Origin of the sequence: Bacillus sp. OV322, assembly GCF_900112495.1 — a bacterium.
GTDB lineage: Bacteria > Bacillota > Bacilli > Bacillales > DSM-1321 > Peribacillus.
Map to the genome: position 1 here is coordinate 230,685 of NZ_FOMA01000001.1, position 115,343 is coordinate 346,027.

Below are 115,343 nucleotides of genomic sequence, written 5' to 3' on the forward strand. Positions count from 1 at the left end.
TTGCAGCGCTTATTGCGATTTATGTGCTGGCAACACGAACACACTTAATTAATACACATGTAGGATTGATCCTGATTTATGTGGGCGGACAAATCCCAATGAACACCTGGCTGATGAAGGGGTATCTGGATACCATTCCTAAGGAGCTGGACGAATCAGCAAGGATGGACGGAGCTGGCCATCTGAGAATTTTCTTCCAGATAATCATGCCCCTCGCCAAGCCGATTGTAGCTGTAGTCGCCCTGTTTGCCTTCATTGCACCGTTTGGAGACTTCATACTTGCGAGAATCATGCTCCAGGATGATGAAAAATATACAATGGGTGTAGGTCTGTATGAAATGGTTTCTAAGCAATTTGGAAATGAATTCACTACCTTCGCAGCAGGGTCCGTGCTGATTGCACTTCCTATTGCAGCATTATTCTTAATGTTCCAAAGATATTTCGTTTCAGGTTTGACGGCTGGGGGTACAAAAGGCTAATCTTAAAGGCGTAAAGAAGTATAGGTAGGGGGAGCGGAAATGAAAAAAAGAGTGCTGTCACTCCTTTTGATTCCGTTTCTTCTTTTTTACGCCCTTCCCGCAGAAGCTGCTGAAAAAGAAGAACGAACTTTGGGAGACGAAGTAATTTATTCATTGGTGATCGACAGGTTTAATGATGGTAATGTAAAAAATGATGCTGGCGTAAATGTTTATGATGCACATGCCTATAACGGCGGAGACTTTGCCGGCATTACAGAAAAACTGGATTATTTGAAGGATATGGGATTTACATCCATTCTTCTTTCACCTATTTTTGATAATGAAGGTGAAAGCTTTCACAGCGGTCTGGTAAAAGATTTTTACAAGCCTGATGAGCATTATGGAACGATAAAGGAATTCAAGAAACTTGTTCATGCAGCACACAAGAAACATCTGAAAATTATCCTGGATTTTGATGTGGACACCATCGGCCCGCATCATCCCTGGCTAAAGGATCCAGCAAAGAAAAATTGGATACAATCAAATAAGGAAGACAGCAGCACAGGAAGCGTTAAACTGGATCAGGAAAACCCGGAAACTAAGAAATATTTAGTGAGTATGGGGTCATGGTGGATTAAGGAAACGAATATTGACGGCTATCGCCTTAATAAAATGAATGATATTTCTCAGTCATTTTGGCTTGATTTAGCACATGCTGCAAAATCAGTTAAAAAGGATTTTTATTTAATTGGGGAAATGCAGGATTTAAGCCAGAAGAGCATCCTGGCCTATGAAAAGGCTGGAATCAGGGGGTTCATGGATCATACGCAAACAGACCCTATGCGCTCGGCTTTTAAAAAACCAAATGGGGATTTGAGCCCGCTATTTTCTGAGTTGAACCGAAATCAACAGGCATATACTAATCCGGAGGCTTCTGAAAAATTCATAGACAATCAGAATATGCCCAGGTTTACATATGATATAAATGCAAGGCTGCTGAATCCTGGCACAAGATGGAAAATGGCATTATCTTACATGTATACATCACCGGGAGTACCGGTCATCTATTACGGCTCCGAGATAGCGCTGAACGGCGGAAAAGCTCCGGATAATCAAAGATTAATGGGCTTTAAAACAGAAAAAGAACTAATAGATTACATCACTAAGCTTGGGGAACTTAGAAAGAAATATCCCTCTCTAAGAAAAGGCAGCATAAAGCTGCTTTATGAAAAAGATGGCATGGCAGTTTTTAAACGAACATATAAAGAAGAGACTATGGCAGTGGCTATCAATAATACAGATAAGTCTCAAACCGTGCGGATTTCAGGCGGGGAATTTGAGAAGGGGAAAGAACTGAGAGGCTTGCTTGAAGGAGATCTTGTGCGAAGCAAGGGAGACACGTATACAATCATTCTCGATCGTGAAAAAACAGAAGTGTATGAACTTGCTCCTAAATCAGGAATAAATATGGCTTATATTTTTGCAATGGCAGCAGTTATCATTGCGTTTGCAATATTTATCGCCCTTATATTAAAAAGAGGAAAGAGAAATCTCTCATGAATATGTAAGCGGTGAAAAAACTTCTCTCGATTCTTTGTATGTTTAACATCAGGAAAATCGGCATAGCCAGCTTTTGCAAATAATAAATTGCGAAACGATGATTTTCAGAAAAAATCCGATAAACCTGGAATCGGGAGGGATTCTTATGGAAAAGAAATGGTGGAAAGAAGCGGTAAGTTATCAAATTTACCCGCGCAGCTTTATGGATAGCAATGGAGACGGAATTGGTGACTTAAAAGGAATCATTTCCAAACTGGATTATTTGAAGGAATTTGGGATTGATGTTCTTTGGATCTGCCCATTTTATCAGTCGCCTAATGCGGATAATGGATATGATATAAGCGATTATCAGGATATAATGGCCGAATTTGGCACAATGGATGATTTTGATCTGCTACTAAAAGAAATACACGCGCGGGGCATGAAGGTCATTTTGGATCTGGTGATTAACCATACAAGTGATGAACATCCATGGTTCATTGAATCACGGTCATCCAGGGACAATCCGAAAAGGGACTGGTATATTTGGGAGGAAGGCCGTGAAGGAAAAGAACCGAATAACTGGGAAAGTATATTTTCCGGCAGCTCCTGGAAGCTGGATGAACTCACAAATCAATATTACCTTCACATTTTCGCTGAAAAACAGCCAGACCTGAACTGGAAGAATAAAGAGGTCAGAGAGGCTCTGTACGATACTGTAAATTGGTGGCTTGATAAGGGTATTGACGGATTCAGGGTCGATGCCATCAGCCATATTAAGAAGAGGGACGGTTTCCCTGATATGCCAAACCCGTTCGGGATGGATTATGTGCCAGCTTTTGACATGCATACAAATCAAGAAGGAATACTTGATTATCTGACAGAACTCAAGGACGAAACATTTTCTAAGTACGACATTATGACAGTAGGCGAAGCAAATGGCGTCAGGCTGGAGCAGGCTGATGATTGGGTCGGAAGCGAGAATGGAAAGTTCAACATGATTTTTCAGTTTGAACATTTAGGACTATGGGGAAAAGGTTCAGAAAAATCCATTGATGTGGGTCAATTGAAGAAAACCCTCACGAAATGGCAGAAAGGCTTGCATAACCGCGGCTGGAATGCGTTATTCCTTGAAAATCATGATCAGGCCCGGAGTGTATCTACTTGGGGAGATGATGGGCAATACTGGCTTGAAAGTGCAAAAATGCTGGGTGCATTATTCTTTTTCATGCAGGGGACTCCATTTATTTATCAAGGGCAGGAAATCGGCATGACAAATGTCAAATTCTCATCGATAGAACATTATGATGATGTGGGTATGAAAAACTATTACCGCATTGAAACAGCAAAAGGCAGGCCTCATGAAGAAATCATGAAAATCATCTGGCTTAGCGGAAGGGATAATTCCCGGACTCCAATGCAATGGAATACAGAAGACAATGGCGGCTTTACAACAGGTAAACCATGGATGAAGGCCAACCCAAACTATTTGCGCATCAATGTTTCGGATCAGCTTGCAGATCAGAATTCGATTTATCATTTTTATAAAAGCATGATACGCCTAAGAAAGCAGCATCAAGTTTTTGTTTATGGAGATTATGATCTGATATTGGAAGAACATAAATGTGTATACGCGTATACACGAAATTTGAATGGTCAGCAAGCTTTGGTTCTCTGTAACTTCGGCAGCGCGGAATCAGCTATTAGCTTAACTGAACTTGATTGGAAAAAATCAGAGCTGATCCTGGCTAATTATAGTGATGCAGAAATTGAATTGCCTGAAGATTTCACATTACGGCCTTATGAAACCCGAGTGTATTTGTTTAATGATTGACCTATGAAATAATCAGTGCGGATTTTGGGTTGAGCGAGTATGCGGGACTCCTGCGGGTTATTGCCACAAGAGGATCCTTCCCGGAAAATCAGTGCATAAAATGGAAATTAGCGGAGTCCTTGGAATATGACCAATTTAAAAAGGGTATGGATTCATGGACACAGCCAGGCAAAATCATTCTGGCTGCTGCAGGAGCTTATGGAGAGGAGCATGTGAAGCATGGCAGTTACAATAAAAGATGTTGCAAAGTTGGCAAACGTTGCCCCTTCAACTGTTTCCAGGGTAATTGCAAACAATCCCCGAATAAGTGACAAAACAAAAAATAGAGTGCGTGAGGCTATGAATCAATTAGGCTATCACCCTAATTTCATTGCCCGTTCACTTGCCAATCAATCGACAAGGGTAATTGGGCTGGTTTTGCCGAGTTCTACCGATATTTATTTTCAAAACCCATTTTTCTCAACCGTTCTCAGAGGGCTGAGCGAGGGGGCACATGAAAAACAATATGCCCTGCAGATTAATACCGGCAAAACAGAGGAAGAGATATATGAGGGCGTCGTCCATATGGTCCAAGGCGGCAGGGTAGACGGTATCGTATTGCTCTACTCTAAAATAGAAGACGGGATCATTGCCTATCTGCGGGAAAGGAAATTTCCATTTACCGTAATCGGGAAACCATCTGATCATGTAGAAGAAATTACCCATGTTGACAATGATAACTATCGCGCTTCCAAGGAAGCTACGGATTATCTGATCAAGCTTGGACATGAAAAAATAGGGTTTATCGGCGGCAAGCTGAATCTCGTAGTTACGGTAGAACGGCTCCTGGGTTACAAGGAGTCTCTGCAGGAAGCTCAAATTGGATTGAATGAAGCCTACATCATTCATGAGGAGTTTTTGAGAGAGGGAGGACAGGAGGCGATAAAGGAGCTTATATCACTGATTGATCCGCCTACCGCCCTTGTTGTAGCAGACGATCTTATGGCAATTGGAGTAGTCAATACCCTGACGGAAATGGGGATGATTGTTCCTGACCATGTATCCATAATTTCCTTCAATAATGTCTTATTTGCCGAATTGTCGAGACCGCCGCTGACTTCAGTTGATATTAACATTTTTGATTTAGGCTACCAGGCCGCAAAAAGCCTGATTACAAAGCTCGAAAATCCATGCGAGCCGGAAAAACGGATCATCATTCCCCATCAATTGGTCGAACGGGTTTCGTGCAGTCCTCAAACAAGAGCAAAAATGCAAGTATAACAAAAAGGCTTCCAGAATGCCGGAAGCCTTTTTGTTGTTTATATCCTATTCCTCATCCATTTACGACTGATCCGCCATTTACATGGATGATTTGCCCGCTTACGTATGAAGAATCATCGCTGGCAAGATATACATAGGCAGGAGCCAGTTCCTCAGGCTGCCCCGCTCTGCCCATTGGAGAGTCTGTCCCGAATTTCTGCACATCTTCTTCGGAGAAGGAAGCGGGAATCAGCGGAGTCCAGATTGGTCCCGGAGCTACTCCGTTTACCCTGATTCCGTCTTTTACAATAGAATTTGAAAGTGCTCGAGTAAAGGCAACAATCGCTCCCTTTGTAGAGGAGTAATCAATTAATTTCGGATTGCCCTGGTAAGCTGTGATGGAGGCTGTGTTGATGATGCTGCTTCCTTTTTTCATATGGGGAATGGCAGCTTTGGTGAGGTGGAACATAGAAAAGATGTTGGTTTTGAAAGTTCTTTCAAGCTGCTCTGCTGAAATGTCCAGGAAGTTTTCCTGAACGTGCTGCTCTCCGGCATTGTTCACAAGTATATCAATAGAGCCAAATTGATCAGCTGCTACCCGCGCTACTTCCTGGCAGAAAGACTCTTCGCCAATGTCGCCATTAAGCAATACACATTTTACACCTTCTTTTTCCACCAATTGTTTCGTAGTCTGGGCATCTTCATTTTCATCCAAATACGCAATGACTACATTCGCACCTTCTTTTGCGAAATAAATAGAGACAGATTTTCCAATTCCGCTGTCCCCGCCAGTAATGATCGCTGTTTTGCCTTTTAGCTTGCCGCTTCCATTATATTTCGATTTTACGGATTCTGGATTCGGGGTCATTTTTGTTTCTGTTCCTGGCTGATGCTCCTGATGCTGCGGTGTAAATCCTTGTTTGCTTTCTTCATTGGTATTAGCCAAAGTGTATCCCTCCAAATAAATTTTGTCTGCCCCCTTTTTATTCCATTCTTTAAGGATATTAAAACATGGAAAAAATAGTAAAAACAAAAAAACCTCGCCATCGTAAAGGGGAATCACAAACTCAGAATTGGAGCGTAAGGTGCGGGATTAGCGGTCCATGTGAGATTCCGCGGGCGCGGCTGAGGATGCTTCTTATCGCCCGCCCCACGGAAAGCGAGCATCCTGGAGTGAAAATCAACCCCTTGTTCAATAGCAGCAAAGTTTACGAAAATAGCCAAATAAAAAAGCCCATAATTGGGCTTTTCAAAATAATAAGCTTTAGGCTGTTCCGGGCGTTTTAACGGTAGTTGATAAACTGCACATCGATGGACAAGTCAGCACCGCGGATGGCTGAAATAATGCCCTGCAGGTCATCCCTGTTTTTTCCGGTTACGCGGATTTGGTCATCCTGAATCTGGCTTTTTACTTTCAAGCCGCTGTTTTTTATAATGGTGTTTATTTTTTTTGCCTGTTCTTTATCAATTCCCTGAACAAGCTTTGCCCTTTGGCGGACAGTGCCGCCTGAAGCGCCTTCAATTTTTCCGTAGTCCAGGTTCTTGATTGGCACATCACGCTTTACAAGCTTTGAGATTAATACATCCTTTAGCTGATCAAGCTTGTACTCATCGTCAGAAACAAGAATAAGTTCTTCTTTTTCGAGGGATATATCACTTTTGCTTCCTTTAAAGTCATAGCGCGTCTGTATTTCTTTAAGGGCCATGCTGACTGCATTGGTTACCTCAGAAAACTCCACCTTGGATACAATATCAAACGAATTTTCCTTTGCCATAATTACCTCCGGGATTTTTGATGTCTTTATTATAGATAATCAGGGAGATGATGACAACCAAACAATCTTAAAGAATCATAAAAGAAGCAGGGTTTCCCGCTGCTCCTTTTCCTACATCTGTATTTATTGTCCAGTGCAAACTCCTGGTGAGGCCCTGTACGGAATCTCCCTTATTTGTGGTCCGTCTTTTTTGAATAAGAGTGCTTGCCTGCCTCACTATTCTTTGCCCGGGATATATTTTCCCTGGCATTGGCCGCTTGATTATCTTTCGCCTTTTTATTATTATCAGCTGTGTTTGACAATATGGAAACCCCCTTAAATGATGTTAAGGTTAGTATCCTGCAATCTGAAGAGAACTATGTGCACCATTACAATTTGGGCGATTTGTTCAAGAAAAATAAGGCGATTGTACCAGGGCCTGAATGTGCCCCGATTGCAGCACCGATTGTATTTATGATAAAATGTGCGGTGCCAAACTCTTCTTCGATGGATTGCTTCCATTCAAGCGCCGTTTCCAGATCATCTCCATGGCTGATGGCAACCGTTTGATTCTCGAGTCCCTCGCCGCGTTCATGCATCAATTCTATGACCCGTTTTAAAAGTTTCTTTTTGCCGCGAAGCTTTTCAAGAGGGACGAGTTTTCCATCTTCCACATGCAAAAGAGGCTTGATGTTCAGTAGGCCGCCTACGAGTGCAGAAGCTTTGGATATTCTTCCTCCGCGCGCGAGATATTCTAAATTATCGACAGTGAAGAGATGCTCCATATGTTCAATATGAAAAGTAATATCACTCATGATTTCTTTTTTATCAGCACCATTCAGCGCTAAGCGGGCCGCACTTTCCACGACAAGGCCGCCGCCAAGCGAAGCACATTTTGAATCGATAATTTCAAGATCGAGTCCGGGGTACTCTTCTTTAACAAGGTTCCGGACCATGACTGCAGTCTGGTAAGTTCCGGATAGCTCTGAAGAAAAAGCAATATAGATGGCAGTCCGGCCGCTTTCTGCTATCTCCTTGAATACTGATTCAAAAACCTCTGGAGAAGCCTGGGAAGTTTTTGGGGTTTTTCCTGATCTCATTGCTTCGAAAACATCCTCAGGCTGTATCCCCTTAACATCCTCGTAAACTTCTCCATCAAGGTTTACTTGTAAGGGAATGAATGTAACCTGGTTTTCTTTATAAAAAGACAACGGCAAGTCACTGGCACTGTCTGTTAAAATTTGAATGGTCATTATTGCACCTGCTTTCTAAAACAATATTGTTTTTTAGATTGGCTGTTTTCGTAAACTTTGCTGCTTTCGAACAAGGGGTTGATTTCCGCTCCAGGATGCTCGCTTTCCGCGGGGCGGGCGGTGAACCTCCTCTGCTGCGCCTGCGGGGTCTCACCTTCCCGCTAATCCCGCAGGAGTCTCGCACCTTCCGTTCCAATCAACCTCATTTAATAATGAAATTGCCTCACAGAACTCATTAAAAAACAACAATCTTTAAGAAAAGAGCCTTTAGATTAAATCAAGTTCATCTATTCAAGCCTGCAGAAACAGCTGTTTGAATGGGTTCAGCTCCATATTAAGTGAAGCAAAATAACATTTCGCTGTTGTATGGTATGTATAGGCATAGCGGATAGTATGCCTGTTTTGTTAGGTGCTGACAAAAACATGAAATTGAGTTAATATACCCAGTTTACGCATACTGCAGGAAAATTACAATCCATTCATGTCTAGAATAACTGGCTGAGGGGAATAGGATACTAATGTTTAAGAAGAATGGAGGACTTTTATGTACATAGTAGAAGCAAAAAAAATCATTGTAGTGGTGATTGGCGCCTTTTTGAATGCAATCGCCATGAACTTCTTTTTAATCCCGGCAAATGTTTATGCCAGCGGATTTACCGGGGCAGCCCAGCTTTTGTCTAAGCTGCTGGGCTCTTTTGCGCCTTTTAATATATCGACGGGCATATTGCTGTTTGTATTAAATGTGCCAGTTACGATTATTGCTTGGAGAAAAATAGGAAAGTCTTTTACATTTTACAGTTTTATCAGTGTTCTGTTATCGACCATTTTCCTAGAAGTACTGCCGGTGAAGCATGTATCGCCTGATATTCTTCTAAATGCTGTCTTTGGGGGCGTCATTGCGGCAGTCGGAGTGGGGCTGACTTTGAAATTCGGTGCATCTACAGGAGGTATGGATATCATTGCCATGCTTCTTTCAAAGGTCAAGGATAAGCCTGTCGGCGTGTATTTCTTTATGCTTAACAGCATTATTATTATTACCGCAGGAAGCATTTACGGCTGGCAAAATGCCCTGTATACGCTTGTGACCCTATATGCTTCCACACGGGTAATTGACGCGATCCATACGCGCCATGAAAAGCTTACAGTCATGATTGTCACAAATAAGGGGGAAGAATTAAAAAAAGCCATTCATGCCAAACTTGTCAGGGGTATTACATCTGTTCCTGCCAAAGGGGCCTTTACTAATCAAAATAAAGAAATGATGATGATTGTCATCACCCGCTATGAGCTATACGATCTGGAGCAAATAATCAGGGAAGCAGATCCGACTGCCTTTACGAATATAGTCGAAACGGCAGCTGTATTTGGAGCATTTAGAAAGGATTGAACGACTCTGATATTACAAAATGTAAAGAACATGACGGCTAAATTACAATTGAAAAAACTTTGTTTTTCATGTTTATTGTTCAGTCAAAACGGCTATTTTCAGTAGTGTAACTTACAAAAATCTTATTTAGGAGTGATTCATAATGGCTAACCAAAAAGATGGGAAAATGAGCAGAGAAGAAGCAGGCCGTAAAGGCGGAGAAGCAACTTCGAAAAATCACGACAAAGATTTTTATCAGGAAATCGGACAAAAAGGCGGAGAAACCACCGCTGATAATCACGACAAAGATTTTTATCAGGAAATTGGACAAAAAGGCGGAGAAGCCACAGCTGATAATCATGATAAGGAATTTTATCAGGAAATCGGCAAAAAAGGCGGAGAAGCCACATCAGAGAACCATGATAAGGAATTTTATCAGGAAATCGGCAAAAAGGGCGGAGAAGCCACATCAGAGAACCATGATAAAGACTTCTATCGGGAAATTGGCGAAAAAGGCGGAAATTCCCGCAATAACAACAACGACTAATGATCTAACTATAAAGCATCACAGCATCACAGATTTCGTGAGTTTTTCTTTAGTCCATAAACCGTTTTTAAAAAATTCTAAGGAGTGATTGAATAATGGCTGACAATCAGAATGGCAAGATGAGCAGAGAAGAAGCTGGACGCAAGGGCGGAGAAGCCACTGCAAAGAATCATGATAAAGAATTTTATCAGGAAATCGGCGAAAAGGGCGGAGAAGCCACTTCAAAAAATCACGATAAAGACTTTTACCGGGAAATCGGTGAAAAAGGCGGAAAAGCCCGAAACAGTAATAATGATTAACGTTTAAAAGAAGGCCAAGCTCCTCAATGGGGCTTGGCCTTCCTTTTGTATTGCTTATACATAAGGAGCGAAGCAGGTTACATATCCAGCAAGGCTAATACTTTTATTCTACGGCGGGCATTTAGGCTTTAGAGTTTCCCCTCAAGCTCTTTTTGAAGCTCGCTCAATTGTTCCTTTTCAGCAACAGTAGAATTTGCAAAAGCTGAGGAAAGGGCATTCTTGGCAATTTCCTCGGTGTCTTGCTTTTGATGCACTTGATTTTCCTGATGCTCATCATGATCTGCATGCAGGGCTTCCTTTACGAAGTCGCGAGCCTGCTGAAATAATTTATTTGCCATTAGAAACCACCATAACTTTGTTCTGACATGCTTTGGAGCTTTCTTTCTTCTGCTTCAGCGTACGTAGAATGATAAGGGATTTTTTCAGCATGCTTGGATACAGTATCCATGCCCTGCTTGACAAATCGTTTGGATTTACTGCTTTTACCCATCACTATCGCCTCCGTATTTAAAGCATTGCACCGGAATTGCTTCCTGTACATCAATAGTTTGGCTGTAAAGGAGGGATATTAACAGCGTAAAAATATGGAATTAGAATTGCTCATTTAAGATTGAATTTTTCTTCAAGGAATACAGCAATTCCGTCTTCTTCATTGCTGAGCGTGATTTCATCGGCCATTTCTTTTAATTCAGCGAGACCATTTCCCATCGCGACGCCAGTACCTGCATATTTTATCATTTCAAAATCATTATCTTCATCGCCAAAAGCAATGATTCTTTCTCTTGGAATGTTAAAATATTTTGCGACCCTTTCCAATCCTACCGCTTTGTTTAAGCCGGATTTAACGATTTCAATTACATGGAACGGATCAGCCCATCTGCGGTGATCGATTACTTCTGCATGCACGTCTGATAAATGCTCCCTGATTTGGGCGACATGCTGGGCATCAGTATGTATGAGCATGCTTGTTGGGGGCACATTAAGAAAACTTCTAAGGTCGCCTGTTGTGATAACAGGATTTCCCATGCGCATGATATCAATCAGCTTTTCGTCATGATAATGGAAGTAAACATCATCTATGACTTCTGCAACAATATTGTGATAGTGGAAGCTGTCACATGCATCTACAATTTGTTTGGCGACATCTATATCCAGCGGAGAATGATATGTTCCAAAGCTTTTATCTAATGGATGGTGAACAAATGCACCATTGAAGTTGACGATCGGTGTAGTCAGCCCGAGCTCCTGATAATAAACCTCGCACGAGCGGAAAGGCCTTCCTGTAGAAATCATGACTTCGTGACCTCTGTCTTTTAATTGGGAAAGAACCTTTTTTGAACGCGGAGATATGGACTTATTGTCAGTAAGCAATGTTCCATCTAGATCTAATGCGATTAAGTATTTTTCAGCCATAAGGTCACCCTCTGTTTTCAGTATTGTATTACATGCTATAATATTAAGTTTACTTCCATTTTAAGCGAAAGTTAAATCTTTTTCATTCTTTGGACATTCCTGTATAGTAAAAATATATAACATATATTAAATAGTATTCACGATGGAGGGATTTTCATTGGTGGTCATTGAAAAGGAAAGGATAGGGGATATACCTGTCCTGCATATAGCCCAAAAAGAAAGATATGATGAAAAACTTCCTTTTATCATTTTCATACATGGATTTACGAGCGCTAAGGAGCATAATCTTCATTATGCCTATTTAATGGCTGAAAAAGGATTCAGGGTCCTTCTGCCTGATGCTGTTTATCACGGCGAGCGCTCTCAGGGGTACAGTGAAACTCAACTAATGATGCGATTCTGGGGCACGGTTGTACAAACCATTAAGGAAATCGAAATCTTAAAGAATGATCTGCTGAATAGAAATTTGATTTTACCGGATAAAATAGGCATATCGGGGACTTCGATGGGCGGTATTGTAACGAATGGTGCCATGGCAGTATATAAATGGATCAGTGCGGGTGTCAGCCTTATGGGCAATCCTTCTTATGTTAAATATGCCCGGATGCAAATGGAAAACATCCAAAAACATGCAGCGGATATAAACATCCCCCAGCAGGAAATGAATAAACAGCTTGAGCTGATCCGCGACTATGACCTCAGCCTGCACAGCGATAAGCTTGCAGGCAGGCCGATGCTGTATTGGCACGGCGCCAAAGACCCTGTAGTCCCATATAAACACGCATCCGACTTTTATGAGTCCATGCGCCCGGCTTATGCCCATGCAAAGGGAAAGCTGCAGTTTATCCTGGATAAACAGGCAGGACATAAAGTAAGCAGGGAAGGTGTACTGAAAACAGCTGAATGGTTTGAAACCTTTTTGGGACAAGCAGGGCAAAAAGCTTAACTCACGTGACATACAATGTTATGATAAAAAGCATAAGAAAGATTCAGTGAAGGAGTGAAATACATGGACCAGGATTTAAAAGATAACATTATGGGGGCTTTAGAACAGGTCATCGACCCTGAACTTGGCATAGATATAGTAAATTTAGGTTTAGTTTATGATGCTGATTTGAATGAAGAAGGTCTGGCTACTGTGACCATGACACTGACTGCTATGGGCTGCCCTCTTGCCGGCACCATTGTGGATCAAGTGAAATATGTGCTTGAGGATATTCCGGAAATTAAAGAAACAGAAGTAAATATTGTCTGGAATCCGCCTTGGACAAAGGATAGAATGTCACGATATGCCAAGATTGCCCTAGGGATTAAGTAATACCGAGAGTACGGAAAACAAAGAATATATATAAATTTTAACAATGATGGACATTAAGCCGGAATCTGCAAAACGGGAATGACAAAAGGCAGCAGCCTTTTAGAAGATTTTTGTTTTGTTGAATTCCGGTTTTTTGCATGGTCATTTATTGCTCCTGAAGCTGCATATCATAAACAGATTAGACTTGCGGCAAAAACCTTAAGCTGATTATTGTTCAATACTCACAAAAAATGATACAATCAGTTATTATTTCATTATCCCTGTTTTTAAGCAGGACAAAAAAAACGGTGAATGACTGTTTGAAAATACCGATTAATCTTTGCAGATATAAATAGATAAAACAATTAACATTTGCTGAACTCATACCTCTAAGGGAGTGAAGAAGTTTGTATAACACCAAAGTCAAAGACGCTCTGGACAGACCCTTAAGAGACTTGCGGATTTCTGTTATAGATCGTTGCAACTTCAGATGTCAATATTGCATGCCTGCTGAGATTTTCAATGAAAATTTTCATTTTCTTCCTAAAAGCGAATTGCTGTCTTATGAGGAAATTGAGCGGACGGCCAGAATATTTGCAAGCCTTGGAGTTGAAAAACTGAGGTTGACTGGAGGAGAGCCCCTCCTCAGAAAAGATCTTCCTAAGTTAATTAAGAACTTGTCACAAATTGAAGGAATTAACGATATTGGTTTAACAACAAATGGCGTTTTTCTTAAAAGATACGCGAAAGAATTAAAAGAATCAGGTGTGCACCGTGTAAATATCAGCCTAGACAGCATAGATGATGAGCTTTTCAAGCAAATTAACGGCAGAAATATAGGAACCAAAGCTGTTATGGAAGGCATTCAGGCTGCTAAAGAAGCAGGGCTGGGTGTTAAAGTAAACATGGTTGTTAAAAAAGGGCTGAATGAGAATCAAATCCTGCCAATGGCACGTTTTTGCCTTAAAGAAGGAATACAGCTCCGTTACATCGAGTTCATGGATGTCGGGAGCACAAATGGCTGGCAAATGGAAAATGTTGTGACAAAGAAAGAAATTATTGACCTGCTGCAATCTGAATTCGAAATTGAACCGGCAGAAGCAGATTATTATGGTGAGGTGGCAAAAAGATATCGCTACAAGGGTACAGATACCGAAGTCGGATTTATCACCTCTGTTTCAGAATCGTTCTGCGGCAGCTGCACCAGGGCAAGACTTTCGGCAAACGGAAGCCTTTATACCTGCTTGTTTAATGGAAACGGACACGATATAAAGGGACTTCTGCGGTCTGAAATGACTGACAGCGAATTGACTGATCATATTGTTTCCCTCTGGAATCACCGGAAAGATAGATACTCAGATGAACGGGCAGAAGGCAAAAACATCCATCAGGAAAAAATTGAAATGTCCTATATAGGCGGCTGAGAACAAAAAAGATCTGATTTTGCAATCAGGTCTTTTTTTGTCTCTTTTTTAGGTTCTATATTAAATGTTGGGGTTCCCACACAATGTAAAGCCAAAAAAATGCACGTAATCATCCAGTTTTTTATAATTGAGTTGACGAGAAATGCATTCATGCTGAGATCCTGTCAAACCTCATACCTGTCCATTTTGCCAGTCCCCTACCAAGAAAGTCCATGACTTTCGGATACAGAAAATCAAGCCCTTGAAAATATTTGAAAGACAGACGCTGCTCTTCTATAAAAGGCGGCCGCTGTGCATCCCAGTACGGATTCAGAACCGTAGACTGCACAACTAACTTAAGTTCTTACGAAATTGATGAACTGGCAAGGATGGTTTTACATGTAGGTGATAAGGCGACCAGTGCCTTTATACAACAAATTCGACGAAGACTTTCTATCTTGGAAAGACCGTTAGTAATCGTCAGAGGAGACCAAAAAAGTTATATTTATGCTAACATTAATCCCAAATATGCTCAAATGGTTTTAACTATCTTACGAACCTTTTAGAACTTTTGACTGCCATAAAAAGCTTGGGATAAAGAAGGATTAACACCAGCCCAAAGAATAGGGATAACTGATAAGTTTTTTACAATGAAAGATATAATTTATTTACGATAGAGGAGGAACCATTCTGGATAAGACCAAGGTTATGGCTTATTTTAGTGCAGCGGGTGATGAATTTCCTGTGGATGCAGTTACCACCGCTCTTGGTATTGTGTCTACAAATACTTATAAAAAAGGAGATGTTATCGAAAGACCTGATAATCCCAATCTTGTATCCACCAAAATAAGATATAGAAAAGAAACTAATTGGACTTTAAGCACTGGATACCAGGAATCATATGACATAAATAATCAGTTGAGTGTAATTCAAAAATCGCTTGAAGGGAAAACGGAACAATTAAAACATCTCAAGGAGAAATATGCTTTAGAGTTTCTTTTTATGGTAGTGATTCAAGTTGAGAATAACGAATCGCCAGCAATGTATTTACAGAAAGACATTATTAATTTTGCTAGTTCAATTCAAGCGGAAATTCATTTTGATTTATATATATTTAGTTAAATTAAAAACGCTGTTGATGTAGGAAATCAACAGCGTTTTCTTATGTGAGTATATGTGTGAGTTGCTCTGAGATTTCCTGTAAAAACAAGATGTGTTTTACCTTGCTTACACCTCAACACTGAACCCGTTACTATGCAATCAGATCTTTTTTTTTTCTCTTTTTTTAAGGCTTTTTCTTAATGATCGATGTTTTTTAATGAGTTCTAAGAGGTGATCTCATTATTAAATGGGGTTGATTGGAGTGGAAGGTGCGAGACTCCTGTGGGATTAGCGGGAAGGTGAGACCCCGCAGGCGAAGCAGAGGAGGCTCACCGCCCGCCCCACGGAAAGAGAGCATCCTGGAACGGAAATCAACCCCCTTGTTCCATAGCAATAAAGTTTACGAAAAGCCTATTTAAAATTGTTTTTTTATATGTTCTGTGAAGCGACCCCCGTTTTTAAACCGGGTTGATTGAGTGTAAGGTCCGAGCAGCATTTTGCATGTGAGATTACCAGAAGTTCAAGATATCAGCAAAGTTTATTAAACTGTTTTCTTTGTATTCATTATGGGAAGGGATGAATGAGTAATTAAAAATATCTAAAAATTTATAAAAATACAATTGATTTAATTTTTATTCAATCATATAATAGTAGAAATAAAGAGCCGGCGCGTCCGGGGAGTGGAGATGATATCTTGAAGGCATCCATTGTTGGAGCATCAGGCTACAGCGGTTTGGAGTTGATCCGTATTCTGGATAATCATCCGGGAATAGAGGTTGTTTCCGTGCATGGATCTTCTTCTGGAATCAGGGGTATGACGGATGAATATGCACACTTAATGCATAAAAATATGAATATTCTAGAGTTTGATCCTGGCGGAATAGCATCCGCATCAGAATTGGTTTTTGTTGCTGCTCCTTCGGGGGTTTCAGCAGAGCTTGTGTCGGCATTACATAACTATGATGTGAAGATTATTGATTTATCAGGTGATTTAAGGCTCAAAACGCCTGGAGAATATGAAAGATGGTATAAGCATAAAGCTGCACCCCAGGAACTTGTTAATGAAGCGGTGTATGGCCTTTCAGAGTGGAATGCAGCATCTATAGAAAATGCGGGAATCATAGCAAACCCAGGGTGTTATGCTACTGCTGCACTGCTGGGTCTCGCCCCGCTAATTACTGAAAACTTAGCAGCGGGTGACATAGTGATTGATGCAAAGTCCGGGGTATCGGGCGCAGGAAAGGCACACACAGCGATGAGCCATTTCAGCGAGATGAACGAAAACTTAAAAATTTATAAAGTGAATCAGCATCAGCATATTCCTGAAATCGAGCAGCAGCTTTCATCCTGGTCATACGGAAATGAACCAATCACCTTCAATACTCATTTGATTCCGATGACAAGAGGGATCATGGCAACCATGCATATTGCATTAAAACAAGAAGTTTCGGCATCACAATTAGCTGAATTATATAAAAGCACATATGAAAGTAATCCATTTGTCCGAATACAAAACCTTGGAACATTTCCATGCACAAAGCAGGTGTATGGCAGCAACTTCTGCGATATAGGTGTTTCATATGATGAAAGGACAAAGAAAGCAACCATTGTTTCTGTAATAGATAATCTTGTGAAAGGAGCGGCAGGCCAGGCAATCCAAAATGCAAATATAATGATGGGCCTTAAAGAAGAGACAGGATTGCTGAATATTCCTGTATATCCTTAAAACAAAACCGGAGGGCTAAAATGAAAATCTTGCAGCAGGCTGGAAACATAGAACAAATGACAAATGGAAGTATAGTCTCGCCGATAGGATTTAAAGCGGGAGGCGTGCATGCCGGTTTGCGGTATTCAAAAAAAGACATCGGGATGATTTTTACAAAACTGCCTGCAAGCTGTGCAGCGGTTTACACGCAAAGCGAAGTGAGAGCAGCACCGCTTGAAGTTACACAGAATAGTATTAATGCAGAAGGGAAGCTTCATGGAATCATTGTCAACAGCGCCTGTGCAAATGCATGTACCGGAAAACAGGGACTTTTGGATGCATATGAAACAAGAGAAATGATGGGGGATAAATTCAATCTTCCTTCCCGCTATTTTGCAGTCGCCTCCACAGGTGTAATTGGAGAATACCTGGAAATGGATAAAATTAAAAAAGGAATCAGCATGATAGAGACCACTTCCAATGCCGGGGCCGCCAAGGATTTTGAAGAAGCCATATTAACAACAGACACAGTGACAAAAAGCTGCAGCTACCGGGCTGTCATTGATGGAAAAACAATTACAATGGGCGGCGCCGCAAAAGGATCAGGCATGATACATCCAAACATGGCAACAATGCTTGGCTTCATTACTACCGATGCGAACGTGGAATCTGCAGAACTAAAAGCAGCGCTTTGCCAAGCTGCAGATGCTTCCTTTAACCAAATCACCGTAGACGGAGATACATCAACCAATGATATGGTGCTGATATTGGCAAATGGTGCTGCCGGGAACAGGCCGCTTACTTCCTTACACCCGGAATGGGATGTATTTCTCGGACTGCTGAAGGCTGTTGCAGAGAATCTTGCAAAGCAGATTGCCCGGGACGGAGAAGGAGCTACAAAGCTTATTGAAGTAAACGTCACAGGAATGAAAACGAAGCAGGCCGCACAGCAGATGGCGAAGGTCATTGTGGGTTCAAGTCTTGTAAAAACGGCAGCTTATGGAGCAGACGCCAATTGGGGGAGGATTATAGCAGCAATGGGCAGAAGCGGGCATAAGTTCAATCCTGAGGCAGCAGATATTTTATTTGGCGATATTCTGGTCTTCAAGGAAGGAGAGCCGCATCCATTTTCGGAGGACGCCGCAAAAAAGTACTTAGAAGAAGACTCCATCACCATTACCGTCCATTTAAAGGAAGGCCATGAAGCGGGAACGGCATGGGGCTGTGATCTTACCTATGATTATGTAAAAATCAATGCCAGCTACCGGACCTAAAGGAGAATGTATATGGCTGTATTAGTGTTAAAGTGCGGAGGCAGCATTATTGATAATCTTTCTGGCGCTTTTTTTGAAAGTATAAAAGAACTGCAAAAAGATGGATATAAGATCATCTTTGTCCACGGCGGCGGTCCTGATATTAATTTGATGCTTGAAAAAAGCGGCATTGTTCCAGCCTTCAAAAATGGCTTAAGAGTTACTACGAAAGAGGTTTTTAATATTGCGGAATTAATGCTCTCAGGCAAATCAAATCGCTGTTTGGTGCATAAACTTGAAAGCTGCGGAATACAGACAGTAGGTTTAAATGGTTCTGATGCAGGCATTCTGACGGGAAGCCCCATTGATGAGTGCAGCCTGGGAGCTGTCGGCAATGTTGAAAAGGTCAATACTGAACTTCTTCAGTTATTGTTTGAAAGAGGATATTGTCCTGTACTGACTCCGATTTCCTCTGACGGAAGCGGGGGTAAATTGAATGTAAATGCAGACCTTGCTGCGGGTGCAGTAGCGAAAGAGCTGAGGGCGGAAACTTGCATTTTTGTCAGTGATGTACCTGGAGTCATGAAGGATGGCCAAATTATTGAGGAGCTTAACCCGGAAGAAGCTCATGCTTTAATTCAGTCTGGAGAAGTAACAGGAGGAATGATTCCAAAGGTGAACACAGCACTGGCGGTTTTGGATAATGGAATTGAAAATGTAATGATTGCCAGCGGGAAAATCGCTTTTTACAAAAATGGAGCCTTTACCGGCACCAAATTTTTAAACGAAAAGAGGGTGCTGAATTGAATTCTTTATTTCCTACTTACCAGCGCTGGGATATAGAGCCCAAAACGGCTAAGGGTTCCTGGCTGACTGCAGCAGACGGCAAAAAATATCTGGACTTTACTTCCGGCATTGGTGTAACCGGGTTGGGACACTGCAGCGACTATGTCATGAATGCTGTTAAGGAACAGCTCAATCACTTTTGGCATACTTCTAATATGTTCCGCAATTCAAAGCAAGAATCAGCAGCAGCACTCTTGGCAGAAGCGTCTGGTTTGGATCGCGTATTTTTTGCAAATAGCGGAGCAGAGGCCAATGAAGCTGCAATTAAATTGGCACGCAAAGCGACAGGGAAAAGCAAAATCATCACATGCCATGGATCCTTTCACGGCCGGACGTTTGCCGGAATGGCTGCAACAGGGCAGGAAAAGGTGCGGGCTGGATACGGTCCAATGTTAACGGAATTTCAATATATACCTTTTAACAATAGTGAAGAAGTAAAAAAAATGGTGGATAAAAATACGGCTGCCGTAATGCTCGAAATTGTCCAGGGAGAAGGAGGAGTCCATCCTGCCTGCCAGGAATTCCTGACTGCCATTACAGAAGCGTGCAGGGAATCCGGAGCCCTGATTATTATTGATGAAATACAAACAGGCATCGGCAGAACAGGCAAGCCCTTTGCATTCCAGCACTTTGATATTTCCCCGGATATCATTACTTCTGCAAAAGGGCTCGGTAACGGACTTCCCATAGGTGCAATGATAGGGAAAGAATATCTTGCAGATTACTTTGGACCAGGCAGCCATGGATCGACGTTCGGGGGGAATCCTGTCAGCATTTCAGCAGCAGAGGCCGTATTGAAAAAAATTATGGATCCGGATTTTCAAGCGGAAACAGAAAAAAAAGCTGGACTCTTTTTAAAACAGCTTCAGCACACATTAAGTGATGCAAAAGGGGTGTCAGAGATCCGTGGGCTTGGGCTGATGATTGGCATTGAACTAAAAGAAGGCAGTGAAAACATTTTGCTGCAGTTTCAAAAAGAAGGGCTGCTTGTCTTGACTGCAGGCTCAAACGTTTTGAGATTGCTTCCGCCGTTAACAGCACAGCAAGAGGAATTTGATTATGCTGCAAAAGTAATTGGAGAGGCACTGAGAGTAAAGCAGAATATCTGAATTTTAATACCTATAAATGAATAAATATACTTCCGTGTTAATAAAATAGCTCTTTTCTTAAAGATTTTGCTCCTTAATAAGTTCTCAAGGCAAACCCTTTGTTAAAGCAGGTTGATTGGAGTGAAAGGTGCGGAGACTCCTGCGGGATCAGCGTGACAGATGAGACCCCGCAGACGCAAGTCGAGGAGGCCTGGCGCACGCCCCGCGGAAAGCGTAGCATCCTGGAGCGGAAATCAACCACTTGTTCAGGTAGCAATAAAGTTTACAAAAACAGCCTAATAAATATAAATTTCTATAGAGGTGAGCGCTTTGAAAAGTTATCTGCATTTATCCAATGGAGCATCATATGAAGGAACATTGCTGACAGATCACCATGTTAAGGAGGCCGCTGGAGAAATTGTCTTTTTTACGGGCATGACCGGGTATCAGGAAGTTCTGACAGATCCATCCTACAGTAATCAAATTGTTGTTTTCACATATCCCCTGATTGGAAATTACGGAATCAACCGTAATGATTTCGAAAGCAAAAAACCCCATTTAGCCGGGGTAGCTGTTTATGAAGGAAACATGGCCCATTCACACTACCAGTCAGAATACTCGCTGGCTGAATATCTGAACAAGTGGAATATCCCTTTAATAAGCCGGATAGACACAAGGGCTGTCGTTAAGCAAATCCGCCGCAGCGGCTCCATGGACGCTGCCATTTCGGAGTATGGAGCGAAAGACTTTAATGGGATTGACCCAACTTTATCTCCAGTGGCAGATGTATCTGTTAAAAATCCGGAATGTTATGGAAATGGGAAAAAACATATTGTGCTCATAGATTTTGGTTATAAAAAATCAATTCTGCACACTCTCATCAATAGTGGCTGCAGGGTCACGGTCGTTCCATATAATACGGCCGCAGGGACCATTCATCAGCTAAAGCCGGACGGAATTCTATTATCCAATGGACCTGGTGATCCCAAACAGCTGAAATACCTGCTTGGAAATATAAAAAATATTGCCTCAAGCTATCCAACTATGGGCATTTGCCTAGGCCATCAGCTGGCTGCTCTTGCTTTTGGGGGAAATACAAAGAAAATGCTCTTCGGTCACAGAGGGGCAAATCAGCCGGTTATGGACTTGATAACGAAGAAAGTATATATGAGTTCTCAGAACCACAGCTACATGGTTGATGAATCCAGCCTTGATCAAACACCGCTCAGGGTGCGTTACAGGAATGTTAATGATGGGACAGTAGAAGGGCTCATGCACAAAACACTGCCGATAATGACCGCTCAATATCATCCGGAAGCACATCCGGGACCTGCAGAGAATATCCAGCTTTTTCATGATTTTTTGACCTTGATAGACGAATGCGGCGGGAGAGAAAAAGTATATGCCTAAAGATAAGAATATCCATACAATACTAGTTATCGGCTCAGGGCCGATTATCATCGGCCAGGCGGCAGAATTTGATTATGCAGGGACACAGGGCTGCCTGGCACTGAAGGAAGAAGGCTATAAAGTAATTCTTATCAATAATAACCCTGCAACGATTATGACGGATGAGCTTCATGCAGATGCTGTATACTTTGAGCCGATGACCTGTGAAAACGTCGAGAAAATAATTGTGAAGGAAAAACCTGATGGACTTCTTGCCACGCTCGGTGGCCAAACAGGATTGAATCTTGCTTTTCAGCTTCATGAACAGGGGATTTTGGATAAATACGGAGTTAAACTGCTTGGGACTCCCATTGAATCAATAAAAAAAGGGGAAGACAGGGAGTTATTCAGGAGCCTTATGCTCGAAATTGATGAGCCAGTACCGCAAAGCACGATTGTCACAACCATGGAAGAAGCACATGCATTTGCAGAAAGCACAGGTTTTCCTATCATCATTCGTCCTGCATATACACTGGGGGGAACGGGGGGCGGAATTGCAGATGATTTCGGGGACTTAACCTCCATCGTCCGAAGCGGATTGCAGGAAAGTCCAATCACCCAATGCCTGGTTGAGAAAAGCATAGCTGGTTTTAAAGAAATCGAATATGAAGTAATGCGGGACAGTAATGGAACCTGCATTACAATCTGCAACATGGAGAATATCGATCCGGTAGGGATCCATACAGGCGATTCAGTTGTTGTAGCACCCTCACAGACTTTGACAGACGAAGAATATCATATGCTCCGCTCTGCGTCCATCAAAATCATATCCGCGCTGGGAATAGTAGGGGGCTGCAATATTCAATTTGCTTTGGACCCTTTTAGCAAAAATTATTATTTAATTGAAGTCAATCCTAGGGTCAGCCGTTCTTCCGCGCTTGCATCCAAGGCCACCGGTTACCCTATTGCCAGAATTGCCGCTAAATTGGCTGTTGGCTTTCAGTTGTCTGAACTGGCCAATCCGGTAACACAGAGCACCTATTCAAGCTTTGAGCCTGCTCTGGATTATGTGGCCGTAAAGTTTCCGCGCTGGCCATTTGATAAATTCAGTACAGCTTACAGAAAGCTTGGGACCCAAATGAAAGCGACCGGAGAAGTAATGGCGCTGCACAGAAGCTTTGAAGGAGCCATCCAAAAAGCGATAGATTCCTTAGAACTGAAAACAATAGGGCTGAAGCTCCTGGGACTTGAAGACAAGGATATGGCTGAATTAAAAAGCATGCTTAAAGAATCGACAGACGAAAGAATCTTTATTATTTTTGAACTTTTAAGAAGAGGGCTTCCCTCTGAAGATATTTGTAAGGCAACAGCAATTGACCCATTCTTTTTAAAGTCATTTGCTTCTTTGATTGAAGATGAGAAGAAAATCAGTTCTCTTACTCTTCATTCAATAAAAAAAGAGGAAATGTTGATGTATAAAGAAAAAGGGTTTTCAGACCGGTACCTGGCCGCCGCCTGGGGAGAGAAAGAATCTGATGTGAGACAGTGGCGTAAAAAACAGGGCATCAATGCCGTTTACAAAACGGTTGATACCTGTGCGGCTGAATTTGAATCTCCCTCCAATTACTATTATTCAGCCTATTTTGGCGAAAATGAACAGGTGGTCACTGACAAAAAGAAAGTGCTCATTATCGGCAGCGGCCCAATACGCATCGGCCAGGGAATTGAGTTTGATTATTGTTCGGTACATGGCGTGCTTGCGCTCCAGAAAGAAAATGCCGAAGCGATCATGATCAATAATAATCCAGAAACAGTCAGTACGGACTTTGCCATAGCTGACCGGTTATATTTTGAACCTCTTACACTCGAATATGTATTGAATGTGATCGAGGCAGAAAATATTACAGATGTAATCGTTCAATTCGGAGGGCAAACAGCCATTAATCTTGCGCGGGATCTTGAGAAGCATCAGGTGAATCTCCTGGGAACCTCATATGACATTGTGGATCAGCTGGAAGACAGGAAGAGATTTTATCAGCTTCTTAAGAAACTGGAAATCCCTCATGTGCCTGGTCAAGAGGCCGCAAACAAAGGCGAAATAGCAGCCTGTATTAAGCAAATCGGTTATCCCGTCCTTTTAAGGCCGTCATATGTAATCGGAGGCCAGGGAATGGAAATCATTCATGGTGAAAAGGATTGGAAGAAAGTCGCGGAGCAGAAGGAAGAGCTGATGTATCCAATTTTGGTTGATTCGTACATACCCGGCAAGGAAGCGGAAATTGACCTCCTTGCAGACGGTACGGATATTTTCATTCCACTCATTGCTGAGCATATTGAAAAAGCAGGTGTCCATTCAGGAGACAGCATGGTCATTCTTCCAGAAGAATCACTTTCAGAGTCTGTAAAAGAAAAAATGGTGCTTTACTCAAAAAGGATTGTTTCAGAGCTAAAATATACGGGATTAATGAACATACAATTTGTGATAAAAGGAAATGACGTTTATGTTCTGGAAGTGAACCCCAGAGCCAGCAGAACCGTGCCTATTATCAGCAAAATATCCGGCTTTCAAATGGTAGAGGCTGCTGCAAAGATTATTTACCGCAAGCAATCACTAAATGAAGCTGCAGGGTCAGCTGGACTGCAGGAAAAATTACCTTATACAGCAATAAAGTATCCTGTGTTTTCTTCCTTTGCACTTTCAGGGCTTGATACTAAAATAGGTCCTGTTATGAAATCCACCGGTGAAGGCATCACAATTGGCCGAACAAAAAGTGAAGCTCTGAGTAAGGTGTATCCGCACCCTAAACCCGGCAGTAAAGGCATTTTTAAAACACAGTCCGTCAATTTGCCGGGGGATCTTCAGGATGCCGCAGCAGATCTTGGGTTTGAGTTTTCAAGCGGTGATTTCAGGAGCTGGGCAGAAACTGAAACAGGTGCTGCTGTCCTTTCATATGGAAGCAGTGCAGATGACAAGGAAATCAGGTTATGGGCAATTAAGCATCGCCTTCTTGTTTTTACGGAAGAAGAAACCTTCGCAGCATATATACAGTCGTTCGCTTCGAATGAGACAGAAATAGCTTCGCTCCAGGAATGGAAGGAAAGATACAAAAAGGACGTGATTTCCATATGACAGCAATGGCCAGGTTGAATGAAAAAAACATTATAAAAACAAAGGATTTTCTTTCACTTGCTGGTATGACAGGCAGTGATATCCTGAAACTGCTGGAGCTGGCAGGAGAAATTAAACTAAAACAGTCAAGCGGTGAAGAATATCATCCTTTAAAAGGAAAAATATTGGGCATGATTTTTGAGAAATCTTCAACAAGAACAAGAGTTTCATTTGAAGCAGGGATGCTTCAGCTTGGGGGGCATGCTCTATTTTTGAGCAGCAGCGACATTCAGCTGGGCAGAGGAGAGACCATTGAAGATACAGGAAAGGTTTTATCTCAATTTGTAGATGCCATAATGCTTAGGACACATGAACATTCAAAGGCTGAAGCTCTTGCAAATGCTGCGGATGTGCCAGTTATAAACGGGCTGACCGACATGTACCACCCTTGCCAGGCATTGGCTGACCTTTTGACGATCCAGGAAATTAAAGGGAGTTTCAAGGGACTTAAAATAGCTTATATTGGAGACGGAAACAATGTCGCGCATTCTTTAATGCTGGCCAGCGCCAAAACGGGCATGGATTTTTCAATAGCATGTCCTGCGGGATATGAGCCGGATCCGGAAGTTATAAAGCATGCGAAAAATGAAGCAATTCATAACGGGGGAACAATAACAATCACCCATTCACCAGAAGAAGCCATCTTAGAAGCGGATGCAGTGTATGCTGATGTTTGGACATCAATGGGCCAGGAACAAGAAAACAGCATCCGTCTCAAGGCATTTAAGGATTTTAAAATTGATCAAAACTTAGTGAAACTTGCAAAGCCTGATTATATATTTATGCATTGCCTGCCTGCCCACAGGGAGGAAGAAGTAGCTGCCGAGGTGATTGACGGCCCGAATTCGGTGGTTTTCCTTCAGGCGGGGAACAGGCTTCATGCCCAAAAAGCGTTACTTGTTGATTTACTGCTGCAGTAACACTCATATCTTTTTGGCGTTTATTATTACTAAAAAATGGCGAGTGATGAAACTCCTTTTTCGGTAAGAATAGTAATACAGCCATTGAAAAGGAGAGATGGAAATGGGACAGAGTCATCAATTTACGCCAGGTCAAAAGGCCCCGAACAATGGGATGTATGTAGAAATAGGAGAAACAGGAAGCACGGTGAACAACCCTAAAAAGGTAAGGCTGAATGCTGGTGACCGTTTTCCGGAAACAACAAATGGAAACAGGCATTGGACATATAAAAGAAAACCATAATAAAAAAGAGCAAATTCTTTTTCTTCATGAAGGAAAAGGATTTGCTTTTTTTCTCTGAAAGAAGATGATGAATCTTTACTTTATAAGAAATTTTCGTATAATAAAATCAAAGGTCAAAAAAGGTCAAAACACTTCTTCTGAATGTTTGTGAGGAGGATAATTATGGATATAAACAGCTTGACTGAAAAAATGCAGCAGGCTTTATTGGTTGCACAGGAAATTTCGGCCAGGCATAAGCACCCGGAAATAGGCGAGCTTCATATGCTGGCAGCTTTGACTAAGATAGAAGATCATTTGCTTCATTCACTGATGGCAGAAATTCATGAAGGAGATAAGAAACTCCAGGATGAGTTAGAAAAAAGATTAGACAGACTGCCTTCTGTTGAACTGGCAGACAGCAAAGAAGCCAGGAACTATATGTCATCAGCACTGCAAAATACCTTTAGGGCAGCAGGTGAAATGATGATGCAAATGCATGACGACTACCTTTCGGTGGAGCATTTTCTTCTTTCGTCATTCAAAGTGGGGAAATCAGAAATTAAGGACATACTTTCTAGACTTGGCGCTGATTATCAAATGACAGAAAATACAATGAAAAAAATCAGGGGGAATCAAAACGTGACCAGCCAGAATCCTGAAGGTACATATGAAGTGCTGAAAAAATACGGCCGTGACCTGGTAGCTGAAGCTAAAACAGGCAAAACCGATCCTGTAATCGGCAGGGATGCAGAAATTCGCAGCGTGATCAGGATCCTTTCCAGAAAAACAAAAAATAATCCAGTCTTGATCGGAGAACCAGGTGTCGGAAAAACGGCGATAGCAGAAGGGCTTGCCCAGCGGATCGTACGAAAAGATGTTCCTGACGGACTGAAGGATAAAACCATCTTTTCCCTGGATATGAGTGCATTGATAGCTGGTGCAAAATTCCGGGGAGAATTTGAAGAGCGCTTAAAAGCTGTCCTGCAGGAAATTAAAAAAAGCGATGGCAGAATCCTGTTATTCATTGATGAGCTGCACACAATCGTGGGTGCTGGACGGACAGAGGGCTCTCTTGATGCAGGCAATATGCTTAAGCCTATGCTTGCAAGAGGAGAGCTGCATTGCATTGGTGCTACGACTCTCGATGAATACCGCAAATATATTGAAAAAGACCCTGCATTGGAAAGAAGATTTCAGCAGGTTCTGGTAATTGAGCCTGGTGTGGAAGATACCATAACTATGCTTCGGGGATTAAAAGAGCGTTTTGAAATTCATCATGGAGTAAAAATTGGGGACAGGGCCATTGTGGCAGCTGCTGTTTTATCCAATCGGTATATAACAGAAAGGTTTTTACCTGACAAGGCTATAGATTTGATTGATGAGGCATGTGCATTAATCCGGACTGAAATCGATTCGATGCCCTTAGAACTGGATGAGATAACAAGGAAAGTCATGCAGCTCGAGATAGAGGAAGCCGCACTGAAAAATGAGAAAGACCCCCGAAGCAAAGAAAGGCTGGACGAGCTGAGAAAAGAGCTTACAGAACAGCGCAAACATGCAGAATCCTTAAGGTCAGATTGGATGAGTGAGAAAACATCTCTTCAGCAAGTTCAGGAACAAAGGGGGAAACTTGAAAAACTTCGGCGCGATCTTGAAATAGCGGAAAGTGAATATGACTTAAACAGGGCTGCAGAACTGCGGCACGGGCAAATACCAGAGATGGAAAAGGAACTGCAAAGCATGGAGGAAGAGCTTGAAAGAGGGAAGCAGGAATCACGTTTGCTTCGGCAGGAGGTAACAGAAGAAGAAATCGCCTCTATAGTGGCAAACTGGACAGGAATCCCTGTCGACAGGCTAGTGGAAAGTGAAAGGGAAAAGCTTCTCAAACTGCCGGGCATTCTTCAAAAAAGAGTGGTTGGCCAGGATGAAGCGATTGAAGCTGTAGCAGATGCGGTACTAAGGGCGAGAGCGGGGATAAAAGATCCTAATCGTCCGATAGGCTCTTTTATCTTTCTTGGGCCTACTGGAGTTGGTAAAACAGAGCTGGTCAAGGCTCTTGCCGGAACACTGTTTGACTCAGAAGAGCATATGATCAGGATTGATATGTCTGAGTATATGGAGAAACACTCTGTTTCCCGGCTGATTGGAGCCCCTCCAGGGTATGTGGGATACGAGGAGGGCGGACAGCTGACCGAGGCAATCAGAAGAAATCCTTATTCAGTTGTTTTGCTGGATGAAATTGAAAAAGCACATGGAGAAGTATTCAACTTATTGCTGCAAATGCTTGATGACGGCAGGATAACTGACTCACAGGGGAGAATAGTAAATTGCAGGAATACAGTAATCATCATGACCTCTAATATTGGCTCCCATTATATGCTCCAGACTGCAGCAGAAAATGAAAAGATAGATGACAGAACAAGAGAGCGTGTTTTTTCAGATCTAAGGAAACATTTCCGCCCTGAATTTTTGAACCGTATTGATGATATTGTCCTATTTAAGCCTCTTTCGAAAAAGGAAATCATTAAAATTGTTGAAAATATGGCCGTGCAGCTGCAGAAGCGTCTCGAGGAACAAAATATATCGTTAATTCTTACCTCAAAAGCCAAGGAGTTTATTGCTGAACAGGGATTTGACCCGGTTTATGGGGCAAGGCCGCTTAGAAGGTTTATTCAAAAGCATGTGGAAACTATGGCCGCCCGGGAAATCATAGCCGGAAATATAAAATCAAATTCCTCCTTAACGGTGGATTTCAATGAAGAAAATGGATTGTTTATTGTTTGCTAATACTGTTTTCGTAACCTTTACTGCTATGGAACAAGGGGGCTGATTTCCGCTCCAGGATGCTCGCTTTACACGCAAGCGGTGAGCCTCCTCGGCCGCGGCTGCGGGGTCTCGCCTGTTCCGCTAATCCCGCAGGAGTGTCGCACCCTACGCTCCAATCAACCTGACTTAACAATGGGATTGCCTCACAGAACTTATTAAAAAACAACAATCTTTAAGAAAAGAGCCTTACAAAAAAAGGATAAAGCTGCATTGATTTCATTTTCTTAGTGATTTAGGGTGAGGGCCACTGGTCAGTAAGTATAAGCCTTTTGCGGAACCAGCGTGCAAAATTAATATCGACTAAAGAAAGAAGGACATCCGGAATGGATGTCCTTTAGCTTACATAACGGATTAATGATGAGTTTTTTCAACCGGATCATTAGGTATAATAGCAGGAACAATCAAAACAAGTACGGTTACCACTACTCCTAAAATCATAGCTGTTGAAAAATCATATGAAGACCCAATCATTGAAGAAACAACATATGTAAGCATATGCATTAATAACATCGTCCAGAAAAGCGTAGCAATGTATCGCATCGAAATTCACCTCATTCCACTGCAGTCGTTTTTATCTTATCATAATTAATATCACTATAAAACTGCTTTTTCATTATAAATATGAACAAATTGAGTCATTGAAACAGCGGCAAATCATTATCCGCCGCACATTCAGTCATCCTGAAATAAAACCGGGGACAATCACAAAGTTTCACGTCCCATTCATAAAGGAAGAAAGTCCTTGCCTTTTTTGTGTGATATGTTAAAAATAGCTTAATTGATTGTAAAATTTAGATAAGCACGTAGGCGCTTCTCCCTTTCGAATCTAAGCGGCAGACATATGATTAGTAGTAGTGACTTAAAGAAAAGGAGTAAAGCTGATGGAACAGCGAACATTTCTTTTGGATGGACAATGGAACATAGTTTATTATCCCCATAAACCGAGCGGATTTTCAGTCCTTATTTTTGGCGACAGCGGACACTTCGTTCAAGAACGTACAAGCTATTGGAGGGAACATCCAGGAAGGCTCCAAATACTCGAATCCCTTAAGGAGCACGGCTATACACTTTTTTCTTCCAACTTTCACGGAATGAAGTGGGAAAGCCAAAGGTCATTTGAACTGGCCGTGAAATTATATTTTCTGATTATGAAGAGTGAGATTCTGAATAACAAAATCCATATTTTAGCAGAAGGGACAGGCGCACTCCCTGCCATGAAATTCATGGAAAGCATGCCGGAATTAATCCGTTCAGTCGTGTTCATCAATCCATGCTTATCTGTTAAAAACAGGCTGATAAAAGAAAAAGAAAATAAATTTTTTTACAAAAAATGGCTAAAAGAAGCCTCTGCTGCCAATAAGATGGATTCCGGGGAATTTGAAGGTTTCGTGCTGGATTCTGACAAGCTTTCATTCAAGACAAAAGTTCCCTTGAAAATAATAACAGTCTTAGACAATGCCAATGGTGAACAAAATTCGCTTTATCAGGAGCTGAAACAGCAAAACGACCAGGAATTGCTGGAATTTACGTATTTGCTTCCTGAAAAAAGATATAAGATCCCGATCCAGATACGGCAATTTTTTCAAAAACATGAAAAATTGCTATAAAAATAGCTATATTGAGACTGCTCGCTGCATACCATACAGAATCCAGCGAGTTTAGATAATCATACGCATCATTTCGGGTATAATCTGGCGTGATTAAGGGGGGGCTGCAGGATGTGTTCATCAATTGTTATTGGCGCTTTACAGTTTACTGGGTTCCACTTAACGGAGCGCTTGCTTGACAGGGGTGAAAAGGTTTTTGGGATTGACCATTTCCAGGGGGATGGAGATGACTATATTCATGAACATAAACAGGATGCCTTTGGCAGGAACGCCAATTTTATAAGCAGTGCTTTTCATGAGGAACTGCCTTCTTCATTCCCTGGTGCATCCGCGATCTATGTATGTTTATATGATTTTTGGAAAATGCCTGAAAGAGACACAGAAAAAATAGCTGATGCCATCGCAAAAATTCTAATAAATCTCAAAAACGTCCAGCCTCTTCCTACACTCACCATTTTAATCCCGCTAGGCCAGAAAGAGCAAAGTTTTGCAGAACATACAGAACTATGGTCCATCCTCAAATCCTTCGCGCATGCCCGGTTTGTTTATCTGCCAGCCATTTATGGCCCCTGGCAGCCTGCATCATTTGCCTTTGAAACTGGAATCCAAAAAAAAAGCAAGGAAGAAGCAATTGATGCCATTTCTTCAGAATATCGAAATGACGCAATATATATTTCAGACTTCATCGATGCCTTAGAAAAACTTAAAGAACATGATGGCGGAAATATCGTGTTCGAAAGTGAGGCGAAGCAGCAGTGGCAAGCCTGTGCCAACCTTATTTTTGATACTGAAATCCTGGATAGGTTTCCTTCAGAGGGTGAATGCCTCCAAACAGCTAATGTTTTAAAAGTGAAAAATAATGTGAGCCCTTATGAAGGGATCAACAAGCAAAAAGAACATTGGAGGAAAATGCTGATGCTTAAACAGCATCAAGGGAGGAATAGCTAAAATTCTTTTCATTTTTTATTGAAGAAGGTAAAATGGAACTTGAGTAAAAGGTGCTAATTTTTTCCTGAAAGTATTTTTAGCCGATTGCTGATTGGAACGGATGAGCAGGGTTCCTGGGAGGGCTTTAGGGAGAACCGCAGGGCGGAATGCAGTTCTGAAGCGCCCGCGGGTGAAAGCACCTGCAGCGGTGAAGGAGTTGCGGTGGATGTTAAAGAAAATAGGCATTTGTATGTTATTTGCCTTGCTGCTTAGCGGCTGCGATAAAACAGAAAGCTCCGGCCATTTAAAGAAAGCTGCCCTGCTTGTGCCTAATACGATAAATGATCAGGTATGGGGGACAAAAGGCTATAAAGGATTGCTGGCAATCCAATCCCGTTTCGGGGGTAATATATTTTATAAAGAAAAAATGAACAGCAAATTCATTGTTGAGCAGGCAGTAAAAGACCTCCAGGGTAAAGGGGTTAATCTTATTATCGGCCATGGCAGCGAATATGCTGAATACTTTAATGAAATTTCGGACAAATATCCGGACATACGATTCGTCAGTTTTAATGGAAATGCAACAAAGCCCAATACAACAAGCCTTAATTTTAAAGCTAAAGCAATGGGCTTTTTTGGCGGAATGGTTGCCGCTGAAATGTCACAGACCAAACAAATAGGCGTGCTTGCCGCATATGACTGGCAGCCTGAAGTGAAAGGATTCATTGAGGGAGCAGGTTTTCAGGATCAGCAGGTAAAAGTGGATGTTGAATATGTGAACGGATGGGACGATGAAGAAAAAGCTCTGCAGCTTCTAAATAAAATGATTTCTAATGGGGATGATATTTTCTATCCTGCAGGCGACGGATTTAATGTGCCTGTTATTGAGAGGCTAAAAGAAAAGCAGCTTTACGCGATTGGCTATGTGTCGGATCAGTCAAATCTGGGAAGCACCACTATACTGACAAGCACCATACAGAATGTGGATGACTTATATGTGCGGGCAGCGGAGAAGTTTGATAAAAATGAATTGAAGTCAGGAAACTTGTTTTTTGACATCCAAGATGGTGTAATTATTATGGGACAATACAGTCCTCTTGTGAAGAAAAGCTTTCAGGCTGAAATGAAGAAATACTTTCAATTATACAAAGAAACTGGCAAACTGCCGGATGAACTTAAGGAGGGATAATCATGAATCAAGACAAGACTATGGAATTCATGGGAATAGCAATGAAATACTTTCCGGAAGCGAAAGCGAAGTTAGAGGAAGCAGGCGTACCGTTTTCAATTGAGCTTGCCCAGCCGTTTATGGATTTATTTACAAAGGTTATGTATGAAGCCTATGAACTTGGTTTAAAGGACGCCGAAACTAAATAAGCTAAAAGACTCTGGGTTCAACCGGGATTTTACCGGCAGTTTACCCTTGTGCAACTCTTGCTCCTGAGGACAGGGCCGCTGCCAGTTAAGCGGATAAAAGGCTGATTATTGTTCCCTGATAATCAGCCTTTTTGGCCGCTTTCAGTCAGCCCTTCTTTTCGAATTTTTTCAGCGTCTGTAAAATGAGGGGGTTCAGCTTGCTGAGGGCAGGCTTGAATTCTCCATAAATGGTCATAAGTGTATCGACACTTTCCATCAGCTGCATATAATCAATGCTTCCAGGAGCAGCCGGTTCTTCTTCTTTTACTTGTTTTTCTTTTTTGGGGAACATTATAGATGAAAAACGGTCGCTTTGATTTAAATTTTTGTTTCCATTAAAAAAATCCACTTACAGGATCCTCCTTTTTAAAAAAATTGGACTAAAGGCAATACTCCCCTTCTTAAGCACCGCAGCAAAGCGGTTAAGCAATGGCTGCCAAAGAATGTGCAGAAGAAGCATTTGCTGAACAAGGGCCATGCATTGTTCATATTTAAGGTATGCTGCCAGCCGCTTTAATGAGCAGGCTCTTGTCCCAAAAGGCCCGAATTTACTGGGAATACATGAGGGCCAGCGCCTTTTTTAAGCGATATCTGTTGCAAGTGGGGGAAGTTTTTTATAAGATTAGTACCAGGTAATAATATTTGATAATAAAAGATTAATTAACAATAGATAAGGGGTTGTCAAAAATGAATGCAGGAATCTTAGGGATGGGCCGCAGTTTGCCGGAAAAAGTTTTAACGAACTTTGACCTTGAGAAAATGGTGGATACAAGCGATGAATGGATCCGCACCAGAACTGGCATTGAAGAAAGAAGAATTGCAGCAGATGACGTCGATACTTCTGATATGGCTTATGAAGCTGCACTCAATGCCATTAAGAATGCAGGAATTTCTGCTGAAGAACTGGATTTAATTCTAGTAGGGACCGTTACACCTGACCAGCCATTCCCATCAGTTGCTTGTATGATCCAAGATAAACTTGGCGCAAAAAAGGCAGCTGCAATGGATATCAGCGCCGCGTGTTCAGGGTTTATGTATGGTATGATTACAGCGGAACAGTTTATTAAAAACGGCACTTATAAATATGTATTGATTGTTGGAGTTGAAAAACTCTCAAAAATAACCGATTGGAATGACCGTAATACTGCAGTGCTTTTCGGTGATGGAGCAGGAGCTGCAGTAATGGGCCCAGTTTCTGAAGGCAGGGGAATTCTGTCATTTGAGCTTGGCTCTGACGGATCTGGCGGAAAGCATTTGTATCAAAATGGTCCCCATCTGTTCATGAACGGCCGTGAAGTATTCAAATTCGCTGTTCGCCAAATGGGCGAATCTTGTATAAATGTTATTGAAAAAGCAGGATTGACGAAAGAAGATGTGAGCTTTTTAGTTCCCCATCAGGCAAATATCCGTATCATGGAAGCTTCCAGGGAACGCCTTGGGCTGCCGGCTGAAAAGATGTCAAAAACGGTTGCTAAATATGGAAACAGTTCTGCCTCTTCAATTCCGATTGCGATGGTAGAGGAATTGGAAGCAGGCAAGATAAAAGATGATGATGTTGTTGTTCTGGTAGGATTTGGCGGCGGTCTTACATGGGGTGCCATCGCACTTCGCTGGGGCCGATAAAAATAAAGCAAAACTCCATCAGCAGGTACCAGCCAGCCCCTATGCGGGCTGGGTGGGCGCTATGCTGAATTTCCCTTGAAGGGATCTTACCAAAGTAATGTAATGGAACATATGAGATTCTAATTTTTATGCGGCAAACCGGATAAAGAGATTCAGGATAGCTTGGTGCAGCAGCTATATTCGGCTGGCTTACATTATCCGGGGCGGGCGCTTTATTACGAAAGGAGCAAGTTTTTATGAATAATCGTCGAGTGGTTGTCACGGGAATAGGTGCAGTAACACCTTTAGGAAATGATGCAGAAACTACATGGGCTAATATTGTGGATGGTAAAACGGGCATCGGCCCCCTGACACGATTAAATGCAGATGAATATCCTTCAAAAGTTGCAGCTGAGGTAAAGGACTTTGATATCGAGCAATATGTAGATAGAAAAGAAGCAAGAAAAATGGACCGCTTCACACATTATGCAATTGCGGCTTCCGTGATGGCTGTAAAGGATGCCAGTCTTGAAATCACAGATCAAAATGCCCCTCGTGTGGGTGTATGGATCGGTTCTGGAATCGGTGGTATGGAAACCTTTGAAAATCAGTTTGAAAATTTTCAAAAAAGAGGCTATAAACGTGTCAGCCCTTTCTTTGTTCCAATGATCATTCCTGATATGGCTGCTGGCCAGGTTTCTATTTTGCTTGGCGCAAAAGGAATGAACTCCTGTACTGTAACGGCTTGTGCAACTGGAACAAACTCCATTGGCGACGCTTTTAAGGTCATTCAGCGCGGAGATGCCGATGTAATGATCAGCGGAGGAGCAGAAGCACCTATAACAAAAATGTCTGTAGCAGGCTTTTGCTCAAATACTGCTCTTTCAACAAATCCGGATCCTCAAACAGCAAGCCGTCCATTCGACTTAAACAGAGATGGATTTGTTATTGGTGAAGGAGCAGGCATAGTTGTACTGGAAGAATTGGAACATGCCTTGAGCCGCGGAGCCAAAATTTACGGCGAAGTAGTTGGCTACGGGTCCACTGGAGATGCTTATCATATTACAGCACCTGCTCCAGGCGGGGAAGGCGGCGCCCGTGCGATGAAAATGGCGCTAAATGACGCTGGCATGAACCCTTCCGACATTGATTATATCAATGCCCACGGTACAAGTACTGCCTATAACGACAAGTATGAAACGATGGCGGTTAAAGAAGTATTTGGAAGCCATGCATATGACCTTGCTATAAGCTCCACTAAATCCATGACAGGCCACCTGCTTGGCGCGGCCGGAGGAGTAGAAGCCATTTTCTCTCTTCAAGCAATCAGAGACAGCATTCTTCCTCCGACAATCAATTTGGAGACAGCAGATCCAGAATGTGATCTGGATTATGTAGCAAACTCCGCTAGAAAAGCAGAGCTTAAAGCAGTGATGAGCAACTCATTAGGATTTGGAGGCCATAATGCAACACTGGTCTTCAAAAAGTACGAATAAACATAGCACATGCTCCTAAGTCAGGGAAACATAGAAAATGATTCTATCTTTCTGAAGCTTTTTTGAACGTCTTATTTTCTTCTTAAATACAGGACATGAAAAAAAGGACCGAACTATAAAATGCAGTGTAATAATGCCTGAGACCTGTTTTTTCAAGACAGGTCTCAGGCATTTTTTCTTTTTATGAGGAGATTCCATTGTTAAGTAAAGCTGATTGGAATGTAAGGTGTCCGGACCCGCAGATGCAGTTATTGGTGGCTCACCGCTTGCGGGGAAAGCAGGCAACCTGGAGCGGAAATCTGCCCCTTTTTCAATAGCAGCAAAAATTCCAGGGGATTTTTTAAAAATACTTAGTAATCCTTGCTCATTTTTTCAGGAAGTTCATACGATACTGTATATAAAAATGAGGTGAGCTGTATGGGGATAGAAAACACAAACGAATGGCTGAGGGACGATTTTTTTAACCCGTCAGCAATTTGCGATCATTTCAAAGAACTCTTTATGGAGCAAGACTCTAAAAAACTCTATCAATATCTTAAAAGCTATGGCATGTATTCACCTGGGCAAAAGTCCAAAAGAGATGCTGAATCTCTGATGGATCATGATATCTGGGAAAAAGGAAAAAAAATCTTCAATAAATACAAAAAAAAATGGAACGGGCCTGATGTGCCTATTTTTATTTTTCCCTTAAAACAGCCGGGATTTTTAGAAAGAGCGATTGAAAATAAATCCGGTCTGGCATTTCCTGATAAAATGCTGTTATTTATCCATGCAGGAATAAAGGATAAAGAGCTAGAAGCGTTATTTATACACGAATATCATCATGTTTGCCGCCTTAACAAAATGGCCGGCCGTGCAGAAGAGCCAAACCTGCTTGATTCCATGATTATGGAAGGTCTCGCAGAGAATGCAGTGGCACACCATTTAGGAAAAGAATATCTGGCGGGATGGACAGCGGTTCACAGCGAAGAAAAGCTGGAAGAATACTGGATCAGATTTGTTGAAAAACATATTCACGTAAAAAGACATGAAAAACTTCATGACTCCATTTTGCTCGGCCAGGGGAGATATCCTTCAATGCTCGGGTATTGCATGGGATACCATTTAGTGAAAAAGCAAAGCAAAATACCTTTTATGCAATCTTTCAGTATTTCTGCGGAAAAATTTCTGGATAATAATGAGCCGTAAGCCTATACTCCGCCTATTAATAATTTGGGAAGATCAAATGGAATAATTTCTCTTTAGGATGCCTATACTGATGGACAAACAGATTATTGTAAGCGAGGGATGAATTCATGCTATATCTTCATGATGTTTGGGTAAATTGGTTTGAAGGAGAAGAAAATGGCTATAACATCTGCCATTTTCATGAGTGGAGAAAAGATGATGGAATCGAGTTGCTTGACCAAGTTCCATTATTAAAAATTTCGGCAGCTTTGTTTAATTACATAGAAAATGATTTGGCGGAATTGCCGAAAACACTGCTTAACGATGTTTTCCAAAAAGCCTTCACTAGAAAAAACCATGAAAGAATCCAGATGGATTACTGTTTTGTCATTACAGATGGAACAGGCATACTTGCAGTGGATACAATTGGCTATCATATACCAATCAGGAAAAGCAGATTGATACCGCGCCAGGAACAAATTGTTTATGACATGATAGAAAACCACAGCGAATTAGATTACACATTCGGCGATTCACAAACATCAGCCAAGGAATATCATATATTGTCTCCATCGCCTCAGTTCATGAATGGGCTTACGAGGAAGGAAAGGCAGCTGAAACAGCTGCTGTTTATGGCAATGGACCAGCTTTTGACGGCGAAGAACACAGCTGAAATCCGTTATTGGTATACAGAGTGGGCACCAGAGAAATATGCCTTTATACAAGAAATGAACTTTGATCATGCCTGGCTGGGACTTTATGAAGAAATGAAGGATGGCTGGACGGATAAGCATTTACACATATGCGAAAATCTTGTGAAGGGACAGCCCTTTTTCGAGAAGCTATGGGAAATGGAAGTAGGAGACAGTCCGTCGATGCTTTAAATACATGAAAAAAGGGAGCGGCCTTATTAGAGGCTGTTCCCTTCCTTTTTATCTGCGGTTCAGACGGGTGAGATACCTTTTACCTTCTTTTTCTGCCCAATCCCATTCCGTTCAGCATCTTTTTCATCATTCGGTTTGCCTCGATATTTGCTTTTTCAGCACCTCTGTCAAGGATATCATCGAGCTCGGATGACTCAAGAAGCTCATAAAATCTTTCCTGGATAGGCTTTATTTCATTTAAAACGACCTCGGCAAGACCGCTTTTAAAGTCGCCATATCCTTTCCCTTCATACATGCTCTCAATTTCCCCGATTGTTTTATGGCTGAAAATAGAGTAAATGGATAACAGGTTGGAAACACCTGGTTTGTTTTCTTTATCATATTTAACAATGCCTTCAGAATCAGTGACCGCGCTCTTGATTTTCTTTTCAATCTGCTTTGGATCATCTAGCAGTGTGATGGTAGCTTTTTTATTAGGATCGGATTTGCTCATTTTTTTCAGGGGTTCCTGCAGGGACATAATCCGCGCGCCCACTTTTGGCAGGCTGATTTCCGGGACCTTAAGGATATCGCTGTATTTCTTATTGAACCGTTCAGCCAGATCTCTTGTCAGCTCAATATGCTGCTTTTGATCATCGCCAACAGGAACAAGATCTGTATTATATAAAAGAATATCTGCGGCCATCAGAGGCGGATAAGTAAGCAGGCCGGAAGATACGCCTTCCTTGCCATGTGATTTATCCTTAAACTGTGTCATCCGCTCAAGCTCTCCTATATAAGAGATGCATTGCAGGAGCCATCCTGCCTGAGTATGCGCGGGCACTTCGGATTGGATAAAGATTGTGTTCTTTTCGGGATCAAGGCCAATTGCCAGATATAAGGCGGCAAGCTTCCTGGTGTTCTCCCTTAATTCAAGGCGGTCCTGCGGGACGGTGATGGCATGTTCGTCCACAATGCAAAAGTAGCAATCATATTCATTCTGTAATTCCACAAATTGCTTCATGGCTCCTATGTAATTGCCAAGCGTTACGGAACCTGTAGGCTGAATGCCTGAAAATATTCTCTTCAACTGCTAGTCACTCCTCTTAGAAACATAGATGATTCTAATCAATCATCGGGTTTATCTTTCATTTTAGTTGTATTTAGCTGTATTATCCACTGTTTTCATAGAACTCCTATTATATCAGGATAGACAAAAACATGCAGAATCATAAGTAGTATATATAAAGTGAAACCATCATGATTGCAAGCAGCAGCAATCCTGAGAAAAGTGCAGGGCGCAAATCCATCGACACGATGCCGGATAAGCGAGGAATATCCTCCAATTCATCACCGCTTTCATACTTTGCCCGGAAGATCCTGCGAAAGCTATATGAAATGCCGTCAAAAAAGCCTTTCTGTGTGACAAAGCCCAATATACCTATGAATAAAACAGCTCCGCCCACATAAAAAGACATATTAATAAAATGAAGCAATGATAACTCGTGATCTACCGCAAAAATGAGCAGCAGTGTTAAAAGTAGCAAAATAAAAAAGTATGTCGCTGTTTTTTTCAAAATGGCTGACCCTCGCTCCAGTATTTTTTTACTATTATTATATCAGAGATCAAAGAACGATAAAAAGAATAAAAATTATTCAAAAATAGAAATATACGTGTACAAACTAATTATTTTACCTTCCTGGAAGCCAATATGATAAACATTAAGACCTATTTCACTTTAGCGCTCTTACTCATTAAAGGGCAATAACATAAGAAAATATAGAAGATATTAGGAAATCAACCTGTAAAATAGCTATTTTTTAAAATATTATTACATTTTAGTTAACTTTTTTAAAAAAGCTTATGTACAAAAATTTAAAAAATTGTATAATAATCTTTGTAAGAATTTTTAAAAAGAGGGGTGTCACGAATTTGAAAAAGTCAAAATTTTCTTTGCTTTTAGTTCTTACACTTGTATTTAGTTTGATCCTTGCTGCGTGTAGCGGTAAAGATGATAATAATTCAAGTGATAAGGGAAAAGACAAAGGTGATGGCAAGGCAACAAGCTCAAAGTTAGCTTCTAAACAGGAAGCAAAGATTTTAGAGTCTTCTGAAATTCCAACTATGGATACTGCTCTTGCAGAAGGATCTACAAGCTTTACTTACATCAACAACGTAGGCGAAGGTTTATACCGCCTCGACCAAAAAAATAAGCCGGTTCCAGCTCTATCAGACGGCGAGCCGCAAGTAAATTCTGATAAAACAGAATTTACATTCAAAATCAGAGATGCAAAATGGTCTAATGGAGATCCAATCACTGCTCAGGACTTCGTTTTTGCATGGCAGCGTGCAATCGACCCTAAAACAGCTTCACCTTACGGACCATACATGATGGGCGGGAAAATCAAAGGAGCCCAGGAAATCACAGATGCAGCAGCTGCTAAGAAGCCTTACGATGTTAAGAAGCTTGGCGTAGTTGCTAAAGACGACAAAACACTGGTTGTTACTTTCGAACAGCCGATTCCATACTGGGAAGATCTATTCGCATTCCCGACTTTCTATCCTCAACAAGAGAAATTTGTTAAGGAAAAAGGCAAAAACTATGCAAGCAATAAAGATAACCTTCTATACAATGGACCATTCGTTATGACGAAATGGGACGGCCCTTCAGATACTGAGTGGGTACTTGAAAAGAACAAAAATTATTGGGATGCAGACAACGTGAAGATGTCTAAGCTTACATTCAACTCTGTTAAAGATTCTTCTGCAGCAGTCAATGCATTTGAAGCTGGCGAAGTTGATGTTACAGGAAAGCTTTCTTCAGACCTTGTTCCTCAATATGAAGGCGACAGCCGTTTGAACAACAAACTGGAAAAAACAGTTTTCTGGCTTAAGATGAATGAAAATGCAACATCCGGCTTCAAGAATGAAAATATTCGCCGTGCAGTAGCACAAGCGTTCAACAAAGATGATTATGCAGCAAGCATCCTGAATAACGGATCTATCCCTGCAAATGGCCAAATGCCAAAAGAATTCGTAACTGATCCTAATACAGGAAAAGACTGGCGCGAAGTGAATGGCGATTTGCTTAAGTTTGACAAAGATGCAGCAAAAGCTTCATGGGAAAAAGGCTTGAAAGAGCTAGGCAAGAAAAGTCTGACTTTGCGTTTCCTTGGCGACGACACAGAAAGTGCAAAGAAAACGGCTGAGTATTTCAAAAGCCAGCTTGAAACAAACCTTCCTGGTCTAACTATTAAGGTAGAAGCTGTTCCTTTCGCTGTCCGTCTAGAGCGCGACAACAAAATGGATTATGATATCCAAGTTGCTGGATGGGGACCGGATTTCCGCGATCCAATGACATTCTCTGACCTATTCGTTACTGGCGGAGGAAGCAACAGAATGGGATACTCCAACAAAGAGTACGACAAGCTGATCACAAAAGCACGTACAGAACTTGGCGGAAATCCTAAGGAATACTACAAAACATTGTTAGAAGCTGAGAAAATTCTTGTTCAAAAGGATGCAGCAATCGCACCAATCTATCAGCGTTCAAGCGCTATCCTTCAAGCTGCAAAAGTTAAAGACATTGCAAAATATGATTACGGTCCGGATTATTGCTACAAATGGACTTATATTACAGAAGAATAAGATATTAACAGCATTTTTCGTTTCTAAAAATGATAGTTTAGGAGTTGAAAAGAGAGTATATTCCAAGATATACTCTCTTTTTCCCTGTAAGATAATTGTCGAAATATAGGGAAAATTAAAATTAAACAGGAGGTGCGCTTATGATCCGTTATCTATTAACAAGGGTTTTCTACATGATAGCGACACTGTTCATCATTGCGTCCGCAACCTTTTTTCTAATGAAGATCATTCCGGGAACACCATTTGCCAGTGCTGCGAAATTGCCGCCAGCACAGCTGGAAATCATGAAAACACAATATGGTCTCAACGATCCTGTACCGGTGCAATATGCCAAATATATCGGCCACCTTGCACAGGGGAATTTGGGCACAGCTTTCCAATTTGGTAATACTCCGGTAACTGAATTGCTTTCTAAAAGAATTGGGCCATCCTTCCAGCTTGGAATCCAGGCAATGATATTCGGTTCAATTGTCGGAATCATTCTTGGTGTATTGGCTGCCATTAAGCAAAATACATGGGTGGATTATTCAACTACATTCCTGGCTGTTGCCGGTAAGGCGATTCCAAACTTTGTTTTTGCAGGGCTGCTTCAATATTTTGTTGCTTTAAAACTGGGATGGTTTCCAGTTCTTTTCTGGAAGGGGTTTGAATATACAATTCTTCCGACAATAGCGCTCAGCATGTTCGTTATTGCTATTGCTGCCCGTTTCATGAGAACAGAAATGATTGAGGTTTTGGGTTCGGATTATATTACGCTTGCCAAAGCGAAGGGCGCAAGCTTCTTCGATATTGCGTTCAAGCATGCATTAAGAAATGCGCTCATTCCAGTAGTAACAGTCCTTGGCCCATTAACAGCAGCTCTTATGACTGGTTCTCTTGTAGTTGAGCAGATTTTTGCTATACCAGGCATCGGGGAGCAGTTCGTAAAGTCTATCCAGGTTAATGATTATAATGTCATTATGGGAACAACCTTAATGTTTGCTGCATTATTCGTTGTAATTATCTTGATAGTGGATATTTTATATGGAGTTATCGATCCTCGCATCAGGCTGTCAGGAGGTAAAAAATAATGGCTATTAAGAAAGAGAAAATTGCACAAGAAAGATTTGCTCCTGCTGTCATTGATTCTTCAGTAAGTGAAAATATCAATAAACCAAGTTTGAACTTTTGGCAGGATGCATGGCTGAGAGTTAAAAAGAATAAAGGGGCAGTCATCAGCCTGTATTTGATGATACTTCTGATCCTTATGGCATTTATCGGCCCAATGATCAGCGGAAGGGATGCTGATGCACAAAACGTCCGCTACCAAAACCTTCCTCCGAAAATTCAAGGCCTGGAAAATATAAGCTGGCTTCCATTTGATGGTATTAAGAAAAATCCGGCGGGCATTGAAATGGATATGTATAAACAAAAAAATGTAAAAGAATATTATTGGTTTGGTACAGATGCACTTGGCCGTGACTTGTTCACTAGGACCTGGAAGGGTACTCAAACATCATTATATATTGCTTTTCTGGCAGCTTTGATTGATATGGTCATAGGTGTTGCCTATGGGGCAATTTCAGGCTACTTCGGGGGACGGCTGGATAATACAATGCAGCGTATTACAGAAATATTATCTGGAATCCCGACACTGATTGTAGTTATCTTGATGATCCTTGTTCTTGAGCCGGGCATTATTTCAATCACGGTGGCAATGAGCATCACTGGCTGGGTCGGTATGGCGAGGGTAGTGCGAGCGCAGGTCCTTAAGCTGAAAGAGCAGGAGTTTGTTCTTGCTTCCAGAACTTTGGGGAATTCAAATGGAAAAATCATTTCGAAGCATTTATTGCCTAACTTATCTGGTGTAATCATCATCAACACGATGTTTACGATTCCGAATGCAATTTTCTTCGAAGCATTTTTAAGCTTCATCGGATTAGGGCTGCAGGCACCAAAGGCTTCTCTTGGTACATTGATAAATGACGGATACAAGGTAATTCGCCTGCATCCTCATGAAATGATCATTCCAGCAATTGTTATCAGTTTAATAATGATTGCATTCAATATGATTGCAGATGGACTCCGGGATGCATTGGATCCAAAAATGCGTGATTAAGAGAGTGGGGGAAATTCATGGAAAATATTTTGGAAGTTAAAGACTTAAACATATCTTTCCATACTTTTGCTGGTGAGGTACAAGCCATCCGCGGAGTAAACTTCAGTGTTAAAAAAGGTGAAACACTTGCGATTGTCGGCGAGTCCGGATCAGGCAAGTCTGTTACTACAAAAGCAATTATGCGGCTTCTGCCTCAAAGCAATTCTGAAATCAAAAAAGGTGAAATTCTTTTTGATGGCAAGGATTTAGCCAAGCTTTCTGATAAAAAAATGCAGAAAATCCGCGGTAAAGATATATCGATGATTTTCCAGGATCCTATGACATCGTTGAATCCTACAATAAAAATCGGTAAACAGATTATGGAGCCAATCGTCAGGCATCAAAACCTTTCTAAACATGCTGCAAAGCAGAGAGCAATTGAGCTTCTTAGACTGGTTGGGATTCCAAATGCCGAAGAGCGCTTTCAGCAGTATCCGCATCAATTTTCTGGCGGTATGAGGCAGCGTGTGGTCATTGCCATTGCTCTTGCCTGCAATCCGAAGGTTTTAATAGCTGATGAACCAACGACAGCACTTGATGTAACCATTCAGGCGCAGATTCTCGAGCTTATGAAAGACCTGCAAAACAAGATTGATACGTCCATTATTTTCATTACCCATGATTTGGGTGTTGTGGCAAACGTGGCCGACCGTGTAGCTGTTATGTATGGCGGGAAAATTGTAGAAATCGGAACAGTGGATGAGATTTTTTACAACCCGAAACATCCATACACATGGGGATTAATCAGTTCCATGCCGAGCCTTGATTCCAATGATGAAGAGCTGTATGCAATTCCTGGAACACCTCCAAACCTGTTGTTCCCTCCTAAAGGAGATGCTTTTGCTCCGAGGAACCAGTATGCTATGCAAATTGATTTAGAGGAACAGCCGCCAATGTTCAAGGTTTCTGATACACATTATGCAGCGACATGGCTATTGCATCCAGATGCCCCTTATGTTGAACCGCCTGAGGCTGTTAAAAAACGCATGTCACAGTTTTCAGCAGAGCAGGAGGGTAAATAATGGAACAGCGTGAAAAATTGGTTGAAGTTAAACATTTAAAGCAATATTTCAATGTAGGAAAACCAAGCATGGTAAAAGCAATTGATGATGTTTCATTCGATATTTACAAAGGTGAGACATTCGGTCTTGTTGGAGAGTCCGGCTGCGGAAAATCTACTACAGGCAGAACAATCATCCGGCTTTATAATGCAACAGACGGTGAAGTTATTTTTCATGGTAATAACGTTCATGGAAAAAAATCAAAAGCTCAGTTAAAAGACTTTAACCGCAAAATGCAAATGATTTTCCAGGATCCTTATGCATCTTTAAACCCTCGTATGAAAGTAGCTGACATTATCGCAGAGGGTATTGATATTCATGGATTAGCCAAGAATCCGAAAGAAAGAATGGCGCGTGTGTACAGTCTCCTTGAAACAGTCGGTTTAAACCGTGAACATGCAAACCGCTATCCGCATGAATTTTCCGGCGGCCAGCGCCAGCGTATCGGTATTGCCAGAGCACTTGCTGTTCAGCCTGAATTCATTATCGCTGATGAGCCGATTTCTGCGCTCGACGTGTCAATCCAGGCACAGGTTGTCAACCTTCTGAAGAAACTTCAAATCGAACACGGATTAACCTATTTGTTCATAGCACATGATCTTTCAATGGTTAAATATATCAGCGACCGCATCGGTGTCATGTATTTCGGCAAACTGGTTGAAGTAGCTCCAAGTGAAGATTTATACAGCCATGCCATCCATCCTTATACTCAATCGCTTCTTTCAGCGATTCCGCTTCCAGATCCTGAAAGCGAAAGAAAAAGAAAGCGTATTGTCTATAATCCGAAAGTACACAATTACTCTGAGGGTGAAGAGCTGAAGATGAGGGAAGTCCGTCCAGGGCATTTTGTATATTGCTCTGAAACAGAATATAAACAGTATAAAGCTATGCACTCCCAATAATGAAAAACGGTCTCCAGAAGAGGCCGTTTTTCATTTGCCGTTTTTATCTGTTAAAGACCGATATTGATTTTTTGCCATTAGACCTATTAGAATACACCGCGTCAAAAGTGAAGAAAAAATATGAAATTATGCTTATTTTTGCCAGAATTGTGGTATTAGTTAATTAAGCTCTGTTTTCTTCCGGGAGGTGCTGTACCGCCTGGAAAGTATAAAAGAGTAAAAGAGAGGAGGAATGGCATTCGCATGATGAAAAAAACATTACTGGCAAGCTTATTATTAGCAAGTTCATTGCCGCTCTCTGTATATGCAGATGAGCCCGAAAATAACGGCAATTTTGGGAAGAACGAAGTGTCTCTTGCTAAGAAAGAACTGCCGGATGCACTGTCTCGCTTTACATACAATTCCGGCCTGGATTTTAAATATCCGGATGCAGTCCGCGGCATTTATGTTACTGGATTTTCTGCGGGGGGATCACGGTTCAAAAAGCTTGTTGATTTTGTTGATAAAACAGAATTAAATTCAATGGTCATCGATGTGAAAGACGATACTGGAAATGTTACATATAAACCTGAAGATCATCATTCGCCATATGCGAGAATTGGAAAGAACTACATAAGCAATCCCAAGAGCATGCTGAAGGTACTTGAGAAAAAGAAAATCTATCCAATTGCAAGGGTTGTTGTATTTAAGGATTCTGTGCTTTCTAAAGCAAGGCCAGACTTATCCTATGTAGAGGGAAAGGAACTTTGGAAGAACGGAAGGGGAGAATCTTTTGTTAATCCCTTTTTGAAGGAGGTATGGGATTATAATGTCGGAATCGCCATTGAAGCAGCAAAGATGGGGTTTCAGGAAGTTCAATTCGATTACGTCCGTTTTCCTGAAGGATTTGAAAAAAGGGATAAGACACTAAAATACAGTATGGGGCCATATAAAAATCTGAAGATGGATAACGCCCACAAAAGGGTGCAAGCGGTTACAGATTTTGTTAAATATGCAAGAGGGAAATTAAAGCCGTATGGAGTTAAGGTATCTGCAGATATTTTCGGATATACGGCCACACTGCCTGAGGCACCCGGAATAGGGCAAAATTTTTCAAAGATAGCAGAGAATGTGGATGTGATTTCCTCTATGGTTTATCCTAGCCATTGGACTTCGTATTTTGGCATTTCCAAACCTGACCTGCAGCCATATCAACTGCTGAAAAAGTATGGAGAGCTGGAAAACAAAAAACTGGCAGCACTGAAAACTCCTCCTCAATCCAGGCCGTGGATACAAGACTTCACTGCTTCTTATCTTGGAGCCGGGAATTATCAAAAATACGGCAAGAAACAGGTGGAAGACCAAATTCGGGCCCTTAAAGACAGCGGAATAAAAGAATATCTCCTATGGAATGCGGGCAATACGTATTCAGAAAATGTTGATTATACCCCGTAAAATGTCTGCTAAGCGGGCTGATGTTTAGAATGAATAGGCAGCAGGGTACTCATACTATTAACAGGAACTAAAACAGCGATGGAGGATCATAGAATAGGCTGCTTACGCATAAAAAGCCTGCCGCAATATAAGCGGCAAGCACCTTAAATTATGAGAAAAAGCATAAACGTTCTGCAATCAATGCTTTTTCCTGCCTCCAACGCTCCGCCAGCCGCTTTGAATTCCTTCAGAACGGCTGGATATTTCCGTGCGCTGTTTTCCGCCAAAAAGCTTTTCTCCGATGCTGTTTGTCAAGACACCATTAAAAGCAGTAATTCCAATTACCAACAGTGAGAAAATCACCAAATCAACAAGATAGCCAGCCATAACCAACCTCCTAAATTAAACTGCTTAACAATGCGGAATCATAATCCCCTTTAATTAACTCAATGGTACCGAACCTAAGATGCTTTATACCCATTGTATATAATCAGTATTAGGATGAAAAGGAAAAATTTACAACCATGAATAGGCGAAAGGAGTATTTTTTATGAATTGGTATGAAAAATTAAATCAATACTTTCCTATACAGGAAATGAAATCAAAAGAGCATATGGAAACATTATTGAAGGAAAAGGCTTCTATTTACAAAAAGGATGAAGGGCTGAACCATGTTTTAATGTATGTCGAAACAGATGAGTTTATTTTCATCGATTACCTGTTTGTGTCAGGAAACAGCAGGGGACAGGGTCTTGGAAAGAAACTTATTCAAAAGCTGCAGGATAAACAAAAACCAATCCTGCTGGAAGTGGAACCTGCGAGTGACGAGGATCAGGATTCACAAAAAAGGCTTCGTTTTTATAAACGTGCAGGATTTGTACATGCGTCTTCCATTTCTTATCGCAGGCGATCTCTTGCAACAAATAAGATCAATGGCATGGAAATTTTATATTGGTCATCAAGTCCTGTGAGCGAAAGTGAAATTTTTGAAGATATGAAAGTAGTTTACAAGGAAATCCATACGTATAAGGATCTTCAGTTTTACGGCAAAGAATATCAGCCGTCTGAGGAAGTATTGAAGCTTCAAAAAAGCGGGGATGAAGAAGATATACTTGAAGCAGTAAATTAATATGCAGAGAAATATGGCAAAGGGCCGCAGATACTAAGACATAACAGCTAAAAGCTGTGCTTATTCGATATTTTTTGAATAAGCACGGCTTTTTTTATGCTTAGAAAAGATGTTTTATATTATTTCATACAGATTTCAGGATTTGGCAGCAAATGATTACTTCCTTCAAAAAACCAATGCTTTCGTGCATTTAACAAATTCAAGTGCAGTTCAATACAATAACCACTAAATACTGCTGATCTCATCCCTTCCGTCGTCTGCTTCATGGTGCCTGGACTCGGACCTGCTCTCCCTGTACTGGGAAAAAAGATTTATTTTTACAGATAAAAGAGGATTTATGCAAGAGGAAAGCGAAACTTTTTATAAAATGCCCTTTTATGCGTTTTAAAAATTATGACAGCGGGTACATCATACATATATGATAAAAATTAAATTCACGGAAAATTGGTGTTAATTGAGAAAATGCCCTTCATTTTATCAATGGAGGCAAGTTAAATTATTAAGCCATTTCATTGTTTTTAGCTAATGGGCCTGTAATACAGGAAAAAACACAGCAGTTTTCTATTTTAGATAAGTTCTATTCAATTCGAGATTTTTAGTGTATAATATTAATAGAAATTACTTAATTAAAGTTATTTCAAATAAAATTGGAAATATAACTGATACATTAGATTTCCCATCATAGATCGCCGATTCTATACTTAGGGAGTGTGATTTTAACATGGTAACATTATATACATCACCGAGCTGTACTTCATGCAGAAAAGCCAAAGCGTGGCTTGAGGAGCATGAAATTGCTTATTCCGAAAGAAATATTTTCTCTGAACCATTATCTATTGAGGAAATTAAAGAAATTCTTCGTATGACTGAAGATGGAACGGATGAAATTATTTCAACAAGATCAAAAACGTTCCAAAAGCTAAATGTAAATTTAGAAGCCTTGCCACTGCAAGAGTTATATAAAATCATCAAAGATAACCCTGGCTTGCTTAGAAGGCCGATTATATTAGATGAGAAACGCCTGCAAGTCGGATATAACGAAGATGAAATCCGCCGCTTCTTGCCCCGGAAGGTCCGTACCTTCCAATTGCGTGAAGCACAGCGAATGGTTAACTAGAAAAATGGATGAGCCCTGTCACATAGTGATTGGGCTTTTGTCTTTCTCAGGAAGCAGGAGTAAGACAAAAGAAGGGCATAATAGCCTTTAAAAGTGAAATAATGGGATATGCTTCTATAGTAACTTGCGGGGAATATCCGTGCCTTGCAAGTTAATTGATTTTTTTGTAAAATGAATGGACTATAGGCAAACAATTGTTTTTCTTAATGTAAGCTTTTTTATTTCCCTTATTCATGCTTTTATCATAAAATGTAATAAAACTAGAATATTTTTTACCATCGTGCTGGTGGTTACAAAATTGGCTCGATGGGTAAAGATAATATAAAGAGCCTAAACAGCTCGGGGGTAATTATCCCTTCAAAATGTGACCAGAAGGGAGAGGGAGAATAGTGGAAATCGAACGAATTAATGATGATACAGTTAAGTTTTATATTTCATATATAGATATTGAAGAAAGAGGATTTGACCGGGAGGAAATTTGGTACAGCAGGGAACGAAGTGAAGAACTTTTCTGGGAAATGATGGATGAAGTTCATCAGGAAGAAGAGTTCATGATTGAAGGCCCGCTGTGGATTCAGGTGCAGGCGCTTGAAAAAGGGCTGGAAGTTTTAGTAACAAAAGCGCAGCTGACGAAGGATGGGCAGAAAATTGAACTTCCTTTAACAGATGAAAAAATGAAAGACCTTCCTGTTGATGAAAAAATTGAATCCCTGCTCGATCAGCATTTTCAGGGGAAGCAGCAGGAGTACTCGACTGTCCAGTTTGAAGATGGATTTATTGAATTTATCACTGAATTTAAAGACTTTGAAGATTTAATTGCCCTCAGTGAACGAAGCGGATTAGATGGTTTAAATACTAAACTGTATGCCTACGGTGATAAATATTTTCTTTATATAGAATTTTCTGAAGAGGATATCGAAGAAGAGGAAATAGACAATATCCTGAGCATTCTTTTAGAATATAGCGAGGAATCGCCGATTACAGTTCACATGCTTCAGGAGTATGGGAAAGTTGTAATGGAAAATGATGTTTTCGATACGGTCTATAAATACTTTTCTTGATTTAAAGCCGATTTCGTTTAGGAATCGGCTTTTTTTGCTTTAAACTAAACTTTGCATGCACCTTAGATTGAGATAGCAGGCACTTTCAAGATACACTTTTAGAAAATGGGCAGGTGTCTTTTATTGAAAAATACGTTTCGTGTCCTGCTGCTGGCATTAATTCTGGCAGGAATTTGGTTTGTATTCAGAAAAAGCTTGGACGGAGACATATTAAGCTACTTTAGCCTCTTATTGTCGATTTCTTTATTTATTATAGGATTTATCATCTTTCTTGAAAATAGGCATCCTGCCCAAACGTTGACATGGCTGATTGTTTTTGGAGCATTTCCGCTTGTTGGCTTTATTTTTTATTTTTTGTTCGGCAGGAACTACAGGAAAGAAAAAATGTTCAGGAAAAAGTTCTTTTTAGATAAACAAGCTTATCAGAGCATTGCTGGCGAACCGGAGGCAATTGAAGAGAAGATCATGAGGATGGGTGACCATCAGCGGAATTTATTCAACCTGGCACACCGGATTGGCAACAGCCCCATCTCTTTTGCTACCGAAACCAGGATTTTGACCAATGGAGAGCAAACCTTCTCATCCATTATTGAGGAGCTGAAAAAAGCTGTACATCATATCCACATGGAATACTACATTGTCCGCCATGATAAGATTGGGTCTGAAATCAAGGATATCCTGGTGGAGAAAGCAAAGGAAGGTGTTAAAGTTCGGTTTTTATATGATGCTGTAGGTTCCTGGAAGCTTTCAAGAAACTATATTCAGGAGCTTAAAAATGCTGGTGTAGAAACTGTGGCGTTTGGCCCTGTACATTTGCCTTTTTTGAATAACAAATTTAATTTCCGGAATCACCGGAAAATTATTGTTATCGATGGATCTGTCGGATTCATGGGAGGATTGAATATCGGCGATGAGTATTTAGGAAGGAACGAACATTTCGGCTTTTGGCGGGATACCCACTTAATGGCCAAGGGAGAAGCAGTGCGCACGCTGCAGCTGATATTTCTTCAGGATTGGTACTACAGCACTGACCGCAGTTTTTTAACAGACGATTATATGTCCCCGAATCTCCCGATTGAAAATAGCCATGGCGGTGTACAGATGATTGCAGGAGGTCCTGATAATGAATGGACAGTGATCAAAAGTATTTTCTTTTCCATGATTACATCAGCAAAGGACTCTGTCTGGATTGCATCTCCTTATTTCATTCCAGATGAAGATATTTTTCAGGCGCTGAAAATTGCAGCTTTGAGCGGTATTGATGTCAGGCTGCTGGTTCCGAAAAATCCCGATAAGCGAATCGTGTATCATGCTTCCCGCTCCTATTTTCCTGAGCTGCTGGAGGCAGGAGTAAGAATATTTGAATATAAAAATGGCTTTATGCACAGTAAAATTGTAATTGTCGATAACGAACTAGCTTCAATAGGGACTGCTAATATGGATATGAGAAGCTTTCATCTGAATTTTGAAGTAAATGCCTTCCTGTATAGAACTAGAAGCACCCAAAAGCTTGTGAATGATTATCTGCAGGATATGCTTGTTTCAAGAGAACTCCATAGCGAAACATTTTCGAAGAGGAACATCGGATTAAAATTAATCGAGTCAACTTCACGGCTGCTATCACCGCTTTTATGAGCGGGAGGGTGAAGAAGGCTGCAAAAAAAGCCTTGAGGATTTCCTCAGGCTTTTTTTGTTGAGTTCTATGTGTCAGTTCTTGAAGGAAGCTGTTCTGCAGCCATTTTCTGTTCTTGCACTGGTGCAGTTTAGAAGATTATATACAATGGCGAATACAAAATATGTTATAATTTTGGTGATAACTGGGGGTGTGTAGATGAAAGTAATAGGAGGAATTTTACTGCTTTTGGACATTGTTTGCACTATTTGTTGGCACTTTCTGGTCTTAGCTATCGATGGATATGCAAAAGGTACTTCTTTTTTTCAGTTTAAACTGGCTTATGTTTTCAGTTTAATCATCGCTGTAATAGCGATCGTGATGATTGTAAAAACAAAACAGGCAAATAACAAAAGACCTGCAGAGGATATGATGAAAGAATTTATGGAAAATCCCCCGCCTAATATCAATAATATCAATCATTTTTGATTACCGCTTATTGCACTAAAGGTTTTTTAGTGCAATAAGTGAATATTAGAGGGACCAATAAGGTTCTTTTTTTTACTGAGGTTGTTTTTGTTTCATAAACTTTGCTGCTATGGAATAGGGGCTGATTTCCTCTCCAGGATGCTCGCTTTCCGCGGGGCGGGAGGTGAGCCTCCTCTGCTGCGTCTGCGGGGTCTCACCTTCCCGCTAATCTAAGCAGGAGTCTCGCAGCTTACGCTCCAATCAACCTTATTTAATAACGAGACCGCCTCACAGAACTCATTTTAAAAAACAATCTTTAAGACAAGAGCATTACTATAAAACCAACAGCATCGTTTAACAGAGCTTTTTGTGAAAATAAAAGGAAATGAGCATGGCCAGGAAGAATGTATAGCAGAAAAGGAGGAGGAATATGCTGACTGCGAAAAAAAGGGACGGAACAATTGTTACGCTTCCTTATAAAATGACCAAGCAGGCAATTGAGGATTGGAAACTGGGAGAGGGGTATTATTGCCCCTGCTGCGAAGCTCCGGTGATTTTAAAGGCTGGAGATATTAAAATTCCTCATTTTGCCCATAAACAAAAAGTAGAATGTGCCGCCTCATCAGAGCCTGAATCCCCCTATCATCTTGAAGGAAAAAGAAGCATTTTTGAATGGTGCAAAAGGCCGGGGCTGGAAGTATTTCTGGAATGTTATATTCCAGAAATCAAGCAGAGAGCAGATATACTTATCTGCAGCAGGAAGAAAAGATACGCAATTGAATTTCAATGCTCCGTCATATCCCAGGATGAATTTATGAAAAGAACCGCTGCCTATGTCAGTCAGAATATAACGCCCATTTGGATATTGGCCGAAAAGAATATCAGGAAAGCAGGCAGTTCCTTATTTTCTTTTTCAAGGTATCATTGGCTTTTTTTATGCAGTCCCCGCTGTAAACCCCTGATAATTACGTTCTGCCCCGTGACACAGCAATTTGGCCTGTTTTATGGTATTACTCCTTTTTCGCCACGAACGGCTTTTGCAAAACACCAAAGTTATCCTCTAGGTGAAATCTCTCCCCTTAAATTAATGGCTCCGCTCCCTGATTATCACAGCATTGTTGAACAATGGCGCATTAAGAGGCATTCCTGGTGCCTTAACAGCATATACACCGCAAAATCTTCACACCCCTTTCATCAATCTCTCTACCTGAACCGCCTGTCTCTGTCCGCACTTCCTCCGGAAATCGGTTTGCCTGTTCCTTCTATAGAAATCATAGAAACGCCTGCTGTTTATTGGCAGGCCTGGCTTTATACAGATCTTCTTGTAAAGAAAGAAGTCAATGAATACATTCATATCGAGCACTTTGCCGAAGCCTTTTTGAAGCGGGTAAAAAGAGGGCATATTCGCTTAAGGAACCTGCCTCTTATTCCACAATCAGACTGTAATTACATGGTGCCATTAAGTCATTATGCCGGCTTTCTTGCTAAAACAGGCATCCTAAAGGAAAAAGGAAGGGGGATATTTAAGGTCAATAGAAAAATAAATATACCAAGGGACTGCGAGGAAAGCGTAATGATGGAGAAAGTGTTTTATGAGAAGTTCAAATCAATGATTTTAAGTAGGGGAATGGAGTAAACTAGAATGGAAGGCTATATAAGGGAAGAATTTATTTCGGTATTCGGACAAAAGCAGGATTTCAGCTCAAAATGGAGAATTAGTAAATAAAGATCCTGCTATGGGAATGAAAGAAAAACAGGTGCTTTTAACAGAAATGGAGGACTTTTTTATGACACAGCAAACAAAAGTAAGTACGCTGCCAGGACGCAGCGAGGTGGAAGCTGAACAAACCTGGAAGCTTGAAGATATTTTTGCTACAGAAGAAGATTGGGAAGCTGCATATGAAACAGTTAAAGAAGAATTGAAGAAAGCCGATGCTTTCAAAGGTACACTGGGAGAAAGTGCGAATAAACTATTTGCTGCTCTGCAGTTCCAGGATAAAGTATTTGAAAAGCTTGGGCAGGTATATGCTTACTCTCATATGCGCTATGACCAGGATACAACGAATTCTTTTTATCAGGGAATGGATGACCGCGCAAAAACTCTATATGCACAGGCTGGAAGCGCATTTTCCTATATTGTGCCTGAGCTTTTGAGCTTAGATGAGGGCAAGGTAGAGCAATTCCTGAAAGAGAGCGAAGAGCTTAAGCTTTATGAGCATTCCCTTGAGGAAATCAATCTTCAGCGTCCGCATGTGCTATCTGCAGAACAAGAAGCACTTCTCGCTCAGGCTGCAGAAGTCTTCGATGCTTCTTCCAATACGTTTGGCATGCTGAACAATGCGGATTTAACTTTCCCTGTCATTAAGGATGAAGAGGGGAATGAAGTGGAAATTACCCATGGCAGGTATATCCGTTTTCTTGAAAGCGAAGACCGCCGTGTAAGGGAAGATGCATTTAAAGGGGTTTATTCTACATATGATAAATTCAAGAATACCTTTTCAAGTACACTGTCAGGCCAGGTAAAAGCACAGAATTTTACGGCGAAAGCACGAAATTATGATTCGGCACGCCATGCTGCATTAAGCAATAATACTATTCCTGAAAGTGTTTATGACAACCTGGTTCAGACAGTAAATGAACATCTGCCCCTTCTTCACAGATACATTGACTTAAGGAAGAAGGTGCTTGGGCTTGATGAGCTTCATATGTATGATCTTTTCACTCCGCTTGTTAAAGAAGTGAAAATGGAAGTTTCTTACGAAGAAGCAAAAGAGTATGTCTTAAAAGGTCTAGAGCCGCTTGGTGAGGAATATCTTGAAGTTCTGAAGGAAGGCTTTGAAAACCGCTGGGTTGATGTTCAGGAGAATAAAGGTAAAAGAAGCGGTGCCTATTCCTCTGGAGCATACGGCACAAATCCATATATCCTGATGAACTGGCAGAACAATGTAAATAATTTATTTACGCTGGCCCACGAGTTTGGCCATTCGGTCCACAGCTACTATACAAGAAAAATGCAGCCATATCCATATGGGAATTACTCAATTTTTGTTGCAGAAGTAGCATCCACCTGCAATGAAAATCTTTTGAACGATTATCTGCTCAAGACAATCGATGATGAGAAGAAAAGGATTTATTTATTGAATCATTATCTTGAAGGTTTTAGAGGCACTTTATTCCGCCAGACAATGTTTGCTGAATTTGAGCATATCATTCACACAAAAGCGCAAAATGGGGAAGCCCTGACTGCAGATATGCTGACTAAAGAGTATTATGATCTCAATAAGAAGTACTTTGGAGACAACATTGTAATTGATGAGGAAATCGGTTTGGAATGGGCTAGGATCCCGCATTTCTACTACAATTATTACGTGTATCAATATGCAACAGGCATCAGTGCAGCAACTGCTCTTTCCAAGCAGATTCTTGAAGAAGGCAAACCGGCAGTAGATCGCTACATTGCATTCCTTCAATCCGGAAGCTCTGATTATCCGATTGAAGTCCTGAAGAAGGCAGGGGTCGATATGACCAAGGCTGAGCCTGTCAGGGAAGCTCTGAAAGTATTTGAGGAAAAACTGAATGAATTGGAATCACTTTTATCTTAAATATGAATAAAGAAGAGGGTGCTGTGGAAGCACCCTCTTCGGCTATGTTTTTGGGGGTTGTTTTCGGCTACAGGATGCTCGCTTTTTTCGCGGGTCGGGCGGTGAAATCACTTTCTCCGAATTAAAATCGTATTCCCCTATCAAATTAATATGTTCCCAGCCTGAAGATGACATATGGTGCAATAAGTCTTCATTAAAACTGCCTGTCCGCTTTTGATATTCAAAGGCTTTTGTTAGATGTAGAGTATTCCAAATACTGATGGCAATTATAATTATATCTAAAGCACTAGCTCTTTGTAGCTGATGCTGTATGGTATGGTTCGTTCCCTAAGCTCTCCTTGTTTTAATAGTTCTTGCCAGTTCATTCATGGCTTTTCCTTTATTCAATCCTCTTTGCATTTTGCCTCTTAGAGATTCATCCGAAATGTAATTAAGAATAAAAATTGTTTTTTCTATTCTCGTCATTTCGCGTAAGGCTGCAGCTAAGCTGTATTGTCTAGAGTAAGAACCTAATTTCCCCATAATAAGGGACCGGAAAGGAACAGTCGATGAGTTATACCAAAAATCGGAAATATATAACGGAAAATAAATTTCATAAAGAGGTGGAATTTTATGCCTAAAATTGACAATATATTAGCAATTCTATGGATGCTTCGTTCAGGTGAAAAAATTACTGCAAAACAAATTTCAGAAAAGTTAGAGATGAATATAAGGACTGTGTATCGTTATATTGATACAATTTCAACAAGTGGCGTACCTATAATTTCAGAACCAGGACATAACGGTGGATACACTTTATTGAACAATTTTATTGAGGCTCCTCTTTTTTTTGATTTTGAGGAGCAAACTTCACTATTTCACGCTGCTGTTTTTGCAGAAGAAGCGGGATATTATGGAGGTGAAGCACTAAATAGAGCCATTTCAAAACTAAGTAAATATTCAAATCAAGAGCAGGAAACAAAGATAAACCAACATTTAACTAGTCTTGAAGTAATAAGTCGATTAAGTTCACTCTCTATGGAACCTTTTTTGAAGGAGTTGGAGCAGGCCGTAGCTGACGGGTACTCAGTAAAAATTCTTTATCATAAAAGTGGCGAAAAGCAATTAAATTATAGATTGGTCGATCCGTACAGAATTATCTATTGGAATAATAAGTGGTATGTGATTGGATTTTGTCATCTTAGGAATGATATCCGTAGTTTTAGAATAGATCGAATTGAAAGTCTAATGCTAACCGAACATAAGTTTAACCGGCCAGAAAATTTTTCAGCACGTGACTTTTTTATAAAAAGTCTTCTTCCAGCTATAGAAGATAAGGAAGGGATTATTTCTTTGGTTATTAATGGGGATAATAGTGTATTGGCTGATATTTGCCAACATTGGTTTTTAGGACATTATTTACAAGAACGGACTTCAAATCAAGCAGTTTTTCTTCTTGAAAAAGATATGATGCATACATATGTACCTTATTTACTTTTACCCTACAATAAATCTATTAAAGTTATTGAGCCAATAAGTCTTAAGAAAAGACTTATTGAAATTCTGTCGGAATTAATAAATTTTTATCAAGTATGATAACTTCCCTGACGTTAACTGTCAGGGAAGTTATTTTATAATTGCTATATAAATTGGATTGGGAGTGTTATTGGATGCAAACAAAAAAAGTTTATCTATATGTATTTAATACAATGTCGGACTGGGAATATGGATATTTAATTGCTGAACTAAACTCAGGAAGATATTTCAAAAAAGATTTAGCACCTTTAAAAGTAATTACAGTAGGAGCTAATAAAGAAAAGATAACTACTATGGGAGGACTGAGCATAAAGCCAGATATTTCCCTTAATGAATGTACTCTTGAGAGTAATGATCTTTTAATTTTACCAGGAGGGACTACTTGGAGCGAAGAAATTCATCAGCCTATCTTGGAAAGAATTGGCCAAGCTTTAAAGCTTGGCACTATTGTTGCTGCAATTTGTGGTGCAACTGAGGGCCTCGCGAATATGGGATACTTAGATACTAGAAAGCATACAAGTAATAACCTGGATTATACTAAAATGGTATGTCCCAACTATAAAGGGGAAAAGTTTTATGAGTTGGAATCTGCGGTATCTGATGCGAATTTAGTTACTGCGTCAGGAATAGCTCCTCTGGAATTTGCAATGGAGGTACTGAAAAAAATAGATGTATTTACGCCAGATGCATTACATTCATGGTATAACCTAAATAAGACTCATAAACCTGAATACTTCTTCCAGTTAATGAATTCAATAAATAAATGAATTAACTGAAAAGCTCATTTTTTCTATTTTGATTTGTAGAGAAGGTGGGCTTTTTAATTTGGAATTGCCTTATCGCTGTAAATTTGCATTTTCCTGACGCTACCCCAATGAATTATAATTGAGGATATTCTTTACGCAAAGCATCAGAGATTATTGAGGTACACTTGTTACTCTGTTTTATTGGAGCTATAAGTTACTCTCAGCACTTAAACAAATGGATTTGAACAATTTTCAGGCATCGCAGAAATGGACAAGACCTATTTTCTATACTCAGAAAAGGGAAAATGAAATATTGGCTGGTATATAACAGTTAAAATCCCTTAAACCTTTTGCGGGAATTCATGCTTAATATAAGAAGAAACAATGCTACAAATAAAACGCTGGAGCTTAAGTATAGAGGAATGAGATGCATAATGCCTAATAACTGGATGAATAGTGCACATGGAAGAATTAAAAGCAAAATTAGTATCTTCAAAATCAGTCACCCCGGAAATTTCGTTTATTACAAGCTATGTCCAGACAGGGGTATTATTCTTGGTTTCTTTAATTATGACAATATTGTGAAGAAGTACACATACACCTTGTAACGTATGCATGATTTCTGATATATTACAGTAGTGAGGTTGATCACAGCAAACTTATACCCCTTTGTTTGATCGTGAAAAATTTCTCCCATCCCCTTTGTTCGTATAAATAGATAAAGAAGGCCCTGCTATTTTTTAGCAGGGCCTTCTTTCTTATGCGGAGCAGGATGCAGAAAAAAGCCCCGAATCAAAAAGCAGCTTGCTTTTAATTCGGGGGTGTGCAGTTTTCGGCTTCTTCTGAGTATTTCCAGAATATACCGTATTTTGCAGGAACCTTTTTGACTACCTGCTTTAAAACGAGCCTTTTCATTTCTTTTTCAACCTGTGATTTACTCATATTGTATACCACTTCAATTTCTTTTGAGGCAACTAATTTGAAGACACGGATAAAACTCTCCAATGAAGGGGGATCTGCAGGAGCAGGCAGTTCAGTAAGCATTTCTTCAAGAATATGAACATATACGTCATAAGGATAAATGCCTGAAACCTTAATTCCTTCTTCATCGATATTATGATTGAAAAATACAAGTGATGGAATTTCCGTTACTTCCATCTCGGATGTGATCTTTAAGTCACATTGAAAGCCTTTTGCAGCACTCGAAGAATTTATATCTCTCTTAAATTCCTCGACATCTAAACCGACACTGCCGGCTATCTCAATCAGCACATCTATTTTTGAAATATCGCGTTTTTCCAGAAACAGTACTTCCTGCAGCTTTCTCAAAAAGCGTGCTGCCAGTAATCTGCCCTGCAGTTCAGCCGCTTTAATGGCAATAGAAGCACTGTAGGGAGAAACAATCGGATTTTCCAGCCATAAATTGCCGTCGCATGACATGCCTGACCGGCTGGCTGTTTTTTCCCAAACCTGGGCAAGACTTTCATAGGATTTATTTTTTCCCGCGTTAAGAGTTGCCAATTTGCCGCTGATTACATGTTTAATGCTGAATAGTTGGCCGTACTCAATGTGGAGCTTTTTAATTATCGGCTCAAGTGCCCAGCATTCAGGACATAAGGGGTCAACAAATACGTATATTTCTATGGGCTTTTTTCCTATACCATAACAATGCTGTGATTTTATCCACTCGGTAACATTGAAGTTCGGTTTATGAGAGCTCAAAAGTCTTCTCCTTTCTCGTCCGTTTGTGCAGAATTAATCATATGCTGTGCGGTCAAGTAAAGACGATGGTAAAAAAATTCGCGGATGTCACCTTCAAGTCCGGTTTCATCCATTGCTTCCCGCATGCAAGACAGCCAGGCTTCTGCACGGGTTTCTGTTATTTTAAATGGCATATGCCGTGCCCGGAGCATCGGATGGCCGTGTTCTGTTGTATAAAGCGGTGGTCCGCCTAAGTATTGAGTCATGAACTGCTTTTGCTTGCGTACAGTTTCAGACAAATCATCAGGGAAAATGGGTATTAAATCCGGGTGCTTGCTTACTTTGGAGTAAAATACATCAATTAACCTGTGTAATAGCCCTTCTCCAATCAGTTCATAGGGTGTAGGGTTTCCTTGTGCCATGCGGATTACTCCTTTAAAGAAAGAATGGATTTAATATAAATATTTTATCAAGTGACTTAGAATATCTCAAACTTTCAGCTTTGCCCCTCCAGCTCAAGTTAAGAAAATGCTTAACAGACAATGTTGTAAGCGTTTTCTTAATTTAGTAAAAAAAAGCCTATGCATGTATATGATAGGCACATCACTTCAGAATGAAGCACATCCATACTCATAAACAGCAAAGACTTTTGTTTGCATGGTCAGCTTAAATAGCTGTTCATAACTTTCTGCACATAATTTTGTGTTTCCTTAAATGGAGGAATTCCGCCATGTTTATCCACGTTTCCCGGACCGGCGTTATACGCAGCTAAAGCAAGCTCCGTATTTCCGTTGTAGCGGTTCATCATTTGGCTAAGGTATTTGCTCCCGCCCATTATATTATCAGCTGGGTCAAATATATTCTTTACGCCAAGTCCCTGTGCAGTAGAAGGCATGAGCTGCATTAGTCCGGAAGCGCCTGCCGCACTTGATGCATTAGGGTTAAAACCTGACTCTTGGTTAATGACAGAATGAATCAGCTTCTCGGGAAGATTATAAAGAGAGGCTGCCTGGCTGATTATACCGCTGTAATCTCCCTTAGTGTCCGGTGCAGCATTTGCATTGGATGATGCAAGTGAAACAGGGGGCAGGGAAGTGGGCAAGGAAAGGGAAGGCTGGACAGCTGAGAGAGCTGGCAGGTTTTCAATAGTATTCAATACTTCTCCTAAAAACTGCGAGGCATTCCCCTGTGATCCGCTGTCAAGGAAGCCTGCCAGCATATCCCCGAAAGAACCTGAGTCATTTGAATCAGACAGGCTTTTTGAAGGGTTAAGGTTATTTAGCCCCTGCAGCTGAAGCATTAATTTAACATCTTGTATATTCACTGAATTCACCTCAGAAAGTTTTATTCGCTCATTTTTTTCATTTTTTGAAGATAAAATCTCTTAACCTTATTTTCGGTCATTCTTTCAGGAATTTGAAGTGTTTCCAAAAGTCTAGAGAAAATTTTCTGTCCCTCAGACCTGCTTAGCGCTTCATATTCCATTTCAAAATCTTCTGTGCCAAGATAATGGCTGTGATCAAGAACAAGCAGTCCGTTTTTATAAGGAAATTCAAATCTGCTGGTTATTAATGTGCCGAAGAATTCAATCTGTTGGGGATTTACATTTACTGAAATCAAGAGCTGCTGAATCTCACCCTCCGGAAAGCTTTCCCCATTTAGAAAAGCTTCTGCCTGCATGGGGGTGAGCTGCTGATTGGATTCCAGCAATCCATCACGTGCCGGCTGTTTTAATGTAAGCTCATGCTTTCCTTGTTTGACACGAATCCGCAGTGCAGATTTCTGATTCTTCAGGGCAAAATCTGGAGTATCAAAATAGTGGTTTTCCTGAAGAATGAAATCACTTTCTTTAACATTAAAATAGTTTGTTAATTTATTAAAATCCTCTTGAGAAAGTAAATTTTTAAACTCAATTTCTATATGCTGATCCACTGTATCCAATCCCTTCCCATCACTATATAATTCGGCGCCTAGCCTCTTTAGGCCATGAGGCACAAGAGATGAAAGGCAGTAAGCCGTTTTAATTCCAGCAGGTGCTCATGCTTTTTATATAATCCAGCTCGACATAACCCTATTTGCTTCACAAGCTGAACAGGCGCTTACGCTTTTTATATAATCCAGCTTCAGCGCCTAGCCTCTCGAGGTCATAAGCCACGCAAGAAGAGAAGGCAAAGTGCGCCTTCTATTCTTACGCGTCTTATGCTGTTCGAGGGCCCCCATGGAAGGGGGTCACAAAGGCGTTGCCGCAGGACGCGGCGTTCTTAGTCTTTGTTCTTCTACTCAGGCGCTTACGCTTTATATATAATCCAGCTTCAGCGCCCAGCCTCTCGAGGTCATAAGCCACATCAAAATTGAAGGCAAAGGGCGCCTTCTATTCTTACGCGTCTTATGCTTGTCGAGGCTAAACAGGCGCTTACGCTTTTTTTATAATCCAGCTCCAGCGCCTAGCTTGCTGTGCAAAAGATGTTTTTACCTCAGAAGGCAAAGAACGCCTTCGGAGGTAAAAACCCTATTTGCTTCACAAGCTGAACAGGCGCTTACGCTTTTTATATTATCCCTATTTTTTTTTGAAGAAGCAATCTTGATTTTTAGGATTCGTGTATGGGTTGTGATAAAATATATACGTTAACTGGGGAGGATGAATGATGAGACAAACGATTATGATACAAGATGCAAAAATATCTGATGGCACATTGGTGCTGTTTGCGGATGAAACCGCTAACTTAACTTCCTTGCATCCAAAAGAACAAATGCTGGTTGATTCCGATCATTTTGCATTTATTTACTTAACTGAAACTGATGAAGGATATACATACATTTCTTTGCATGAGGGAGTTTGGGCTCCGCTTAAATCCGCATGGGAGAAAAAAATGCCTGCTGTTGTCAAAGCAGGTGATAATACCCTCGAATTAAAGGGTATATATGAAGAACTGGAATACTTAGTAGATAATATTAAAGGAAACAGCAACTATGGAGAAGAATTCTCTGATAAGGTAGAAAAAACGTTTGCGATTTAAGAGGCAATGAATGTCATATAAATGCAGACCTTAAGAACTGACATGACTGCCGTAAATGTCTAATTGGTTTCATAACAATCAGAGGCATAGGGGAAGTTACATTTTATTCAGGTAAATATTACGGCAGCCGGCAAAAGCAGCGAGAAGCAGGTTTGACGATAGTCAGGGTTTTATTCCCGGACTGCTGCTGAGCCTGCCATCCTGCCCGGCTTGCAGGGATAGGCGGTGGCGGCTTATGGAACAATGGGAAGATTTTTTAGCTCCATATAAAAAAGCAGTAGATGAATTAAAGGTTAAATTAAAAGGAATGAGAGCGGAGTTTGAACGAAGCCATGTTCATTCGCCAATTGAATTTGTCACTGGCAGAGTAAAGCCGATTGTCAGCATTCTCGATAAGGCGATCCAAAAAAATATACCGCTTGATAAGCTATCTGAGGAAATGCAGGATATTGCAGGCCTTCGTATGATGTGCCAATTTGTTGAGGATATATCACAGGTGGTCGGGCTGCTCAGGGCCAGGAATGACTTTGAAATCATCGAAGAGAGAGATTACATATCGAATAAAAAGGCAAGCGGATACAGATCGTATCATGTTGTCATCTGTTATCCGGTCCAGACGATACACGGCGAAAAAAAGATCCTTGTTGAAATCCAAATAAGGACACTCGCCATGAATTTTTGGGCGACGATTGAACACTCGCTAAATTATAAATATCGCGGAGATTTTCCTGAGGATATTCAAATTCGGCTCAAAAGGGCATCTGAAGCAGCATTCCTGCTGGATGAAGAGATGTCTGAAATCAGGCTGGAAATACAAGAAGCTCAAAGGCTGTTTTCAAGGAAAAAGGATGGCCAGGAATTCTGAAGATTGCACAGAAGGGAAGGGAGGATTATCATGAAATTTGCCATAACCTCTAAAGGGGATACAAAATCTAATACATTAATGAGTAAAATGCGAACATATTTGCAGGATTTCAATCTTGAATATGATGACGACCAGCCGGATATTGTCATCTCAGTCGGAGGCGATGGGACATTGCTGTATGCTTTTCACCGATATAAAAACCGGCTTGATAAGACCGCCTTTGTCGGTGTCCATACAGGCCATCTTGGGTTTTATGCAGACTGGACGCCGGACGAGATTGAAAAGCTTGTCATTGCAGTGGCTAAAACGCCATTCCAGGTTGTTGAATATCCTCTTTTGGAAGTGATAATCCGGTACCAGCATGGAGGCCGTGAATCAAGGTTCCTTGCCCTGAATGAATCCACTGTGAAATGTGTGGAAGGTACACTTGTCATGGATGTGGAAATCCGGGGGCAGCATTTTGAAACCTTCCGCGGAGATGGCTTGTGTCTTTCAACCCCAACAGGAAGCACAGCTTATAATAAAGCTTTGGGCGGCGCGATTATCCATCCATCCTTTGATGCCATTCAATTTGCTGAAATGGCCTCAATCAATAACCGGGTATTCAGGACAATCGGATCTCCTTTATTGCTCCCTGCGCACCATACCTGTATGCTGCGCCCGGTAAATAATGCGAATTTCCAGATCACTGTTGATCATCTTTCCCTGCTTCATCAGGATGTAAAATCCATTCAATATCGCGTAGCAGATGAAAAAATACGTTTTGCACGGTTTCGTCCCTTTCCTTTTTGGAAGAGAGTACACGATTCATTCATTGCAAACTAAGGAGCTATGGCAAACTTCATGTCAAACAACAGCAGCAAACAGCATTTCACCTTAAGCTGGAGGGTGGAAAAAGGGCAGTCAGGAAAGCTGCTCCGCGAATTCTTATCAGGCCGGGATATTTCAAAAAGGGCTCTTACCGCCATTAAATTTGGCGGCGGGAGGATCCTGGTGAATGGCCTTGAAGCAACTGTACGATATTCACTTCATGAGGGTGACCAGGTGGAAGTGCATTTTCCTCCCGAAGCCGGCAGTGAAGGATTAAAGGCTGAGAGACTGCCGCTTTCCATTAAATATGAAGATGATTATGTCATGGTTCTTGTTAAACCTCCTTACATGAATACAATCCCTTCACGTGAACATCCAGATGGCAGCCTGGCAAACGCACTTGCCGGATATTATCAGGAAAAAGGGCTGCTATCCACCGTCCATGTTGTCACAAGGCTCGATAGGGATACATCAGGCCTTTTGCTTATTGCCAAACACCGGCATGTCCATCATTTATTTAGTGAACAGCAAAAAGCCGGTGGCGTAAAACGCACGTATGATGCCGTTGCAGAAGGGTCCATGTCCTGTGAGTCGGGCCGTATAGAGGCCCCTATAGGAAGAAATCCTGACAGCATCATCGAGAGAGAAGTGAGGGAGGACGGGCAATATGCCTGCACACTCTACCAGGTAATGGGCTATTATGAAGGCTATAGCCATGTGAAGCTCAGGCTCTTAACCGGCCGCACCCATCAAATCAGGGTGCATCTCTCCCATCTTGGCCATCCTCTTGCAGGGGATGATTTATATGGAGGCAGCCGGCAGGCCATTTTGCGCCAGGCCCTTCATTGCAGCCAGCTGACTTTCTATCATCCATTCCTGAACAAGGAACTGACATTTTCAGAACCGCTGCCGGAAGATATGAAAAAGCTGCTTGCCTCAATTAAAAGGCTATGAATATGTCTAAAAAAAAGCGCAGTTAATTTTCAGTATGATGCCGCAAAACTTCTAATCAACAGACATGTTTAATAGAGCACATGCAAAAAACCTCCTGTGATGGTCTTGCCAGGAGGTTTTTGTTTAGTTTTGTTCAGCATACAGCGAGCTTGTCTTAATCAAACGTACTGCGGAATTTTTCAGGAAGAAATGGCATGGAAGATGGCACTGATACGGTTTCGAGTTCAGGATAGCGCAGGGCGGTTAATTTTCCGCCGAAAACGCAGCCTGTATCAATATTAAAGGTGTTGTGGATATGCCGCACCTCTTTAACTGGGGTATGGCCATAGACAATTAATGGCTTTCCTTTATAGCTCTTCGCCCAGTCACGCCTTACCGGTGAGCCGTCAGGATGCTTTTCGCCTGAGATGTCTCCATAAAGGACAAAGGTTCTTACCTTATCTGATGTCTTGCCAATATAATCTTCTTTTATGCCAGCATGTGCAATAATCAGCGAATGGCTGTCAGCAATCTGATATAGTGGTGACTGCTCATAAAGATCCATGAATTTCTTTCTGATTTTCTTTTGGCTCCTTGCAGGCAGGGCTTCATATTCTGCTACAGTGGTTTCGAGGCCATATGTAATCTGCACCTTGTTTCCCAAAAAGAAACGATAAAGCTTATTGCAATGATTACCGGGCGAATACAAAGCAAGCTTATGTATAAGAACCAATTCATAAACAACTTCAATGACCTTCAGTGAATGTGGCCCGCGATCGGTCAAATCTCCAACAAATCCGAGAATCCTGCCATCCGGATGAACAGGGTATCCTTTTGACCAGTCATAACCAAGCTGTTTTGTGAGTGACTCAAATTCATCAAAACAGCCATGGATGTCTCCGATAATATCTATTTTCATAAAAACTCCCCCTAATGCTTCATTCACTCGATACATCTATAGTACCACCACCTGCTTTAATAAAAACAGGCTATGTTTCTCACCATCTAGTATAGGCCATGGAGGCAAATTTCATCCCGCAGCCTGTTTTATCCTTATTGGTTTTCAAAAGGAAAGAGAGCGCATGTACAGCAGAATAAAAAACACCCCAAAGGTGTTTCTTTGCGCTGATTTTTGTTATACTTGAATTAAGTACTAGGTACTAATGACTCATAATAAATTGGAGGACATGAGGCTATGACTCTTTCTTTAGAAGGTAAAACATTTGTAGTGATGGGTGTTGCAAATAAACGCAGTATCGCATGGGGAGTTGCACGTTCTCTTCATGAAGCTGGCGCAAAATTAATATTTACATATGGACGGGAACGCACGGAAAAAAGTGTGCGTGAGCTTGCTGCAACTCTTGATGGAGCATCTTCCCTGATTCTTCAATGCGATGTGTCAGAAGATCAGTCCATTGAACAATGCTTTAAGGAAATCAAGGAAAAAGCAGGAGTGATTCACGGAATTGCCCACTGTGTCGCTTTTGCCAATAAAGAAGAGCTGAACGGCGATTATATGAATACAAACAGAGAAGGCTTTCTGCTTGCGCATAATATCAGTTCATATTCACTGACAGCAGTCGCAAAAGCAGCGCAAGGCCTGATGTCAGAAGGCGGATCTATCGTAACGATGAGCTATCTTGGCGGCGAGCGTGTCCTTCCGAATTATAATATTATGGGAGTGGCTAAGGCGTCACTTGAAGCAAGTGTAAAATACTTGGCAAACGATTTAGGCAAACATGGCATCAGAGTAAATGCTATTTCTGCAGGCCCAATCCGGACTCTATCAGCGAAAGGTGTCAGTGATTTTAACTCCATTCTGCGGAAAATTGAAGAAGAAGCCCCGCTTCGCCGCACAACAACTCCTGAAGAAGTAGGAGACACAGCCCTATTCTTATTCAGCGGCCTTTCAAGAGGCATTACAGGTGAAAATATACATGTGGATTCAGGCTATCATGTAATGGGCTAATGATAAATGTCTGTAAAGAAGCGTCTCATCTGAGGCGTTTTTTTTTGTGGCCATGCACCTTTTTACGTTCACTAACTCCGTTTAAACCCGCCAATATCATTTCTTCAGCCTGGAAGCTTGCAATACCATACATAAATGTAAAAAAGAAAAATATATTGTACATAGACCGGAAAATGGTCCAATTGTGAAGAGACCGGTGTTATTGATTTGTCTGGTTACCCAAAATGAATTTACATTAGTCCGAATTTATAAAAAGGGGGGAGCGGCTATTCATACTGTAAAGAAGCACTTTTTCTTAATTGACGGAGTCCGTTCGGTTAATGAGGTCATAAAAAAGTCAGATAAGCGAAAATGCAGCATCCCAAGAGTAAGTGTTAAAAATGCCCTTTCTCAGGAAATCCTGCTTGAAAAGCTTGTCAAATTGCCGGCCTTTGCCCCAAAGCCGGTATGCCGATTTACCTTCAATGGAAAAGCAGTAATTGGACGCCTGGAAAAAAGGACTGATTCTATATTGTTTATCAGGCACCAATTCGGCAGGAAAATGACAGAATATCCAGAGAGGCTGCTTGAAAACATCAGCATACTGAAATATTAGGAGGCGGATTATGGCAGACAACAAGAAAGAAGGCGCATCGGCTAAACCGCTATTTTATATCATCCAGCCGAATATTACAGAAGGGCCAAAGCCAAATATGCAGCAAGAGTACCGCTCGAAAAATAAACAAAAGGCACATCCAATGAAGGAAGAGAAAAAGGTCCTGGAAGAGGATGCGGAAAGCCGGAAAAAAGAAAATGAAGAAAGAAAACTTGAACAGGTAAAGGTAGAATTTGGCGTGTATGACGCCATGAAGGAAATCCAGGATGAGATAGAAGCAATTAAAACGGTAAAAGATCCCAAGCCCGCAGGCAATGCCGAGGCGATTAAAGAAATTAATGCCATCCTCGAAAAAGAATCCAATATGATTAAGAGGCTGATGAGCGGCGAAGAAGAGGAAAAGGAACAGCCAGCAGAAGCATTGCCGGTATATCAGGAAGAGAGAATGGATCCTAAGGAATTGAAGAAGATGAAAGAAAAGATTAATCGAATATTGAAAACTCCCAAAGAATCGCAGAAGCCTTACTGTGAAGCCGTCATCCATGGAAGTAAAATCCGGTTTCAGATTATCGGCAGGCAGGACGGCGATGTGAAAATTAAAGTCGGCAGCTCGGTTCATGTTGTCAGCCTCCAGGATATTCGAGACTTCACCATTGTTTAAAGCATGATAAAACTTTCCTGAAAGCGGTGAAGCTGATGTACCTCGAAACCATCCATCCAGCTGCCATTATTTTGCTCGGTTTGGCTTCCTTCCGGTTAACAAGACTGATTGTTTATGATAAGATCACTGAATTTTTCCGTAGACCATTTTTTAATGAAATAGAGAAGGAAAACGAAGAAGGCGTCACCGAGATTTACCTGCTGCCAAAAGATAAAGGAATAAAACGGTGGATTGGAGAACTGCTAAGCTGTTTTTGGTGTACAGGAATTTGGGTCAGCATATTTCTGTATGGGCTATACCTTCTTAAAAATCCAGCGGGGGACGCCGTGATACTTATCCTTTCCATAGCAGCCATCGGATCAGTGTTTGAAGTTGTAGTTACTAAGATAATGGGCGATTGAACGGGACAAAGCTTTTTCCACTTTCATATACTAACCATATAATTAAAAGGAGGCTTTGTGATGATCAGAAAACAACAGCCCATAAATATTGTGCAAAGACCTATTAAAAAGAGCCCCGCCGTAGCTGTTAAGAAAGGCTGCGGCTGCAATAAAGGAAAATAATAAAAGGGTTTGGACCTTATCTTAATGGATAAGGTTTATTTTTTTTGCGGAAAATTAGAAGAGCACAAACGGATTCCGTCTATTTCCTTATCCTACCATTCATAAATTCCCATTACTTATAAGAAAATAGAGGTATAACCAAAAAACGGGAAGTGAAAAAATGTTAACCTACAGAGAAAAAGGAATAGGCAAATGGCTTTCTTTGCCTGTATTTATGCTTTTTATTGTTCTTGCAGGCTGTTCAGGAGATGGCCAGAATAAGGATGATTTGTCACTTGTTAAGAAAATCGATCCGGCTCCAATGGATATCATCAAAACTTCTAATGAAAATGATGATACTGCGAAAAAAGTAAAAAAAGAAGTAGCCGGCCATAAGAACATTTATGACGTAGTGACGGTCAAGCATGGAAAAACCATTATCGTCGCCTACAAGGTGAAGCATCTTCACAGGTTCCAGATGAAAAGTATCGAAAAACAGGTAACGGAAAAACTCAAGAAGAGGTTCCCTGATCATCAATTCATCGTGTCGAGTGATTATAAGATCTTCCTTGAATCCGTGCGATTAAATGAAATGCTGCAAAAAGAAGATGTTCCAGAGAAAAAAGCCAAAAAGAAATTCCGGGAAATCGTTGAATTAAAGAAAGAGTTAACCTAAACAATCAGTATCTACAAATATGCGGTTAAAAAAGGAGGAATCTGCTATGCTGCCTATGTTTTTTTGGGCTTTTGTTGTAGGAGGGATCATTTGCGTGATCGGACAGCTTCTGTTCGATGTTGCCAAGCTAACTCCAGCTCACACGCTTAGTACACTAGTTGTTGCAGGTGCAATATTGGATGGATTTGGCCTTTATGAGCCCCTCATTGATTTTGCAGGAGCAGGAGCGACAATTCCCATTACCTCATTCGGTAATTCTTTAGTGCATGGCGCGATGCAGGAATCAGCGCGGCATGGGCTTATCGGCGTGTTAACAGGCATGTTCGAAGTAACGAGCTCAGGTATTTCAGCAGCCATCATATTCGGTTTCATAGGTGCACTGATTTTTAAACCTAAGGGCTGAGTGCCCTGAGTGTATCTTTTTTGAAATAGGCTATATATCTATGGAGTTTGCCTATACACCTTGGGTTTCCTGACATATGTTAGAAGGGAGAACCCAAAGTGAGGTGAAGCGGAATGTATGGATACGGATGGGGAGGATACGGACCAGGCTATGGTCATGGAGCAGGATACGGATACGGAGGCGGATATGGCTCTGGATTTGCTTTGATCGTAGTATTATTTATTCTCTTGATCATTGTTGGCGCTGCGCTATGCTAAGCTTTTTATTTAACGGAATAGGCGGCGCCTATTCCGTTAAAATAATAAATGAATTTTCTTCCACATATGCTTTCTCAGCAAGTTCTCCGGTGTTTGGTCATTTTCCCTGCAGCGGCAGAAAAGGCTCAGACAAAGTTCTCTTCTAAAGGTGCATACTTCCGTACTTTCACGGGATGGTACCCGCTTTGGTTTATCTGGCGGGAAAATCAAGGGATTTATCCATACAGCTTCATGCTTTCTGCTTTTTCTTGGGGATGCCTCTTTCGTAAAGATTTTTAGTACGTTCCGCGCGTTACCGTTCAAATGAATGTTCACTTCATTCTGTTTAGCTTCAATCTTTGTTACAAAAGCAAGCGGGAAGGAAATTCTTTCAGTTTCTGTTTCCATAACTGCTTCTGTTCTTGATATTTCCTTTAACTCTCCAATCCGGCGTTCCATTTGCCTTGGCCTGCGGAAAAAAAACACAGCATTTCCTCCTGCCTATATATTACTTTTACATATCATATGCAGATATGCCCAGTTTGTTAAATACCTGTTTCCTCCTGTAAAAACTCCTATGAACCATTTCCTTCCGGACGCATAGGATATTTTACAGAGAAGGAGGGCTTAGAGAATGGAAAATAACTTTTTTAAAAACATTGAAGGCAAAACCGGTGTAAATATGAAGGATGTTTTTGAACTGGCAAATTCTCTTCAGGGAGCTAACTTTAAAGATGAAGCGACAGTGCGGAGCGTAATCAAAAGGGTTTCTCAAATTGCGAAAAAGCCGGTAAATCAGGAAACAGAGGATAAAATTGTGGCAAGCATCGTAAAAGACGGAAACAAATTAGACTTTGGCACACTTGCCAATATGCTTAATAAAAAATAAAACCACTGAACCAAATGAAACAGGCGGGGGAAAAACCCCCGCCTGTTTCTATTTTTTCAGTGCCTTTAAAAAACGTGAAGGATAGGCCGTTTTTCCGCGTCTTGTTTTTGGTACGGAAATGTACAGCTGTTCCTGTGCCCGGGTTGCTGCCACATAAAGCAGGCGCCGTTCTTCTTCAAGAGAGCTCTCATTGCCGTTTCTGTATTCCTCAAGGGAAAAGTCATGAGGGAGGCTGCCGTCTACTGCCGCCAGAATATAAACCGTTTTATATTCAAGTCCCTTGGACCGGTGGATGGTTGTTAATTGGATGCTGTCTGTAAAATGCTTCGAAAGGTTTTTCACTTCTTTAATCATCGCAGTCATATGGTCTGCATGTTCAATAAATTCGGCTACCGTTTCAAAGCGTTTGGCGGCTACCCGCAAATCCCGGATATCATCGGAGGCCTTTTCAGCACTTACATCATTGCCGCGTTTTTTTACAAAATCCTTAAAGCCCAAATCCTTTTCAATGATTTCTAATGCAACAAGCGGAGAGACGGTTTTCAGTGAACGGATTTTTTTAGGCAGTGCTTTAAGCTTTTTTTCCTGAAAAGCATGTCCAGTTTTTACAAAAGAAAAGCTATCAATAAAATCACAATCCTGTAAAATGGTCTGAGCCTTCATTTCCTGAAGGACGCTTTGCTTCAGGAAAAGGGAAGAAAGAACTTCACCAGCAGGCTTCGGATCATGCGGCGTGAGGCTGAGCCGCATAAAAGCAAGCATACCTCTTACAAGCCTACGTTCGTAAAAGCTCTCTGCATCCCTTTCGATCACAAAAGGAAGCGTCGATGAAGCGAGCCGCTCAAAAATGGCCCTCGACATGGAATGTGTCCGGTAGAGAATCGCAAAATCCCCAGGACTTGCCCCGTTTTGTATTTTCTCCTGTATGTCCGTCACAATCATCGTTGCTTCAATTTCTTCATCATAAGGATAAAACATCACAGCAGGAGTGCCGTCATTGTGCTGAGCGCTCATGGTTTTGCTCATGCGGTGAAGGTTGCGTTTAATAATCCGGTTGGCTGCTGACACAATTTCGTGTGAAGAACGGTAATTCTCCGTGAGCTTCACCACTTTTGAACCAGGATAGTCTTTTTCAAAATTCAAGATGAATGACGGGTTGCTGCCGCGGAAAGAATAAATGGCCTGATCATCATCTCCTACAGCACAAATATTATTTGTCTGTTTTGAAAGGAGCTTGATGAGTTCGTATTGAACTGTATTAATATCCTGAAACTCATCCAGAAGGAAGTACTTGAATCTTTGCTGATATTTTTCAAGAATGTCCGGGTTTTCTTTTAAGAATGAATAACACCCTGCGAGCATATCATCAAAATCATATCGGCCGTTATTTTCCTTATATTCTTCATAATGCCGATATAAAGCGGCGCAGGATTTTTCCCAGTCATCCCGAGGCTTGATGTTATCAGGGAAGATGAGGGAGTTTTTCCATAAGCCAATTTGCGCGATGGCATTTTCAAAGGAAAATTCCTTTTCATCAAGGGACATCTCTCGTGCAGCCATTTTCAGGATCTTCTCTTTTTCCCAGTCCCACTTGATTAAATGCTCACGCTGCCATTTATGTGGTTCATGAAAAATCAGGATTTTATAAAAAATACTGTGGAAAGTGCCGCTTACGAGCTGAGAAAGCACTCCGGAGGTGATATTGGGATACGTTAAAAGCCGGTGCTTCATTTCATTAGCCGCCTTGGCAGTAAAGGTGACTAGCATGATGCTCCTCGGATCGATTTTTTTAACTGTAAGCATATAGGCAGTCCGGACTGTCAGCACCCTGGTTTTGCCGCTTCCGGCACCTGAAAGCACAAGCAAGGGGCCTTCCGTTGCAGTGGCTGCGTCAGTCTGCTGCTTGTCCAGCACAATTTTCTGTTCGTTAAGCTGCTTAAAGAAGTCATCATTTATATCGGAGGAAACGGGCGGCTTTGAGCGATAGGCCGGGCTTCCTTTGACAATCTCGCTTTTCCAGTATGGAAGGTATTCTGTCTTGGTTTCTGCAATCGCCCTTGATTTTGGCAGCCTGAATCCGTCTTCAGCTGACTCTTCCTGCTGGCTGCCAGTTTCATCGGCAGCTGCTGTTTCGCTTTCCGTTTCTGCAGCATCACAGTTGTGGGCCTTGGACGGGTGGTAAAAGTGGGGAGTTTCATTAATTCCTATATAAAGACGCACAGGATTTCCGCATTGTCTGCAAAAAAGCTCGCCATTTTTGCTCTTTTCATAAAGCGGCTGCAGCCGATCAGGGGAGATGCGATTCAAATCAATTAAAGTATTGTGTAACATTGCTAATTTCATAGAAAAACCTCTAATCACATATGGAATACTACTCATAATCATAACAGAACATAATAGAAACAAAAAGAGCACGAAGAACATGTTTATCTTATCAGTATAAGTGGTATGTAAGTAAAAAATTGTGAAAACATATGAAGAAAAGAGGTGGAAGCAGATGGGATACATAATGCCAATTACTCAATATGAATACATACAATATGCCAGCCGCACTGCTGCAGCAGAGGAAGAGCAGCCCATAAGAGCAGTAAGCGGAGTTGCCCCTGTCAGGCCGATTAACTTTTATGGTGAGCTTCAAAAGGAAATAGAAGGAAGTGCTGAAAAATCAGCTTCCCAAATCAGCCGCGAATCAAAAAATCTGCAGCTGCCGCATTTTGCTCATTACAAGAGCAGCGTCCCGAGAGAAATAATCGAACAAGCAGCGACAGAGCTGACCGGCAAAGGCTGGTTTGTAAATCAGACGGTGTGATATCCTGAATAAACATCAAAAGGACACATATGTGTCCTTTTTGATGGGAGTTTTACAGAATATCCAATTCTACGATTAGAGCAAGCAATAGCTGAAGAAGCAGCTGGATGTTAACGGCAACTTGAGCGTCAGTTGTTGTAACTTCAATATTTCTAGAGTTTTCAATAATTGTTTTTTGGCGAGTGATTTGGCTGATTTTAGAAGACTGAAGCAGTTCCTGAGTAATCTGCTCTGCCCTGCTGCTGTCTGCGATGGAGATGCTGATTACCACCACGATTGCTGCCTGCAGTGCTGCCTGCAGAGATAGTGCAGCCTTAACATCTGTAGACGTTACATTTACATCACAAGAATCTTTGATATAAACTAATTCCTCAGAAAGCTGAAGCTGTGTGCTGTTTTGAACAGCTTCTTGCTCTACGTCATTATCGGAACCGCAAAATGCTGCCATTGGGTGCTCGTTGCGGTCATCCAGTGCGGACCACTTTCTTTCATGGCAGCTGCTGCTGCCGCTATTGCCTTTGCTTCTATAAACATCTTGATTCATATTTGATTATCCTCCTTTTATCTTACTTCCCTATTACTGTATGCTGTGCGTTTCACTATGTTTGGACGTATACCCTTGATTATTTCGTCTATTTTTGAATTTAAGCTGAAAATTATTTATGAAGCGCCTATTTATCTCCTTCATAAATGTTCGTGCGCGGGTTCACGTCTTTTTCTGTAATGCTGTTCTCGCCTTGCATCAGCTTGTTTGATTGTTCCTGGAGATACTTAATGGTGTCCTTTAAATTTGCTTTTTCTTTCTCAGAAAGGTCATGCTTGCCCTTTTGGACTCCGTGTTTTCGAAGTGTACGCGAAACCAGCAATTCCATCAGCGCTTTTTGAGAATCTGCTACATTAAAGTCCTTTTCATTCATCTAAATCCCTCCTTACAGTTACTTATAAATAGACTATGACCCGGTTTGGGATTTGGCATTAGATATGAGTGGATTTTCTGAAATTTTTAAGTCGGGGGAGGGGTTTCACAGAAAATAGGAGAGGCAAGAAGGATAAAAAAATCCCGGCACACTGCCTATGCGACAGGCAGTGTGCCGGGATTACCTTATATTTTCATTTTCATGGTATGATGCGGAATGCCGGCATCGAGGAATTCCTCTGATACGACTTGATATCCCAGCTTTTCATAAAAAGGAATGGCATGATTCTGGGCATTAAGCTTCAATTCATGAATGTTTTGCTTCTTTGCTTCATCATGGATGGCCGTCATGAGCATGGTGCCTGCACCTTTGGTTCGGACATCGGATAAAACACAGATCCGTTCAACCTTGCCCATACCGTCCACAAGACGGAAACGACCAGCACCGATAGGGGAACCATGATCATCATATAAAACAAAATGCTTTGCTTCTTCTTCATACTGGTCGATTTCTTCTTCAGCCGGAACATTCTGCTCGTGTATAAACACTTTTGTCCGGACTGAATAGGCATCTTTCATTTCATCTTGTGAATCTGCTTGTTTAACAATCACTTTCTTTATTCATCTCCTAACCGGAATGTTTCATATACAGTCCAGGCTCCATCATCCAGCTGATAGAGCAAATGGAACCGGTCGATTTCCTCTTCATGGGACAAATCGAGCATGCTCAGCTGGCCGAACACATCTGAATGTTCATCGTCTGACAGCTTTTGGCCGATTGTGATATGCGGCACGAAAGCATATTCGGATGTTTCAGGAGAAACGGTATTCAATTCATTATAGAGGCCTTCAAGTTCAGCGGAATTTTCCACTTTAAAGTAAATCGTGTTTGAAACCGGCTGAAACGTGCTGGCTTTTAGCACCTTTAAAGAAAATGGCTGATATTTCTTAGCGATTTCTTTTAACTTTAATGCAATTGGCTTGATCTCTGAATCTGTTGCCTCAAATGCACCCTTAAGCGTGACGTGCGGAGGAATTAAGGCATAGTGGGAATCATAGCGCTTCCGGTAGGAATTCGCTTTATCCTGAAGCTTTTTTGAAGGGAAAATGGCCACACCGTAATTCATAAAAATACCTCCTGGATCGACATGTATTTGTTTTGCGGCATGCAAGAACGCCAAGGCTTGACAGCCCGGTGACCGGCATGGAAGTGCAATGGCCCTTTGCGCAAAAATGGGGATATGGTATGTATCTGAACGCAAAGGAACATCTATTTGTTAGATATTATAACAAAATTTTCGGAAAACAGGGGGACGATTCTTTAAAACAATTTCCCCTTAAAATAATTCTTTGAGTGCCCTCTTAAGGTCTGCCTGCCAGTATTTCCAGGTATGGCCGCCGTCAAATTCCTCATAGCGGTACGAAAAGCCCCGCTCTTTAAACACTTTGCTCAGATTACGGTTAGGATCAATGAAGTTCTGAATTTTTCCATCTGTTGTCGGTACCTCGGTTTCACCTGTTCCTGCAGCATGATACAGCTCAAGCAAATGTGGATCAGCGAAGCTTTTAACAGCTTCCAAAACCGCATCATTTACAAGAGGAGAGTGAAGCATCGCTTTTCCGAATGTATGCGGATATTTCAGTGCAGCCATCAGCGAAACGGTGGCTCCAAGCGAATCCCCGATAAGGGCTCTGCCCATGCCGACTCCGTAGCCTGGAAGCTTTTCATCTAAAAATGGTACAAGCTCATGGGCCAGAAAACGGATATAAGCCGCATTTTGTTCGCCTTCGGGATGGTATTTGCTTCTCCGGTCATGAACATTACGGTATGGTATCCCGATAATAATGATATTTTCGATTTCTCCTTTACTAAGGAGCTCATCGGCCATCCTGCCGATTCTTCCCATTTGGAAATAATCCCGTCCATCCTGAGCGATGACAAAGGAATATTTATATAATGGAGAAAAATTCGCGGGATAATAGATGAGTAATTCTAACTCTTCCCCTAATTCCTTGCTTAAAAACTTTTCTTCTTTTATCGTGCCTTTAGGTATTTCCATCACTTGCACCCTGCTTTCTAAAAAATGGCTGTAAGGGCTTACCACACCATTTTATCATAATGATGAAGGATTTTTCCTGCTTAACGATTGAGTACTGAATTTAATTAGTTGCTGAGGATATGTAATGAGTAGAATGGGGCAGGAAAGAGGGAGTGTTTGGAAAAATGGCATGGATTCTTTGAACACATACATTAACCGGAATACCCATAGCGCTGCGAGAAAATCCGGGAAGATAAGATATTGCTGATTTTAAATGTTCTGTTCGTTTTCCTGAGGAAACAATAGGCCCGAACATAATCCTCCGTAAGATCCAGCACCTGAATTCTGCGCTGTGAAACCTGGCCCTTTTCTGATAAATAAATGATTTCGAGTACGCTGTCTTCTTTCAAGCTTCTCAATAAAGTGCTGTTCATCATTGTTCCCCCTTTTTATTTATTATATGAGAACAAATGTTCTTTATGCAAATGAAACATCTGGGAAATAAGTTTCGCAAACTTTACTGCTTTGGAACAAGTGACTGATTTCTGCTCCAGGATGCTTCGCTTTCCGCGGGGCGTGCGCTGTGCCTCCTCGACTTCGCCTGCGGGGTCTCATCTGTCACGCAGATCCCGCAGGAGTCTCCGCACCTTACACTCCAATCAACCTGTTTAAACAATGGATGTGCCTTGGAAACTTATTAAATAACATGAATCTTTAAGAAAGGCTGTTTTCGTAAACTTTGCTGCTATCTGAACAAGGGGTTGATTTCCGCTCCAGAATGCATCATTTTCCGCGGGGCGTGCGCTGTGCCTCCTCGACTTGCGTCTGCGGGGTCACATCTTTCACGCTGATCCCGCAGAAGTCTTCGCATATTCGCTCCAAGCAGTCTGCTTTAAAATGGATGTGCCTCGAGAACTTATTAAGAAACAGAAATTTTTAACAAAAGAGCAAAAAAATAAATAAAGCTTATAACTTTTTCAGAAAAAGGTATTGACTTTTTCCTAGTAAAAACTATAATAAGAAATGTACTTTAATAAAACGATCTGTTAGCTCAGCTGGGAGAGCACAACCTTGACAGGGTTGGGGTCGGCGGTTCGATCCCGTCACAGGTCATCAAACGAGGCTTATCAAAGTTTTCATAAGGAACTTAGTAAGAAAGTGGTCGCTATTAGACGATTTTCTTACGATTAAGACCACTAACCTTCTTAGAAAAAAGTGAGAGGGAAGTGGTCTTTTTTATGTTGTTGAAATTGGCTATTCAAGACTTAAAGAGGATAGGGAGTTTATGAACTGAAGATCTATTATGATTCACAGCCAAACGAGGTTCGGCTTTCGCAGGTAGATGGATGAAAAGGATAAACACTTGCCCTGCGGAGGCGTTTCTTATGTATTCCCCCTTGTCCAGACGGAGAACTTTGCGACTTTCAAAAAGTATCCAGAGATTTAAATTATTCATCTGGATTATCAAAAATCGCTGCCTGCTCTTAACCAAAGGGTGCGTTCGAATTATAGAGTTAACCAGTTTTTACTGGTTGCTCCTTTTTTTATAGGACCTATTATTTAGGGCTGGGGAAAATCCGCCAGCCCTTTCCTGCTTATTTATCATAATCATAATACAATTCTTCCGCCCGCTTCTTGTCCGTTCCCTTCAGATAAGACCATATATAGTGAGGGTTTGTGACCATAACCCAATCCCCGAATTTATCAAACTTTCTGCTTGATGTGAGCATGCCAAAAGGGATGATGCCGAAAAGCTTTTGATTTACCAGCCCCCACATCATCAGCCGGTGGGCAAAATCAGCGTCTTCGGCCATAAGCAATTCCTCATTGAATCCATTAATGGCCAAGAAATCTTTTCTGTAGCACCAGAAAATCCCAACAGCAATCAAACCATACTTGATTAGCATTGGAATGGATATGGCTGCAACAGATGTTAGAATCCCCAAAGACATACGGTCAAATAACCCGGATGTCCCGCCACCGATAAATAACCCGCTCGATAATAACAAATTCACTCTAGATAGGAATCCTTTAGACATTTTGGTATCTGCATCTATCGTAATCAGAATATCTCCAGTGGCAACTTTCGCCCCTGCATTTCTAATCTTTGAAAGATTTTTGTCCGTATTTTTGATCGTGATCACATTATAGGATTTTGCGATCTCCTCCGTCCGATCTGTACACCGATTCAACACAACAATAATTTCAACCTGATCCTTATACCTTTTTGAAGCAGCTTTAATGGATTCCAGACACCCCGCTATATATTTTTCTTCATTGTGGGCAGGTATGATGATAGAAAACTTCTTATTCCTATTTTCCTGTGTCAATTTTCTCACCCTTTCTTTATATCATTCAAATTCAAAAAGTGGCAGCTTAGAAGATTGATTCTAATAGCACTCAGTTATATAAAATATGAAAAAAGTGACGGATTGCTTGTACATTTTTCCTGTTCTTATAAGAATGTTAGTGGATTCAACGAATTTACAAATGAAGTTAGATTCGAGCATTATTGGGAAGTTTTCAATCCTTATAAAATAGAGGAATCTTTGGCGGCCAGTTTATCTGATGTTATTTTGGATATTAAAGACGTTAAAAAGGAGTACTTTTGTATGAGCAACGAGAATTTACAGATGGAATCTGGGAATGGAAATTTAGCTTAGAAACACATTGGGGCAACCACACAAGAGACCTGAGCGACTCATAAGTGCATTTGCTGCACTTGCTGGTACTTCAAAATAACGGCGGCTCCAAACGCAAAACAAATAAGCAGTCCCGAAAACACAATTTTTATCGTGTATTTGGGGCTACTTGACGTTTACATAGGAATTATTAAATGTCATCAGGTTGGCTTTAAAAAGGGAAGGTTCTAAAAAAGTTTCCATATAACATAGGATTCATCGCTTACTATCTCGAAAAAATCTTGACACATATCCAGATAAACTGTATGAATATAAATATTCAGAATAATGATTTATCTTTTTTTGAGAGAATAGTCTTCACTTTCTGATCTAGTTTCTACGCAGTTATTAAAAATCGGGATACAAACGAGAAATTACTATGAAAGACTATTCTATAAATAGAATACGAGGAGAAGTTCAGATGAAAAAATCCGTGCGTAAAATTGGAATTATTGGGGTAGGAAATGTCGGAAGTGCCGCGGCCTTCTCGGTGGTTCATCAAGGAATTTGTGAAGAGTTAACCCTTGTCGATATTAAAGAAGAGAAAGCGGTTGGTGAAGCAATCGATTTTGCTGATAGTGTTGGCTTTATGTCGTCGCGTACGAAAGTGACCTCTGGAAGACTGCTGGATTTAAAGGACCACGATATCATCCTTATTAGCGTTGCGGGTGAGCCCTTAAAACCTTGGGAAACACGATTAGATTTATTAAAAGGTACCTCAGCAATTATAAAGGAAGTTATTCCTCCGTTGAAAGATGCTGGATTTGAGGGGATTTATGTCGTTGCAACGAATCCATGCGATATCATTACCTATTTAACTTGGAAACTATCTGGTTTGCCGCGTAACCAAATCATTGGGACGGGGACTGCATTAGATAGTAGTCGTTTTAGAAAGATTCTCTCTGAATATCTGCATGTAGATCCTCGTAGTATTACAGGATACACACTTGGGGAGCATGGTGATTCTCAATTTGGCGCTTGGTCACATGTAACAGTTGGCGGCAAACCCATTCACGAATATATTAAAGAAAATCAAAACGAGATCGAACCTTTTGATTTTGATGAAGTCATTGAACATACGAAACGTGAAGGCTGGAATATCTTCAATCGGAAAGGAAAAACAGAATATGGTATAGGGAACGCACTTGCCTTTATTGCCAAGTCAATTCTAAATGACGCCTATACAATATGCCCCGTGTCGGTTGTATTAGATGGCGAATATGAGGAAAAAGGACTTGCGATTGGTGTTCCAGCAGTACTTTGCCGTACAGGTCTAAAACAGGTGATTGAACTTAAATTAGATGAAAAAGAACTTGCGCTGTTCAACTACTCTGCTAATGTGATAAAAGAAAATATTGCTTCTGTGGAACTTTAATATGTAATCGATTTTTATCATGAGTGGCTTTAGGAACACTGGTTCATTTCTTCTCTAACTGATTTAAAAATTCAGTCTGTAAATCATGGATATAACCATCTATTCACACTTTTTAGAAAATTTATTCTAAAAATAATATTGACGCAATTCGACAAACGCATGTATAGTATACATACTGAAATAAATCGAATATTATCTTATCTAGAGTGGTGGAGGGAAAGGCCCGATGAAACCCGGCAACCAAGTCTTTTAAAGGCTCAGGTGCTAATTCCTACAAAACGGAAATTTGTTTTGTAAGATAAGAGAAGTTGTGTGCATGCAAACCGCTTCTCTTTAGAGAAGCGGTTTTTTGGTGCTGTATGATGTTACAACACTAACAACTAGATAAGAGATATGGAGTATTTCAGACCAGATTCCAAGTAAACAACTAAGAAAAGGAGTGTATAAAATGAAAAAATCAGCAAAATTATTATCTATTAGTCTAGCTATCATTTTATTATTGGCTTTAACGGCATGTGGTGGAACAAGTTCAAAAGAATTAAGTACAAAGAAAATTACAGTGGGTGTAACCGGTGGACCACATCAACAAATCATGGAGCAAGTTGCTAAATTAGCAGAAAAAGACGGTCTAACGATTGATATTAAAGTGTTTAACGATTACAATACACCGAATGCTGCACTTAGCGAAGGAAGTCTCGATGCCAATAGCATGCAAACATTACCTTTCTTAAAGGGCCAAATTAAAGACAAAGGCTATAAAATTACAGATGTCTTCAAAACAGTTGCTTTTCCAATGGGGATCTATTCTAAGAGTATAAAAGATATTAAGGATCTTAAAAAAGGGGATTCAATTGCTGTTCCCAATGATCCAGCCAACGAGTTACGTGCATTGCAATTATTTGAAGCTGCTGGAGTCATTAAGTTGAAAGAAGGCGTTGAACAAAGCGCAACGAAAAAAGATGTGGTTGAAAATAAATTGAACTTACAAATAAAAGAACTTAATGCAGAATCACTTCCAGCACAACTTGGTGAAGTGACTGTTGCAGCTATAAATACAAACTTTGCAATGGGTGCAGGTCTAACCATTAATAAAGATGCGATTTACCACGAACCTATTGAAAACAATCCTTATCCGAACTATTTTGTCGTACGTACTGAAAATAAGGATGATGCAGTCGTGAAAACGATTGAAAAATACTATCACTCAGATACTATTAAACAATATATTGCCAAAGAGTTTGGCGGTTCAGTTGTACCTGCTTGGTAAGGAGGAAGCCCATATATGATCAGCCTGCAGCATGTATCGAAAACGTTTGAAGTCGGAAATAAGAAAGTTGAAGCATTAAAAGATGTTTCGATCGAGATTAAAAAAGGGGAAATTTTCGGTGTAATCGGATTTAGTGGTGCCGGAAAGAGTACATTAATCCGCTGTGTGAACGTACTTGAAAGACCCACCAGCGGAAAGGTTTTAATTGATGGCACGGACATCTTAACTTTGAAGAAAAAGGACCTTCAAAAAGTTCGTCAAAAAATTGGGATGATTTTTCAAAGTTATAATCTCTTAAAGACGGCTAACGTTTATCAAAATATTGCGATTCCCCTTCGTTTAGAAGGTGTCCCGGCGCCTGAAATCGAACAGCGTGTAAATAAGTATTTAAAAATTGTCGGTCTAAAAGATAAGGCCCAAGCATTTCCTAATCAATTATCTGGAGGTCAAAGGCAACGTGTGGCAATCGCACGTGCTTTAGCCCATGAGCCAGAAGTTCTTCTTAGTGATGAAGCAACCAGCGCCCTGGATCCAACGACCACAGAACAAATCTTGGAACTATTATTGAAAATCAATAAAGAACTGGGCATTACCATTTTTCTCATTACCCATGAATTAGAGGTTATTCAACGAATTTGTGACCGTGTTGCTGTAATGGAAGCAGGAGAAGTGGTGGAACAAGGTAAGATCGTCGATATCTTTACGAAGCCCCAACATCCAAGAACAAAAAGCTTCGTAAGGAATAAATCGATTTACCATGTCCCCGAACATGTTAAACTAGAAATGGGTAAAACAGGAAAATTAGTTGCCCTTACTTTTCTAGGTGAATCATCAAAAGACCCCTTCTTAGCAACCATTACTAAAAAATTCAATATCCTACCGAGTATTATCGCTGGCGGTATTGATGAATTAAAGGATCAATCAGTTGGCAACCTTCTGGTCCATCTTAAAGGTGAACCAGAAGAAAACGAAAAGGCAATTGCCTACTTAAAAGATCAGCATATCATCGTAGAAGAGGTGAATAATAGATGAGTTCATTTCTTAACGAGTGGGGCGACACGATTTGGCAGGCGGTTCTGGACACTCTTAAAATGACTTCCATTTCTCTCGTCATTGCCATTCTCCTAGGACTACCGCTTGGAATCCTTCTTGTACTCACAAGAAAAGGCGGAGAAGCAGAAAGTAAAGTGGGCTATGCGATTTTAAATACGGTGATTAATATCATTCGTTCCATCCCATTTATTATTCTGCTATTTTTCATTTTACCTTTTACCAAATTCATTATGCATACCACGATAGGTGTGCAAGGGGTGATTGTACCGCTTGTTGTCTATACAGCACCCTATATTGCCAGACTAATGGAGTCCGCACTGCTTGAAGTAGATAAGGGGGTTGTGGAGGCCTATCAATCTATGGGTATTTCAACATCTAAAATCATTTGGTATGTGATTGTTCGTGAAGCAAGAGCCTCCATTGTGCTCGGTTTAACAATTGCAACCATCGGCTTAATCGGAGCAACAGCAATGGCTGGCTTAGTCGGTGCCGGAGGACTCGGTGATATCGCCTATCAGTTCGGACATCTACGATTCCAGCCTGATGTGATGTATACCACCATCATTATCTTAATTATCATGGTTCAAGGCATTCAATCACTCGGTAACTTACTCGCACACAAACTGAGAAAAGATTAATGATAAAAAAGTAGTAGAAATGTACACATAACCCTGTCAAGTAGACATTGAAAAAAAGTATATTAAGCTTAAGCTACGGCCTTTTCTCGTTATTCAACTGAGGAAAGGCCGTTAAATTTCTCTGAAAAGCGATCATTATATAAAATTGAATTATGCCTCAAAAAGAATCATTAATGTTAGAAACAAAATAAAATTATGGCGGATTAAATCTTGCAAAAAGGCAAAGTTAGTTGATGGCTGATTTTTAAAAGATTTTCGTTATTCATTTTGAGAATAGCTTTAAATTTATGGGTATATTTGTAAATAAGACTTTACAGAAGCCTTATTTAGTCCTGCAATAATATACTATATGCCAATTTGTTTTTAGATGTAAAATTGCATGAGAATACCTTGAAAGGAGTTTTCCTCATGGATATTACATCTTTTTTAATGTACTGTATTATTATTACTTTTACACCAGGACCTACTAATATTGTCATTTTATCAACAGTCCATCATTTGGGGGCAAAAAAAGCAATGGAATATACATATGGAGCAACAATTGCATTTGGTTTTTTACTTGCTATCTCCGCTATGTTGAATACCTTGCTTTTAACGATCATACCGAAAATTTTGATCGTTATGCAGATTATCGGAAGCTTTTATATGATGTATCTCGCTTATCAAATTTACAAAGCGGATAAATCAAAACCAACTGTAAACCAATCTGGTACCTTTCAGTCAGGATTCCTTATGCAGTTTTTAAATCCAAAGGTGGTACTTTTCACAATGACTGTTATTCCCAGCTTTATTTTGCCGCACTATACAGCAATGAATGCAGTGACTATAAGTGTTTTAGCTATAACTTTGATTGGGTTTTTGGCATTTCTTACATGGGTTCTTTTCGGGACAATTTTTAAGCAGTTTTTACAGAATCATAGTAAGATTGTTAATGTCATAATGGCAATATTTTTAGCTTATTCTGCAGTGATGATATGGATGTAGGTAAATTATTTATGAGGTGAGTATAATGGAGAAATTTATCTATAAAAAGTCGGCAGATATCACTGCATTGTCAGCAAGTATGAGAGATTTTACGTATATAAAGCACTCTCACAAGGAGTATGCAATCGGGGTCACATTGCGCGGTATTCAACAATATAACCTGGATGGCAGTTTACAATTATCCTATCAAAATGGTGTAATGCTATTTAATCCAGAACAGGCACATGACGGAAGAGCACATGATGATGCAGGACTTGATTATGTTATGCTATATATTGAGCCGCAATCGCTTTTAGAGGTTATGGAGAAAAAGGATATTATTCGTTTCTCAACCCCAATTGTTTATGATAATAAACTTCAACAAAGAATATTAAGCCTTTCCAATGCAATATTAAGCGAAAAAGATGAGGCTTTGTGCAGTGAATTACTCGTATCGATCACAGATATCCTTATCCAAACGAATCTTTCTACAGACAATAAGAAAGAACACGCTCTAATTAGAAAAGCAAAGGATATGATTCATAGTAACCTAGAAAATGTACTTAAACTTGAAGAGATATGTAAAGAGCTTAATTTATCCAAATTTCAGTTTATCAGATTATTTAAGGCTCATACTGGAATTTCACCATATCAATACTTTCTAAACTGCAAGATAGAACGTGCAAAGCAGTTAATAGAAAAAAGCAGAGATATATATGCAGCCGTAGCTGAGTGCGGTTTTGTTGATTTAACCCATTTAAATAAACACTTTAAAAGTGTTTATGGCACAACAGCATTTGAATATATGTCACATTTAAATTAATAAGAAGTTTTTGTTTAGTCATTGAAGAATAAGGAGGATTTGCCTGTGGGAAAATCCAATACTATTCTCTTTGAAAGAAAATTTCCAAGTACAAAAATGACCCTTATCAGGATCAGCTCCCAATTTTGGAAGTGATGAAAATAAACAGAGCAATTAATAAGGGCAAAACAAAACAGGGTGTTAAGGCGGGAGAATCAGGGAGGAGCTTGATATTACCACATATGTTTCTTTTAATGGGCAGTATGTCGTCGTAGAAGGTGAGCTCATTTATTTTAATCAATTGGATAAAAAAGCACTTGAACACTGACTGACGCAGCTTCTGAAATGGAACTTCCGCTTATTTATTGCAATGAGCATGATATGAAAATTAGCGATCCCGGCCACAGGTTCATTGAAGAAAGCATGGGTTCTTTGAAACTAACTGCCGCCTCACATGATCCAGAATTCTTTAAAGGAACAAATATCTACCAAGCCCAAGTTTTTTGAAAAGATAAGGAAGAAGGGCGTTATGTAGAAGCCTCCGAGGAATTAAGGTTTACAGGCTGGCATCCGCTCGGTGGATATAGACCCAGCCTGTGGGACTAAAGCCGGGATACGGACACATTATATCATACCTAACCCACTTCCTATTTCAAAATGTAAATAATTTTCCATTATTATACATTTGATGCTTAATTCCAATTTTAATTGACGCTTTTTAACCATAAAAGACAGTGTCATTACAAATAAAACCGGCCATTACATCTAAAAAGAAAAACAGTGGCATCGATTAGAACGGATATATTCCTCTTGTTTTTTTGTAAATTTAAAAAGCCTGTTAAAAGGGTGTTCCCCAATTAACAGGCTTTTTGCTATTAATAGCCGCCCGCGTAGCAAGAGCAACCGATGATGATTAACAAGATAAACAATACTACGATTAGGGCAAATCCTCTACCATATCCGCCACCATATCCATCTGCCATATTATCCACCCCTTTGACTAAATCGTTGATGTCATTCAATTTATCTTATGTACAAGCAAGCACGACGGACAGGGCTTTTAACAAGGTTTTTGTCCATTTTTGTAACTAAAAAGCGCAGGTGTTATGCTGCGCTTTTTAGAGGAGTGAATGTCTGGATCGGAGTCGTTTTGGCTTACTTTAACTTATGCCGTAATATCGAAACGGACAAGGTCATCCGCCTTATTTGCGCAAAAATAAACGACTAGCCTATCTCCTACTGAGAGTACTAGGAGACATGGTCTTTGCAGTACCTCTTGTAGAGGCTATAGATATAGAAATTAGGAGAGGAGAGATAAACTACACAATAAATGACGTTTGGCTTCACAAAGTGCACATGATTTCACCTAAAATAAATACTATCTGTATATGTAAAAATTTAATGGTTTCATCCATCTTTATGTTAACGTATAATTAGGAAAAAACTTAAAGATGCTAGGGAGAGAACGCATGAGCAGTACATATGAATTTAAAGGTGCAGGAAAATCAATTATCACATTGGACGGAAATTTCCTGCGGATTAAACGTAAAGGTTTCATAAACTTAATGAATCATGGATTAGATGGAGAGAAATCCATTGATATTACCAACATATCAGGTGTTCAGCTAAAAAAGGCAGGATTAACAAGTGGATACTTACAATTCATCTATCCAGGAAGTCAAGAAAACAAAGGTGGAGTATTTTCTGCTACTCAAGATGAGAACACTGTCATGTTTGTTAAGAAAGAGCAAGCAATGGCATTAGAGATCAAAGCATATATTGAAGAAATTATTTCTAATCGAAATTCCAATAACACTACTCAACCAATAGTAGAATCAAAAGTGGATGCAACAGAAGAAATTCGTAAATATAAGTCATTGATGGATGATGGAATTATTAATGAAGAAGAATTCCAGGAGAAGAAAAGACAATTACTTGGTTTGTAAAATATGAGTCCTTAAATGGACTCTATAAATTGAGGTTTAAAATTTTTGCAATGGTTTAAGCCCAAGGCTAAGTTAAAGGTAGAGGTTGATTTAATAATACACATAAAAAATGAGCTGGAAAACGTATATCCAAGCTCATTTTACTTTGATGCTGCTGTTTTTACTAAAGCACCGGTTACTTAAATAAGTAATATTATTCACAATGTTTCCTTCCTAGCTTTTTCGATAATTTTTTTTATAAAAGATATCATACTGATATTTGGAGGCAAGTTCTTTTTTTAAAGATGCATATTTTTCGGCTACTTTGGGATCTAGCCTCAGATAATCACGAAATAATAATTTTTCAATCCACTCACTGCTATTAAATTCACAGATATGAAGATGGCAAGTACCCTGTCCCCATAATCCCTTCCTAAAAAACATTCTATCTTTAAACACCGGTTTAGGAACATATTCATATCCTATTTCACTCAAAGGACTAACAAAGTTAGATATTTCATCTAAAACTTGTACACCTACAATAATGTAATGATTGGTTTGGCTTCTAACCCCTTTATAGAAGTACTTCCAATATGTTCAATTCCAACAGCCTTATCATCTAAAACATCAAGAATTCTTTTTTGTTCATAATCAAATTGTTTTCCCCAATTTGGATCATAATCACTAAGATTAACGATTGGTTTCGTCATATATCTGTTCCACCTTAAAAATAATATATCTTAATTTAATTCTATAGAGTTAAACGAAAACCTTCTTTAATAAAATTACCTATTAGTAAAACAACAAAAAAGGGCTTCTAATGCAGCCAAAACGATCTTGAACTAACCCACCCGTTACTTTAAGTACACTTATTCACAAACTTAGTCTTTTCACACTTTATTTTCCTTACAGGAATTCTGTCTTTTAGTTCAAAAAAAGGGTACTACTGCTTTTTTAAAGGAATATACTGTTAGTTGAATAAGTGTTAATTACTAATAGATTATTCGATATATGTACAACTTTTTTCATTAATGATTGGTTGCGATTGTTAGAGAAGCAAGTAGAGTCATTTTCATATTACATTCTCACCTCAAAGTTATCATTCCAAAATATATTAAAATTAGTCCGGATACTGAGATGGAAAGGCTCATTTATTTATATATATTACCTAAATCGTTATCCAATCAAAAAAAAGCTGCCGCAACAGCCCTTCCTTATTGAACTAACGCACCCAATAGTTTAGTACACCTATTCACAAACTTTTTACCAATAGTTAATTTTGATACCCATCACTAAAGTGAAAACTTAGATAACATCAATTACCTTTAGAAATATGTAAAACTTCAAAGATGTTTGCTCCTTGCAATGTGTTACTTAGCATTGGTTTACTTTCAAATAAATAAAAATGATTATATCCCCATTTGTGTTTTTGTACTTCAAAACAGAACCCGTTAGGTTAGGGGCAATTTTTTTCAGTGTTTTCTATCCAGAGTCTAGTTCAACGAGTGTCGGTTTATTTTCTAAAAGGTTGTACATAGCCTGTTTACTTCTTCTTTATAGAAAAAGGGGTTCAGAGGGGGAAGCTTGATGAAAAGCGGCAAGATAGAACTTATGCCAAATAAAGCTGGAGGCATATCGAATACTGAAGAGATCTTACCGATAAATCTCAAGGGTATTGGATGTGAAGAAAAGTGGAAACATGGATTTACTGGAAAAGGTGTAGTAATTGCTGTCCTAGATACAGGTTGTGATGTAAATCATCCAGATTTAATGAACAGGGTGATTGAAGGATATAATTTTACCGAAGAACACGGGGGCAACGTGTCCATTTATGAGGATACAAATGGACACGGTACACATACTGCAGGAATCATAGCGGGTTCAAAAGATTGCCACGGCATCATAGGGGTAGCTCCTGATGAGAATTCGGTCTGCCGAAGAAAATCAGGTTAATGGTGTAGAAGGGTACTGGTGTCCCTAAACATATAGGTCTGTATCTATTTCTTGCTCAGGACTACAGAAAGTTTCAGACAGTTTCACAATGCTTGGAGGAATAGCTAAAGTACCTTCTGAAAATGCCGGGATTAATGTACTGCGGGTTAACATAGAAAAAAAGCATTTCTTTTTTTCGTAGTAAAAACAATGGCTTAGCTAGTGGGGAAGCATTAATTACTGTACGAGTTTAATTTTACTATAGACACTTATCGGTTGAGAGCTGGTCCGGTGGATGGCCACCTCTCTACATTAGGAACTGGTACCTAAACTTCTGTACAGGCAGGATAAATAACCATATCGAAAGACATCGCTTTTTTAGCGGTGTCTTTCGATATGTGTAAAATATTTATTGTATGACAACATCCCCGACATATTGAGCATGTCCTTTATCTGTATCAATATCAACTACAATCATATAATTGCCTTTATTTTTTGGTAAGTTAAAGGATTGGTCATTCTTCACTTTTAAATCTGTCTTTTCGGCATTTTTCCAAACAGATACACTTATTCCGTTGGGTTCAAAATCTCCATTTTCTAAATGTAATTCGGCTTTCTGTCCAGCCTTAAGTTCCATTTTGCTTTGTTTTTTTGCTAATGATTGTATATCTTCAGTTTTCTTGGTGTAATTTTTATCGCTAGTTTGCCAATAAATATTTGCTTCTGCCAGCTTTACTTCTTGTTCAATATCATCAGGGTTTGTAAGTGTAACAGTAGGAGGAGAATAATCATATGTTTCCCCAAAACAACCAGTTAATAAAATGACAAAGAATGAACCCATAATCAATTTGAAAAATCGCATTAAATAATCCACTCCTATTTTTTTAGATATTGTGTTAGCAATTATTATGTAATTAAGAAAAGAGGAAATTCTAATGGTAATTGAGGCAAAGATAGAGAAATTCTAGAAGTGTGAAGGGTGTGAATATCCCTTTTAGAGTGTATAGAGTTGTATATATTATTATTATATTTGATGGAATAGATAGCAGTACCCGATCTGCCAAAGAAATGGCCTCTGATACATCATGGGTTACGAGAAACGCGGTAAATTTATGTTCTTTCAACAAACTCAAAATGAGTTGATGCATCTCCAGTCTTGTAAATGCGTCCAGAGCGCCCAGCGGTTATAATCTACTATTAAAAAAATTCCCCATATCGATTAAATTACTAATATGTTTTCGCTAACTCCAATTGAACAAAGAGGCCATTGTAAAATTCTTTTTTATCTACAATGTCAAAACCAACTTCCTTAATTGTCTTTTCTGTGTCCCTGTCTAAGCAACAGCCGTCACAAATCCTTTTCCAATAGGGAGTTAACCCCTTTTGCATTTTATACAAAAGGGGGTTATCCATTTTCACGTGTTCGAATACAAGGATTCTTCCTCCATCCTTACAAACCCTTTTCATTTCTTTAAGCGAGATTTCAGGATTAGGGATCGTGCATAATACCAATGTAGCTACAACGGTATCAAAAGTTCCGTCCTCATAAGGTAACATTTCTGCACTTTCTTCGTGGATTTGTATTTTAGCATCAGACCTATCTTTTCTCTTTTTTGAACGCTCAATCATATCCTGGCTGGGTTCTATAGCAATAACCTCCACGTCTCCAGAGTAATAAGGAAAATTTATTCCTGTGCCTGAACCTATTTCTAATACCAAACCTTTTGCTTTAATAAGTAAATTCTGTCTAATGAATTTAAACTTGGTTTTCTCTAGGGGAGTCATAAAGAAATCAAACCATTTAGCAAATGTCTTACTCATCGTTATTCATCTTACCTCTCTTTTTGTTCTTTAATCTATTATACAATAAGAAAAGTTTTTTCAGATTCTCACCTCACTGTAATACAAGGAAGAGAACAACCGAGGGTTCAGCATGGACGATATGCATTTGCAACATCGAGATAATGTTGGATAGGTTACACTGGGTTAGACAGAAAAATTAAGGTCAAGTAGACTATAGATACTAACTTAGATGAGAATTTACGATGACTGCGGAATTCAAGCAACAAATTATTCACCTTTACCAAAATGGAAATCGCCTATCAAAGGAGACTTTCAAAAGATTACATGTTTTCATACGGATCGTAGCAGTAAATTCAAAAACAAGCTGATTGACCACGCTTGGGAGACGTTCAGTATCATACGATCGTTGAGTATTAAGTGTTGTCCTTATGATATGCTGTAGCAGAAGCAACGTTTAAAATCATCAAGACAGAGTGCGGTAAACGTCGCCAATTTACCAGTTTTAGCAGAGTTGAGAAGAGAGTTTCAGGAAGATGTTCATTGGTTTAATCACACTAAAATTCACGGAACGTTAGACTACATAAGCCCGATCGAGTATAAACTAGGACACTTTATAAAACCTGTCTGGTTTAGTGTTGACAATCCAAACTCCAGCTGTGGGCGGGGGGCCAAGACTCATGCAGGAAGTGCAGGATGTGAGGATGCACATGCAAAGCGGCTAATATGTAAATGTAACAGATTCTATTTGAAAAGGGGGGAATAGAGTGCACCGCCTAAGAAGAATTACACCAATGTGCCCAAAATGCAGAAGATACAATACCTATGACATAATCCCAGGAATCCCAAATCAACCCGAGTTTCAGTTACAAGCTGATGAGTTCATTCCAGATACCTATTCAGTTGGAAATGCCAGGTATTATTGTATGGAATGTAATTATAAGTGGAAAAAGTATAGAGGCAAGAAACCTTATGAAAGAATTCGGGTCATATATTCAGATGTAGGCGGGTTTCCTGGGCCTTATAATAAGGTAAAAGTTGATTTGGCTGAAAAAAGTGTGGAACACCATACAGACTTTCCTTTCAACGACGGAACAATTGTTAACGATATTAGAGAGATAACAGAAGATGACATAGAATCATTTCTAACTGAACTTCATAAATGCGATTTTGTTAATTGGGCAGAAGAATATAATGTTCCTGGGCCAGTATTAGACGGAACTCATTGGAGTGTACGGATTGAATATGATACTCACTGTGAGATAAAAGTCGGAAGTATTCACTTCCCGCCAAAATGGACGAAATATTGTAAAGCAATTTCTAGGTTAAGCGGAAATGAGTTTTATTAGTCTATAAACAACTCCCGGTTCCTTAATACATCTTAAATTTCATACCCAAAGTAAAGGAGAGGGAATTCCCTCTCCTTTACTTTGGGTAATCTAAATGGCTGAATCAGATTTTTTGTACTAGTGGTTTAGGAAAATCAAGGTGTGGTATGTGTAATATGACGCTTTTTAATTATTTTCAATACATATATAGTAGAGTTTTAAAGTATAAAAATCAGTAAGTGGAGAAAAACCATATTTACTAAAATAGGTGGGATAAAGTGAAAAAGATTATTAAGGCAGGAGTTTCTTTGGCGGCCATCCCGTATGTACTGTTAACTGGCTGCTCAGAAACGGCAACTTCACAAAAGGAAGTGCCGGAGCTAAGAGAGAGGCCGGTCATAAGTTCGCAGAATTTAACTAAAGAATTAATAGAGTCTCCGAGATTCCCGCATATGGCGTCCTATCAGGCTATCAAACCTTCCCAGAAGGCACAGCCGTTAGAAAAGAAATATACGAAAGAACAGTTAGCAAATATGCCAAAATCAGAGGCGCATGGAGATAAAACGGACAGAAGTGTTCCTTTAGGACAAGTCTTGCAAAAGGGTGCGTCCGATCAGACAGACGGGCCGCTCCAGAAATATAGAATTGTTTCGTATTATGGAAGTCCCCATTCGAAACAAATGGGGATTTTAGGGGAATATAGTCCTCAAGCTTTAATGGAAAAATTGAAAAAGCAAACACGTGCTTACTCAGAACTGGATCCTAAAAGGCCTGCTATCCCTGCAATTGAATTGATTACAACTATCGCACAGCGCAATCCTGGACCAAAGGGTCTTTATGTGCATCCGACACCAACTGCCGACATCGAAAAATATGCGAAGCTGGCAACAGAAAATAATGCTGTATTGATTTTAGATGTCCAGCTAGGCCGCGACACCGTTATGAACGAGGTAAAATCGATAGAAAAGTATTTGAAACTGCCAAATGTATATTTAGCGATAGATACCGAGTTTCATGTGGGTAAAGGGCAGGTCCCGGGCGAGAATCTGGGGCATGTGGATGGTAACGAGATACAAGAAGCCATTGAATATGTATCAAAATTAACAAAAGAAAACAGACTTCCACACAAAGTGGTCGTGGTCCATCAATTTGCAGGCAAAATTATCAGCAATAAAAGCGCCATTCATCCGACAAAAAATGTGGAAGTGGTTTTAAATAATGATGGATTTGGGATCCCTGCACTAAAACGATCAGGCTATCACCAGCTTGTGCGAAACCAGCCTATCCAGTACGGCGGGTTCAAACTGTTCTATAAGAATGATCAGCCTTTAATGACCCCTAAAGAGGTTCTCGAAATGGACCCGGCACCAGCTTTTATTAATTATCAATAGTGGATACATACAAAAAACGCAGCGGATTAATATTTCCGCTGCGTTCATTTGTTAATAACTGTGTGCAAGAATTTAGCGTTAATCCTAACAGCAGCATAGATAAATAAAAATACCTATGTGTTAGCTTCAAGTGAAGAAAAATTTTATGAAATTTTTTGTGGAGAAGCAAAAATATAATTCGGAATTTCCTTAATCCAGAAAAAATCTGATTGGAGTTTGTCATTTGAAAACCTGCAATAATAGAAAAATTAGAGATGGCACACTTTTAAAAAGACAGAAAAGATATTTATAAAGAAAGTGCATTTAATCCAGCGGTTGGAAGAGAAGGAAGTTGATAAAAATATAACGTGATACCATTTGGAAAAACCTAGGTATGTAGCATAGGGCTTTAATTTTAAAAAAATCGTCACGCTTTCAGGGAAAACGATTTTAAAGGTACTTCAATTAGAATGAGACTTACAGTAAGTGAAAAACTGATATAGGACATTGTGGGTTTAGGAGAAAAAAAGAAAAAATAAATAGAGGGATATCAAATATTAGTGCATCAAAGGTATCAAGGATGCTGCTAATCACTGGAGATTGCCCACCATGATTGATTGATATATAGATACCAAAATAATGGAAAGTTTAAGGAATAACCTAAATACTATTATCTGCTAAAGTTTTTTGTCTTTAGATTTTTGGATGTGAATTGCTAGCGCATCAATAGTATCGTTAAAATTGTCTTTTTTTAATTCATGTTCCCAAATCCTCAATATATTCCAACCTTTTTTATTATAATAATCTGTAACCCTTTTATCTCTTTCGATATTACTATTAACTTTTTTAATCCAAAAATCTAAATTACTCTTTGGCATTTTAAAGTGTTCAGGGCAAACATGCCAAAAACAAGAATCGATAAATATAACTATCTTAAAGGTTTTTATACTGATATCGGGAGTACCATACAGTGATTTTTCATTTTTTCTAAAGCGAATTCCCTTTTTCCATAAAGCTTTGCTAACTTTATCTTCTAGTTTCGACCTTCTCTTAATAGAACCCATAATTCTACTACGTGTTTCTTTTGAGAATTTGTCCGCCATATTCATATCTCTCCTATTATATTATAAAAACTATATACCCATGGGTTCTTTTCTGGAAACAAGGATGTTAATAGCAAATTAGTAGAGATTTCTCAAAATTCCTAGATCTCTTCTCCTTATATTTTGATATAATAAAACGGTCATTTATGTAAGAAATTAAATTGAATATTATTCAATGGGTAATCAATTAACCTATTATGAATACTTTTCCGTTTGGATTAAAGGTTCAAGTAAGAGAGACTTAGTTTACCGTTTCATTGAGAGTTCAGTTTTACATACACCATCCACCACATACTGAGAAAAAACTAACACAGACAATCTATAAGTAGAGCAGCTGCTTTCTGTTCTTTCGATAGATGAATACAAAAGTGACACGTGGGAATGCAAATAACAGCTGATTATTGTCGACGGAGTGAGGAAAAAACCGTTGGATATCCTTCCTAACTGCTATTAAAACAACATCAAGTAGTATCTTTAAAAGCAGGGCAGCCAAGTTCAGTTAGTCATTATGGACATGAACCATACCTTTAAATAGCAGGTTCAGTGTACATAGAAAAAAACTGTTATTTATGAAGATTACTTCCATAATTAAAGGAGTCTTATGAGAGGAAAAGTCTTGTAAAAAAGAACTGCAAGCCTCTTATCGATTCAGGAATACCTGAAATGGAGAAAGTCATCAAGATCCTGCAAAATTGAGTAGGCAGAAATACTTTATAGCTTTTGTCTAAGGGTATTCAAATGGCTTTTCAGAAGGGATTAATAACTCCACGAAGGACTTAAATAGGTAGGTAAATGGATTTGGGATTTTTGACCGATTTCGGGTAAAGATTTTACTTTCTCAACAGTATAAGAAAATTGGAATGCACATAGATAGAGGTGACTTTGCAAGTCATCACCCCAACATTTGACGGAGAACCTAAAAAAAAAGACTTGGAAGTTGCCCAAGTCTTTTTTATAGGTTCAAGGAAATTTGTGCAATATTATGTGTTTCATGTGCATCAATTTCTTTAATTGTTTTACCCATTTTTTCTATTAAATGAGTGACAAGTGCATTTCCCATACAGAAGTAGCGCATTCGATCACCCATAGTTGCTGTCCAATTATCAGGGAATCCGTTTAATCGTTCGCATTCGACTGGTGTTAAATAACGTTTACGTCCGTTTACTTCAACAATATGTGAGCTACGATTAGTTGTGCCTTCACTTGTCAGCATGGTTCGCCCAGGAAGTTCAAGTGAATCAACAGGGGACATGCCACCTTCAGAAAAAATGTACATATGGCCGTCTTTAGTTGTGCGTTCAATTTTTTTAGAGCCACGCAAGTAAGCGAATTTTTCAATGGCTGCTTCAGATAAATAAAATTTTTCATCGACTTCAGATTCATCTTGCAAAATAGCCTTCAAGGGAATTGCCTGTGGATTCAATGCTTCTGCATGAATTGTGTGGATTTTTCCCTCAATCATAACGCCCGCTGGATGATATAGAAACGAAAATTCATCAGAAATTTTGACAATATCTTTTGGTAATTCGACTTCACTCTCACGATTCTTATATATTTCTTCTTTCACAGGGAAAGTAGAGGCGAAAAAGCCGTTTTTGAATAAAATTTCAGAAGTTGTTTTCTTTAGTTGGCGTTCTGCAAAAGCCAGTGATTTATCATAAGCAAAGATGAAAATACGACGACGACGCTGAGCAGCACCGTATTCGGCTGCATTAATAATACGCCATTCCACTATATAACCTAAGTCGCGGAAAGTAGCTAGCATGATTGAAAAATCACGACCACGTTGTTTAGAGGGGGATTTTAAAAGACGATCTACATTTTCAAGTAAAATGTACTTTGGATGTGACACTTCAACAATACGTATAATCTCCCAGAAAAGTACGCCCTTTTTCCCTTGAATACCTTGTTCTTTTGATAAAGAACGTGCCACCGAATAATCTTGGCACGGAAACCCACCAACAAGTAAATCGATGTTCATATCTTCAAATGTTTTACTCGATACTTTCCCAATATCATCATTACAATTTACACTCGATGGAAAATGTGAATTATAGCATTTAAAAGCATCTTGTGCTTTTTTTGATGGCTCCCATTGATTGGCCCAAACAGTATCAAAGAAATTTTTATCCGCTTTTTCAAGGCCAACCCGAAAACCTCCAACGCCAGCGAAAAGTTCAACTACGTTCAAGTTTTTATTCATATTTTATTATCCCTCTTTCGTTGTTTTCATTTTATAAAATTGGGATAAAAAGATCAACAATTTTATTTTACCAAGTTATTTTAAAAAAGTTGCACAATAAATAGCACTATTAATTTTATCATATTATGAATTAATAAGCCTAAGGATTACTTAGATAAAATCGATATTTTTAAGTATAGAAATCATAACATCTCCGTGAAGCCATAATTGATGATGATATATTTATTCGCTCATAAGAAATGTCGTTTACTATGGAGTAGTTCAAGCTCGTAGGAGAGTTAATGGTAGAGTTGTAGATGATGTATTTGTAGAAAATGCCAATGAATCGAGTGTAAGTAAACAAACTTTCTTGGAAGTCCAAAAAATATTAAATGAAAATAAGCAAGGTAGCTATTTTAATAAAGAGAAAGCAACATGGCCTGTATTGTAATTGCTGTGGAAGAAAAAGATATATTTAATGTGATGGTATTGGAACAGATAATATTAAGTTTTGTTTATATAAAAATTACAATAACACTTGTAAAAATAGAGGACACAAATATCTGCCTGATGAAGAATATGTTTTAAAAAAGTTAAAGAGAGAAAGGCAGAATTTTTACACGTTAAGAAAATATGAAAGCCCTTGATACTTCTGATGAGGAGAAAAAATTAGTTTTTCAAAGGGATTCTTTCGAGGAACAATTAGAAAAGTTTTACAAGAGACAAAAAAATCTAAAAATAATGAGAATGGATGGGGAAATTACGAAAACTGAGGTTGTGCCGTAGGTACCATCTCACGGTTAATAAAATAATATCGGGCTGATAATGTTTCCATTTGGATAGATTTTGCTTTTCCATAACATAATACCGTCCTTTTCTAGATAATTTACGGTTACTTTTTGCTTTCTCAGGGATTTTTGGATGAATAAGAAAATCATTGGCTAATGCCCTAAGATAAAGGTTGTGAAGACAACGCCCTCAACTTAGACAACAAATTTTGGAGAATGACCTGAACCCCATATCAACCATAATATTAGCCAATTTGTAAATAGTATACAATAATAATATAATAAACTATAAAAAGAACCACTAAAAAAGGGAGAATAGAACCATGATGAAAGAGGTAGCGTGGAAAAAGTTAAAGAGCATAATAGAGTTTGAGAAAGCTGATAGTTTAATAGATTATAGTGAATTACAAACAATGTTAAGCACTAACCCAGCACTTGCTTTTGCTTATATGGATCAAGTGTTTTCCGCTATTTCGCTCCAACGTATGAATCTATTAGCAGATGAAACAAATAGTGAAAAAATGATTAAATCTTACTTTGAATCATCTACGATTGAAACAGCATGGATGTTACTAAAAAATAAGTTTGATATTTCAACTACAGAATACGAGTGTGCGATTGAATATTTGACGTTAAGCAGGAACAAATTTAAAAGTAGTTTAACTGAACAAGAAGCTAATCAAGGATTGAATCATTTGCTTTTTATAGCTGAAAAGCTAGTAAATGATGAAACTAAAACGGAGGTATCTTCAGATACAGGTTTGAGTGAAATAGAAACAGCCATAACAATAGACGGTGATTCACAGAGGTTATCAACCGAAACTACTAGTTCAATTAACAAAAGTAAGTTTGTTTCTATGTTAGAAGTCTTGCAATCTTCCTCTAAGGAATCGATTGCAAACGCAGATTCCTTTAGAGGATTCCGTAGCTATATGCATGTTGAACGGGACATCCAAAAGGATTTCGAAAAGATATTGATAAAGTTAAAGCAGAAGGAAAAGCCCGGATTACTTCTTTTATGTGGGAGTGTTGGGGACGGTAAGAGTCACCTACTAGCATACATGAAGGAAAAGCACAAGGACCTTTTAGAAGGATTTTTCATTCATAACGATTCCACTGAATCGTATGATTATGATAAAAACTCATTGGAAACGCTTGAAAAGGTGTTATCCCCATTTGATGATACTGGAACCGCTAACAGACATGTTATTATCGCTATTAATCTTGGTGTTTTACATAATTTTTATAGCAAGCAACGAAAAGCAGGTAGGTTCCACGCTTTATGTGATTTTATCGACATCTGTGGCGTTTTTGATAAAGGGCAGCAAGTAACCAATCATGATGATGATTTCCATTTGCTTAATTTTGCGGATACACAGCCTTATGTATTAACAGAGGAAGGACCAAAGTCACCGTTTTTATTGCAGCTCATTGATAAGGTGACAGCCCCTGACCATAATAATCCATTTTTCGCTGCGTGGATTCAGGATCAGGAAAATGAAATAATAAGTGCTGCACATTCCAACTATTTTTTACTGAAGCAACAGGAAGTAAAGGAATCAATTGTTCAGTCACTGATTGAAGTAATGATCAAGAAAAAGGTGTTTATTTCTACCCGAGCGTTTTATAATTTTCTATTTGAAATCATTGTACCAATTAAACATGAATTACTTTCAAGTGACGCCGCGATACCTGTAAATGATATGCTACCTAATTTGATGTATGGTCACCCTGATCGTTCAGCATTGCTTGCTGCCTTACATGAAATTGATCCTTTAAAAAGAAGGCTTGAAGCAACAGATCGATTGGTTGCAAATTTAATGCTTAAAACTGATTCCTTCCAATATGTAAAGGAAGAGCTAGGGGAAAAGACGAGCATTGGTGCCTGGAAGCAGGTGAACAACATGCATCATCAGGGTACTCAAACAGAATTTTCGAGACTTTTTGTACGACAACATGCCTTGTTATATAAAAAGGATTATGATGACGCGTATCGAGAGTTCGTTAAGTATCTGTATTCCTTCTATATAGGAGATGAGGAAGGTATTGGTCGATTGTTTGAGTTGATTGAAAAAGTGATTTATGCGTGGAAGGGTTCACCAAAGGATCGCTATGTCTTTGCTGATTCACCGAACAAGAAGTTTCGTGTTGCGTTTGAAATCACGATTAATCCTGAAGTAGATGAAAATGTGTTTGGGTCTGCTTACCAGCTTGATGGTATTGAGCGTTTTACTTCATCAATGAGACTTGGCTTTAGTCAAAAAGGAAAGACCTTTTTATTTGAGCTAGATTGTCAATTGTTTTCACTGCTTAAACAAATAAATGAAGGGTATCGTCCGAATCGTCAGGATATCCAAGATGCACTTCAATTCTCAAAATTTCATGATAAGCTCCTACAATCAGCGGATAAGAAAACCAATGTGCTTCTTGTTCATACGCATGATGGAACCATTCTTGAAGTGAAGAAGCCGCGTTTTTCAAAGGCGAAGTTTGAGATTGGAAAGGTGAATTAAGATGGTGTATCAATTAGATTTTGATAAGATTACTAAATTTATAGAAAAAAGTGGGAAGTATACCTTCAGAAGACGTTCAGTAACTAGTATTTTACCACTTCCAACAAGAGAACCGGAACGTGCTAAATTCAATCTAGGCTTTTCCTCTATTACCAGTGGAGTCATCCGGAAAGTGTATGGGAAAAACATATTTGTTGATACAAGTGATGCGAGTATAGAGGATATTCTTGTAAACGGGAAATTTCCTGATGAAGAGAGCAAAACCTTATTTACTCATTACTTAAAGGAACAAAAAATAGAGTTGCATTTAGGAAAAATCACAAACCTTCATCAGTTAGGGAGTATTCCGTTGACAGAAAATGAGGATGAGAGAAAGGGAGAAATCGATTTAATTAATTTTTTATTTGATACATTTATCCGTAATGAAGAAGGGCGAGTTAGAGAGATTTTACAAAGCAAAGTAGATGCTGACTTATTATCAGAGATTATGGACCTTTCGCCAGAAAATGCAGCCTCAAAAAACAAAAGTATCGCAAGCTATGCTAGTCTCTTTCCTCACCTACAGGAACAGTTCCTAAAAGATTTGGAGAATTTAGCCAAGAATACTAGTTTTCTAGTTGATCATATTTCGTTGTTATTTGTTCATTATACTTTTGCTACTATGTCTCAACTTATTCTTCAAACCAATAAAGTGACCCGTTTTAGTCAGGATGAGCTGTTACCTGTGTATTACATTTTACAATGGGAAAAAGCTGCTAAATGGCGAGACAGTTATAAGCAAGGGAATAAAATGCTAATTGGAGAAATGGACGGCTTTTTTGCACATGAGCATGCGTTAAACATTTTAGGAATGAATACCTTTTCAAATGAGAGCAACCAATTTTATCATGATATTTACTGTCAGCTGAAGGAAGCAGGTCCAGAAGCTGAACGGGACTATATTCAATCGGTCTACAAATGGCTGAGGGAAGTATACAAGGAGAAAACAAATATTGATGTTGCGGAATACTCCGAAGAGAAAACATTGGAGATGGCGTTTGATGATTTCATTCGTGCTGTAAAAAAAGGGATATCCAATGAAATTAACTCCAGGTATTCAAAAGCATTTCAAGCGATTGTCTCAAAGTTTTTCCGTAAGCATGGTGGATCACTAGGTACGATTCTTTCGTTGTCACAAGAGCATTTGTTAATGTTGGTGGCCGCATCTATCACAGATGAGAGGATTGAACTAAAGCAATTATGGCAGGAACTTGAAAAACGTAGTGTATGGCTTGATCATCATTCGAAAGAGGAAGTTGTAAAAGTGCTTGATAAATTGAATTATATGGAAAAGAAAAGTGATAGTGGGGATGCGCAATATGTTAAATCCATTTTATAAGTATATTGGTGACCAGCTGGTTTCATTTTTTGAAAAAGAAGCCTCAAGTAATAAAACAGACCGTTATTTCTTATATTTACCAACAGAAGAGGTTATTTCAAGTTTATATCGAGAGATTGGTAATAATGAGAGTAAGGTACCCTTCCATTACCGTCATAAGGAAGGTTCTAAGTCATATGAAACCTATGCTCTCCAATTTGGGAAGATAAAATATGTCATAGCCACAACAAACAATACCAATATTGATTTTCTTGTTACATTACGGAATGAAATGAGTGAACAAAAGGGAGGTTGGGAAAATACCTCGTTAATTCTCCTATGTAATACATTGAATGATTCGATTCGTGGTGGGAGCCGAGATTTAACTGGAGAAGGTTTACCGCTTCATGTTAGTCAAATCGCAGGAAATCTTGATAAGCTATTGCTAGATAGCAATTTAAATCCGATTGAACGGAAAATTGCTAGTCATTATTTAAATAGAAGAGAGTCTGAACATCGGTTAGAAAACTCCTCCTTTCTTGATTTTGAGGATGTATTAGCCCTTGTAAATAAAGGAACACTTGAACACGAAGATTATCGCTCACTCCAATATTTTTATGATTCAGGACTTGAGGATATTGTAAAGGAACAGGAAACACAGCCTGTTGATTCAGGTAAGTGGAAGCAATTAGAGAAGAAAATCGATAAAAAGCTAACCGAGAATAATAGCGAACATGAAGAAATTGAAAGAATCCGTTCACTTGGAAATCCGAAGGAGAAGCTAGAAGAAGCCTATGACAAAGGTGAAACAAAGCTTAACAGAGAAGATTGGTATACAGTCGACTTTTCAGATATCGAGGATTGGAAGGAAGCAACGAAGACAAAACGTGCGATAGAATTTTATGCAGAAAAAGTTATGGTAAGTGTTGATTCCCAGCCACTCCCTTTTTGGAAACGCCCCAAATCAGATACGGTTGCTGGGCGAAGGAATTGGAGCTTTCTTATTTTTCACCCTACCTATAAAGAAGGGGAAAAAGTAGAGATTATATTGCCATTTGATCGACATACAAAAAAAGAATTTTTAAATTCAACTAGTAAAAAGGTTGCGAGAACAAGTGGACATTCCGTAATCGCAGAGGTAACTATTGAGCAAGTTGGGGCAACCTTTGGAAGGGTTGTTTATAAGCATGAAAATTCGGCAAATGGGAATTATACCTTTACTTTTATTGTTGTAGCGAGTGAGGCGACTTTCTTTGAAGCATTCCGAACATCCTTTCAAGTAGTAGCAACATCTAAGGCCAAAAGATCGATACACTTAACCTTGGATAACCAACGCTTAGTGTTTGGTGATGGTACTATGGATGTCGATTTAACAGAACAAGGGCAATCGATTTTAATGGATACTGGTGCAACAGTTCAATTTACACCTGGATTGTTAGATGAAAATGAGAAAAACATTCGCTTTACGATTGTAACTCCAAGCTTTGAAATCCCAATTGAGGTAGCTGATGAGGTGCTGAAAACCATACCGATTCATGGAAGGGCACTATGGGAAAAGAAACGAAGTATGCAGAGCTCCTTTTTAACTGATCAAGAGGCGAAACGAGTCGAGATTGATAATCTACCATATGTGACACATGAAGAGGATCGTCCATTTTTAGTAATGGAATTTGCTTGGTTAAGAAACCGAATCCGACAGGCAGCTATCAGGTTTAATGAGTTAATCCCAGAGCAGGTGGTTTTACCGAAAGCAGTAGAAATAGTGTATGATGCTTTCTTAGAAGAAATTGACAAAACAGGGACAATTCCATCTTTACTTTATTATACGGATGCGATTCGTGAGAAAGCAGAAGCCTATGTAGTAGCGTATATTGAAGCGATTGAGAATATTCGTGAACAACAGATTATGACGAATGAAGAGAGAGGTTTATTTTATTTAGGAACTGCAAGGGATGAACATGATATCTATATGACACCTTTTTCACCGTTAAACGTAGCTTATCAATTGCAGATTACAACAGAGAGCAAAGGGGAGGACATTGATTCCAATATCCTGAATAGACTAAATGCAGTGTATACTTTGCCTTATCTTGTTACATATGAAGGAAATCTGTTTAAACCAACGACGGACAGTCGACTGCCTGAATGGCATGCGTTTTTACCGAGTGAAGAAGTGACTGTGGGGGAAACAAACACGTATTTGGCACAGGTGGTTGAGGAAAAACTCGACCAATTTTGTGATCATTATGATTACCTGTTTTCGCTAGACTCAAAAGCTGCAATTCTATTAAATGTCATTAATATCCCCAACGATAAGGAAGTGTTACGTGGTATCGTTGACTGGATGAAGAAGCAGATTAAGGAAACGAATAGCTTATCCGAATTACGGCCAATTGAAGTGGTTGCTTATAGACAGGATATGGATGGGTATAGTGCTTTTAATGAACTTAATGATATTGGGAATGCAGAAGAAATTGCCAATCGACTTGGCATTAAATTTTCAATGGGAGATTATTTAGCTGAGGATGTTTTACGTACGATTCAGCAGGTGTTACGTTATTCAAAACGACATATTACTGAAAAAGTGCAGTACAGCCATATTACCTTTTATAAAATGAAAACAGAAGAGCAAGTTGTTAAGCAGTTAGTAAAGGATGCACCTAGTAGCATCAACCTAAATGGGTTATTTACAACTGTTACCTCATCAAAAAGTGAAAATGGCGGATATCGAGTAGGCTTTGGAACTGGCGGCGAGAGTAATACTGAGCAGTCCTTATTAGCAAGGTTTGCTGTGAAAATGAACGAACTGGCCGCAAACATGACAGACAAAGGGCAAAATCCATATACAAAAGGGATTGCCTTTGCTATGCATATAAGTGGAGAGGATGAGGAGTATCTCTCCTCACTCTATAGTCAATCTCACTGGTTGACGTTCATTGATCCTGTGCTAGATTTAAAGTATTTTCAAGAATCATCGGGTAATCTTGTAATTGTTCATTACAGTGATCAGCATTCATCTTCAAATCATTATGATGCGATAACAGTAACGGATAAATCCAATCAATACTTTAATGTGATTCATGACTTTTTGAAATCACAACTTGTATCAGTAAGTGATGAGAATATTGAAGATGTAATTCGATTATTCAATACGTTTAATGGGGAGTGGCTCCTTCGCGCTGTACAGGGACGTGCACATGATAAGCGTGAAAAAATGAGTGTTGTTTCTGCGATTAAGCAGGGATTACTGCATTTTGATAAACCAGATGTACTTTGGGTTCCTGTTTCGATGGAAGAAATTGTTCGAGTGGCTGGTAGTGTTAGACTTAGCAAAAAAGCAGGACTCTTTTCTGGAAAAACCATTGGGAAACGTGGAAATTGCAGTGATGATTTGTTAATGATGGGGTTAGAGCGAGCTGAAGATGGATTAAAAATCCATATGTACCCTGTAGAAGTGAAAATCGGTCTAAATGATTCGAGTGTGATTGAAAAGGGAATTAGTCAGGTGAAAGAATTAAAGGACCGTTTAAACGAACAATTAATTGAACAGGATACGTTTGATGCTCGATTTCTGCGGAATTTTTTCACAAGACTCTTCATTAACAATGCTTCAAAAATGAGATATAACAAAGTATGGCCTGAAAAGGATTATACTCTTTCTCCAGACGTTATCAATCAATTGTTGAACGATGAATTTGAGATTGTAAATACACTGCGTGCCGATTATGGACATGGTCTTGTTATCTCTTTTAAAAAGGGTGCAAGATTACAGGTAAAAGAAAGACGCAAAGGTGTTATTGTACTAGAGTTTCCTGAACAAAGTGGTTATGATACTTTAGCAAAACCGATGACTGAGTTGGCAAGGAAATATGAGGAGCAGCCTGAGAAAATATATACAACTCCTAGTGGAACGGATGGAACAGATGACGTTGCTGCTAAGGGTTCGGAGGAGTATATAGAGGTTGGCGCTGGTAGTGGGGAGCAAAGTGAGGCTAGTGCTGTTGGGACCGAAAACACTCGAAGTTCTGGAAACGAACAGACAGCTGAGGTTGGACAATCTTCTGGAAATGGAGAGAAGGAAAGAGAAGTTGTTGAGGAATCTCTTCAAATAGAAGAAGAGGAGACACCAAGTGATGGCCCATCGCCTGAAGCTGTAAAGGATGAAACGCAACATATAGGAATCGGAACAGGACCAACCGTTACCACTTCTACAAATCCAGAAAGTGTTCTGAAGGGTGTACGTCCACTGATAGGGGTAGAAAATAACCAAAACATCTTCTGGGAATTTGATCATACAGGATTACCGAATCGACATCTTATCATTGGAGGTCGTTCTGGTCAGGGGAAAACCTATTTTATTCAGTCATTACTACGAGATTTATCAAGGTCAAACCAATCTGCGGTCGTCCTTGATTATTCTAGTAGTTATACTCGAACTCAATTAGATCCTGTCTTTTTAGGAGACATGGGGGATAGATTTAGAGAACGAATTGTATATCATGAAGGCTTTCCGCTCAATCCCTTCCTTCGTCGTGAGAAGGAAGTTGCTGGAGTCGTCGGAAAGGAAAAGCCGACAGAAGTAGCTCGTCGAGTTGTTGATGTCTTTTCATCTGTTTATAATGGGTTCGGTCCACAACAAAAAAGTGCGCTATACGAGGCTGTAAAGCGTGGTATCGAATTGTATGATGATAAAATGAAAATGGAGCATCTACTTGAGATTCTGGAAGAATTGGATGGCTATGCGAATTCCGTGCTTTCGTCTATTACTACTCGAATAGTTCAATTCGTCGATATTGATCCGTTTGACTATGAATCTAGAAATCAATGGGACGAATACTTTGCGCCTGAAGGAACTATTACAATTATCCAGCTTGCTGGGTATGACCAGGATGAAATCAAGCGTCTTATGGCTGAATTTATTCTTTGGGATTTATGGTATTACACGCAAAATGGGACAAAGGATAAGCGTATTCCAGTAATCTTGGATGAAGCACAAAATCTTGATTTCTCAGATGGATCACCATCTGCAAAAATCCTGCGCGAAGGTCGAAAGTTTGGTTGGTCAGCATGGTTTGCTACACAGACATTTAATAACTTCTCAAAGGAGGAGCTATCCATTCTTGATAATGCTGGGACAAAAGTTTACTTCAACCCAGCAGAAAGTGAAGTACGTGTACTAGCGAGTCGCATTGGGAATGCGACACCTGAGGAGTTACGAATGCTGCGAAAGGGACAATGTCTCGTGCTTGGTCAGTTTAAACAAGCCGATCAAAAGTTGGGTAACCCCTCGTATCATATTGTCAAAGTGCCAGCTATGAATACTAGGTAGAAAATTAGAATAGAATAATCTTTCTCCTGGAGTCTGAAATAGGGGACTTAAGTCTCGAAAACTAATTACTCTAATCTGTCGGTTGGACCCCGATTACCGGTATCTTTAGAAAAATACAATTTCATTTTAGAAACGGCATAAACACTTACAAATGTTGTTAAATCAATGTTTTTGGGTGTTTTTTGTTTTGCGAGGAAAAGGCTGATAAAGGTAGAATTTATTTTTTTTACACCTTTTTGACACAAAAAAATTCTAATAAGTATTAGATAGAGGGTGACTGTTACTTTTATAATACAGTTGAAGTAAAAGAAGAATAGTGAATTGTTAATAATTTTATATAAATAACAAAATATTCAATATATGGTAAAATATAGTTATTAATTCTAGGTTAAAATATAGGTTTAAATTAATAGTGAGTAAATGAGTCTTATAATGGATAGTAAATACTGGGGGATAGACCTTTATATACTCTGAATATAACTGAATGGTAACAAAAGGGTGACATTTTCTTAAGTAAGGGTATGAATTAGAGGTTTTTCATAAATTCTTTGAACTTTTGGGAAGCCTCTCTATTCCTTTCTTTTGTTATTTTTCCAAAACGCTCGCAAAAATTGTGGAAGACTCACCCCTTCCTCAAGATAATAGAAAGGTATGAGTATGCTACGCCAAGTATATCTTTGTTACTAAAGATTAAAATAATCAAGGGGACGTTTCGCAGAATGAACAGTGAAGATTTACACGTATAAATCGCCAGAATCATTAGAACAAGAAATTAACGACTATCTTGAATTGTTCGGGAATAACAATAATCCTGTAAATACAACTATTAACATCCAATATGCTATTGCGGAAGAAACTGTCCTCAATAATAACGGAGATTCCAAAGAACTAGGACTTTTGGGGGAAGTTTAATTTAATTATACAAGTGGACAGACACTTATTTCAATTCATACAGCGAGAGCTTATATACGCTAACTGTTATTTGCAGAAGCCCGGAATAGATAATCCCCCAAGACGTTAAAGGTGGAGTTTTTGAAGCCGTAAAAGATGAAAATAGCTTCGTATTTAATACTTATGAAAGAGTTGATGTTTTGGCTATTAAGAATACCATCGAGTCAAAATTGTAAAGAGTTCATAAAAATACCTGTCAATTCTGATAGGTATTTTTATAATTCATTTGGAAAATCAATAAGATGGATGAAATTAACCTTCCAGAGAAATAGCCCATTAGTCGAAGAATAGTTCTTTTACAGCTTCATACATATAAGTTGGATTCAACCAGTATGCTTGCTTAGTCATATAGTAATCTTTTAATTCTTCTTTCATATCTTCAGGGCGATTTATCCATTTTGATTTTGAAGGAAGTTGCATTGCATTTTTTAATTCTCCATTGCGATTTAATGCCTCTCCTTGATAATCACTCACTCCTGCATCAGGACGAACATGAGCAATCCTCTCAGCTGTTTCGGGAATAAAGTTATTTTTCACTTCATAGCCCTTTTTAGTATTTTTTACTTTATAAGTAAGTTCAATTCCCTCAGCTATTTTTCTCTTCGTATCCACAAAGACTTCTTGAATATTTCCATAAATATCAGAAACTGGGACATTCCAAAATTTCACACCTTTAAAAATTTCACTAGTTGGTGTTTCTTCAAAAACAGCCAGTAAGAATCTAGTCTCACTAAGATAAGTAAATAAAGAAGAATCTTCAAAATTTTCATGGATATTCGTAAATTCTGGTGACCAGTTTTGTAATTTGAATCCTTCAGTAGTTTTTGGAAGTTTCGTTCCCCTTGTTCTAGCTTTAGGATTTATTGTCACAATCTTCAAGGCAATATTTGCCTTGACAAATTCTTCTGTATCATTCAAATCTACATCCAGATTCAACATTGCTCTTGCAATTAAACGACTACTTGCCTTATCATCCTTTTGGGGGATATTGACATTAAATTGTTTCCCTAGTTCAGCTTTTGTCTTACCGATATATGGTAGGAACTTATCTAAGATGATTTGCTCAAATGACTTTTCTTGAAGCTCAGATACATCTGAAATAATTCGTTCAGATTCAGTATAATCCTCACTCATAAAACGTTTGGCTAAGTAGGACATAAAATTTGTCTTTAGCGTAAATGATCGTCTATGTGCCTTTTCATCAGAGAATGGCTGAGTGGTCATATTTTTCTCACTCTTACCTCCCTTAGTTGTCGCACCAAGATATTGTGTCAGGGAATCGGATAATTCTTCAGCTTTTCCTTCTTTGATTTTATTAATAATTGTTTGCCAGTCATTTTTTATAATAAGCATATCTTCTTCAGGAAGTTCCCATAATTTTAGAAGTACAGCCTGTTTAATAAATAGATCTGGACTAGGGATATCTTTAATAAACTCATAATAAAGCATTTCTATTAAAGAAGCCTTCTCAATAAAAGAAGCAGTCTCAAAAGTACGCTTATATTCATCATTAAAATCAAAAATATTTAATACCAATCGTTCTTTGGCAGACCACACTTTATTCTTTGAATGCTTAATAATTGGCGTTGCTTTAATTTCTAAGTTTAGATAAGGAATATCTGCTTCGTGTCTAGAATTGTTAGGTATATAAAACCAATCAGATTCTATTGAATTCCCAACCCATCCTTTATTTTTAGGATTATCATAATATTTTTTTATAGTTCCCTCTTTTATAATCTCTCTAATCTGCTTTCCAATTGCAGCTTTCGCATGATTATGAACTTCTTCAACAGATTCCCATTTTCCATTATTCATAGAGTTACCTCGCATTAATTAAATTATTATACATATTCGTATTGATCTCTTGATCTTTTGAAAAGATTAGGCTATTATATAATATATCACAATAACGAGCTTTTTAATGAAAGCATGTTATTTTTGATACAATCTAAAATTGATGAGTTATTCCTTGATAGAAGTATGACGCAAAAAGAGCTTTGAGAAGTTAATTTACTCCAGCTAACAACAGTTTCTGAAATGCCTCGTGGGCTGCGGAGTGCCATAAATTCTAAGTAGTTATAAAGGGGAAAAAACATGAAGTTAAAAGTATTTTCGATGTTCGATGGGGTAGGAGGATTTATCCATGGACTGAATAATGCAAATGAAGCTATTGGGGAAGAATTATTTGATGTTATTTATTCTAACCAATTTGAACCAAGCAGAAAGTCACAAGATGCTTATGAAGTCGGTATGCAATATTTTGGCAATAAAATGGAACATATTCCAACCGATATAATGAAAGTAGAAGATTGCAAGTTTGAAGAAATGCGTGACAACAATGTTAATATGATTGTTGGTGGTTTTCCTTGCCAAGACTACTCTGTAGCTAGATCGAAGAAAAATGAACAAGGAATTGAAGGAAAAAAAGGTGTCCTGTTTTGGGAAATAATTCGTGTAACAAGTATTATTAAACCAGATTATTTAATCCTTGAAAATGTTGACCGTTTATTAAAATCTCCTTCTAATCAACGTGGACGTGATTTTGCAGTTATGCTAGGAGCATTTAATAATCTCGGTTATTCAGTAGAGTGGCGTGTTATCAACGCTGCAGACTACGGTCGTGCTCAAAAGCGTAGACGAGTTTTCTTTTTTATTTATAGAAATAATACAGAATGGGCAAAAAAAGTAGATTTGCGATTCGAGCAAAATGGGATTGAATCTCTTCAATCTATGAAGACACCTATTTGGGATTCAAAACGTTACGATGACTACCTATTACGTAACGGTTTATTTGCTAGACAATTTCCAGTAGAAAGTGTTCCAAAACAAGATGGCAAAAAAATAAGACATTATTCTGCATGGTTAGGTAAAGAAACTAAGTATGATGAATATGTCCTCAATATTTCTGAAAACTTCACTGGGACGATTTGGAATACAGGAGTTATGCGTCATGGACGTTACTATACTATAGATACTACACCAATTTTTGAGCCAGCTATGTCATTAGGTGAAGTAAAAACTTTAGCTAAAAATTTCTATATTAAAAATAATGGCGAGGAAGCCTATAAGACATATATTAAGAAGTATTGGATTACTGATGAAGCTAAACTAGCGAAATTCAATTATCTACGAGGTCCAAAAAAAATTGAACGCACTACCGAAGACGGGCATAAATGGATGTATTCTGAAGGTGGAATGTCACCATACGATAGTTTTAATTCTCCTGCTCGTACTATGCTTACTAGTGAGGGTTCTGTAAATCGTTCGACACACTTTCTTTTTGACGATGGTCATTATCGCCTTTTAACACCAAATGAAGCAGAACTTCTTCAAGATTTTCCTCTTGATTCTACACGTTGGAAAATGGATAAAGAAGGAAATGTTTTTGAGGTCTCTGACCGTATGCGTTACTTTTTTATGGGCAATGCACTTGTTACAGGAATTGTTAAGAGAATTGCACAAGAGATAAAAATTATCACAAGCGAATCGGTGACTTTGGAAATATGAATATGAAATTCTGATTTTCAAAGTCATATAATTATACCAAAAAATAACATAAAACAACATCAAATCTTACTAATTGAATGTACAAAAAAACACTCTGTCAAATTTGATCAGTATTCTCATTTTTTTTTAATGTAAGAAGTATATTTTCTTCCTCCCTTTACTAAGCGATATCATGCTTAAAGAACTGAATAATAGTAGTTTAAAGCCATGCATTTAATTTGAGTCCTTTTGGTTTAAAAATGAAGGAAAATAATGTATTTTATCGAATATTCTATAAAATGGAGGAGATTAGATGAAATACTTTGTGCTTTATTTTCATTTTGGAACACATATTTGGGATATTAACGTTAAATGTGAATCAGAAGAAAAACTTCAACACCTGTTAAATAAATTTTGTTGTGGGGCGATTACCTTTGGCGAGCATACGGTGATTACACAAAATGCTGATTCAGTGTTTGTGAGAATTACTACACCAAAAGAAAGCAATCTAACTAACAAAGAATTCTGTAAGATTTATGAGAATAGAAGCTATGGAGTAAGTAATATCCTTAGAGAAGTATAATCGTAAAAATCCTTTAAAGAGTGTTTTTTATTTCAATAACTCTATTTTTAAAACAAAAAACTGTAGGCAAACCCGTTTTTTTTTGGGTTTGTCTACAGTCTGTAATTATGTTTGTCCCTCTATTCAGGTAACTCATTGTTCAAAGGCTAAAAATTTCATCATTATAAGGATTTAGTCTTTTTTATTTGTACGTATGTAGTACATATGAGTGCAACACCTATTATATCTTCAAGGCAGGTTTAAATCAGCTTGTAACTAGATTATCAGGAAAAGGCAAGAAATGAAATGTTACTGAATTTCACGTATATTACTCTTTATCGTTGGAAATTGGTCTATGGGAGGTCCAATTTTTTCATAAGGTTTAGTTTATGAATCCCATCTGTTTAATTGACCAAGCGCATGCTATAATAAGGAACTTAGTATAATTAATCCTTTTTCTTATGATTTAACGGATGCCAAGAGAAGCCTCCGCATAGAGAAAAATATGGAGGTGCAAGAGTATGAATAGACGATGGACGATTGAGAAGATTAAAGACTTTGTTGAGAAGAATTCGGAAAGTAAGCTTCTGACGACGGAATATCATGGTTTTTCTCAGAAATTACTATTAAAATGTAAATGTGGCAGCAACTTTGAAAAGACATTTACTAAATTCAAAAATAATAACCAGCGTAAATGTGACGTGTGCCAGCCGCCAAAAGAGGCACGATAACGTATAGAGGATAAAGGAAGTGTCGAATTCTATTAAAAAGAGTTGGCACTATTTTTATTTTAGAGGAGTAAAACCTTTAGTGTATTTCGGCTGTTGCTGAAGTTTGAATATACCGTTCGTTGCAGGACGTTAGCCTCTTTGGTACACTATGCAAAAGTACTAACATGTTGGGTGCTAGGTTTCATTAGGGGATTGGCATAGGTATTATTTAATACAAAACCTAATAAAGGCTTAACAATTTCGTGTTTTTATGAATAAATCATATGTTCCCTCATACAGCAGGAGCTGTATGGGGGCTTGTGCTTTTAAGTAAAATTCAGTTTAAAGTAGTAAAATCAGGAGGAAGCAATGAATAATTATAAAATGACGATACAATATGATGGCGGGCGCTATAAGGGTTGGCAGCGGCTTGGTAGCGGTGATGATTCAATTCAAGGTAAAATTGAAAATGTATTAACAGAACTGGCAGGGGAAAAGATTGAGATTATCGGAAGCGGCAGAACAGATGCCGGTGTACATGCTCTTGCTCAAGTAGCCAATTTTAAAATGAGTGAAGGTAAAACTGAATCTGAAATCATGGAGTACTTGAATAGATATTTACCGCAGGATATCAGTGTAGTTGAGGTCATATCCGTTCCGGATCGTTTTCATGCCCGTTATAATGCCAAAGAAAAAACGTATTTATATAAAATCTGGAACGAGCAATATACCAATCCTTTTATGAGGAAGTACAGTATGCATGTGGATCAAAAGCTGGATATCACAAAAATGGAAGCTGCCTGTCAATATTTTATTGGTAAACATGATTTTACTGCTTTTTCAAATGCAAAGTCTAAGAAAAAGTCGATGGTCCGTGAAATATATTCTATTGATATAGAAGAAAATGCAGGATTCATTGAAATTAGAGTGCGGGGCAATGGTTTTCTTTATAATATGGTAAGAAAAATGGCCGGAACGCTGATTGAAATCGGTTTGGGTGAAATAGAGGCCATGAGTATACCAGGCATCTTAGAATCAAAGGAAAGAGTTCAAACGGGCCGCATGGCTTATGCAGAAGGTCTTTACCTGGAAAAAGTTGATTTTTAAAAGGAATAAAGCAGGTTTTTGATTGTTAATTTTCTATAATACCTGAATAACCGTCCAGAAGCATACTCAATGTACGCTTCTTTTTTGTGACTAAGAAGTTAGAAATTCCTATGAAAGTTATCCACAAAGGCATTAGTTTTTGTAACAAATCCAACTTTCGGTTCATTTTGGAAAATGATTAACTTTTCAGATAAAATTTGGGTTAAATTGGGTATAGAATAACAGCTCCATGCGAAAGGGGATATTATATGAATTCATTAAGAAAAAAATCGCTTTATGCTTTGTTTGCTGCTGGATTAACTTTGACGTCTGTTTCAGGTACCATTCCATTTACACATACAGCACAAGTGCAGGCTTCTTCTGATGATTATCAAAACTCTGTTTCCTACCACAAAGTGACCGCATCGAGCATCAAAGTTTGGTCAAAGCCAAGTGCGAAAAGCACTGTGCTTGGATCCATGAAAAAAAACAGCATTGCAGCGGTTGAAGGTTTTATCAACGGTACGAAGTGGGCCATGATTACGTACAAAGGAAAAACGGCTTACATCTCTACAGAGCATTTGGTGCGATATTTAAGCAAGGCAAAGACCACATCAGATGTTAGGCTCC

110 protein-coding genes, 1 tRNA gene, 6 pseudogenes and 1 riboswitch (2 of these 118 cut by a window edge) are annotated in these 115,343 nt (G+C 39.5%); of the genes and pseudogenes, 81 read left to right on the top strand and 36 right to left on the bottom strand.

Translation table 11 applies throughout. The annotated features are described in order from the left end of the window. The 4 genes from BM126_RS01125 to BM126_RS01140 form a co-directional block, all read left to right on the top strand. Window positions 1-479, top strand: the 3' portion of a protein-coding gene (locus tag BM126_RS01125; RefSeq protein WP_090987403.1) for a sugar ABC transporter permease. Its footprint begins 364 nt before the window's first position; 479 of the gene's 843 nt are visible here — the last part of the coding sequence; its start codon lies off the left edge, out of view; the stop codon is at window positions 477-479. 39 nt (window positions 480-518) lie between these two features. Next, entirely contained in the window at window positions 519-2,018 is a 1,500-nt protein-coding gene (locus tag BM126_RS01130; protein ID WP_090987405.1) for an alpha-amylase family glycosyl hydrolase, read from the top strand. Between the two features lie 145 nt (window positions 2,019-2,163). Further along, window positions 2,164-3,831, top strand: coding sequence for a glycoside hydrolase family 13 protein (locus tag BM126_RS01135; protein WP_090987407.1), 1,668 nt, complete (start codon window positions 2,164-2,166; stop codon window positions 3,829-3,831). A gap of 219 nt (window positions 3,832-4,050) precedes the next feature. Beyond that, complete coding sequence (locus BM126_RS01140) at window positions 4,051-5,091, top strand: LacI family DNA-binding transcriptional regulator (RefSeq protein ID WP_090987409.1); 1,041 nt, start codon at window positions 4,051-4,053, stop codon at window positions 5,089-5,091. 52 nt (window positions 5,092-5,143) lie between these two features. On the opposite strand, the gene BM126_RS01145 is transcribed toward BM126_RS01140, so the two are convergent. From BM126_RS01145 to BM126_RS01165, 4 genes are all read right to left on the bottom strand, one after another. After that, a complete protein-coding gene (locus BM126_RS01145) occupies window positions 5,144-6,016 on the bottom strand; it encodes an SDR family oxidoreductase (protein ID WP_090987411.1) in 873 nt (290 codons plus the stop codon). 337 nt (window positions 6,017-6,353) lie between these two features. Further along, on the bottom strand, window positions 6,354-6,845 hold the full coding sequence (locus BM126_RS01155; protein ID WP_071350153.1) for a YajQ family cyclic di-GMP-binding protein: 492 nt from the start codon (window positions 6,843-6,845) through the stop codon (window positions 6,354-6,356). Window positions 6,846-7,015: 170 nt separating this feature from the next. Next, a complete protein-coding gene (locus BM126_RS01160; RefSeq protein ID WP_090987415.1) occupies window positions 7,016-7,147 on the bottom strand; it encodes a DUF3941 domain-containing protein in 132 nt (43 codons plus the stop codon). A 66-nt stretch (window positions 7,148-7,213) separates the two neighbouring features. After that, on the bottom strand, window positions 7,214-8,077 hold the full coding sequence (locus tag BM126_RS01165; RefSeq protein WP_090987417.1) for a DegV family protein: 864 nt from the start codon (window positions 8,075-8,077) through the stop codon (window positions 7,214-7,216). 544 nt (window positions 8,078-8,621) lie between these two features. On the opposite strand from BM126_RS01165, the gene BM126_RS01170 reads away from it, so the two are divergent. The 3 genes and pseudogenes from BM126_RS01170 to BM126_RS01180 all read left to right on the top strand — a co-directional run. After that, window positions 8,622-9,464, top strand: coding sequence for a YitT family protein (locus BM126_RS01170; protein ID WP_090987419.1), 843 nt, complete (start codon window positions 8,622-8,624; stop codon window positions 9,462-9,464). Between the two features lie 142 nt (window positions 9,465-9,606). Then, complete coding sequence (gene gsiB, locus BM126_RS01175) at window positions 9,607-9,990, top strand: glucose starvation-inducible protein GsiB (protein ID WP_090987421.1); 384 nt, start codon at window positions 9,607-9,609, stop codon at window positions 9,988-9,990. A gap of 95 nt (window positions 9,991-10,085) precedes the next feature. Further along, window positions 10,086-10,286, top strand: a pseudogene (locus BM126_RS01180) (KGG domain-containing protein); the annotation flags it as partial. A 131-nt stretch (window positions 10,287-10,417) separates the two neighbouring features. On the opposite strand, the gene BM126_RS01185 reads toward BM126_RS01180, so the two are convergent. The 3 genes from BM126_RS01185 to BM126_RS01190 all read right to left on the bottom strand — a co-directional run bounded on the left by BM126_RS01185 (window position 10,418) and on the right by BM126_RS01190 (window position 11,702). Further along, window positions 10,418-10,627, bottom strand: a complete 210-nt coding sequence (locus BM126_RS01185; protein ID WP_090987423.1) for a DUF3813 domain-containing protein — start codon at window positions 10,625-10,627, stop codon at window positions 10,418-10,420. Then, window positions 10,627-10,779, bottom strand: coding sequence for a hypothetical protein (locus BM126_RS22090; protein ID WP_170846079.1), 153 nt, complete (start codon window positions 10,777-10,779; stop codon window positions 10,627-10,629). The genes BM126_RS01185 and BM126_RS22090 overlap by 1 nt, the downstream gene beginning before the upstream one ends. Before the next feature lie 110 nt (window positions 10,780-10,889). Next, complete coding sequence (locus BM126_RS01190) at window positions 10,890-11,702, bottom strand: Cof-type HAD-IIB family hydrolase (protein WP_090987425.1); 813 nt, start codon at window positions 11,700-11,702, stop codon at window positions 10,890-10,892. Between the two features lie 157 nt (window positions 11,703-11,859). Here BM126_RS01190 and BM126_RS01195 point away from each other — a divergent pair, with 157 nt between their 5' ends. The 14 genes and pseudogenes from BM126_RS01195 (at window position 11,860) to clpB (ending at window position 28,922) form a co-directional block, all read left to right on the top strand. Then, window positions 11,860-12,648, top strand: coding sequence for a prolyl oligopeptidase family serine peptidase (locus BM126_RS01195; protein ID WP_090987428.1), 789 nt, complete (start codon window positions 11,860-11,862; stop codon window positions 12,646-12,648). A 63-nt stretch (window positions 12,649-12,711) separates the two neighbouring features. Beyond that, window positions 12,712-13,020 (top strand): metal-sulfur cluster assembly factor, encoded by a 309-nt coding sequence (locus BM126_RS01200; protein ID WP_090987430.1) that lies wholly within the window; start codon window positions 12,712-12,714, stop codon window positions 13,018-13,020. Between the two features lie 386 nt (window positions 13,021-13,406). Next, the gene (gene moaA / locus BM126_RS01205) at window positions 13,407-14,423 is read left to right on the top strand and encodes a GTP 3',8-cyclase MoaA (protein ID WP_090987432.1); all 1,017 of its coding nucleotides are present in this window, start codon (window positions 13,407-13,409) and stop codon (window positions 14,421-14,423) included. 166 nt (window positions 14,424-14,589) lie between these two features. Continuing rightward, a pseudogene (locus BM126_RS01210) lies at window positions 14,590-14,709 on the top strand (transposase family protein); the annotation flags it as partial. A 401-nt stretch (window positions 14,710-15,110) separates the two neighbouring features. Next, entirely contained in the window at window positions 15,111-15,524 is a 414-nt protein-coding gene (locus BM126_RS01215; RefSeq protein ID WP_090987434.1) for a DUF4279 domain-containing protein, read from the top strand. A 673-nt stretch (window positions 15,525-16,197) separates the two neighbouring features. Further along, entirely contained in the window at window positions 16,198-17,229 is a 1,032-nt protein-coding gene (gene argC, locus BM126_RS01220; protein WP_090987436.1) for an N-acetyl-gamma-glutamyl-phosphate reductase, read from the top strand. A gap of 20 nt (window positions 17,230-17,249) precedes the next feature. Next, complete coding sequence (argJ, locus tag BM126_RS01225; protein WP_090987438.1) at window positions 17,250-18,482, top strand: bifunctional ornithine acetyltransferase/N-acetylglutamate synthase; 1,233 nt, start codon at window positions 17,250-17,252, stop codon at window positions 18,480-18,482. Window positions 18,483-18,494: 12 nt separating this feature from the next. After that, window positions 18,495-19,268 (top strand): acetylglutamate kinase, encoded by a 774-nt coding sequence (gene argB / locus BM126_RS01230; RefSeq protein ID WP_090987440.1) that lies wholly within the window; start codon window positions 18,495-18,497, stop codon window positions 19,266-19,268. Beyond that, window positions 19,265-20,416 (top strand): acetylornithine transaminase, encoded by a 1,152-nt coding sequence (locus BM126_RS01235; protein WP_090987442.1) that lies wholly within the window; start codon window positions 19,265-19,267, stop codon window positions 20,414-20,416. Before argB ends, BM126_RS01235 begins: the two co-directional genes overlap by 4 nt. 309 nt (window positions 20,417-20,725) lie before the next feature. After that, on the top strand, window positions 20,726-21,805 hold the full coding sequence (locus BM126_RS01240) for a carbamoyl phosphate synthase small subunit (protein ID WP_090987444.1): 1,080 nt from the start codon (window positions 20,726-20,728) through the stop codon (window positions 21,803-21,805). Then, window positions 21,798-24,914 carry a carbamoyl phosphate synthase large subunit gene (locus BM126_RS01245; RefSeq protein WP_090987446.1) on the top strand — a complete coding sequence of 1,039 codons (3,117 nt, stop codon included), beginning with the start codon at window positions 21,798-21,800 and terminating at the stop codon, window positions 24,912-24,914. The genes BM126_RS01240 and BM126_RS01245 overlap by 8 nt, the downstream gene beginning before the upstream one ends. A 5-nt stretch (window positions 24,915-24,919) precedes the next feature. Further along, entirely contained in the window at window positions 24,920-25,873 is a 954-nt protein-coding gene (argF, locus tag BM126_RS01250; protein ID WP_177201306.1) for an ornithine carbamoyltransferase, read from the top strand. A 103-nt stretch (window positions 25,874-25,976) separates the two neighbouring features. Continuing rightward, complete coding sequence (locus BM126_RS01255; RefSeq protein ID WP_071351909.1) at window positions 25,977-26,156, top strand: YjzC family protein; 180 nt, start codon at window positions 25,977-25,979, stop codon at window positions 26,154-26,156. Between the two features lie 162 nt (window positions 26,157-26,318). Next, entirely contained in the window at window positions 26,319-28,922 is a 2,604-nt protein-coding gene (clpB, locus tag BM126_RS01260; RefSeq protein ID WP_090987450.1) for an ATP-dependent chaperone ClpB, read from the top strand. A 390-nt stretch (window positions 28,923-29,312) separates the two neighbouring features. On the opposite strand, the gene BM126_RS01265 is transcribed toward clpB, so the two are convergent. Then, entirely contained in the window at window positions 29,313-29,501 is a 189-nt protein-coding gene (locus BM126_RS01265) for a YjzD family protein (protein WP_071351911.1), read from the bottom strand. A 341-nt stretch (window positions 29,502-29,842) separates the two neighbouring features. Here BM126_RS01265 and BM126_RS01270 point away from each other — a divergent pair, with 341 nt between their 5' ends. The 4 genes from BM126_RS01270 to BM126_RS01285 all read left to right on the top strand — a co-directional run bounded on the left by BM126_RS01270 (window position 29,843) and on the right by BM126_RS01285 (window position 32,872). Continuing rightward, window positions 29,843-30,568: a hypothetical protein gene (locus tag BM126_RS01270; protein ID WP_090987452.1), complete on the top strand. Its 726-nt coding sequence runs from the start codon at window positions 29,843-29,845 to the stop codon at window positions 30,566-30,568. Window positions 30,569-30,679: 111 nt separating this feature from the next. Next, window positions 30,680-31,516: an NAD(P)-dependent oxidoreductase gene (locus tag BM126_RS01275; protein WP_090987454.1), complete on the top strand. Its 837-nt coding sequence runs from the start codon at window positions 30,680-30,682 to the stop codon at window positions 31,514-31,516. A gap of 205 nt (window positions 31,517-31,721) precedes the next feature. After that, on the top strand, window positions 31,722-32,684 hold the full coding sequence (locus BM126_RS01280; RefSeq protein WP_090987455.1) for a BMP family ABC transporter substrate-binding protein: 963 nt from the start codon (window positions 31,722-31,724) through the stop codon (window positions 32,682-32,684). Between the two features lie 2 nt (window positions 32,685-32,686). Next, window positions 32,687-32,872 carry a ComZ family protein gene (locus BM126_RS01285; RefSeq protein ID WP_090987457.1) on the top strand — a complete coding sequence of 62 codons (186 nt, stop codon included), beginning with the start codon at window positions 32,687-32,689 and terminating at the stop codon, window positions 32,870-32,872. A gap of 145 nt (window positions 32,873-33,017) precedes the next feature. Here BM126_RS01285 and BM126_RS01290 read toward each other — a convergent pair whose 3' ends face one another. After that, window positions 33,018-33,260 (bottom strand): hypothetical protein, encoded by a 243-nt coding sequence (locus BM126_RS01290; RefSeq protein WP_090987459.1) that lies wholly within the window; start codon window positions 33,258-33,260, stop codon window positions 33,018-33,020. A 338-nt stretch (window positions 33,261-33,598) separates the two neighbouring features. Between BM126_RS01290 and BM126_RS01295 the strand changes: the two genes are divergently transcribed. The 4 genes from BM126_RS01295 (at window position 33,599) to BM126_RS01315 (ending at window position 38,060) form a co-directional block, all read left to right on the top strand. Further along, window positions 33,599-34,534 (top strand): beta-ketoacyl-ACP synthase III, encoded by a 936-nt coding sequence (locus tag BM126_RS01295; RefSeq protein ID WP_071351917.1) that lies wholly within the window; start codon window positions 33,599-33,601, stop codon window positions 34,532-34,534. Window positions 34,535-34,770: 236 nt separating this feature from the next. Continuing rightward, window positions 34,771-36,009, top strand: coding sequence for a beta-ketoacyl-ACP synthase II (gene fabF / locus BM126_RS01300; RefSeq protein ID WP_090987461.1), 1,239 nt, complete (start codon window positions 34,771-34,773; stop codon window positions 36,007-36,009). Window positions 36,010-36,426: 417 nt separating this feature from the next. Further along, on the top strand, window positions 36,427-37,197 hold the full coding sequence (locus BM126_RS01310) for a DUF2268 domain-containing putative Zn-dependent protease (protein ID WP_090987464.1): 771 nt from the start codon (window positions 36,427-36,429) through the stop codon (window positions 37,195-37,197). 107 nt (window positions 37,198-37,304) lie between these two features. Continuing rightward, window positions 37,305-38,060: a YjbA family protein gene (locus tag BM126_RS01315; protein ID WP_090987466.1), complete on the top strand. Its 756-nt coding sequence runs from the start codon at window positions 37,305-37,307 to the stop codon at window positions 38,058-38,060. A gap of 79 nt (window positions 38,061-38,139) precedes the next feature. Here BM126_RS01315 and trpS read toward each other — a convergent pair whose 3' ends face one another. Both trpS and BM126_RS01325 read right to left on the bottom strand, forming a co-directional pair. After that, window positions 38,140-39,129, bottom strand: coding sequence for a tryptophan--tRNA ligase (trpS, locus tag BM126_RS01320; protein ID WP_090987468.1), 990 nt, complete (start codon window positions 39,127-39,129; stop codon window positions 38,140-38,142). A gap of 139 nt (window positions 39,130-39,268) precedes the next feature. Then, window positions 39,269-39,616 carry a DUF3899 domain-containing protein gene (locus BM126_RS01325; protein WP_090987470.1) on the bottom strand — a complete coding sequence of 116 codons (348 nt, stop codon included), beginning with the start codon at window positions 39,614-39,616 and terminating at the stop codon, window positions 39,269-39,271. Window positions 39,617-39,972: 356 nt separating this feature from the next. Between BM126_RS01325 and BM126_RS01330 the strand changes: the two genes are divergently transcribed. The 6 genes from BM126_RS01330 to BM126_RS01355 all read left to right on the top strand — a co-directional run bounded on the left by BM126_RS01330 (window position 39,973) and on the right by BM126_RS01355 (window position 47,222). After that, a complete protein-coding gene (locus tag BM126_RS01330; protein ID WP_090987472.1) occupies window positions 39,973-41,688 on the top strand; it encodes a peptide ABC transporter substrate-binding protein in 1,716 nt (571 codons plus the stop codon). Window positions 41,689-41,828: 140 nt separating this feature from the next. Beyond that, a complete protein-coding gene (gene opp3b, locus BM126_RS01335; protein ID WP_090987474.1) occupies window positions 41,829-42,758 on the top strand; it encodes an oligopeptide ABC transporter permease in 930 nt (309 codons plus the stop codon). Continuing rightward, window positions 42,758-43,786, top strand: coding sequence for an oligopeptide ABC transporter permease (gene opp3C, locus BM126_RS01340; protein ID WP_090987475.1), 1,029 nt, complete (start codon window positions 42,758-42,760; stop codon window positions 43,784-43,786). Before opp3b ends, opp3C begins: the two co-directional genes overlap by 1 nt. Before the next feature lie 17 nt (window positions 43,787-43,803). Next, window positions 43,804-44,847: an ABC transporter ATP-binding protein gene (locus BM126_RS01345; RefSeq protein WP_090987477.1), complete on the top strand. Its 1,044-nt coding sequence runs from the start codon at window positions 43,804-43,806 to the stop codon at window positions 44,845-44,847. Then, on the top strand, window positions 44,847-45,788 hold the full coding sequence (locus BM126_RS01350; protein ID WP_090987480.1) for an ABC transporter ATP-binding protein: 942 nt from the start codon (window positions 44,847-44,849) through the stop codon (window positions 45,786-45,788). The genes BM126_RS01345 and BM126_RS01350 overlap by 1 nt, the downstream gene beginning before the upstream one ends. Before the next feature lie 246 nt (window positions 45,789-46,034). Then, complete coding sequence (locus BM126_RS01355; protein WP_090988354.1) at window positions 46,035-47,222, top strand: putative glycoside hydrolase; 1,188 nt, start codon at window positions 46,035-46,037, stop codon at window positions 47,220-47,222. Between the two features lie 177 nt (window positions 47,223-47,399). Here BM126_RS01355 and BM126_RS01360 read toward each other — a convergent pair whose 3' ends face one another. Then, window positions 47,400-47,588 (bottom strand): hypothetical protein, encoded by a 189-nt coding sequence (locus tag BM126_RS01360; protein WP_090987482.1) that lies wholly within the window; start codon window positions 47,586-47,588, stop codon window positions 47,400-47,402. 163 nt (window positions 47,589-47,751) lie between these two features. Here BM126_RS01360 and BM126_RS01365 point away from each other — a divergent pair, with 163 nt between their 5' ends. The 7 genes from BM126_RS01365 to pepF all read left to right on the top strand — a co-directional run bounded on the left by BM126_RS01365 (window position 47,752) and on the right by pepF (window position 56,190). Next, on the top strand, window positions 47,752-48,330 hold the full coding sequence (locus BM126_RS01365) for a GNAT family N-acetyltransferase (protein ID WP_090987484.1): 579 nt from the start codon (window positions 47,752-47,754) through the stop codon (window positions 48,328-48,330). 721 nt (window positions 48,331-49,051) lie between these two features. Next, the gene (spxA, locus tag BM126_RS01370; RefSeq protein ID WP_071353177.1) at window positions 49,052-49,447 is read left to right on the top strand and encodes a transcriptional regulator SpxA; all 396 of its coding nucleotides are present in this window, start codon (window positions 49,052-49,054) and stop codon (window positions 49,445-49,447) included. 389 nt (window positions 49,448-49,836) lie between these two features. Further along, window positions 49,837-50,508, top strand: coding sequence for an adaptor protein MecA (mecA, locus tag BM126_RS01375; protein ID WP_090987486.1), 672 nt, complete (start codon window positions 49,837-49,839; stop codon window positions 50,506-50,508). Window positions 50,509-50,631: 123 nt separating this feature from the next. Further along, window positions 50,632-52,143 carry a cardiolipin synthase gene (gene cls, locus BM126_RS01380; RefSeq protein ID WP_256212938.1) on the top strand — a complete coding sequence of 504 codons (1,512 nt, stop codon included), beginning with the start codon at window positions 50,632-50,634 and terminating at the stop codon, window positions 52,141-52,143. A 196-nt stretch (window positions 52,144-52,339) separates the two neighbouring features. Continuing rightward, window positions 52,340-52,609 carry a hypothetical protein gene (locus BM126_RS01385; protein ID WP_090987490.1) on the top strand — a complete coding sequence of 90 codons (270 nt, stop codon included), beginning with the start codon at window positions 52,340-52,342 and terminating at the stop codon, window positions 52,607-52,609. A 409-nt stretch (window positions 52,610-53,018) separates the two neighbouring features. After that, window positions 53,019-54,224 (top strand): competence protein CoiA, encoded by a 1,206-nt coding sequence (locus tag BM126_RS01390; RefSeq protein WP_090987492.1) that lies wholly within the window; start codon window positions 53,019-53,021, stop codon window positions 54,222-54,224. Between the two features lie 151 nt (window positions 54,225-54,375). Then, entirely contained in the window at window positions 54,376-56,190 is a 1,815-nt protein-coding gene (pepF, locus tag BM126_RS01395) for an oligoendopeptidase F (protein WP_090988356.1), read from the top strand. Window positions 56,191-56,232: 42 nt separating this feature from the next. Here pepF and BM126_RS01400 read toward each other — a convergent pair. Then, window positions 56,233-56,712: pseudogene (locus tag BM126_RS01400) on the bottom strand (Tn3 family transposase). A 90-nt stretch (window positions 56,713-56,802) separates the two neighbouring features. On the opposite strand from BM126_RS01400, the gene BM126_RS01405 reads away from it, so the two are divergent. The 3 genes and pseudogenes from BM126_RS01405 to BM126_RS21810 all read left to right on the top strand — a co-directional run. Beyond that, window positions 56,803-57,765, top strand: coding sequence for a helix-turn-helix transcriptional regulator (locus BM126_RS01405; protein ID WP_090987494.1), 963 nt, complete (start codon window positions 56,803-56,805; stop codon window positions 57,763-57,765). Window positions 57,766-57,839: 74 nt separating this feature from the next. Then, complete coding sequence (locus tag BM126_RS01410; protein WP_090987496.1) at window positions 57,840-58,472, top strand: type 1 glutamine amidotransferase family protein; 633 nt, start codon at window positions 57,840-57,842, stop codon at window positions 58,470-58,472. Window positions 58,473-58,594: 122 nt separating this feature from the next. Further along, window positions 58,595-58,757 (top strand): annotated as a pseudogene (locus BM126_RS21810) (IS1595 family transposase); the annotation flags it as partial. Window positions 58,758-59,261: 504 nt separating this feature from the next. On the opposite strand, the gene BM126_RS01415 reads toward BM126_RS21810, so the two are convergent. The 4 genes from BM126_RS01415 to BM126_RS01430 form a co-directional block, all read right to left on the bottom strand. After that, window positions 59,262-60,173: a ClpXP adapter SpxH family protein gene (locus BM126_RS01415; protein ID WP_090987498.1), complete on the bottom strand. Its 912-nt coding sequence runs from the start codon at window positions 60,171-60,173 to the stop codon at window positions 59,262-59,264. Then, complete coding sequence (locus BM126_RS01420; RefSeq protein ID WP_090987500.1) at window positions 60,170-60,574, bottom strand: globin domain-containing protein; 405 nt, start codon at window positions 60,572-60,574, stop codon at window positions 60,170-60,172. Before BM126_RS01420 ends, BM126_RS01415 begins: the two co-directional genes overlap by 4 nt. Before the next feature lie 239 nt (window positions 60,575-60,813). Then, the gene (locus BM126_RS01425; RefSeq protein ID WP_090987502.1) at window positions 60,814-61,476 is read right to left on the bottom strand and encodes a lytic transglycosylase domain-containing protein; all 663 of its coding nucleotides are present in this window, start codon (window positions 61,474-61,476) and stop codon (window positions 60,814-60,816) included. A 20-nt stretch (window positions 61,477-61,496) separates the two neighbouring features. Beyond that, window positions 61,497-62,084 carry a CYTH domain-containing protein gene (locus BM126_RS01430; protein WP_090988358.1) on the bottom strand — a complete coding sequence of 196 codons (588 nt, stop codon included), beginning with the start codon at window positions 62,082-62,084 and terminating at the stop codon, window positions 61,497-61,499. A gap of 713 nt (window positions 62,085-62,797) precedes the next feature. Between BM126_RS01430 and BM126_RS01435 the strand changes: the two genes are divergently transcribed. The 4 genes from BM126_RS01435 (at window position 62,798) to BM126_RS01450 (ending at window position 65,798) form a co-directional block, all read left to right on the top strand. Continuing rightward, a complete protein-coding gene (locus tag BM126_RS01435; RefSeq protein WP_090987504.1) occupies window positions 62,798-63,169 on the top strand; it encodes a UPF0738 family protein in 372 nt (123 codons plus the stop codon). A 235-nt stretch (window positions 63,170-63,404) separates the two neighbouring features. Continuing rightward, the gene (locus tag BM126_RS01440; protein WP_071351972.1) at window positions 63,405-64,034 is read left to right on the top strand and encodes a GTP diphosphokinase; all 630 of its coding nucleotides are present in this window, start codon (window positions 63,405-63,407) and stop codon (window positions 64,032-64,034) included. Window positions 64,035-64,064: 30 nt separating this feature from the next. Further along, window positions 64,065-64,859: an NAD kinase gene (locus BM126_RS01445; protein WP_090987506.1), complete on the top strand. Its 795-nt coding sequence runs from the start codon at window positions 64,065-64,067 to the stop codon at window positions 64,857-64,859. 18 nt (window positions 64,860-64,877) lie between these two features. Next, window positions 64,878-65,798 carry an RluA family pseudouridine synthase gene (locus tag BM126_RS01450; protein WP_090987508.1) on the top strand — a complete coding sequence of 307 codons (921 nt, stop codon included), beginning with the start codon at window positions 64,878-64,880 and terminating at the stop codon, window positions 65,796-65,798. A gap of 154 nt (window positions 65,799-65,952) precedes the next feature. Here BM126_RS01450 and prpE read toward each other — a convergent pair whose 3' ends face one another. Beyond that, window positions 65,953-66,696 carry a bis(5'-nucleosyl)-tetraphosphatase PrpE gene (gene prpE / locus BM126_RS01455; protein WP_090987510.1) on the bottom strand — a complete coding sequence of 248 codons (744 nt, stop codon included), beginning with the start codon at window positions 66,694-66,696 and terminating at the stop codon, window positions 65,953-65,955. A 276-nt stretch (window positions 66,697-66,972) separates the two neighbouring features. Here prpE and fabI point away from each other — a divergent pair, with 276 nt between their 5' ends. The 7 genes from fabI (at window position 66,973) to BM126_RS23195 (ending at window position 70,880) form a co-directional block, all read left to right on the top strand. Next, window positions 66,973-67,746, top strand: a complete 774-nt coding sequence (gene fabI, locus BM126_RS01460) for an enoyl-ACP reductase FabI (protein ID WP_090987512.1) — start codon at window positions 66,973-66,975, stop codon at window positions 67,744-67,746. Window positions 67,747-67,930: 184 nt separating this feature from the next. Then, window positions 67,931-68,341, top strand: a complete 411-nt coding sequence (locus tag BM126_RS01465) for a hypothetical protein (RefSeq protein ID WP_141770016.1) — start codon at window positions 67,931-67,933, stop codon at window positions 68,339-68,341. 10 nt (window positions 68,342-68,351) lie between these two features. Further along, entirely contained in the window at window positions 68,352-69,002 is a 651-nt protein-coding gene (locus BM126_RS01470) for a CotO family spore coat protein (RefSeq protein ID WP_090987516.1), read from the top strand. A 35-nt stretch (window positions 69,003-69,037) separates the two neighbouring features. Then, complete coding sequence (locus BM126_RS01475; RefSeq protein ID WP_090987518.1) at window positions 69,038-69,403, top strand: DUF1360 domain-containing protein; 366 nt, start codon at window positions 69,038-69,040, stop codon at window positions 69,401-69,403. Between the two features lie 322 nt (window positions 69,404-69,725). Next, window positions 69,726-70,220 carry a YhcN/YlaJ family sporulation lipoprotein gene (locus tag BM126_RS01480; protein WP_090987520.1) on the top strand — a complete coding sequence of 165 codons (495 nt, stop codon included), beginning with the start codon at window positions 69,726-69,728 and terminating at the stop codon, window positions 70,218-70,220. A gap of 46 nt (window positions 70,221-70,266) precedes the next feature. Continuing rightward, window positions 70,267-70,623: a stage V sporulation protein AE gene (gene spoVAE, locus BM126_RS01485; RefSeq protein WP_071351963.1), complete on the top strand. Its 357-nt coding sequence runs from the start codon at window positions 70,267-70,269 to the stop codon at window positions 70,621-70,623. A 113-nt stretch (window positions 70,624-70,736) separates the two neighbouring features. After that, window positions 70,737-70,880 carry a YjcZ family sporulation protein gene (locus BM126_RS23195; RefSeq protein ID WP_090987522.1) on the top strand — a complete coding sequence of 48 codons (144 nt, stop codon included), beginning with the start codon at window positions 70,737-70,739 and terminating at the stop codon, window positions 70,878-70,880. Between the two features lie 36 nt (window positions 70,881-70,916). Here BM126_RS23195 and BM126_RS01495 read toward each other — a convergent pair whose 3' ends face one another. Beyond that, entirely contained in the window at window positions 70,917-71,318 is a 402-nt protein-coding gene (locus tag BM126_RS01495) for a hypothetical protein (protein WP_177201266.1), read from the bottom strand. Window positions 71,319-71,493: 175 nt separating this feature from the next. On the opposite strand from BM126_RS01495, the gene BM126_RS01500 reads away from it, so the two are divergent. Further along, a complete protein-coding gene (locus tag BM126_RS01500; protein ID WP_090987526.1) occupies window positions 71,494-71,748 on the top strand; it encodes a sporulation-specific transcription regulator SpoVIF in 255 nt (84 codons plus the stop codon). A 48-nt stretch (window positions 71,749-71,796) separates the two neighbouring features. Here BM126_RS01500 and BM126_RS01505 read toward each other — a convergent pair whose 3' ends face one another. Then, window positions 71,797-74,091, bottom strand: a complete 2,295-nt coding sequence (locus BM126_RS01505) for a UvrD-helicase domain-containing protein (protein ID WP_090987528.1) — start codon at window positions 74,089-74,091, stop codon at window positions 71,797-71,799. Between the two features lie 154 nt (window positions 74,092-74,245). Between BM126_RS01505 and BM126_RS01510 the strand changes: the two genes are divergently transcribed. Further along, a complete protein-coding gene (locus tag BM126_RS01510; RefSeq protein WP_090987530.1) occupies window positions 74,246-74,557 on the top strand; it encodes a hypothetical protein in 312 nt (103 codons plus the stop codon). A 52-nt stretch (window positions 74,558-74,609) separates the two neighbouring features. Here BM126_RS01510 and BM126_RS01515 read toward each other — a convergent pair whose 3' ends face one another. The 6 genes from BM126_RS01515 to BM126_RS01540 form a co-directional block, all read right to left on the bottom strand. Further along, a complete protein-coding gene (locus BM126_RS01515) occupies window positions 74,610-75,101 on the bottom strand; it encodes a spore coat protein (RefSeq protein ID WP_090987532.1) in 492 nt (163 codons plus the stop codon). A 127-nt stretch (window positions 75,102-75,228) separates the two neighbouring features. Further along, complete coding sequence (locus BM126_RS01520) at window positions 75,229-75,474, bottom strand: hypothetical protein (RefSeq protein WP_090987534.1); 246 nt, start codon at window positions 75,472-75,474, stop codon at window positions 75,229-75,231. A gap of 185 nt (window positions 75,475-75,659) precedes the next feature. Further along, the gene (locus tag BM126_RS01525; RefSeq protein WP_256212939.1) at window positions 75,660-76,085 is read right to left on the bottom strand and encodes a GNAT family N-acetyltransferase; all 426 of its coding nucleotides are present in this window, start codon (window positions 76,083-76,085) and stop codon (window positions 75,660-75,662) included. Between the two features lie 5 nt (window positions 76,086-76,090). Continuing rightward, window positions 76,091-76,600 carry a YjcG family protein gene (locus BM126_RS01530; RefSeq protein WP_090987536.1) on the bottom strand — a complete coding sequence of 170 codons (510 nt, stop codon included), beginning with the start codon at window positions 76,598-76,600 and terminating at the stop codon, window positions 76,091-76,093. Window positions 76,601-76,810: 210 nt separating this feature from the next. Continuing rightward, on the bottom strand, window positions 76,811-77,533 hold the full coding sequence (locus BM126_RS01535) for an alpha/beta hydrolase (protein WP_090987538.1): 723 nt from the start codon (window positions 77,531-77,533) through the stop codon (window positions 76,811-76,813). Between the two features lie 191 nt (window positions 77,534-77,724). Then, window positions 77,725-77,946: a WYL domain-containing protein gene (locus BM126_RS01540; protein ID WP_090987540.1), complete on the bottom strand. Its 222-nt coding sequence runs from the start codon at window positions 77,944-77,946 to the stop codon at window positions 77,725-77,727. Window positions 77,947-78,552: 606 nt separating this feature from the next. Here BM126_RS01540 and BM126_RS01545 point away from each other — a divergent pair. Continuing rightward, window positions 78,553-78,625: transfer RNA gene (locus BM126_RS01545), tRNA-Val, on the top strand. A gap of 482 nt (window positions 78,626-79,107) precedes the next feature. On the opposite strand, the gene BM126_RS01555 is transcribed toward BM126_RS01545, so the two are convergent. Continuing rightward, window positions 79,108-79,851, bottom strand: coding sequence for a glycosyltransferase (locus BM126_RS01555; protein ID WP_090987544.1), 744 nt, complete (start codon window positions 79,849-79,851; stop codon window positions 79,108-79,110). 763 nt (window positions 79,852-80,614) lie between these two features. On the opposite strand from BM126_RS01555, the gene BM126_RS01565 reads away from it, so the two are divergent. The 6 genes from BM126_RS01565 (at window position 80,615) to BM126_RS01590 (ending at window position 86,312) form a co-directional block, all read left to right on the top strand. Next, a complete protein-coding gene (locus BM126_RS01565) occupies window positions 80,615-81,568 on the top strand; it encodes an L-lactate dehydrogenase (RefSeq protein WP_177201267.1) in 954 nt (317 codons plus the stop codon). Window positions 81,569-81,762: 194 nt separating this feature from the next. Further along, a riboswitch (SAM riboswitch) is annotated at window positions 81,763-81,873 on the top strand. A 143-nt stretch (window positions 81,874-82,016) separates the two neighbouring features. Continuing rightward, the gene (locus tag BM126_RS01570) at window positions 82,017-82,835 is read left to right on the top strand and encodes a MetQ/NlpA family ABC transporter substrate-binding protein (RefSeq protein ID WP_090987550.1); all 819 of its coding nucleotides are present in this window, start codon (window positions 82,017-82,019) and stop codon (window positions 82,833-82,835) included. 15 nt (window positions 82,836-82,850) lie between these two features. Beyond that, window positions 82,851-83,867, top strand: a complete 1,017-nt coding sequence (locus BM126_RS01575) for a methionine ABC transporter ATP-binding protein (RefSeq protein ID WP_090987552.1) — start codon at window positions 82,851-82,853, stop codon at window positions 83,865-83,867. After that, window positions 83,864-84,526 carry a methionine ABC transporter permease gene (locus BM126_RS01580; protein WP_071351440.1) on the top strand — a complete coding sequence of 221 codons (663 nt, stop codon included), beginning with the start codon at window positions 83,864-83,866 and terminating at the stop codon, window positions 84,524-84,526. The genes BM126_RS01575 and BM126_RS01580 overlap by 4 nt, the downstream gene beginning before the upstream one ends. A gap of 408 nt (window positions 84,527-84,934) precedes the next feature. Next, window positions 84,935-85,510 carry a LysE family translocator gene (locus BM126_RS01585; protein ID WP_090987553.1) on the top strand — a complete coding sequence of 192 codons (576 nt, stop codon included), beginning with the start codon at window positions 84,935-84,937 and terminating at the stop codon, window positions 85,508-85,510. Between the two features lie 25 nt (window positions 85,511-85,535). Continuing rightward, window positions 85,536-86,312 carry an AraC family transcriptional regulator gene (locus tag BM126_RS01590; RefSeq protein ID WP_090987556.1) on the top strand — a complete coding sequence of 259 codons (777 nt, stop codon included), beginning with the start codon at window positions 85,536-85,538 and terminating at the stop codon, window positions 86,310-86,312. Between the two features lie 854 nt (window positions 86,313-87,166). On the opposite strand, the gene BM126_RS01595 is transcribed toward BM126_RS01590, so the two are convergent. Continuing rightward, on the bottom strand, window positions 87,167-87,274 hold the full coding sequence (locus BM126_RS01595; protein WP_090987559.1) for a YjcZ family sporulation protein: 108 nt from the start codon (window positions 87,272-87,274) through the stop codon (window positions 87,167-87,169). A gap of 486 nt (window positions 87,275-87,760) precedes the next feature. Between BM126_RS01595 and BM126_RS01600 the strand changes: the two genes are divergently transcribed. Further along, complete coding sequence (locus tag BM126_RS01600) at window positions 87,761-88,237, top strand: DUF4429 domain-containing protein (RefSeq protein ID WP_090987561.1); 477 nt, start codon at window positions 87,761-87,763, stop codon at window positions 88,235-88,237. Window positions 88,238-88,450: 213 nt separating this feature from the next. On the opposite strand, the gene BM126_RS01605 is transcribed toward BM126_RS01600, so the two are convergent. Then, window positions 88,451-88,711: a GrpB family protein gene (locus tag BM126_RS01605; protein ID WP_256212940.1), complete on the bottom strand. Its 261-nt coding sequence runs from the start codon at window positions 88,709-88,711 to the stop codon at window positions 88,451-88,453. Window positions 88,712-88,752: 41 nt separating this feature from the next. Next, window positions 88,753-88,926, bottom strand: coding sequence for a GrpB family protein (locus tag BM126_RS01610; protein ID WP_090987564.1), 174 nt, complete (start codon window positions 88,924-88,926; stop codon window positions 88,753-88,755). An 877-nt stretch (window positions 88,927-89,803) separates the two neighbouring features. On the opposite strand from BM126_RS01610, the gene BM126_RS01615 reads away from it, so the two are divergent. Next, window positions 89,804-90,169, top strand: a complete 366-nt coding sequence (locus BM126_RS01615) for a S8 family peptidase (protein ID WP_090987566.1) — start codon at window positions 89,804-89,806, stop codon at window positions 90,167-90,169. Window positions 90,170-90,557: 388 nt separating this feature from the next. On the opposite strand, the gene BM126_RS01620 is transcribed toward BM126_RS01615, so the two are convergent. Together BM126_RS01620 and BM126_RS01630 are read right to left on the bottom strand one after the other, a co-directional pair. Next, window positions 90,558-90,995 (bottom strand): hypothetical protein, encoded by a 438-nt coding sequence (locus tag BM126_RS01620; RefSeq protein WP_177201268.1) that lies wholly within the window; start codon window positions 90,993-90,995, stop codon window positions 90,558-90,560. A gap of 380 nt (window positions 90,996-91,375) precedes the next feature. Next, complete coding sequence (locus BM126_RS01630) at window positions 91,376-91,969, bottom strand: class I SAM-dependent methyltransferase (protein WP_090987570.1); 594 nt, start codon at window positions 91,967-91,969, stop codon at window positions 91,376-91,378. A gap of 304 nt (window positions 91,970-92,273) precedes the next feature. Here BM126_RS01630 and BM126_RS23200 point away from each other — a divergent pair. The 3 genes and pseudogenes from BM126_RS23200 to BM126_RS01640 all read left to right on the top strand — a co-directional run. Continuing rightward, a pseudogene (locus BM126_RS23200) lies at window positions 92,274-92,555 on the top strand (IS3 family transposase); the annotation flags it as partial. Window positions 92,556-92,715: 160 nt separating this feature from the next. Further along, window positions 92,716-93,297: a hypothetical protein gene (locus BM126_RS01635; RefSeq protein WP_090987573.1), complete on the top strand. Its 582-nt coding sequence runs from the start codon at window positions 92,716-92,718 to the stop codon at window positions 93,295-93,297. Between the two features lie 257 nt (window positions 93,298-93,554). Beyond that, a complete protein-coding gene (locus tag BM126_RS01640) occupies window positions 93,555-94,667 on the top strand; it encodes a hypothetical protein (protein WP_256212941.1) in 1,113 nt (370 codons plus the stop codon). 656 nt (window positions 94,668-95,323) lie between these two features. Here BM126_RS01640 and BM126_RS01650 read toward each other — a convergent pair. Both BM126_RS01650 and dcm (BM126_RS01655) read right to left on the bottom strand, forming a co-directional pair. Continuing rightward, a complete protein-coding gene (locus BM126_RS01650) occupies window positions 95,324-95,749 on the bottom strand; it encodes a very short patch repair endonuclease (RefSeq protein WP_090987577.1) in 426 nt (141 codons plus the stop codon). A 952-nt stretch (window positions 95,750-96,701) separates the two neighbouring features. Continuing rightward, window positions 96,702-97,952 (bottom strand): DNA (cytosine-5-)-methyltransferase, encoded by a 1,251-nt coding sequence (dcm, locus tag BM126_RS01655; RefSeq protein WP_090987579.1) that lies wholly within the window; start codon window positions 97,950-97,952, stop codon window positions 96,702-96,704. 232 nt (window positions 97,953-98,184) lie between these two features. Between dcm (BM126_RS01655) and BM126_RS23205 the strand changes: the two genes are divergently transcribed. Both BM126_RS23205 and BM126_RS22095 read left to right on the top strand, forming a co-directional pair. Continuing rightward, window positions 98,185-98,382 carry a hypothetical protein gene (locus BM126_RS23205; RefSeq protein WP_371261398.1) on the top strand — a complete coding sequence of 66 codons (198 nt, stop codon included), beginning with the start codon at window positions 98,185-98,187 and terminating at the stop codon, window positions 98,380-98,382. A gap of 182 nt (window positions 98,383-98,564) precedes the next feature. Beyond that, complete coding sequence (locus tag BM126_RS22095; protein ID WP_177201247.1) at window positions 98,565-98,717, top strand: hypothetical protein; 153 nt, start codon at window positions 98,565-98,567, stop codon at window positions 98,715-98,717. Here BM126_RS22095 and BM126_RS21815 read toward each other — a convergent pair. After that, window positions 98,691-98,789 (bottom strand): annotated as a pseudogene (locus BM126_RS21815) (IS6 family transposase); the annotation flags it as partial. The gene BM126_RS22095 and the pseudogene BM126_RS21815 sit on opposite strands and share 27 nt — an antisense overlap. A gap of 253 nt (window positions 98,790-99,042) precedes the next feature. Between BM126_RS21815 and dptF the strand changes: the two are divergent. The 4 genes from dptF to BM126_RS01675 all read left to right on the top strand — a co-directional run bounded on the left by dptF (window position 99,043) and on the right by BM126_RS01675 (window position 108,830). Next, window positions 99,043-101,232 (top strand): DNA phosphorothioation-dependent restriction protein DptF, encoded by a 2,190-nt coding sequence (gene dptF / locus BM126_RS01660; RefSeq protein ID WP_090987581.1) that lies wholly within the window; start codon window positions 99,043-99,045, stop codon window positions 101,230-101,232. Window position 101,233: 1 nt separating this feature from the next. Then, on the top strand, window positions 101,234-102,610 hold the full coding sequence (gene dptG, locus BM126_RS01665) for a DNA phosphorothioation-dependent restriction protein DptG (protein ID WP_090987583.1): 1,377 nt from the start codon (window positions 101,234-101,236) through the stop codon (window positions 102,608-102,610). After that, the gene (gene dptH / locus BM126_RS01670) at window positions 102,591-107,918 is read left to right on the top strand and encodes a DNA phosphorothioation-dependent restriction protein DptH (RefSeq protein ID WP_177201269.1); all 5,328 of its coding nucleotides are present in this window, start codon (window positions 102,591-102,593) and stop codon (window positions 107,916-107,918) included. The genes dptG and dptH overlap by 20 nt, the downstream gene beginning before the upstream one ends. Window positions 107,919-108,644: 726 nt before the next feature. Next, entirely contained in the window at window positions 108,645-108,830 is a 186-nt protein-coding gene (locus BM126_RS01675; RefSeq protein ID WP_090987587.1) for a hypothetical protein, read from the top strand. Between the two features lie 315 nt (window positions 108,831-109,145). Here the strand turns inward: BM126_RS01675 and BM126_RS01680 are convergent, their stop codons facing one another. Beyond that, entirely contained in the window at window positions 109,146-110,684 is a 1,539-nt protein-coding gene (locus tag BM126_RS01680) for a Sau3AI family type II restriction endonuclease (protein WP_177201270.1), read from the bottom strand. 279 nt (window positions 110,685-110,963) lie between these two features. Here BM126_RS01680 and dcm (BM126_RS01685) point away from each other — a divergent pair, with 279 nt between their 5' ends. The 5 genes from dcm (BM126_RS01685) to BM126_RS01705 form a co-directional block, all read left to right on the top strand. Beyond that, complete coding sequence (gene dcm, locus BM126_RS01685) at window positions 110,964-112,376, top strand: DNA (cytosine-5-)-methyltransferase (RefSeq protein ID WP_090987591.1); 1,413 nt, start codon at window positions 110,964-110,966, stop codon at window positions 112,374-112,376. 292 nt (window positions 112,377-112,668) lie between these two features. Next, window positions 112,669-112,938 (top strand): hypothetical protein, encoded by a 270-nt coding sequence (locus BM126_RS01690; protein ID WP_090987593.1) that lies wholly within the window; start codon window positions 112,669-112,671, stop codon window positions 112,936-112,938. A 500-nt stretch (window positions 112,939-113,438) separates the two neighbouring features. Further along, window positions 113,439-113,648 (top strand): hypothetical protein, encoded by a 210-nt coding sequence (locus BM126_RS01695; protein WP_090987595.1) that lies wholly within the window; start codon window positions 113,439-113,441, stop codon window positions 113,646-113,648. Between the two features lie 348 nt (window positions 113,649-113,996). After that, window positions 113,997-114,734 carry a tRNA pseudouridine(38-40) synthase TruA gene (truA, locus tag BM126_RS01700; RefSeq protein ID WP_090987597.1) on the top strand — a complete coding sequence of 246 codons (738 nt, stop codon included), beginning with the start codon at window positions 113,997-113,999 and terminating at the stop codon, window positions 114,732-114,734. A 248-nt stretch (window positions 114,735-114,982) separates the two neighbouring features. Further along, a protein-coding gene (locus BM126_RS01705; protein WP_090987600.1) for an SH3 domain-containing protein crosses the window boundary here: on the top strand, window positions 114,983-115,343 show its 5' portion. It continues 179 nt past the right edge of the window; the window shows 361 of its 540 coding nt (coding positions 1-361); it begins with the start codon at window positions 114,983-114,985; the stop codon falls past the right edge of the window.

What these genes read in the sequence shown, in the direction of transcription:
- BM126_RS01130 (WP_090987405.1), top strand. Translation starts at nt 519, where the DNA reads ATGAAAAAAAGAGTGCTGTCACTCCTTTTGATTCCGTTTCTTCTTTTT.
- BM126_RS01135 (WP_090987407.1), top strand. Translation starts at nt 2,164, where the DNA reads ATGGAAAAGAAATGGTGGAAAGAAGCGGTAAGTTATCAAATTTACCCG.
- BM126_RS01140 (WP_090987409.1), top strand. Translation starts at nt 4,051, where the DNA reads ATGGCAGTTACAATAAAAGATGTTGCAAAGTTGGCAAACGTTGCCCCT.
- BM126_RS01155 (WP_071350153.1), bottom strand. Translation starts at nt 6,845, where the DNA reads ATGGCAAAGGAAAATTCGTTTGATATTGTATCCAAGGTGGAGTTTTCT.
- BM126_RS01165 (WP_090987417.1), bottom strand. Translation starts at nt 8,077, where the DNA reads ATGACCATTCAAATTTTAACAGACAGTGCCAGTGACTTGCCGTTGTCT.
- BM126_RS01170 (WP_090987419.1), top strand. Translation starts at nt 8,622, where the DNA reads ATGTACATAGTAGAAGCAAAAAAAATCATTGTAGTGGTGATTGGCGCC.
- gsiB (WP_090987421.1), top strand. Translation starts at nt 9,607, where the DNA reads ATGGCTAACCAAAAAGATGGGAAAATGAGCAGAGAAGAAGCAGGCCGT.
- BM126_RS01185 (WP_090987423.1), bottom strand. Translation starts at nt 10,627, where the DNA reads ATGGCAAATAAATTATTTCAGCAGGCTCGCGACTTCGTAAAGGAAGCC.
- BM126_RS22090 (WP_170846079.1), bottom strand. Translation starts at nt 10,779, where the DNA reads ATGGGTAAAAGCAGTAAATCCAAACGATTTGTCAAGCAGGGCATGGAT.
- BM126_RS01190 (WP_090987425.1), bottom strand. Translation starts at nt 11,702, where the DNA reads ATGGCTGAAAAATACTTAATCGCATTAGATCTAGATGGAACATTGCTT.
- BM126_RS01200 (WP_090987430.1), top strand. Translation starts at nt 12,712, where the DNA reads ATGGACCAGGATTTAAAAGATAACATTATGGGGGCTTTAGAACAGGTC.
- BM126_RS01215 (WP_090987434.1), top strand. Translation starts at nt 15,111, where the DNA reads ATGGCTTATTTTAGTGCAGCGGGTGATGAATTTCCTGTGGATGCAGTT.
- argJ (WP_090987438.1), top strand. Translation starts at nt 17,250, where the DNA reads ATGAAAATCTTGCAGCAGGCTGGAAACATAGAACAAATGACAAATGGA.
- argB (WP_090987440.1), top strand. Translation starts at nt 18,495, where the DNA reads ATGGCTGTATTAGTGTTAAAGTGCGGAGGCAGCATTATTGATAATCTT.
- BM126_RS01245 (WP_090987446.1), top strand. Translation starts at nt 21,798, where the DNA reads ATGCCTAAAGATAAGAATATCCATACAATACTAGTTATCGGCTCAGGG.
- argF (WP_177201306.1), top strand. Translation starts at nt 24,920, where the DNA reads ATGGCCAGGTTGAATGAAAAAAACATTATAAAAACAAAGGATTTTCTT.
- BM126_RS01255 (WP_071351909.1), top strand. Translation starts at nt 25,977, where the DNA reads ATGGGACAGAGTCATCAATTTACGCCAGGTCAAAAGGCCCCGAACAAT.
- clpB (WP_090987450.1), top strand. Translation starts at nt 26,319, where the DNA reads ATGGATATAAACAGCTTGACTGAAAAAATGCAGCAGGCTTTATTGGTT.
- BM126_RS01265 (WP_071351911.1), bottom strand. Translation starts at nt 29,501, where the DNA reads ATGCGATACATTGCTACGCTTTTCTGGACGATGTTATTAATGCATATG.
- BM126_RS01270 (WP_090987452.1), top strand. Translation starts at nt 29,843, where the DNA reads ATGGAACAGCGAACATTTCTTTTGGATGGACAATGGAACATAGTTTAT.
- BM126_RS01275 (WP_090987454.1), top strand. Translation starts at nt 30,680, where the DNA reads ATGTGTTCATCAATTGTTATTGGCGCTTTACAGTTTACTGGGTTCCAC.
- BM126_RS01280 (WP_090987455.1), top strand. Translation starts at nt 31,722, where the DNA reads ATGTTAAAGAAAATAGGCATTTGTATGTTATTTGCCTTGCTGCTTAGC.
- BM126_RS01285 (WP_090987457.1), top strand. Translation starts at nt 32,687, where the DNA reads ATGAATCAAGACAAGACTATGGAATTCATGGGAATAGCAATGAAATAC.
- BM126_RS01295 (WP_071351917.1), top strand. Translation starts at nt 33,599, where the DNA reads ATGAATGCAGGAATCTTAGGGATGGGCCGCAGTTTGCCGGAAAAAGTT.
- fabF (WP_090987461.1), top strand. Translation starts at nt 34,771, where the DNA reads ATGAATAATCGTCGAGTGGTTGTCACGGGAATAGGTGCAGTAACACCT.
- BM126_RS01310 (WP_090987464.1), top strand. Translation starts at nt 36,427, where the DNA reads ATGGGGATAGAAAACACAAACGAATGGCTGAGGGACGATTTTTTTAAC.
- BM126_RS01315 (WP_090987466.1), top strand. Translation starts at nt 37,305, where the DNA reads ATGCTATATCTTCATGATGTTTGGGTAAATTGGTTTGAAGGAGAAGAA.
- opp3b (WP_090987474.1), top strand. Translation starts at nt 41,829, where the DNA reads ATGATCCGTTATCTATTAACAAGGGTTTTCTACATGATAGCGACACTG.
- opp3C (WP_090987475.1), top strand. Translation starts at nt 42,758, where the DNA reads ATGGCTATTAAGAAAGAGAAAATTGCACAAGAAAGATTTGCTCCTGCT.
- BM126_RS01345 (WP_090987477.1), top strand. Translation starts at nt 43,804, where the DNA reads ATGGAAAATATTTTGGAAGTTAAAGACTTAAACATATCTTTCCATACT.
- BM126_RS01350 (WP_090987480.1), top strand. Translation starts at nt 44,847, where the DNA reads ATGGAACAGCGTGAAAAATTGGTTGAAGTTAAACATTTAAAGCAATAT.
- BM126_RS01355 (WP_090988354.1), top strand. Translation starts at nt 46,035, where the DNA reads ATGAAAAAAACATTACTGGCAAGCTTATTATTAGCAAGTTCATTGCCG.
- BM126_RS01360 (WP_090987482.1), bottom strand. Translation starts at nt 47,588, where the DNA reads ATGGCTGGCTATCTTGTTGATTTGGTGATTTTCTCACTGTTGGTAATT.
- BM126_RS01365 (WP_090987484.1), top strand. Translation starts at nt 47,752, where the DNA reads ATGAATTGGTATGAAAAATTAAATCAATACTTTCCTATACAGGAAATG.
- spxA (WP_071353177.1), top strand. Translation starts at nt 49,052, where the DNA reads ATGGTAACATTATATACATCACCGAGCTGTACTTCATGCAGAAAAGCC.
- BM126_RS01385 (WP_090987490.1), top strand. Translation starts at nt 52,340, where the DNA reads ATGAAAGTAATAGGAGGAATTTTACTGCTTTTGGACATTGTTTGCACT.
- BM126_RS01390 (WP_090987492.1), top strand. Translation starts at nt 53,019, where the DNA reads ATGCTGACTGCGAAAAAAAGGGACGGAACAATTGTTACGCTTCCTTAT.
- pepF (WP_090988356.1), top strand. Translation starts at nt 54,376, where the DNA reads ATGACACAGCAAACAAAAGTAAGTACGCTGCCAGGACGCAGCGAGGTG.
- BM126_RS01405 (WP_090987494.1), top strand. Translation starts at nt 56,803, where the DNA reads ATGCCTAAAATTGACAATATATTAGCAATTCTATGGATGCTTCGTTCA.
- BM126_RS01410 (WP_090987496.1), top strand. Translation starts at nt 57,840, where the DNA reads ATGCAAACAAAAAAAGTTTATCTATATGTATTTAATACAATGTCGGAC.
- BM126_RS01420 (WP_090987500.1), bottom strand. Translation starts at nt 60,574, where the DNA reads ATGGCACAAGGAAACCCTACACCCTATGAACTGATTGGAGAAGGGCTA.
- BM126_RS01435 (WP_090987504.1), top strand. Translation starts at nt 62,798, where the DNA reads ATGAGACAAACGATTATGATACAAGATGCAAAAATATCTGATGGCACA.
- BM126_RS01440 (WP_071351972.1), top strand. Translation starts at nt 63,405, where the DNA reads ATGGAACAATGGGAAGATTTTTTAGCTCCATATAAAAAAGCAGTAGAT.
- BM126_RS01445 (WP_090987506.1), top strand. Translation starts at nt 64,065, where the DNA reads ATGAAATTTGCCATAACCTCTAAAGGGGATACAAAATCTAATACATTA.
- BM126_RS01450 (WP_090987508.1), top strand. Translation starts at nt 64,878, where the DNA reads ATGTCAAACAACAGCAGCAAACAGCATTTCACCTTAAGCTGGAGGGTG.
- prpE (WP_090987510.1), bottom strand. Translation starts at nt 66,696, where the DNA reads ATGAAAATAGATATTATCGGAGACATCCATGGCTGTTTTGATGAATTT.
- fabI (WP_090987512.1), top strand. Translation starts at nt 66,973, where the DNA reads ATGACTCTTTCTTTAGAAGGTAAAACATTTGTAGTGATGGGTGTTGCA.
- BM126_RS01470 (WP_090987516.1), top strand. Translation starts at nt 68,352, where the DNA reads ATGGCAGACAACAAGAAAGAAGGCGCATCGGCTAAACCGCTATTTTAT.
- BM126_RS01475 (WP_090987518.1), top strand. Translation starts at nt 69,038, where the DNA reads ATGTACCTCGAAACCATCCATCCAGCTGCCATTATTTTGCTCGGTTTG.
- BM126_RS01480 (WP_090987520.1), top strand. Translation starts at nt 69,726, where the DNA reads ATGTTAACCTACAGAGAAAAAGGAATAGGCAAATGGCTTTCTTTGCCT.
- spoVAE (WP_071351963.1), top strand. Translation starts at nt 70,267, where the DNA reads ATGCTGCCTATGTTTTTTTGGGCTTTTGTTGTAGGAGGGATCATTTGC.
- BM126_RS23195 (WP_090987522.1), top strand. Translation starts at nt 70,737, where the DNA reads ATGTATGGATACGGATGGGGAGGATACGGACCAGGCTATGGTCATGGA.
- BM126_RS01495 (WP_177201266.1), bottom strand. Translation starts at nt 71,318, where the DNA reads ATGGAACGCCGGATTGGAGAGTTAAAGGAAATATCAAGAACAGAAGCA.
- BM126_RS01500 (WP_090987526.1), top strand. Translation starts at nt 71,494, where the DNA reads ATGGAAAATAACTTTTTTAAAAACATTGAAGGCAAAACCGGTGTAAAT.
- BM126_RS01505 (WP_090987528.1), bottom strand. Translation starts at nt 74,091, where the DNA reads ATGAAATTAGCAATGTTACACAATACTTTAATTGATTTGAATCGCATC.
- BM126_RS01510 (WP_090987530.1), top strand. Translation starts at nt 74,246, where the DNA reads ATGGGATACATAATGCCAATTACTCAATATGAATACATACAATATGCC.
- BM126_RS01515 (WP_090987532.1), bottom strand. Translation starts at nt 75,101, where the DNA reads ATGAATCAAGATGTTTATAGAAGCAAAGGCAATAGCGGCAGCAGCAGC.
- BM126_RS01520 (WP_090987534.1), bottom strand. Translation starts at nt 75,474, where the DNA reads ATGAATGAAAAGGACTTTAATGTAGCAGATTCTCAAAAAGCGCTGATG.
- BM126_RS01530 (WP_090987536.1), bottom strand. Translation starts at nt 76,600, where the DNA reads ATGAATTACGGTGTGGCCATTTTCCCTTCAAAAAAGCTTCAGGATAAA.
- BM126_RS01535 (WP_090987538.1), bottom strand. Translation starts at nt 77,533, where the DNA reads ATGGAAATACCTAAAGGCACGATAAAAGAAGAAAAGTTTTTAAGCAAG.
- BM126_RS01540 (WP_090987540.1), bottom strand. Translation starts at nt 77,946, where the DNA reads ATGAACAGCACTTTATTGAGAAGCTTGAAAGAAGACAGCGTACTCGAA.
- BM126_RS01565 (WP_177201267.1), top strand. Translation starts at nt 80,615, where the DNA reads ATGAAAAAATCCGTGCGTAAAATTGGAATTATTGGGGTAGGAAATGTC.
- BM126_RS01570 (WP_090987550.1), top strand. Translation starts at nt 82,017, where the DNA reads ATGAAAAAATCAGCAAAATTATTATCTATTAGTCTAGCTATCATTTTA.
- BM126_RS01575 (WP_090987552.1), top strand. Translation starts at nt 82,851, where the DNA reads ATGATCAGCCTGCAGCATGTATCGAAAACGTTTGAAGTCGGAAATAAG.
- BM126_RS01580 (WP_071351440.1), top strand. Translation starts at nt 83,864, where the DNA reads ATGAGTTCATTTCTTAACGAGTGGGGCGACACGATTTGGCAGGCGGTT.
- BM126_RS01585 (WP_090987553.1), top strand. Translation starts at nt 84,935, where the DNA reads ATGGATATTACATCTTTTTTAATGTACTGTATTATTATTACTTTTACA.
- BM126_RS01590 (WP_090987556.1), top strand. Translation starts at nt 85,536, where the DNA reads ATGGAGAAATTTATCTATAAAAAGTCGGCAGATATCACTGCATTGTCA.
- BM126_RS01595 (WP_090987559.1), bottom strand. Translation starts at nt 87,274, where the DNA reads ATGGCAGATGGATATGGTGGCGGATATGGTAGAGGATTTGCCCTAATC.
- BM126_RS01600 (WP_090987561.1), top strand. Translation starts at nt 87,761, where the DNA reads ATGAGCAGTACATATGAATTTAAAGGTGCAGGAAAATCAATTATCACA.
- BM126_RS01610 (WP_090987564.1), bottom strand. Translation starts at nt 88,926, where the DNA reads ATGACGAAACCAATCGTTAATCTTAGTGATTATGATCCAAATTGGGGA.
- BM126_RS01615 (WP_090987566.1), top strand. Translation starts at nt 89,804, where the DNA reads ATGAAAAGCGGCAAGATAGAACTTATGCCAAATAAAGCTGGAGGCATA.
- BM126_RS01630 (WP_090987570.1), bottom strand. Translation starts at nt 91,969, where the DNA reads ATGAGTAAGACATTTGCTAAATGGTTTGATTTCTTTATGACTCCCCTA.
- BM126_RS01650 (WP_090987577.1), bottom strand. Translation starts at nt 95,749, where the DNA reads ATGGCGGACAAATTCTCAAAAGAAACACGTAGTAGAATTATGGGTTCT.
- dcm (WP_090987579.1), bottom strand. Translation starts at nt 97,952, where the DNA reads ATGAATAAAAACTTGAACGTAGTTGAACTTTTCGCTGGCGTTGGAGGT.
- BM126_RS22095 (WP_177201247.1), top strand. Translation starts at nt 98,565, where the DNA reads ATGAAAGCCCTTGATACTTCTGATGAGGAGAAAAAATTAGTTTTTCAA.
- dptF (WP_090987581.1), top strand. Translation starts at nt 99,043, where the DNA reads ATGATGAAAGAGGTAGCGTGGAAAAAGTTAAAGAGCATAATAGAGTTT.
- dptG (WP_090987583.1), top strand. Translation starts at nt 101,234, where the DNA reads ATGGTGTATCAATTAGATTTTGATAAGATTACTAAATTTATAGAAAAA.
- dptH (WP_177201269.1), top strand. Translation starts at nt 102,591, where the DNA reads ATGTTAAATCCATTTTATAAGTATATTGGTGACCAGCTGGTTTCATTT.
- BM126_RS01680 (WP_177201270.1), bottom strand. Translation starts at nt 110,684, where the DNA reads ATGAATAATGGAAAATGGGAATCTGTTGAAGAAGTTCATAATCATGCG.
- dcm (WP_090987591.1), top strand. Translation starts at nt 110,964, where the DNA reads ATGAAGTTAAAAGTATTTTCGATGTTCGATGGGGTAGGAGGATTTATC.
- BM126_RS01690 (WP_090987593.1), top strand. Translation starts at nt 112,669, where the DNA reads ATGAAATACTTTGTGCTTTATTTTCATTTTGGAACACATATTTGGGAT.
- BM126_RS01695 (WP_090987595.1), top strand. Translation starts at nt 113,439, where the DNA reads ATGAATAGACGATGGACGATTGAGAAGATTAAAGACTTTGTTGAGAAG.
- truA (WP_090987597.1), top strand. Translation starts at nt 113,997, where the DNA reads ATGAATAATTATAAAATGACGATACAATATGATGGCGGGCGCTATAAG.